We start from the raw sequence: 112,560 nt of genomic DNA, 5'->3' as shown, positions 1-112,560 counted from the left end.
ATTACTGGTATCAGTAAGATCGCCGTAATGCAAAATCAAATCTGGATGATTGACATGCGGGTCCTGGTAAAGATGATCAATTCTTTCAGTGTTAAAAGAAGAGGCACGGCGCTTAATACCATGAACAATGTAGCCTTTTTCTAATAGGAATTCAGCTAAATAAGATCCATCTTGCCCAGTAATGCCGGTGATCAGGGCGACTTTTTGTTTGCTCATATATTTAACTTTTTAATTTCTAAACTAACTTCTACCGTAGGTATCTTCAAAACGGACAATGTCATCCTCGCCCAAGTAACTACCGGACTGCACCTCAATAATCTCTAGCGGGGTATTGCCAGGGTTTGCCAAACGATGAGTTTGCCCCTGGGGGATATAAGTACTTTGATTTTCAGACAACATGATCACTTGATCGCCATTAGTAATTTCTGCGGTGCCCTTCACCACAACCCAATGCTCTGCGCGATGATGATGCATTTGTAGTGAGAGGCTAGCTCCAGGCTTTACTTGGATACGTTTTACTTTAAAGCGCTCACCCTCATCTACGCTGTCATACCAACCCCAAGGTCTTGCCACCTTGCGATGGAGATTCTTTTCTTCGCGCTTTTGAGATTCGAGCTGATTGACGATGTGTTTAACGTCTTGACTGTTTTTTCTGTCAGCAACCAAGACTGCATCAGCTGTTTCAACAATGATGAGATTGTCTACCCCTACTGCACTTACCAACCTGCTACTCGAATGAATTAGTGAGTTTCTAGAATTACTTGCTATAGCGTCACCACTGGTGACATTGCCATTTTCATCTTGCTTGCCCACTTGCCACACGGCATCCCAAGCACCTAGATCATTCCAACCTGCATTGAGCTCCACCATCTTCACATTGAACTTGTTTGACTCGGGGCACTTTTCAATGACTGCGTAGTCAATGGATTCACTAGGAATAGTTTGGAAGATTTCTTTATCGGGTCGGATAAATTCAGTCTCTCCAGCTTCATCTGAACTTCTAGCAACCCAAGCAGTTTCTGTGGCGCCAAAGATATCCGGACGAAACTCTTTTAAAGCAGATAGCCAGGTACTCGCTCGCATGACAAACATGCCGCTATTCCACAGATAGCTTCCATCCGCTAAATACGCTTGAGCTGTTTGAACATCTGGCTTTTCTACAAAGCGCTCTACAGCGTATTCACCAATGCTACCTTGTTTCGTATTGCGCATGATATAGCCATAACCTGTTTCTGGTGCTATTGGCGTAATACCTAAGATGGCAATGGTTTTTTTACTGTCATCGGCATTCACAACGGCAACGCAATCTTGCAACGCCTTTATAAAAGCCGCTTGATTTTGAATGGTTTGATCAGCCGGAGTAATCACCAAAATAGGATCAATCTCACCAGCATCTTTCGCCTGAAACGCCGCCAAAGTTAAAGCAGGTGCCGTATTGCGCCCCACCGGCTCTAACAACAAAATCGCATGAATGTCTTTTAACTCTCGCAATTGGTCTAGCGCCAAAAAGCGATGTTCTTCATTGGTCACGATCAGCGTGGAACCTAATTCAATAGCGGTTTCTTTGACTCCGCCCTGATGCTGTTCGCCAATGGCATTAATTCTTTGAATGGCCTGCTGAAACAAACTCTGCTTGGAGTCATCGCCTGAAAGCACTAAAAACTGCTTTGGGAAGCCTGAGCGAGATAAAGGCCAAAGACGCGTTCCAGAGCCGCCACACAGAATGACAGGAATAACCGAAATGGTGGATCTGGTGCTGGTCATGTTGAGGCGGATAAAACCTTTATGTTTTTCTATGATTTTTATAAGTATGTGGCGATTTTAAAGGTTTTATCTACTCACTTTGGCTTTATTGGGCTTTACACAGATTTCAAGAATTTATTAGAATTAAACTAGGAGGGTGATGGCTATCAATCACCCCTTGTAACCCAGCATGGATATCAAAGTGTTCATATGGATGCTGGATCTATAACTAAAACTATTGGAGTCAACATGTCAGCTGGGAACACCCCAAAAATCAATGTTCGCAACTCTGTGATCGAGTGCGCCCAATCCCTGAAAAAGGAAAATGCAGGCAAGTATCACAACTACGGCATTAAAGACTGTATTGCCTCTATTGCCGCTACCAAGCAAAAATAATTACAAAGTATTGTTTTTAAAGGATTAATTTGGTCTGTTGGGGTAGCGTTTACCAGTCAAATTACTGTAAACCGCCCCAGCCAAGACCAATAGCATCGAATCCACCATGACCGGGAAAAATGCGTAGCGGTAATGCATGACATGCCCCAACACCACGATCATGGCCACTGCTGCTGCCGGTGGATGGAGGCAGCGCAATATAAACATTCCCAAAATAGATAGACTGGCAGCCAAAGGCATAGCCAAGAGGGGCTCATTCACCAGATGAATGATGGAGATTCCAACCAAAGCAGACAATGTATTGCCCGCAATAACTGCCCAAGGCTGAGCCATTGGGCTCTGTGGCAGCGCAAAAACGAGAAGTGCACTCGCCCCAAGGGAGGCCATGAGCCATTCATCGAGACCACCAAGCTCACCAAGGTACTTAGCGATAGTGAGTACTAACATCAGACCAATAAGAGCCCCAAAAACAGAGCGAATTCGTTCCACCCAAGCAACATGAGGCTGATCCCCACCCAAATAAAAGGAGTAACGCTTAAGTAGATTTTTGTATTTGTGTCTCATGCTTTTCTTTTGCTATAGCTGACCGATCATAATCCCGCATGCAGTTGAAGTAATCCATGTATCCAACAAAAAAGCTGCCGAAGCAGCTTTTTTAGTTAATACAGAAGCAAATGTAGCATTAAGCCTTTTTAGCGTAAGCAGAGCACCAGCCTTTGCCAGCAACTTGCTTGCCAGCAAACAGTGAGCAACCGCCAGCAGCCGCGCCAACTTTACCTTGGAACAAAGCACAGTTATCGCACTCTTGACCAGCAGCATACTTAGCGTACTTTGCTTTATCTACTTTAGAAGCGTCAGCCTTGTAACCCAAAGCAGCAGCTTGTGGATCAGTTTCAGCAACCATTGCTTGAGCTTGAGAATTGCTGTTCAAAGCCAAGGTGCAAGCACCAGCAGCGGACAAAATCATAAATTGGCGACGGGTAGTTTTCATATTGACTCCAGAGGTTTTAATGAAACGAAATTTGCATTCAAATTGAATCTAGGAGGATCATAGATCAGATGGAATTACTCAACTATAGGCGATATAAGTAATTGATTTATATGTGTTTTTTGTTGAGAATTGTTCTCAACCTCAAATTAACATGCAGGTCTAATGCCAACCCTTGAGATTCATGCAACTAATACGTTGCTTGATGAACACCCCTGAACCTGCTTCGGGATAGGCTTGCGCACACTCAATGACGTCTTGACGAAAAGTAGCCTTATTGTTTTTGGCGGGGTCATCATTAATGTCTGGGTATGTGGAGCACCCCAACATCGTAGAGACTAGCAAAACCCCGATGACTACTTTAGGTAAATTGTGACCAGATGAGTGGTTTGCCATCTTCTGCTTTATCTCTTCTCAAGCAAAGATAAAAACTCTCTACGCAAATTGGAGTCTTTTAAGAAAGCCCCACGCATGACACTGTTAACCATCTTCGAGTCACGATCTTTTACACCACGCCACTGCATACAGAAATGATCAGCATCCATCACGATAGCAACACCAATTGGCTTGATTTTCTTCTCCAGCATGTCGGCCAATTCCACCACTGCCTCTTCCTGAATCTGAGGTCTACACATCACCCACTCGGTAAGACGTGAGTATTTAGATAAACCAATCAAGGCAGACTCCTTGCTTGGTAATACGCCAATCCAAATACGGCCCATGATCGGGCATAGATGATGAGAACAAGCGCTACGAACCGTGATTGGTCCAATAATCATCAGCTCATTAAGGCGACTGACGTTAGGAAATTTTGTGAGAGTCGGCTGCTCAATATAGCGGCCATTGAATACTTCCTTCACAAACATTTTTGCAACTCGCTGACTAGTGCTCTTGGTGTTGTGATCACTCTCAGTATCAATCACCAAGCTCTCTAATACTGCCTGCATCTTTTCAGCGACTTCATCTACCAAGCCATCTAATTCACCAGGCTCGATAAATTTAGAGATATTGTCGTTCGCATGAAAGCGTGCTTTTTGAGCTTCGATACGACGACGAATCACTACTGACAACGGAGTGCCTGCATCACTCTTTTTGTCGGCAGCTTTCTTGACCTGCGCCTTTTTAACTGGCACTTGCTTTGCTGATGTCTTAGTTGAAACTTTTTTAGCGACCGTCTTGACTGTCTTTTTAGGTTCGGCCTTAGGGGGAGTTTTTTTAGTTGGCATAGAAGTTGGAATATTCCTGAGAAAAGATTGGGGTAACTTACTTTGCTTAATTGCTTCTGTGAATTAGCTGAATAAGTTGACTTAGTTGCTCTAATTAAATTTGAAAGAAAATGGCTACGACGCAGGCAATACCAGCCAGCCAAACCGTTGATCTGGCGGTAGGCCAATTCGCTACATAGCAAATGAGATAAGCAATTCTCGCCACTACAAAACCTAAGGCCAATAAATCTAACCTCCCTTGCGGTGCGTGAGAAATAGAGGCAATGATGACTGCGGCAAAAAATAAGGGGAGCGATTCAAAGAGGTTGGCTTGAGCGGCATTAGCACGTGCCCGAAAGCCAGTTTGCTTTGCTAGCCACTGACGAGGCGAGGCATTGTCATAACCCTCAAAACCCTTCTTGGCGATACCTGCTGCGACATAAGGCAACAAACCCATAAAGAGTACGCAAGCAAATGCAATGGTCATGATTGAGGCTCTTTCTGGGCAATGGCTTCTGCTTTTTGTTTTGCCTTTTTTGCACCGATGCGTGACTCCGTGCCATTGAGCAGATTTTTAATATTGCTACGATGGCGCCAGATCAACAAGAAGCAAACAACCAAGAGTGCAATGCCCATGGGCTGAAAGCCAAACAAGAAAACGAAATAGATTGGGCCGAATATCGCAGCAGCCAATGCAGCAAGCGAGGAATAACGCATGAACATCGCCACAATGATCCAGGTGCTTAAAGTTGCCAAACCAAGGATCCAATTAATACCAAACAAAATACCGCAAGCGGTAGCGACACCCTTGCCACCCTTAAAGCCATGAAAGACTGGGAACAGGTGCCCCAAGAACACTGCGAGCACCACTCCGCACAGCAACCAAGAATTGAGCGTCGAAGTTAATGATTCATCACCCAGCAGAACTCTAGCCAACATCACGGCAAAGTAACCCTTTAGAGCATCGCCGATCAATGTCAGAACAGCGGCCAGCTTATTACCCGTCCTGAGAACATTCGTAGCACCAGGATTACCTGAGCCATAAGAATAGGGGTCAGGCAAACGCATGCACTTACTCACCACTACCGCAAAGGAGATCGAGCCGATGAAATAGGCCAGCGGAATTAACAAAAGACTGAGGTTCGGGTTGAAATCCATAGCGCTATCTTAATCACTTATGTACTTTTGTATCGAGAGTTCGATCTTTGGTGGGCGGGATATTAGGAGCCACGCGGGTGGTGCTGTTGATGAATGGATTTAAGGCGCTCTCTAGCCACGTGGGTATAGATTTGCGTAGTAGAGATGTCAGCATGGCCCAAAAGCAGTTGCACTACCCTTAAATCCGCGCCATGATTGAGTAAATGGGTCGCAAAAGCATGGCGCAAGGTATGCGGAGACAAAGCCACAGGAATATTGGCAATCGTGGCATACCGCTTAATTAATGCCCAAAAGGCTTGGCGCGTTAAACCTGTTCCAGTATGTCGACCTACAAAGACAGCATCCGAGGTCTTACCCTCCAGCAAAGGCGTTCTGGCTTCAGCCAGATAACGACGCAACCACTGCCCTGCTTCTCCACCAAACGGCACCAGGCGCTCTTTACCGCCTTTACCGTTCACAATCCGAACCACACCCTCATTTAAACCCAATGCCACTGTCTTGAGAGAAACAATCTCTGAGACACGTAAGCCACTGGCATACATCAACTCCAACATCGTGCGATCACGCAATCCCAGCGGAGTATCAATATCAGGAGCATTGAGTAACGCAGTCACCTGATCTTCACTCAATGTCTTCGGAAAGCGTAGTGCCTGCTTGGCGGCGCGCAAGCCAATACAAGGATCACTCTTCACTAAATTAATACGAAGGGCGTGGCGATAAAAGCGCTTGAAGACAGTCAGACGTCGATTGGCTGTCGTAGCCTTATCAGCGCGACGATGCGCTATATAGGCCGTGAGATCTTTTTCTGTAACGCTGTAAAGATCAGCACCAGATTCTTGAAAGAGCCACTGGGCCAAGAGTAGCAAATCGCGGCGATAGGCGGACAAACTGTTTTGCGCCAACCCATCCTCAAGCCAACAAGCATCACAGAAGCGCTCAATGGCCTCTTGGCTTACCGATGGAATCGACGGCTTATGCAGCGGAGTTAGACTCTGATCAGTAGTCACAATAAGCCTAAATAATGTTTCAAATTACTTAGAATAAAACCCAACTTAATCATCCTGCCGCTTTAAGTCACGATAGAAATTTTCATGCGGGCCAAAAGTCAATAACTTAATACTTTCTTCATCCAAAATTCGATAAGCCAGCAGGCATTGTTGCTGTGAAAGTCGAAACTTGAAAACTCGTACACCCAATAGGTCTCCAACCTTAGCCTCTCCAATGGATGGATCTGAACCAATAGATTTGACCGCGTCATCCAACTCAGATTTTTGATGTGGGTGTAATTTTTTTATCGCTTTTACAAACGAGGCCGTCAGGAGTAAGCGCATCAACTAAATACATACTCGCCGATGATCGGCTCTTGATCCGCAATCAAAATCTCTCGAATCATAGAAAACGGTAAATCTGGATTTTCTTGAGCAACCCTACCAATCTGTGACCAGTATTCAATTTGCTTGGGCACCGAACGGTGCTCAATTTGCCCGTAAGCTTTAGCCTGCTCCACCAAATTTTCAGATAATTTAACGTTAATAGACATGCTTCTCTCCTTGAGATGAATCCATTATAGCTCCATAAGTTCCAAAAAGGAACCTTTTAATCCAAAAAGATTCGTAGCCGCTTAACGTACTCAACCACCCCCTTGGGTGAATGTTGGCCTAGTCAGCTAAATTCGCAACCAAATGACTAAGCTGAGCCTTCTCAACGCGAAGAAGCTTTGATAGATCAAAGCAACTAGAGGTATCGTACTGCTTCCAAAAGGCGCACTCCTCTTGCTCGCTTGCAAACTGAGGAATGGGCTTACAAGAATTTGCTTTAGATTTAGTCACGGAAGTTATTAAAGCCCAAAGGCGCTTCAGTGACTTCCTTCTTGAGCAAAGCCATGGTCTCTTGCAAGTCATCACGCTTGCCGCCCGTGACACGAACTGCATCACCCTGAATACTGGCCTGCACCTTGATCTTGCTATCTTTAATGATGCGCACTACTTTTTTGGACAGCTCAGAAGTGATGCCCTTCTGGATTTTCATAGTCTGTTTGCGCTTATCGCCGCCAATGGTCTCAGTTTTGTCATCTTTGAGATAACGCACATCCACATTGCGCTTAGCCATCTTGCTGATGAGCACATCCCGCACTTGACCCAATTTAAAGTCATCATCACCAAAGAGGATCAAAGTCTCATCCTTTTGCTCAACGCGACTATCGGAGCCCTTAAAGTCAAAGCGATTAGTGATTTCTTTATTGGACTGCTCGATCGCGTTTTTCAACTCAATCATGTCGGGTTCGCACACTACGTCAAATGATGGCATATCAACTCCTTAGTTAATCTTGAGTAATCTTGGATACTCTGTTCCGGCAAATCTATTGGGCTCTTGGACTTTCTCTCATTTTGGAACAGAAAGACCTCAGTAAATACGATTGCGAATAAGATTGTGGCATGAACTCCGCACAAAATGCGCCCAACTCGCCAAAATTGACGCCCAATATGGGCTTAAAGCATCGCAATACCTTTGGCTTTGAGGTCTGTGCGGAATTGGCCTATGAGATCACTGCCGCAGAACAAATTCCGGGGCTGATGCAGCAAATCGCAGAACAGAAATTACCTTGGCGAGTGCTTGGTGGTGGCAGTAATGTGATTTTGCCCAAGCTATTGCCTGGCGCAACCCTGCTCATGAATATCCCCGGGCAAGAGATCACCCAGTCTGACGAAAGCAATGCCTTGATTACGGTAGGCGCTGGAGTCAATTGGCATGAATTTGTTTCCTGGACCATAGAGCAGCAATTGCCAGGCCTTGAGAATCTCGCCCTCATACCTGGAACAGTTGGCGCAGCACCCATTCAAAATATTGGAGCCTATGGAGCGGAAGTTGCCGACTTTATTGACAGCATCGAAGCTTTCGATACCGTGACCCATGCCTTTGTCACACTCCCAAAAGAAGCCTGCCGATTTGCTTATCGCGACAGCTACTTCAAGCAAAATCCCCATCGATTTATCTTGACAAAGGTCGCCTTTAAAATCCCCAAAGCTTGGGAACCGCGACTTCAATATGCCGACATAGCCAAACAGTTTTCCGCTACAGATGCCAAGCCAACTGTGCAGCAAATTTTCACGGCGGTATGCAACATTCGTTCACAGAAATTGCCCGATCCTAAAGTCATTGGTAATGCTGGTAGTTTTTTCCAAAACCCCATTGTTCCTGATCAGCAATATGGAGATCTGCTAAAGCAATATCCCCAACTAGTGTCTTATCCAGACCAAGCGGGTATGCGTAAACTTGCCGCTGGTTGGCTCATTGATCAATGCGGCTTTAAAGGTCTACGGGCTGGGCCTGTCGGCGTTTACCAAAATCAAGCTTTGGTTCTAGTCAATCATGGTGATGGCACGGCTGAAGATATTCTTGGTTTAGCTAAATCTATTCAAGACAAAGTGCGTGAAGTCTATGGCGTTCAGCTTGAGATTGAGCCAAATATTTTTTAGTTAGCGTAAGTGCTTGTTATACGTAGCCTGCTGTCTCAGCCAAACGCTGGCCGCGCCCCCTCTATCAACCCCTAGCCACCGCTCTATGAGCACTGCCATTGCTGGCGTAATTTCTGATTCCCCATGAATTACGGCGATAAATTCAATCCGCGCAATGCCTAGTAAATCAGCTGCCTCTGCCGGATCAATGCCTAATGCTGGAAGAATGTCCTCTTTGATGACTAAACCGGGATGCGGTGGATTGTGCACGGATGGGGCTTGCTTGTATTGATTGAGCAATCAATCATAGTCACCTTCACCAACATTAAAGCAATCATGGTTATCAACATTTCTCTTATTTGTAATATTGCAAAATGCAATATAATTTCTCATGAGAGTTATTTCAAATCGCCGTCTCTTAGAGTTTTCAGCCAAGCATAAAGATTCACAAGAGCCACTCCAAGCATGGCGGAAATTGATGGAGTTTGGATTCTTTAAGAATTTTTCTGAAATGAAGCAAGTCTTTGCATCTGCAGACAAGGTTCGTGATTTATATGTTTTTAATATTTGCGGCAATAAATATCGCTTGGTTGCCTACTTACAGTTTGAGAGAAAGCTTTGTTACATCAAAGCCGTTTTAACTCATAAAGACTATGACGAAGATGGGTGGAAAAAATGAACTTAAATGATCTACAAAAAGCCTGGGAAGCGCTTTCTAAAACCGTTGACTTAAGCCCCATTCATTCTGAAAAACAATATCTGAAAATGGTTGAACTTGCGGATATGCTGAGTGATGTCATTGGATCCTCTAAGAAACATCCCCTTCTTGATTTGTTTGAACTCACAAGCGAGTTAATTCGAGCCTATGATCTGGAGCATTTTGATGTCCCAGACGCCAAACCCCAGGCACTTCTTTCATTTTTAATGGAACAAAACAATCTCAAGCAATCTGATTTACCTGAGGTAGGGAACCAAAGCGTTGTTTCGCAAATTCTTTCTGGTGCTCGGCAACTTAACGTGCGCCAAATTCACTCTTTAGCAAAACGTTTCAAGGTGCCAGCGGGAGCTTTCTTCGAGCGAGCTTATTAATCCACCCTTATCTTTGAAAACTCGACCTCTACCTGACCTTCTGCCAAGCGCACTTGGAATGCATCTTTAGTATTGAGCTCTTTGGGATTGCGTACTGCATGCATTGCTTGCTCGTCTTTACTTAAGATGACTGCGTAGCCACGCTCTAGCGTTCTTTGAGGATTGAGCATTTCTAGTTGAGATTGGTAATGGCCTTGGTTGCGCTTCCAGCCCTCTACTCGCACAGCCCACGCTTGGTTGAGTCGTTGTTGCCAACTGGCGATTTGTTCGCGCATGCGATCTGGGTTCGGCAAAGCATGGCCTAAGCGCAAAGCCAATTGATCCAAGGTTTGAGCTTCTCGCTCTACACGCTGGCTCACTCTTTGCAACAACGCTTGCATGATGGCATCAAGCTCTTGCAACATTTGATCGCGGCGTGGTGCCGCCAACTCTGCCGCGCCCGTCGGGGTCGGCGCTCGCAAGTCAGCAACAAAGTCAGCAATCGTGACATCGGTTTCATGACCAACACCACTGACAATTGGAATAGGTGATTGCGCAATCGCATACGCCAACTTCTCATCATTAAATGCCCAGAGGTCCTCAATACTGCCGCCACCCCTCACCATCAAAATGACATCAACCGCATTTTCTTGTTCAGCCGCTTTGAGTGCGGCAATAATCCCCGCGGGGGCATCTGGCCCCTGCACCAACGTTGGATAAATCACAATCGGAATATGTGGCGCTCTTCTAGCTAGGGTACTTAAGACATCTTTTAAAGCGGCCGCCTGTGGCGAAGTCACGATACCAATGGCTCTTGGATGACTTGGAATGGGGCGCTTGTTCTCAGCATCAAATAGACCCTCTTTGGCCAATTTAGCTTTCAGCTTGAGGAAGGCTTCATACAAACCGCCCATTCCAGCGCGACGCATGCTTTGCACTGTGAGTTGGATATCTCCACGCGGGACATAAAACCCCAGATTGGCAGCCACCTCCACTAAATCCCCAGACTGGGGCATAAAACCTACCTGCCCATTGCGACCTCGGAACATCACGCACCGAATCTGCCCCTCCTCGTCTTTGAGTGAAAAGTACCAGTGCCCACTGTCATATGCCTTGAAATTGGAAATCTCCCCGCTCACCCATACAGTATCGAAGCGCTCCTCCAAAGAGCTCGCAATGGCGCGGTTTAGATCGCCAACACTCAGAATTTCCCTTGATATTTCCGACATTTTTTCTCTTTTTCTACAGAACCATCAGGCTTGGAGGGCAATAAATATCCACAGAAGCCAATTTGCATTGGGGCTAAGTACTATAAGTAAGTAATTACTGACCCGAATCGTCTCATAAATCCAACAGATAATCTCTATCTTATTGATTTATATCATAAATTATTACGCCCAATTTTGAGTAAATTCCCCCAAAATAAGGCGCTCTCACGATCAATCAAGGACTTACAAGCCATTTCCTAGAAAGTTTTGCACAGAGTTATCCACAGGCTGACTTTCAGAAAACGGGTTTTTAATTCAGCTAAAGTACTGAGCTTATGTACTCAATCTTACTGTCTGCCGGCTGGCCTATCTGGCCACTCCTCATCATCTCCATTATTGGCCTAGCCATCATGCTCGAGCGAGCCTGGTATTTGCGCCAAATTCATATTTTTCCCAAAGACAGCCTGGAAACCGTCTTTGGGTTGGCAAACACCCTTGCCCAGCAAAAAAGCGTGACTGAAGCAGAAATCACGACTGTTAGCCAGCTTACTCCGGTAGGGTCGCTCTTTGCCTGCATCCTGCGCGAGAAGACCGCTGGCAGCTCTGCAGATGACGCCTTAGAAGAATTACAAGCTAGCGCGCAAGCTACTTGTTTAAAGCTTGATCGCTATCTTGGCGCATTGGCGACGATTGCTACTGTGGCACCCCTGCTTGGCCTCTTTGGCACTGTGGTGGGCATGATTGAGATCTTTGGCAGCCAAGGCGCCATTAGTGGTGGCGCCGGCAGCCCACAACAGCTAGCCCATGGCATTTCTGTAGCGCTCTACAACACCGCATTTGGATTACTGATTGCCATTCCAGCATTAGCTGCATGGCGTGGCTTACGTGCGATGGCTAATCAACGTCAACATGAGTGTGAAGAATTTACTCGTCAGCTGTTTAAGAAGTTGTACCCCAACTCCGCCACTTCAAAATGAGTTGGCTCAACAATGGTCTTGGCCGTCAGAATCATCAGAGTCGATTTTCGCTGGGCGTGAAATCCACTCCGGTAGAGCCGGAGATCAATCTCATTCCTTTTATTGATGTGCTCTTGGTAGTACTCATCTTCTTGATGATCTCCACTACCTTTACGCGCTATCAAGAACTAGCAATCACCCTTCCAACTGCCAATGGTGCAGCCAGCCAAACTGAAGTCAAGCAAATTCATATTGCGGTAAGTCGCGATGGACGCTTTGCAGTCAATGGGAAAGTCACTGACCGCAGTCAACTCAGCAATGCACTGAACCTGTTAAATCAGAACAGCGCGAATAAAGAGAACAACATTCAAGTCAATATCGATGCGGATGCGAGAGCACCCCATCAAGCAGTCATGAGCGCCCTAGAAGCTGCTCGCGATGCCAATCTATCCAATATTGTTTTCAGCAGTCAGACAAAGAAGTAAAAAGCATTTAAATTACTTTTAATGCCAGCTACTAAATCTACCACTCGCTTCAAGAAAGCGCCCAAGTTTTGGGAGAGACGTGGTCCTACCAGCCTACTGCTATGGCCGCTATCTTGGGCCTATGGCTTAGTTAATCGCATCCTTGATCTCATGAATGATCTCGGAATTAGCGGAAGAAAACCACAATCAGTTCCTGTGATTATTGTGGGCAATATCCGCGTAGGCGGCACAGGCAAAACACCCATTGTGATTGCTTTAGCTGAACGCTTATCTCGCATGGGATGGAAGCCTGCAATTATTAGCAGAGGTTATGGCGCAGGAACATTGAGCGCGCCCACTCCAGTGCAGAGTGATTCTGATCCTACGGTAGTGGGTGATGAACCAGTGCTCATTGCTAAACGTACGAAAAATCAATTTCCGATTTGGGTCTATCCAAAACGGGTTGAGAGTATTCGCGCGCTCCTCAAACAAGATCCTTCAATCAACGTCATCATCAGTGATGATGGTCTGCAGCATCGCAGCCTTGCTCGTTGGCCCGCGCGTGAAGGTGGGCGTGATATTGAATTCGTGGTGCGAGATGCTCGCGGTGAAGGCAACGGCTTCTTATTGCCAGCTGGCCCACTACGTGAGCCTGCGACACGCGAACGCGATGCAACTCTCATGACTGGGGTTGGCAGTTCAGCCAAGGCGGTAGATGAGTATTTCTTAGGAAGACGCGCATTTACCTTAGGCGCGCAATTAGGAATACCTTATCAACTCGTCAATCCTAGTAACACTCAGTCACTAGCTGCAATCGCTGACACCTACCTCCCCAACAAAATCACTGCCATTGCAGCGATTGGTAATCCTCAACGCTTTTTCGATGATTTGCTCAAACAAGGTATTGCCGCTAAATCGATTGGCTTACCCGATCACAGTACCTTCACTCCAGAGTTTTTCAACGCCATCAATTCGGAATGCATTCTGATTACGGAGAAGGATGCCGTAAAATGCTCCTCAACACAGGATGAGCGTATCTGGGTGGTACCAATGACTTTAGATCTACCGAATGCTTTAGCCGACTGGTTGCAATCGATTTTGCAAAGACCCGATCCCAATCAATACACCTTATAAACAATAAAGATTAGACATGGACAAGCGCTTACTCGATATTTTGGTTTGCCCTTTATGCAAAAGCACTTTGTATTTAGATAGCGAGAAACATGAGCTTATTTGCAAAGCGGATCGCTTAGCTTATCCAATCCGCAATGACATCCCGGTCATGTTGGTGGAAGAAGCACGCAGCTTGACCGCTGATGAATGTCAATAATTCATCTTCGTCCATGAGCCCCAAGCCCCCTGAATTTCTGGTAGTTATTCCAGCAAGACTGGGCTCCACGCGTTTGCCGCGCAAGCCGCTAGCCGATATTGGCGGCAAACCCATGGTGATCCGTGTTGCTGAACGTGCCCAGCAATCTTTAGCGCAAAGCGTTGTAGTCGCAACAGACTCTCCTGAAATACAAGCAGCCTGTGATGAGCACCGTATTGAGTGCCTGCTAACCAGCCCAGATCATCCAACAGGAACCGATCGCATTGCAGAAGTTGCACAATTGCTAAAGCTGCCAGCAAATACTCTGGTTGTGAATGTGCAGGGCGATGAGCCCCTCATTCCTCCAGAACTCATTAACCAGGTTGCCCAGTCTCTAGCTGATCACCCCGCTTGCGCCATCTCAACCGTAGCGGTACCTATTACGGATGAGGCTGAAATCACTAATCCCAATGTCGTTAAGGTGGTTCTCAACCGCTCTGGCGAGGCCCTGTACTTCTCCAGAGCGAGCATTCCGTTTGTGCGCGATCCAAGTACTGAGCAATCCGTGACGCATTTACGCCATTTAGGGATCTACGCCTATCGGGCTGACTTTTTGCAGGCGTACAGCCGGCTTGAGCCAGCTCCACCTGAGCAGGCAGAAGCGCTAGAGCAGCTTCGCGCCCTCTGGAATGGCTACCGCATTGCCGTGCATACCGCCACTGAAGCCCCGCCAGCTGGGGTGGATACGGCCGAAGACCTGGAGCGAGTCCGCCGCATCTTGGGCGCCTGACCCATAATCCAGCGCCTTAAGGGTTCTCGGGGATAATCCTAGGAATTGGTAACAAAGGAACCCGAAAAAATACGGGACAATGAAGGTCTTCTAAGGGGAAAACAATGCGGTTGATTCTGCTCGGTGCACCAGGTGCTGGCAAAGGAACTCAAGCTCAGTTCATTTGCGAAAAATTTGCAATTCCACAAATCTCAACAGGCGACATGTTGCGCGCTGCTGTAAAAGCGGGAACTGAACTCGGCATTGCCGCTAAAAAGATTATGGATGCAGGTGGCCTTGTATCTGATGACATCATCATCGGCTTGGTCAAAGATCGCCTCACTCAGCCTGATTGCAGCAAAGGCTATTTATTTGATGGCTTCCCAAGAACCATTCCTCAAGCACAAGCGATGAAAGATGCTGGCGTGCCAATCGATTACGTTCTCGAAATCGATGTGCCATTTGATGCCATCATTGATCGCATGAGCGGTCGTCGTGTACATCCGGCCTCAGGTCGCACCTATCATGTCACCTTCAACCCACCCAAAGTGGAAGGTAAAGATGATGTCACTGGTGAAGCTTTGATTCAGCGTGATGACGACAAAGAAGAAACGGTTCGCAAGCGTTTACAGGTATATAACGACCAGACACGTCCACTGGTTGAGTACTACTCGACTTGGGCTACGCAAAGCAGCCCTGCCGACAAGGTGAAGGCGCCAGCCTATCGCAAAGTCAGCGGTACGGGTAGCGTTGAAGATATCACTGCTTCAATCTTTGCAGAGCTTAAATAACTCCTACTATTACCATTTAAAAAAGGGGCTGCACTTGCAGCCCCTTTTTCTTTGTCAGGAAAGGGGTATTATTTAACTAGCGTACTTAGTGGTATAGTTTTTGATGACCAAAAAACGTGCCTTCAAGACAAAAAATTTTGCTAAGTGGATGAGAAAAACCGAGCTGAAAGATCAAGATCCACTCTTCGCAATTGCTGAGATGGAGGCCGGCCTCATTAATGCAGATCTTGGCGGAAACGTATTTAAGAAAAGAATTGCTTTACCGGGCATGAGCAAAAGAGCTGGCGCCAGAACATTGGTGGCGGGAAAGTTATCTAGAAAATGGTTTTTTCTGTTTGGTTTTGCAAAGAATGAAAAAGGCAATATTGACGATGATGAGTTGATTCATTTAAAGGCGCAGCAAGTAGGCTGCTATGCCTGACTGATCAAGATATCGAAGAAGTAATCCTGACCGGAGAGCTAACAAATAATGTTAAATAAAACAAAAAGTCGAATTATTGAAGAGATGACAGATACCGTGAGAGGTCTTCACAAAGCCGGTGTCATTACCAAGAAAAGCATGGAGGAGTTTGAGGCTTTAAGACATTTAGAGGTAAAACCGATGACTGCCAAGCGAATCAAGCAGCTACGAAGCAAAACCTACTTGAGTCAGGCTGTTTTCGCATTGGCCATGAACACCAGCCTATCGACCATTCAAAAATGGGAGGCTGGCGATAAAAAACCGAGCGGGACGTCTTTAAAACTTTTATCTTTAATTGAACGAAAAGGGTTGGAAGTTATTTTGTAAGGTTATGAAAAAACATAACCTTACCTAGAATTCCTAAACCTTTGGTAGCGGTTAAGCAAAAACCATTGCCAATGGATCTATTTCAACTCCTTGAGCGCACTCTCAAAGGATTCAATATCAGCGAAGCTTCGATAGACTGAAGCAAAGCGAATGTAGGCTACCTTATCTAAGCGCTTGAGCTCACGCATCACAAGCTCACCAACGCGTTCACTCGGGATTTCTTTCTCGCCTAAGCTGAGTAGCTTCTCTTCAATGCGGGCGATGGATTCATCAACAGAGTCAGAAGATACGGGGCGCTTGCGTAAGGCCAGCTTTACCGAGCTTACTAGCTTGTCATGACTGTATTCAACGCGGCTACCGTTCTTTTTAACAATCGCCGGTAGAACTAGTTCTACACGCTCGTAGGTCGTAAAGCGCTTGTCACATTTGGCGCAACGGCGGCGGCGGCGAATGGTATCGCCCTCGTCCGATACCCTGGTATCGAGTACCTGGGTATCGTCGTTATGGCAAAAGGGGCAGCGCAATGCAGCTCTTCTTTACGTTTAAGTTTCGTTAATTGCTTGCTTAGCCGTAGACCGGAAAACGCTTTGTCAACTCTGCAACTTGAGCGCGCACCTTAGCGATATTGTCAGCATCATTTGGATTGTCCAAAACATCCGCAATGAAATGACCGACTTGACGTGCTTCAGCTTCTTTAAAGCCACGCGTTGTCATCGCTGGTGAACCCAAACGAATACCGCTAGTCACCATTGGTTTTTCTGGATCATTTGGAATGCCATTTTTGTTGCAAGTAATGTGTGCTTCACCCAATACACGCTCAGCTTCTTTGCCAGTCATTTTCTTGGCGCGCAAGTCCACCAACATCACGTGAGAGTCTGTACCACCAGACACAATGCGCAGACCACGCTCAATCAATGTTTCAGCCAAGGCTTTTGCATTGGCAACTACTTGCTTTTGATAGTCCTTGAAGCTTGCTTCTTGCGCTTCTTTGAATGCCACGGCCTTAGCAGCGATCACATGCATCAAAGGACCTCCTTGCAAGCCTGGGAATACCGCAGAGTTAATGGCTTTCTCGTGCTCAGCCTTCATCAAGATGATGCCGCCACGTGGGCCGCGCAAACTCTTGTGGGTAGTAGAGGTAACAATGTCAGCATGTGGCACTGGGTTTGGATACACACCAGCGGCAACCAAGCCAGCATAGTGAGCCATATCCACCATGAAAATCGCGCCCACCTCTTTGGCTAATTTGCCGATGCGCTCGAAATCGATCTTTTTGGAATAAGCAGATGCGCCAGCAATGATCAATTTTGGTTTGTGCTCGCGAGCCAAACGCTCCATTTGCTCGTAGTCAATCTCTTCGTTCTTATCCAAGCCATAGGCGATTGGGTTAAACCACTTACCGCTCATGTTCAATGCCATACCGTGAGTCAAGTGACCACCTTCGGCCAAGCTCATACCCATAAAGGTATCGCCAGGCTTCAAGAAGGCCAAGAAAACTGCCTGGTTGGCGGACGCGCCGCAATGCGGTTGTACGTTTGCCGCTTCAGCACCAAAGAGGGCTTTTACACGGTCAATCGCCAATTGCTCAGCAACGTCCACAAATTCACAACCACCGTAATAACGCTTACCTGGATAGCCTTCAGCGTACTTATTGGTCAGCTGGGAGCCTTGGGCCGCCATGACAGCTGGAGAGGTGTAGTTCTCAGAAGCGATCAGCTCAATATGGTCCTCCTGACGCTGATTCTCATTCTGAATCGCTGCCCACAATTCTGGGTCGGTTTTGGCTAAGGTGTTTTGGCGGTCGAACATGGTGATAATCCTGATCAAGTTGTATTGCTGAGTGAATTAACTTAGTAAAATCAACCTACATCATACAAAATCCACCATGACACCTACACAAGACCTCTCATTCCTCTCTCTAGTCCTTAATGCCAGCCTATTAGTCCAGTTAGTAATGTTGTTATTACTGGGAATGTCTGTAGCTTCATGGACCATCATTTTTAAGAAAACCGCCATTCTGCGGGGGGTAAGACGCGATACCGAGCGTTTTGAGCGTGACTTTTGGTCTGGTGGAGACTTGGGGGTGCTGTTGGATGCCGCCCAACGCAATACCCGCAGCGATGCCGTTTTGGAGCATATCTTCGAAGCAGGCATGCAAGAGTTCATGAAAGTCCGTGAAATCGATGCCGCCCGCCGCGCCATGAAAGCCACCTACCAGCGGGAAATGGATGCCTTAGAGGCTAATCTCCCATTCTTGGCTTCAGTAGGCTCTGTATCCCCGTATATCGGCCTGTTTGGCACAGTATGGGGAATCATGCACTCCTTCCGCGGTCTGGCAAACGTACAGAACGCCACCTTATCTGCTGTAGCCCCTGGTATTGCCGAGGCCCTGATCGCCACCGCTATCGGCCTGTTTGCTGCGATCCCCGCAGTGGTGGCTTACAACCGCGCGGCCACCGATGTGGATCGCCTCTCTATTCGCTTTGAAACTTTTATTGAAGAGTTCACCAATATCTTGCAACGTCAAACTGCAGGCAAATAAGTATGGCTGGCTCACTCAGAAAATCCTCTAAGCGTCGGGCAATGGCCGACATCAATGTGGTGCCCTACATTGACGTGATGCTGGTATTGCTCGTCATCTTCATGGTGACTGCGCCAATGGTTAACCCTGGCGTCGTCAATTTGCCTACTGTCGGCGGCGCAAAAGTGCAATCTTTGCCACCCGTCTTTTTAACCATCGACGCCAATGAGAATGTCATTGTTCGCAAAGATGGTGATCCGGTTCAGACTTTGAATAAATTTGAACTTGGTGCCTTTGCTAGATCGCAAGCAGAAAAATCTGCTGAGCAACCCGTTGTGCTTGCCGCTGATAAATCCATCAAATATGAAGTAGTGATGGAGGTGATGTCAAAGCTCAAAGAAAACGGTGTGAAGCGTGTTGGCCTCGCAGTAAAGAGTCAGTAAGGCTCTTTGTCTTTCATACATGAATAGCGCGCACACTTTTCGCCCCAACTTCTCACGAGGTCGTCTAACTAAAAATGAAAGTACAAAACGTGCTTTTAGTTTTTCGCTTGCCGCGCATTTGGGTTTACTCGCTTTTCTGATGATTGGTATTAGCTGGAATAACTCCACGCCTTCCGGAGTAGAGGTTGAGCTGTGGGATGCTAGTCAGCAAGTCGAGGCGCCCGTTGAGCCAGAAGTCAAAACGGAAATGAAAGAAGAAGCGGCTGACATCGCCATCAAGAAAAAGAAGGTCGAAAAAGAGCCTCCTAAAAAAGAAGTGGTGAAAGAAATACCCAAGCCAGTTAAGCCAACTCCGCCCAAGGAGAAGGAAAAAGAGAAACCTAAAAAGACTGAGCCAGCTAAGAAGGTGGAGTCTCCTAAGGCAGCCACTCCTGCGGATACCAAAGCCAATGCCGCTGCTGAAAAAGTGCGTGCCGATCAATTGGCACGCTTACGCGCAGCCGCCGGTGCTGAAGGTGGTAGCGGTGGCACCAGTGGTAGTGGCGTTGGCGGTGGCGGCAATGCGCCCCCCGGTTGGACAGATAAAGTGGTGAAGAAAGTAAAACCACTCATTGTGTTTAACCCAGAGTCCATTAGCGGTAATCCTGCGGCAGTCGTTAAAGTCAATCTTGCGCCCGATGGGGCTATCTTGAGCACTGATCTAGTGAGCTCTAGCGGCAATACCGGCTGGGATCGCGCGGTATTACTCGCACTTACCCGGGCAGAGAGTCTGCCAAAAGACGACAATGGCAAAATTCCTCAAAGAGAAGTTAAGCTGACCTTTAAACCCAAGGACTAAAGCATGTTGCAAGTAGCTAAGAAATATATGTCGTTCGTTATAGCGGTATTGACAGTGATGCTGTCGATGACCGGTCTAAGCTCACCAGCACTGGCACAAATGAATATTGAAATCACTGGTGTCGGACAGTCGCTCTATCCCATCGCCGTGATGCGCTTTAAAGATGAAAACAAGCTACCGACCAGCGTTACTGAAATCATTCGTCAAGACTTAGCGCGCAGTGGTTACTTTAAAAATACTGAAAACGGTAATGCGAGCGAGAGTGACGAAGGCACACCAAACTATAAGTCTTGGGCTGCGCGTGGTGCAGATGCTTTAGTCGTTGGCTCAGTAGTACAAACTGGCGCATCGCAGTTTGAGATTCGTTACAAGTTATTTGATGTACGCAAGTCTCTGAGTTTAGGCGGCCTCAACCTCAACTCCAGCGCGGATAATTTGCGTGCTGTAGCCCACAAAATTGCTGATGACATTATTTATAAATTACTAGGTGAGCGCGGAATCTTCTCGACACGCCTTTCTTATGTCATTAAAGAAGGCAAGCGGTATCGCTTAGTCATCTCCGATGCGGATGGTCAAAACATCCGCAATGCCATGAACAGTGGTGAGCCAATCATCTCTCCATCATGGTCACCGGATGGCAAGAAAGTGGCTTACGTTTCGTTTGAAGACCGCAAGCCTGTCATCTATGTCCATGAGTTGGCCACTGGCCGTCGTATTTCCCTCTCAAATCAAAAGGGGAACAACAGCGCGCCTGCATGGTCACCGGATGGCAAGAAACTCGCGGTATCTCTTTCTAAAGACGGCAATACCCAGATCTACGGCATTAATGCTGACGGCACTGGCTTACACCGCCTGACCCGTGGTTACACCATCGATACCGAGCCGCAATATTCACCGGATGGTCGCTATATCTATTTCACGAGCGATCGTGGTGGCAATCCTCAGATCTATCGCATGAGTGCTGAAGGTGAGCAAGCTGAAGGCGCTAAACGCATTACCTATAAACAAGGTTTTGTGACATCCCCGCGCATCTCGCCAGATGGCAAGTACTTAGCCTATATCGCCAATATTGGTGGGGCATTCCGCCTGTATATCCTCAACCTGGCAACGGGTGACTCACAAGCACTCACCGACGGTACGAGTGATGAGTCCCCTTCCTTTGCCGCCAACGGCCGTTATGTTCTCTATTCCACGAAAGTGGGTGGCAAACGGGTCTTAGCGGCAGTCTCCGTAGATGGCAACTCCAAACAGGTATTAAGCATCCCAGGATCCGATGTTCGTCAGCCATCTTGGGGTCCATTTATGGACTAAGAAATCACCAAAACTGTCATTCAGTAAATTACTGACGGATTCCGGCTAAATAGCCAATATTGCGTTCTTAGAGGCATAATATTGGCTATTAGCTTATTTAGTTACTTCGTTTGTAGGAAAAAGGACAGATCATGAAGATTTCTATCGCACGCCGTGCCGCGACACTCACGCTCGTTGGTGTAACAGCATTATTTTTGGCAGCTTGCTCAAGCGTCAAACTAGATGATGTTGATGGCGCCAATGGTAGCAACGGTAACTATGGCTCACAGCCATGGAATGATCCAAGCAGCCCACTCTTCCAACGTAGCGTGTATTTTGATTTCAATGAATACACTGTTCAAACTAAATACCAAAAACAACTTTCTGCGCATGCCAGCTTTTTGAAAGCCAATCCAAAGCAAAAGATCATCATCCAAGGCAATACCGATGATCGTGGCACAGCTGAGTACAATTTGGCATTGGGTCAACGTCGTTCAGATGCAGTACGCAAATCGCTCAACTTAATGGGTGTTTCTGATGACCAAATGGAGGCGGTGAGTTTTGGTAAAGAGAAACCAAAAGCAGATGGTGATAACGAAGCCGCTTGGGCCGAGAATCGCCGTGCTGACATTGTTTACATCACGAACTAAGATTCATGCGTAAGCTCAATCACTCTTTTAAACAAACGCTCTTACGAGCGTTTTGTTTAAGTGCTGCCACTCTTTGTTTATCTAGCAATGCATGGGCACTCTTTGCCGATGATGATGCGCGTAAGGCCATTTTGGATTTACGTAAGTCGCTCGCCACTACTCAAATGGATTTACAAAACCAGATTGAGAAACTCAAGGCTGATAATGCAGAGTTACGTGGCAAGGTAGAAAGTCTGGAGAAGCAAGGCGAAGACATCAGCACTAGCCAAAAGACTTACTACCAAGATCTCGATACTCGCTTGGGTAATTTTGAGCCTCGCACTGCCACAGTTGAAGGCGTCAGTGGCACAGTACAGCCTGGCGAGAAAAAAGCGTATGACGACGCTTTAAAAGCGTTTCAGACGGGTAATCTGAAGAAGGCCGATGAAGGCTTCTCAGCTTTTGTTAATCGCTATCCCAAGAGCCCTTATGTACCGCTTGCGCTCTTTTGGAGCGGCAATAGTAAATACGCCAATAAAGATTACACCGGCGCTATCACTCAATTACAAAGCCTCATTAAGCGCTATCCAAATCATCCACGCATTCCGTCGGCCATGTTGACACTCGGTAATGCGCAATTGGAAAGCGGCAATAAAGCAGCGGCCAAGAAAACATTTGGCGAGATCATCAGCAAATATCCAGACACCGAGTCAGCAAAAGACGCACAGCAACTGATCGCTGCAACGAAGTAAGCCAATTAACAAAGAGACGTCTTCACCATGTCATCGTTGTCTGCCGCCTTTCAGAATATTGCTCCACGTAAACCCAATGCTCCTGCAGTCATTCTGTTTTCCGGTGGTTTAGATTCCAGCACGATCCTCGCCCTAGCGAAGGATTTAGGCTACGCTCCTTACGTCTTGTCAGTCGGCTATGGACAACGTCACTCCTCAGAGTTGGCGGCAGCCAAACATATTGCCAAGAAAATGGGCGTCGTTCGCCATGAGGTAGTGAACTTAGATCTCACGCGTTTTGGTGGCTCCGCCTTAACAGACTCCAGCATTGATGTACCTATTACTCCGGGCAAGGATCAAGAAATTCCCGTTACCTATGTACCTGCCCGTAATACCATCTTGCTTTCACTAGCATTAGGCTGGGCAGAGTCACTGGGTGGACTAGATATCTTTTACGGCGCCAATGCGGTGGATTACTCTGGCTATCCAGATTGCCGCCCAGAATACGTTGCCTCATTCGAGGCTATGGCCAACCTAGCCACCAAGGCTGGCGTAGAAGCTATCAATGATGAAAATCGCTTTCGGGTACACGCGCCCATCATCAGCATGAGTAAAGCGGAAATCATTCAACTTGGCACTACGCTAGGGGTAGATTATTCACAAACTGTTTCCTGCTACCAGGCTAATGATTTGGGTGAAGCCTGCGGTGAATGCGAGTCCTGTCGCCTAAGGCATGCAGGCTTTAAACAGGCCAATCTGAGCGATCCGACGCGCTATCAAACATCGTCTAATTAAAAATTACGCGCCCTGCTGAATCAAACTTTCAGCGGGAATTCCCAGCATGGTATGTAAATTCCAAATCATCTTTAATGTCAGCGGTCTTTTACGATTCAGTATTTCGTACACCCGATTTAATCCGCCAATCATAGGTTGAAGGTCTTTTGGCTTTAACCCAGCTTGCTCCACTCTAAATTTAATAGCCTCGATTGGATCAGGCAGGGAGATTAGGTAGTGCTTTGCTTCATAAACCTCCACCAGCATTAGAAGAACCTCGAATCTATCCGCCTTTTTGCTACCGGGAGCTGGCTCCTTGTCAATCAACTGAGAAATCTCTGCTAACGCAGATTTATATTCCGCATCATTTCGAATCGGTTTCAGTTCCTTCATATGACCTCCATCTCAATTGTCTTGGCATTAACCTTGTCATACTCTGCGTGAGTCCCAATGAACTTAATGTAGAGAGCACCAAAGCGATAGGCTATTGCAACAATTAAGCGATATTTATTTCCTTTGATATTAAAAACCACTCGGTTATTAGCAATGAAACTTGCATTTCTATACTGACTCTTAATATCTTGGGGTGATTGCCAATCAGCCTTCACTGCCTCGTCGTACCAAGATTTCAAGGGTTGCTCGGCCTCTTGATGTAACTTCCAAAATTGGGACTATTGGTAGTAAGGGCTTAAAACCTGCCAGACTATACGGTTTCCGCAGCAATCGCGACTCTTATAATTTGGATATGCCCAAAAAATCCGCAGTTAAAAAGATTCCGGTATACAAGCTAAACCAAGACTTCGATGGCGTCTTTGGTCTTGTGAAGTTGCAACCGATTGGTCTCACAAAAAATGGCAGAATTAGAGCTTATCTAATACCCTCAAGCACCTACGAGGCCTTAATTAAAGTTTCAACAATTAATCGTCAAACGGTAGATTTGCTTAACATCCGCGCTACATAACGCGCGATCAAATCAATCTCTAGATTGGCAGCATCGCCTTGTTTTAACTTCCCTAATGTGGTGTTCTCAAGCGTGTGGGGGATGATATTGATATCGACCAAGCAAGCATCTTGAGTATCTTGCGTTTGATTGACTGTCAGTGAAACACCATTCACGACAATTGATCCTTTGTAAGCTAAGAATGGCGCGAGTTCTTTGGGTGCCTCAATTTGTAGCAACCATGAACCATAAGCATCTTGAGCCACAGCCGCAAACTGCGTCACCTTACCTACCCCATCAACGTGCCCACTCACTAAGTGACCACCTAGACGATCATTCAGGCGTAGTGCCTTTTCTAGATTTACAGGACCCACTTTATCGAGGCCTACTGTCTTATTCAAAGACTCACGAGAAATGTCCAAGGCAAAGCTATTCTCAGTCAATTGGGTGGCAGTCATGCATGCACCTTGAATTGCAATGCTGTCGCCGAGAGCCACATCATCGAGATACCCTGCGGGCACTTCTATCAACAGATGCAAGCCATCGCCCTTTGCTTGAGCGCTTTTGATATTGCCAACGGCAGTGATGATTCCAGTAAACATAGTAGGATTTTAAGTTGTAATGCTTTTAATAAAAATTAAGCCTTCATGAGGCGCAAACGGATATCGGGGCCAAACATATCTTGATCAATCACTTGCCAATCTTGACGTTGATCCAATACCCCTAAAGGAGAAATGTTTGCCATGCCAATACCCTCACCCATAAAGAAAGGGGCGTAATAGAGTAGCAACTCATCAACACAATCTTCGCGAAGCAAAGAACCATTTAATTTAAACCCTGCTTCCACATGGATTTCATTCATATGACGCTCTTGTGCGAGATATTGGAATAGTTTTGGTAAATCCACTTTGCCGTGAGCATTGGCCATAGCAATCACCTCGACACCGAGAGCCTCAAAGGCTGCAGCTTTTTCTTTCGCGACTGGGGAATCGAGTGATGCGCAAACCAGAATGACTCTAGATTGATCAGCTTGATGAAGCACCTTGGCGTTTAGCGGTGTTTCCAATTTGGAATCCACAATCACTTTCCATGGCTGACGTTCTGTCTTTACTTCCCTCACATTGAGCGTTGGATCATCTTCTTTGACTGTCCCCACACCAGTCAAAATGGCGCAGGCTTGAGCGCGCCAGTGATGACCATCCGCTCTTGCAAGTGGCCCCGTAATCCACTGACTTTGGCCGTTAGGGAGTGCAGTCTTGCCATCTAAGCTAGTAGCGATCTTCATTCGCACCCAAGGCAAACCTCGCGTCATCCGAGAAATAAATCCCCGATTAAGCGCTTTAGCCTCGGCTTCCAATAAGCCACAGCGCACCTCTGTTCCGGCGGCCTTTAAACGCTCTAAGCCCTTACCACCCACCAAAGGGTTTGGGTCAGACATGGCAGCAATGACCATAGCCGGCTTGGCAGCAATCAAAGCATCAACACAGGGCGGGGTTCTGCCGGTATGGTTGCAAGGCTCTAAGGTGACATAGACCGTCGCTCCAGTGGGATCCAAGCCCTTTGCTCTCACATCAGCCAAGGCCTGCACTTCCGCATGAGGACCGCCCACTCTTTGGGTATAGCCTCGACCAATCACCTGCCCATCCTTGGCGATGACGCAACCCACCCGAGGATTGGGATTGGATAAATAGAGGGCTTTTTGAGCTTCGGCCAAGGCCTCACTCATCAATTGATGATCAACAGCGGTATACATGGGTCTATTAAAACCGATTAACGAGAAATATTATTTAAATGTGGCAAATATTCATGTATCAAAGCCTTAATGATTTTGGCCTGTAGAAAATCTTTTCCAGACTTATTAGGATCCCTTCCCGGTTGCTTAGATAATTCAAGCTTAATGCGGGCAAAGTCGGCAGGATGAATGGTGCGCATTAAGGCCATCTCTCCAGAGCTTGAAACAATCATCTGCTTAAAATATCGTGAAGAAATTAGCTTTTCTCCCATTGAAACCTGCATTGCCCACAGATCACCCTCATCCTCACTCATTCTGAGAGGGTGGGGATCTATTTCCAATGCTGGGCGACGAATAATATCGATCTCAAAGCCATCATTATTGCGTGCCGTATAAAGTCGATCCGATACAAGCTCAAAGCTTGAATCGACCTTGCGAATCAAACCCAATAAGGAATATCCTTCGCTTTTAATGGTGGAAAAAAATGCCAAACGCTTTCGCGTATCAAATAGAAGGTCTACATCTCGCGTCGCCATGGCTCCTTCAGAAACCCTAACACCCCCTGCAGCTTCATATGCATATATAGCGTGCGTCCCAACAACTAAAAAATGCTCAGCAACACCAGCCTTCTCCAGAACATTCAAAAGCTCCACCAATAAATTCGGCACTCGCCCAACACGTTGAGCTCGATTTAAGCGTTGCTGAAGTTTTAATTGTCCCTTAAGTCCACTTACTCGCGCTTCTAAGCTACGCTTACGAGCCATAAAATTATCGTAAATACTTTGGGTTTCCGGAGAAAATCGACCAATAGTTCTTTGTGCGCTTGAGGCGGATGTCCGAATGAGATACTTCACTCCTCGTAGCTCTCGCCAAATCATCGATCCTCGTACTTCAGCAGCACTTGCAACAGCCTCTCTTAGCGCTAAAAATACCGTCTCCGCATCGATATATTGACGACTCTGGCTCTCAGAAATTTTCAGAAAATATTCGGGTGAAGACATGTTCAATGTATTTATTAAAAGTATAATTTTACATTGAACATTCTTTAAAAACAATGTATTAGACTTGATGAAAATAGGGATTCTCCTATTTACAGACCTTAGTATCCCGCTGGGGATCACAAATACGCCAGCGGCCACCACTACCCAGAATCAGTTGGCGCTCAAGGCTGGAGTCTTGTTCATGACCCAGTATGAGGCGATTAGCCACAAAACCTCCCTGCCCAGTTTTAGCGGCGCCTGCCGCATTAAACAAAATCCCCCGCTTCGAGCTGTGGGGATCTATAAATTGCTTACCCCCACCCTTAAAGTAGATGGGTGCAATATCGCCCTGAGAAAACCAGTACCGCTCGACACAGGTTGCTGATGCCCGCTTGTCTGTACAGGCATTTTTCACCACCCACCCCTCATCCCACAAATTGCCAGTGATAGGGGCAATCTGAATCGGAATGCCAAGCGTTAAAGCTTGTCCTCGAGCAAATTGCGCATGGGTAATAAAGCGACGGGCAATAGTGTCGATTTCTCGAGTGGTCATGTGATGTTGGAGTGCTGGCATCGACATCACCGCCATGATGGCAACTAATAGCACTACAGCCATTAATTCGAGCAAACTGCCGCCGCGCTCATTTCCTAAACGCTTCACTTCTTTTTGATTCTGTTTTTCATTCATGCCATTCATTTAAATTCTTGGCGCCAATTTAAGCGGGTCACTTGTTTAGTTTTTTCATCCAATGAAACCAAGATTTCGATTGTGGGATTTTCTTTAGTAGAAATGAGCCAGAGATTTTTTCCGGCCGACTGAATATGACAAGCGATATTGATTGCGGCAATATTTTCTAAATGTTGCTCGCACTCTAAAAGCGCTTTTTCTGCAGCAATAAATTTCTTTCCAGAATCAGTAGCAGTATTCAGGGCAACTAGCTCAAGCGCAACAGAGCGCTCCAAAATATTGACCAAGGAGGCAAGTAGCATGAGTAGCGATAAGACCCAAGCAATAATCATCAGAAGTTTCTTGTAGAGAAGGTACGTTCAAATGCGCGTTGAATCCTTGCGCCATCAGTCATTTCTAACCTCACCCTGAATGTCTGCGCACCCTTAGCAGATAGGCCCGTGGCCTGGTAGCCAGCCTGTGTCGGCTCAATCGATAAATGGTCAATGCCATTCATTAAGGTGGTGTTTTGTATGCGACCTTGACGATCCAGTGATTGACAAATCAGCGAGCCACCATTGACTCGCATACCTTTCGGAATGCTTGCTTGTCGATCCACTATGAATCCATGCTGAGCCAAATGTTGCTTAGTGCGCTCTTTACTAATGACATTGCCAATGCAATCAAAATCTACTCCTTTAGAAACTTCATGTTTCACCATGATCGAATCTGAACCACGAAATCCCACGCTCTTCTGAATTTGTATAAAGCCATGTTTTGATTGTTGTGTTTTCTGAGTTGATGGATTTGGTGAATTCTGATATCCAGCCATTCGAATAGCTCGACCGATCAACTCCAAAGCACGATCCGCTTCAAGCGCGAGTGATTGGGTTTTCTCAAGTTCAATTTGTTTGGTAATAAGCTCTCCACTATTTTTTAATAATGGTCCTACCAAGATGAGGCACAGGGCGAATCCGACGAGACATTCCAATAGACTCATTCAGAACGCCCTCTTTTGGTAAACGCACTTTTGATGCTTCAGCTTGGGCGATTTCATGTTGATCCAACTCCTTTTGTATTTGCACGCGCTTTTCTCGTACCTGCCCCATGCCAAGCACTAATTTTTGATAGGTATTTCCTAGGCTGATCCAACTAGTCGCAACCAAGGTCATAGCCACAAGAACTTCCAACAAGACAAAACCCTTGCTTTGTCCAATGGATTGAGGGGGTTTAGCTGATCCAGGTGAAATGTTGGGCATTGGCTATTTTCCTAAGCCATATCTGGAAAAAATAGGCACTGGATGGGTGCCGATCGTCAGAAAAGCTGGATATTGGCCTCAGGGTAGAGGGCGGGACCCAAAAATGCCTCCTCAGCTTAAAATAGAGGGCTATGCAAAATACTCTCGCCTCCACCGAAGAAATCGTTGCCGACATGAAAGCCGGCAAGATGGTTATCTTGGTCGATGAAGAAGATCGTGAGAACGAAGGCGATTTAGTGCTCGCCGCCGACCATGTCACACCTGAAGCCGTGAATTTCATGGCCAAACATGGTCGTGGACTCATTTGTCTCACATTGACACGCGAACGTTGCCAACAAATCAACCTACCTTTGATGGTGCGCGATAACGGCACCTCGATGGGCACCAACTTCACCGTCTCCATTGAGGCGGCCACCGGCGTTACTACCGGAATCTCGGCAGCAGACCGCGCCCACACCATCAAAACTGCTGTTGCAGCCAATGCCAAACCGAATGACCTTGTTCAACCAGGCCATATCTTTCCATTGATGGCGCAGCCAGGTGGCGTATTAATTCGCTCTGGACATACAGAGGCAGGTTGTGATTTAGCAGCTATGGCAGGCTGCTCACCGACTGCCGTGATTTGCGAAATCATGAAAGACGATGGCAGCATGGCGCGTTTGCCAGATTTGCTAAAGTTTGCAAAAGAACATCAATTAAAAATTGGCAGTATTGCCGACCTCATTCAATATCGCAGTCAACATGAAAGCATTGTGGTGCGCGAAGGTGAGCGCGAGTTTGTGACGCCCTGGGGCAAGTTCCAGGGTATCGTGTATCGCGATACTCCAAGCTCATGCATTCACTTAGCGTTAGTTCATGGCAAGCCTTCAGAGAGCGCGGAAACCTTGGTACGCGTTCACGAACCCCTTACAGCGTTGGATTTCTTGGATGCTAATGTGAGTACCCATTCTTGGCCGCTTGCACAAGCACTCCAGAAACTGGCTGCATCACCTGCTGGCGTGGCTGTTTTACTCAATGCCTCTGGTATTGCAGCTCCAGGCGATGCGGATTGGTTGGCACAGTTTCATAAACTCAACGGCACCCAGCCTGAAAATACAGGGGCAGCGCCGGCGCGCAAAACCGATTTCCGCACCTACGGCATCGGGGCGCAAATCCTCAAAGATCTTGGTGTAGGGAAGATGCGTTTGCTGGCAAACCCGAGCCCAGTGCCAAGTCTTTCTGGATATAAGCTAGAAGTAACTGGCTACACCCCTTTTGAATCTAACCAATAAGCTATTCCGAAAGTATCATGAATACATCAAATAATGAATCTGCAGTAGGCGTGTTGGCCACTGATTTAAATGGTCAAGATCTACGAGTTGGTATCGTGCAAGCGCGCTTTAATGAAGAGCATTGCGTTGCACTGACGACTGCATGCATTGAAGAACTCATCAAGTTAGGCGTATCTCAATCTGATATCAAATTAGTGACCGTGCCTGGCGCATTAGAAATTCCATTCGCACTCCAAAAGCTTTCTGAGACTGGCGAATTTGATGGTTTAGTTGCTTTGGGCGCTGTGATCCGTGGCGAGACTTATCATTTTGAATTAGTCTCTAATGAATCCGCTGCTGGCATCACCCGCATTTCCATTGAGTCTGGTTTACCAATCGCCAATGGCGTACTCACTTGCGATACCGATGAGCAAGCCCAAGTGCGCGTTCAAGTGAAAGGCGCTGATTGCGCTAAAGCTGTTGTCGAAATGGCCAACTTGGCATTAGCCCTCACACCAGACATTGATTTTGAAATCAATCCTAGCGAAGAGTAATGATTGATATGACTAAGACACCCGCAACCTCACAAGCCCCTGTGGCAAGCGCGCCAAAGCGCTCACTGACGCCACGTCGTCGCGCTCGTGAATACGCCCTACAAGGCGTATATCAAAGCCTGGTGATGCGTCGTGCAGGCAGCCTACCAAATGCTGCAGCGATCGCTAAACAGCTAGCTGAAGATCCTGGCTTTCGTCGTTGCCAGCATGATTTATTTCAAGGCATTTTTGCCGGCGTACTAGAGCGTACCGATGAACTTGAGGGCATTATTACTCCTGCGCTTGATCGCCCTATTAATGAACTCTCTCCTGTAGAGCATGCCGCTTTATTAATCGGTGTTTATGAGTTGGCTGTCGACTTATCTGTTCCATACAAGGTAGCTATCAATGAGGCCGTAGAGCTTGCCAAAACCTTTGGCGGTACCGATGGTCATAAATATGTCAATGGCGTACTAGACCTCCTAGCTCAAAAGCTCAGAAGTACGGAGATTCAGGCGGGCTAAATCAAAATAACCCCCTCAGGCAGTTCACTAAACCCCTGTGCTCCATCAGAGTCCAGGGGTTTTTCATTACCGTCATCTGAGGGATAAAATGAATTCATCAAATACATTAAGCCATTAATCATCAATAGCTAGACCGATTTTGGAGACTTTGTCATGCAAAAAATAGATATTCGCACCTTACTCAAAGACCCAAGCTTATTTAAAGAAGATGCCTTCATTAACGGCGCCTGGGTCAAGTCTAGCAATACCTTTGCAGTGACTAATCCAGCTACGGGCGAACACATCGCTCAAGTAAGCAATCTTGAGCCAAAAGATGCAGAGTTAGCCATCGCAGCCGCAGAGAGCGCTTTCCAGAGCTGGAAAAGTAAAACTGCTAAAGAACGTGCCAGCGTCATGCGCAAATGGTTTGATCTCATTATTCAGAATACTCAAGATCTGGCGACCCTCATGACCTTAGAGCAAGGTAAGCCCTTGGTTGAGGCAACTGGTGAGGTAGCCTACGGCGCATCCTTTATTGAATGGTTTGCAGAAGAAGCAAAACGCGTGGCGGGCTCTATTCCAAGCACTACATGGAGTGATAAACGCCTGATCGTCATGAAGCAACCTATTGGTGTCTGCGTAGCGATTACTCCATGGAACTTTCCGATTGCGATGATTACTCGCAAGATTGCACCAGCCATGGCCGCAGGTTGCACTATCGTCATTAAGCCAGCCGAACTGACTCCACTATCCGCCTTGGCTCTCGCTGAGCTGGCACAGCGTGCAGGCGTTCCTGCGGGCGTCATCAACATTCTGACGGCAGATGCCGATCAATCCATTGCGATTGGCAAAACACTTTGCGCCTCACCTGTAGTTCGCCACCTATCATTTACTGGCTCTACAGAAGTGGGCCGCATTTTGATGGCGCAGTGCGCACCCACAGTGAAAAAATTAGCGCTTGAACTTGGTGGCCATGCGCCTTTCATTGTGTTTGAAGATGCGGATATCGATGCAGCCGTTTCTGGTGCAATGGCATCCAAATATCGTAACTCCGGTCAAACTTGCGTTTGCGCCAATCGCTTCTATGTACATAAGAATGTGCTCGATCAATTTGTCGAGAAGTTTGCTAAAGCCATTCAAGTCATTAAGCTGGGTAATGGCATGGAGGCCGGCGCTACCCAAGGCCCGCTGATTGAGAAAGCCGCACTAGAGAAGGTGGAGAAACATGTAGCTGATGCGCTGAGCAAAGGCGCGAAGCTAGTGAGCGGTGGTAAGCGCTCTTCACTAGGCGGCACTTTCTATGAGCCGACTATTTTGTCTAATGTCACTAATGACATGCTCATTACCTATGAAGAAACCTTTGGCCCAGTAGCCCCCATCATTGCGTTTGAAAGCGATGAGGAAGCTATCAGGCTGGCTAACAACAGCCAGTTTGGCCTAGCTTCTTACTTCTACAGCCGAGATATTGGCCGTATCTGGAAGGCGGCAGAGGCATTAGAGTACGGCATTGTGGGAGTGAACTCCGGGATCATCTCCAACGAAGTGGGTCCATTTGGAGGCATTAAACAATCTGGCCTAGGGCGAGAAGGTAGTGTCTACGGTATGGATGAATACCTCGAAATGAAGTACGTTTGCTTGGGCCTCTGAAATCATTCAGTCACAATAAAGCCGCAACCATGAAGTGACCCCCAGCGGCTTTATTGTTTATATTTTCTTATCTTCTTAAATTACTTCTTCTTGTAAACCAAATCCCAAACACCGTGACCAAGCTTGATGCCACGGTTCTCAAACTTGGTAATGGGTCGGTAAGCCGGCCTCTCCACATAGCCAGGATGCTTGGCGCAGAGCTGCTCCAAGGTAGGTCTGAATTCTTTTGAATCTTCGGACTTCGCCACATCTTCAGCCGAGAAAGTTTCTACCTGCACTTGCTCGGTAGAGGTGTTCATGAGGGTAGGCTCTGCATTTAAAACCAAGAGCATTTGTTCGGCATAGTTATGCCAATCCGTGGCTAAATGCAAATAGGCGCCAGGCTTTAAGCGTGAAACTAACAGCTTCACGAACTCCGACTGAATCAAGCGACGCTTATGATGACGTTTCTTATGCCAAGGATCGGCAAAATAAATATGGATGCCATCTAAAGAATTGGGAGCAATCATCTTCTCCAGTACCTCAACAGCATCATGACGAATCAAACGTAAATTAGTGAGCTGGTTTTCACCGATTAATTTGAGCAAAGCCCCAACACCAGGTGGATGAACTTCAATCGCCAGAAAATCATCCTCAGTACGCAAGGCGGCAATTTTGGCGGTCGTCTCACCCATGCCAAAACCAATCTCTAATATCTTGGGATGCGATGAACCGCCGAATGCCTGAGGAAGATCTAATACAAGCTCCTGAAAAGGCACCAAAAACTGAGGGCCTAAGTCATCAATAGCGCGCTGCTGACCAGCGGTTGTTCTGCCTGCCCGCAATACAAAAGAGCGAATACGATCTGTTCTAGGAAATGTCACTGTGCTAATACCTTTATTTAGAGAAAGGTGTATTCCACCCTGCTGAGCGATAGGCATAGACCACCTCACCCAGGACAATAGACAGAGATGTCATAAACGATACTAGGCCAAGGACAAATGTCCAGATAACATAGGTAGCCTGCAAGGAGCGTACAGCACCAGCTTGGAAGAAAAACAGCTCCAGAACTGTTAAAGAAATAAATACGCCACTTAAGACATCAAAGAAGATAGCGGCAGTACATAAACGACCACGAATTTTTGCTTCATTTGCTTCACGCATCATATGCATCAGGATCGCTTGATCAGTTACCACCCCCTCCTGAATCTTGTGCTGAATAGCGCGCATACGATCTACTGATCGAGCCAAGCGAGCAGAGATTGCATTAATTAAGGTGGCAACAGCAGTCAATAAAAAAACAGGGGCCAATGCCAGCTGAATATTATTAGTAATAGCGTCAATCGATGCATCCATATTTACTCCAATCTGCGTCTATTAATAATGAATGTTGGAATTAGTGAGACCAAGCAACCAGACCACTATAAGCGCTGACTAAGACAAGCAGTCCAAAGACAATGCGATACCAAGCGAATGGGATGAAATTATGTCCAGCGACATAATGAATCAACCAACGCACACAAACAAAAGCAGAGATAAAGGCGGCGATAAAGCCAACCACAATCGCCCATGCGAAATCGCCCGATAAGGAGACGGGATTTTTCCAAAGCTTGAGCAGTTCGTAAGCTGTAGCACCGCCAATCACAGGGATTGCCAAGAAGAAAGAAAACTCGGTAGCCACCGCTCGAGGCAAACCAAAGAGCATGCCGCCGATAATGGTTGCGCCCGAACGGGAGGTCCCCGGAATTAAGGCGGCGCATTGCGCCAAGCCAACCTTGAGGGCATCCATGGGCGTTAAATCATCTACCGACTGAATATGCATCTTAGCCGGGGAATGCATGAGTTTGGTCTGACGGCGCTCCGCCCAAAAAATCACCAACGCGCCCAAAATAAAAGCGCTTGCCACCGGAACCGGAGCAAACAATACCGCTTTAATATGCTTGCCAAATACAAATGCCAGGCCCATTGCCGGAATCGAAGCGATCAGCAGATTGAGGACAAAACGACGAGAAATAGCGCTACTTTTGATGGTTGAGGCGACCTTCCAGAGCTTTTCACGAAACTCCCAGCAAACGGCCAAGATTGCCCCAAACTGAATAATGACCTCAAAGGCCTTGCCTCGCTCATCATTGAAGTCGAGCAAGTCGCCAACCAAAATAAGGTGTCCCGTGCTGGAGATTGGCAAAAACTCAGTTAAGCCCTCCACCACTCCCAGTACTACTGCTTTAGCCAGCAAAATTAGATCCATAGGCGCAATTTTATAGATAGATGAGGGTTAGCCTAGGATTTGGCAAAATAAGGTGCAAATGAGACGCTCTATTGAAATAGGCCTTAAACTTCATGCACCTTGAAAAGTAACCGAATTAGATGACCCCAACACGCTTTCGCTTCTCTCAGCTAACCACCTTTGGTTTAATCCTGAGTCAGGCTCTCGGGCTCAGCGCGCTGCCTCTTGATGCATTTGCTCAAAACGCCAATGGCGCAAGGCCAGCCCTACCTACCCCAGTAAGCGCCCAGTCCTTGGTTGGGCTAGATATGCCCCCGCAAATGGTTACCCTGCCCAAGCAAGCTATTCCGACCAATGGGGCGCCATCTAATGTCAACGGCAATAGCGCAGCGAATACCGCTCAATCGACTGATTTAATTCGGCTTTACCAAGAAGCTGCATTTAGTGATCCGGTTTTAAATGCTGCTCGTTTTAACTATCAAGCCAGTAAAGAGCTGTACTGGCAAGGTTTGTCCCTGCTACTTCCACAAGCCAATGCCACCCCAGGCGGCACCCGCTACTACCAGCACGGTGTCGGGACTACCAATGTGGCCAGCAATGCAGGCAACTCCCGAGTCTTTGATCAGAAAAGTTATACCGTTACGCTGACTCAGCCCGTATTTAATATCGCAGCCCTTGAAGCATTTAATCAAGGTGACTTAAATACCAAAATTGCTGACATGCGTTTTTTCTTGGCACAACAAGATTTAATTCTGCGTGTTTCACAAGCCTACTTTGATGCTCTAACTAGTCAAGATAACGTTGAGTTATATCGCAATAAAAAAGGTTTAATCAAACAGCAGCTAGAGATTGCTCAAGCAAAATTTGATGCCGGCTTAGCCACAATTGTTGACGTTAATACTGCGCAAGCTGCCTTAGATTTAGCCAACTCTCAAGAGATTGCCGCCCAAGCCGACCTCATTGTGAAACGTGGCGTCTTAGAGCAATTAGTTGGACACCCTGTTGGACCTTTAAAGCCGCTTACTAAAGAAGCCAAAATCGATGGCGTCTTAAAAGACCCTCGCACCAAGAGTAAAGATAGCAATGGCATTCCGATTGCGGATAGCGTCAATCCACAGCTACCTAAAGGCCAAACCTTGGATGACTGGATTTTGCAAGCGGAGACTGCGAACTTCAACGTACTAGCAGGGCAGCTATCAGTCAACCTCGCGGAAAGTACTTATAGAGCTTCTCAGGCACTCAATTACCCTACTGTTAACTTAGTAGGAACGAGTGGCTTTAATACCTCAAACGGAACTCCAAATAGCTACACTCCCGCGCAAACCAATGTGTATAACAACACCATTGCCTTGCAGATAAATATCCCCTTAGTCTCGGGTGGCTTTAATAGTTCCGTAATTCGTCAAAATGCTGCTCTACTAGATGCTGCCAAAGCGAACTACGACAATGCTCGTCGTACTGCTGCCCAAAACACCCGTGCAGCATTTACCGGTTTCTATGGCGGTCTAGCGAGCGTCAAAGCGTATGAAGCGGCTGAGCGCTCCTCTACATCCGCACTGGAATCTAGCAAGCTCGGGTTCCAAGTGGGCACCTTAATCAATATCGATGTGTTGATTGCCTTAGATACAGTCATTACTACCCGCTCACAATTGCAACAAGCGCGTTACAACACCATCCTCAATGCCATTCGACTAAAAGCGCATGCAGCGTCTTTATCAGATGAAGATCTCATCTCCATCAACACCTTACTACGCTAAAACTGAATCCCTGCCAGGGATATAAAACGTTAAGAGAGTAATTTGAGAGAGGCATCGAGCACCTCTTGAACCGATGGTGGAGCATTAATATCTCCAACGTTAGCAATCTTGTCAGACCAATAGCCCTCGGTCTTCCAGCGTGGTGAGTCGCAATACATCTCTACAGTGGGTTTATTTAGCACCGCTGCTAAATGCGTCAAACCTGTATCAACCCCAACCGTTAAAGCTGCACCGGCAATGACCGAGAATGCTTCTTCAATAGAAAAGGCTGGCGGCACAATAGCATCAGGGATCTGAGAAGCAAGCAATTGACTAACCGATTTTTCAGCAGCATTTCCCCAAGGGAAAACCATTTGGTAACCACGAGCAGATAGATCTTTGCCAAGCGCTATCCAATGCTCATTAGACCAACGCTTTGCTTCACGCGCAGTTGAATGAAAGCACAATATATAAGGCGCTCGCAAACCCTGCACAGAGATTTTTGGAATACTTTGCACAAACGCTTCAGGATAAAACTTCGGCGCATCGGATCGATCTAGCAATGGCCAATCTAAAGCCGAGCACATGACCCAACGAGAACGATCCACCGCATGACACTGCATTGGCACCTGTACTGATTGGTTATAAAAAGATCTAGCAAGAGGCTCATAACCTGAGAACTCGGTGGCATTAGCAAGCCCAGCAATCACGGCATTTGAACTCTTTTTAGCTAAAGAACAAACCATCGCCGACTTCAATAAACCTTGAGTTTCGATCAAGACATCATAAGTTATTGCCTGAAGTTCTTTTCGGAAAGAAGAAAACTGTTTCCAGGTGGCAAGTGTTAGTAGATTTTTCTTCCAGCGACGCAAACCAAAAGGAATGATGCGATCAATCCCCCGAAATCCTTCCCGGGAGCGCAAAGGCTCCAATAGATGAACGTAAGCCTCTTCCACTACCCAATCAATTTGCGCCTCAGGTAGGCGCGCGCGCAAGTCCCAAACAATAGATAAGTTATGCAAGACATCCCCCAAGGAGGATAGCTTTACCAATAAGATCTTCGGGCTAGCAGAGGTAGAGGGATTAAATGAAGCATTGCTCATCTGGGCATTATCTTATCTTTTGAAGACCCGCCCCAAAACACTAGAACTTTGGGGCATCATCCCACAAGAGTCCTGCAGCATCTTTAGCATTCATATTCGGGGTGATACCTTCAGGCAAGGGCCATTTGATATCCACTGTTGGGTCATTCCAAGCCAGACAGGCCTCGCTTTGTGGATGATAGTAATCCGTTGTCTTATACAGAAACTCTGCAGTTTCTGATAAGACCAAAAAGCCATGCGCTAGCCCAGCGGGGATCCATAACTGTTTATGATTTTGAGCACTTAATTGCACGCCAGCCCACTTGCCATAGGTCGGCGAATCTTTGCGAATGTCCACAGCAACGTCAAATACGCTACCAGCCACTACTCGCACCAACTTACCCTGCGTTTGCTCTAACTGGTAATGCAAGCCACGCAAGGTCCATTGACGAGAAAATGAATGGTTATCTTGCACAAACTCAACATTTAAGCCGGTGGCAGCAGCAAAATCCTGCGCATTAAAAGATTCGGTAAACCAACCACGCTCATCACCAAAAACCTTTGGCTCAATGATCAGTACATCATGAATGGCCGTTGGGGTTACTTGAAGCTTAGAAGGTGAAGCTATACCCACACTCATCCAATCACCTTCTTATGAGATAAAGAAACAGGCTGAGCGGAGGTATTGAGCTCATTCAAAATCTTACTTAAATACTGACCATAGCTATTCTTACTCAATTGGGTAGCCACTTTTTGCACATCATCCGCGCTGATCCAGCCTTGTCGGTAGGCAATTTCTTCAGGGCATGCCACCATCAGGCCTTGGCGCTTTTGCAGCGTAGCGATAAAGCCTGCAGCATCTAACAATGAATCATGTGTGCCGGTATCGAGCCAAGCAAACCCACGCCCCATAATCTCAACACTGAGCTCATTCTTGTCGAGATACACGCGGTTGACATCGGTAATCTCTAGTTCGCCACGCGCGCTAGGCTTAATGGAAGAGGCAATATCACACACTTGATTGTCATAAAAGTAGAGGCCCGTGACCGCATAACTACTTCTCGGCTGCAGAGGCTTCTCTTCAATGGACAATGCTTTGTAGTCTTTATCAAACTCCACAACACCATAACGCTCTGGATCGTTGACGTGATAAGCAAAAACTGTCGCGCCACTACTACGCGCATTTGCGCTATCTAATTGATCTACTAATTCATGGCCATAGAAAATATTGTCGCCAAGCACTAAAGCACTCGGATTATTTCCAACGAAATTTTTTCCTAAAGTAAACGCTTGCGCCAAACCATCAGGGGATGGCTGCACGCAATACTCAATATTCAAACCCCATTGAGAACCATCGCCTAATAACTCTGCAAAACGTGGTGTGTCATGAGGTGTAGAAATTAACAAGATATCCCGGATGCCTGCAAGCATCAAGGTTGTCAAAGGGTAATACACCATCGGCTTGTCGTAGACGGGCATCAGCTGCTTAGAAACAGCCTGGGTCACTGGGTACAAACGAGTACCAGATCCACCAGCCAAAATAATACCTTTGCGATTCATCTGATTGACTGCCATAGGATGCTTTCTAGATAAGACCATCTTTAGCCAAATTGGAGACATACGCCTTTACAGACTCACTCCATGGCTGATTCAATTGTTGTAATTTTGACATATCGCCTCGACCCTCAAACACCTTACGAAGCTTATCTGTCGACATCCTCGAATTCATGGGCCTTGAAGCTGGCAAAGGATATTCAACTGCCAGTATGGGCTTGATGGCATCGGAAGTCACTTTTAGAGCAACTCCTGCATCGATAGCCGCCTGTGCAGCTAATCGAGCCAAACTATGCCACGTAGTTTCTCCAGCAGGCACTGCATGATAAATACCCGATGGAAATCGTCTAATGACTAATTGTTGATTGGTCGCCAAGTCCAAACTGACCTGAGCCAACCATTGCGCACTTGTTGGCACGCCATATTGATCGTTAATCACTTTAAGCTCTTCGCGCTCCTTTGCTAAACGCAAAATCGTACGAATGAAATTACCACCATCGCCATATACCCAGCTTGTTCTGAAAATGGCGTATTGACCACCAGCATCAATAGTGTTGGCGAATACCCTTGCAATGGCCTCTTCGCCAGCAGCTTTGCTTTTGCCATACACACCCAAAGGATTACGTAGATCGCCCTCTAGATAGAAGCCATACTTCTCGCCATCAAACACATAGTCTGTTGAGTAATGCAAAAAAGTAGCTCCATGCTCGGCGGCGTATTGCGCCATCAACTCTGGGGCCTTGGCATTCACAGCAAAGGCTAAATCGCTCTCAGTCTCCGCCTTATCTACAGCGGTATAGGCAGAAGCATTAATGATTAAATTCGGTGAAGATTGATTGAGCAATGCAATAACTGCATTCCCGTTGGTAAGATCGCAATCGCTGCGACCCACATAGCAAATAACTGGCTGAACGCCCAACCCAGAAATACGTTGACCCAATAAAACCTTGAACGCTTTGCCTAATTGACCATCTTTACCAAATACGAGGATATTCATTAGCGATGTGTATTTATTCACTGAGTACTTATGAGTACTGCTTGGATAACCAGTCGCGATAGGATCCGCTCACTACACCCTCAATCCACACCGGATTATCTAAATACCACTGCACCGTTTTACGAATACCCGTATCAAATTTTTCTGCAGGACGCCAGCCCAGTTCACGCTCCACTTTTCTTGCATCAATGGCATAGCGGCGATCATGTCCAGGGCGATCCTTAACAAAAGTGATTTGCTCCGTATAGGGCTTACCGTCAACCCGTGGCTTTAGCTCATCCAAAATACTACAAATAGTTTTAACTACGTCGATATTGGCCTTTTCATTCCAGCCACCAATGTTGTATGTCTCACCCAACTTACCCTTTGCCAACACTTCACGTATCGCTGAGCAATGATCACCAACGTAGAGCCAATCTCGAATCTGCTGGCCATCTCCGTAAATTGGCAGCAACTTACCATTGAGTGCATTGAGGATTACCAATGGGATCAGCTTCTCGGGAAAGTGATAAGGGCCGTAGTTATTTGAGCAATTGGTTGTAACTACCGGGAAACCATAGGTATGAAACCACGCACGCACTAAATGATCGGACGCAGCCTTAGAGGCTGAGTATGGGCTGTTAGGCTCATATGCATTGGTTTCGGTAAACGCAGGGTCAGTTGCGGACAATGATCCATAAACTTCATCCGTAGACACGTGGTGGAAGCGGAAGGCTTGTTTGGCCGCCTCATCTAAACCACTCCAATACTCACGCGCACACTCTAATAGATTAAAGGTGCCTACAATATTGGTAGCAACAAATTCAGCAGGGCCATGAATAGAGCGATCTACATGACTTTCTGCGGCAAAGTTCACGATCGCACGAGGTTGATACTCTTTTAATAAGCTAGCAACCAACTCTTTATCGCCGATGTCTCCGCGAACAAAGATATGGCGCGAATCTTCCTTAAGGGATGCTAAATTGGCCAGATTGCCAGCATAAGTTAGCTTATCGAGATTCACCACCCCTTCGGCATCTGGATTGGCAAGCCAATCTAAGGTGAAATTACTTCCAATAAATCCGGCGCCACCTGTTATTAAAATCATGATTAGCTATTATGTGTAATACGATGAGAATATGTATGAGATTTTCTTAAACCAAGGCAAAATGCCTAAATTCTTAGAATTCTTCCTTTTAATGCATTTTAACAAAACGTTAATATTTCCAAATCGTGAATCCCAATAAATACAGCCTGACATTTGCCTGCTACAACTCTGTGGAATACACAAAAATGTGTATCGACAGCATGACTAAGCATGGTACCCCATTAGACAGACTGGTAGTGGTTGATAACTTCTCAACCGACGGCACGCGCGACTATCTTGCAACACTACCCCTTGGTGGAAAGATATTTAATGCAAGTAACCTCGGTTGTGGCACCGCATGGAATCAGGGGGCGCTAGCGCTGCAGAGTGAATGGAGCATCATTATGAATAATGATGTCCTAGTGTCACCGTTATGGATTGAAAATCTCATTCACGCTGCTGAATCCAAAAACCTCAAAGTAATTAGCCCTGCATTAATTGAGGGTCCACTCGATTATGACTTTGATGCATTTAGCCTTAAAGCCACGGCAGAAATGAAAGATGAGCATCGTCTCGGAAGTAAACACGCTGTATGTTTAGCCATTCACAATTCTGTATGGATGGATGTCGGATATTTCCAGCCAACCCCAAAGCTTCTTGGCTATGAAGATACGCTATTTTTTAATGAGCTCAAAAAATCAAATATTCAAACCTCAATCACTGGTGCCTCATGGCTACATCACTTCGGCTCAGTTACCCAAACTGCCATGAAACAAGAAAGAGGGCTATCCGAGAAGGACGGCTTAGCTAACCGATATAACTACAAGCTACTGAATCAAAGTTGGGCTCAAAGAAAGCTAGCTAAGATCCAAGCTAAAAAACATCAACTCCAATCTAGTCGAGAGGAAGTCAAAAAACATGGGATGTCTGTGCATGGCTTAAGAAAGAATCATGCTTTTGAATGGATCTAGTTAGCCCTTCTCAAATAAGCCTATTAGATTCTTGGTATTGGCATTGAGAGAGAATTTCTCAGTCACCATTTTTTTTCCTACCCTTGCCATCTGCCTTGCAAGCACTGGATTGGATAACATCCAAATAATGGCATTAGCCCAATCCTCAACATTGCCAGCCTCTATCATGAGTCCAGTCTGTTGATGCAACATCGTCTCCGGAATCCCGCCCACCCTACTTGCGATAGTGGGCACCTCTAAATATTGCGCTTCAATTTGGAACATGCCCAAAGGCTCAACCAAAGAAGGCAAGACAGCCAGATCGCTCACCCTGAGAAGAGGTGCAATCTTTTTTAAAATTCCAGTCATGAGGACATTCTCACTAAGACCCAAGGTCATAATCTCAGCCTCCAGAAGCGGCTTGTCCTGCCCCTCCCCCGCAATCAAATATCGCACATTCGGAAAAACATCTTTAACGCGCACAAGGGCCTGCAAAATAGTGCTATGACCTTTTTCACCTCTAAGAATAGCTCCGTGCGATATCACTGGGCCAGGATGAAGCTTCAACCAATCTCGTACATGATCTGGCAATGAATCCAACTGACTATCCAGAGCCGAGAAATCAATTCCGGGATACAAGGTTCCAACTTGGTCTGGATGAATCCATTTATTTAACAATAACTTATCCCTCAAGTAATTGCTGGGCGTCAGGGTTTTTGAAAAAAGATGATTGTAGGCAAATGAAAGGGGGTACCCATGCTGAAAGGTTTTAACTCTCAACACTGTGGGTGCAGAAACTCCAAGGCAACGAGATAAATTGATTGCAATCGTAGAGATCAGGACATCTCGACTTCCATGGGATATGAATGCAATTGGACGAAATTGAAAAATTAACTTCAATACCCTTAAGATGCTAGGCAAGTGAAAAGCGTTTCTAAAATTAACTGCAATACAGTCAAGGCCGACTGACTTAGCCCTCAGCAATATTGCGCTATTAGGCTTGCACAGTAAAATTGTTTGATAGCCAACTCTATTCAAAGCCTGCATTTGCTGCAAAGCCTGCAACTCTTGTCCTCCAATATTGATGGATGACTCCGTAAAAAATACACAATTCATGCTGAAAGTAAATTAACCATGAGAGCGCACGCTATCCGCATCCGCTGAAGACCCCTCTTCAGCCAATAATTGCGCACACAAACAAGCTAAAAATACCGAGTGGAAGGATGCTGTAAATTTTAAAGAAAATATTTCAGTGCTTAGACCGCTGATAATTACGCAAAATAAATAAGCAAGTCCAAATGCACACAATCGAGGATTAACCCCTTTACGCCATTGCCGCACACATAGAATTACTGGAAGAAAAAAAAGTAATAGCATGGCTGCTAAACCAAAGATTCCATGTGCAACTGCATTGGTAGTTATCTCGCTATGAAATAAAGACCCCCTAGCTGGACTTGCTCGCGTGCTTTCAGAGGCAAATTCAAGCAACTCAGGATCATTGGCGTGCTCCTGAAAACCTCGCAAGCCCCAGCCACGTACTGGGCTCAATTTAAAATAATACAAACCCATACGGGCAAAAGAAATTCTCTCACCAATAGATGTTTCGGAATTCAGGTCGTTAAATTTATAAACTCTCAAGTCAACAACAGCATCATGAATCCTGTTCTGCACGGTTGAAGAAGATAAATAAATACCCGTAGCAATTACTGCAGAAATGGCAATAGCTGCCAGCGTTGATAAAAGCCTATTTTTTGGTCCGCGCGTATATAAGAGTAAAAACAAAATCAGCGGTATTGCCAACCACCCCGTTCTACTCTGGGTTCTGAAGGAAATATAAAAACCGATCATGCCACCCAATATCTTTAGCAAAAGCGTTTTCCAGTTGTCCCTTGCATACATATTAATACTGAAAAAACTTAGCACCCCGAGAGTAAGGGATAAGTAACCCAAGGTTAAAGGATCGACAAAAAATATAGCCAACCTGGGATGATCAAAAGGATTTTCATCACCATTGTATCCAGGTAAAAAAGTTGTGCTTAGCAATGTAAAAATTAATGAAACTGGAATCAAATATTGCCACTGATTCACCACCTTCAAATGATTCCGATAAACGATATAAAAAATTGGAATGGCTAATAAAAATCTGGAAAAACTATCGAAAGATGACCAATCCCACTCACCGCGCAACGCAGAACTCAACATTGCCGCCATCAAGGGAGACGCAAACATCAACATGATTAAAATAATCCAAGTGCTTTGCTTGCGATCCAAGAGCTTATCACTGCTATTCGTAAAAACAAGGGCAAACGCAAGTGCTGAACCAATAAACAAAATTGCACTTGTCCATCCCTTTACCGAGAACAGGCATAAAGGAAGAATACTAAGCATGATCAATAAAATATTGCCCAAGTACATATTTGATTTACTGCTCACCATGATGAACTCCTAATGTATTCATTGCATTTTTTGTGATTTTGATTGCATCTTCGTTACTACAATATGCAGGCAATGGAAAATAAATATCCTTATCAGGATAATGATTTTTGCTGCCCAATATGTGATCTAAATTCGGAATATTATTTTGCTTAGCTACTTCAACAATATTTTCAGTAAAGTAAATGCAAGGCTTACCAATACCGGCTGCCAACCATAATAAACCTCCTTCGGGGCCTATAAAAATATCACTTTTAAATATGCTAATTGCATCACTGAGCAAGCCCCTTGTCTTTCCGTGCTTAGAATTTTTTAGAGGGAGCAATCCAACCCATTCAACTTTTCCAAGGGTTTGTAGCTGAGAAATAAGATTATCAATATCTCTACCATAAGCACGCTTGTAAAGATCTCTGCTGATGGTTATTACGGGCCTAGAATTATGTGATGCCTCGACCATTGCTCTCTCTGGACCTAGAAAGAGCTGGTACTCGGTAATTGGGGCGCACCCAGCAATTCTCCTAATTTCTGCAGTAAAAGGCTCTTGGTAGCTCCACTTGTTTGGCTCCCAAATTACTACATCGAAGCACCAATTTAAGATTGGCTTAAGTATTCGGATGATTTTTAAGTGCCAGTAAAGACGGACTGTAAATCTAGAGTCATTTTTTAAAATTGGAACAAGCTGTGGCCAACGAGTAAAAAAAGTGACTTTAAATCCTTTGTCGTACAGCGAGGTTGCAGCGGCAGTACAGGCAATCGTATCCCCCACCCAACCAGTTGCAATAACTGCAGCTCTTTTGGATTTGAATGGGCGATTCATTAATTAGAAATAATATTGATGGGTTAATTTCCAGCAACGATAGACATTACCGCCATCCTCACCGCAATCCCAAAAGTCACTTGATTCAGAATGACTGACTGCGGGCCATCAGCCACTGCAGAATCAATCTCCACGCCACGATTCATGGGGCCTGGGTGCATCACGATGGCATCTGGCTTGGCCAAAGCCAAACGCGCCGGGGTAAGACCGTACTGCTTAAAGAAAGCATCGCCCTCAGGAACTTGACCGGCTTCCATACGCTCCTTCTGGATACGCAAGGTCATCACCACATCCACGCCCTTAAGACCCTCTTCCATACTGTGGAATACCTTTACTCCCAGCATATCCAAATCACTCGGTAAAAGACTCTCAGGGCCAATTGCACGAATATCCGTACAACCTAAAGTCCTCAAAGCGCAGATGTTTGATTTAGCAACACGACTATGAGCGATGTCGCCCACAATCGCCACCTTCAGACCACTGAAATCTTTCTTAAAATGGCGCATCGTGTACATATCCAACAAACCCTGCGTTGGATGTTGATGGCTGCCATCGCCTGCATTCACGACGTGTACATGCGCAGGCACATGTTGGGCGATCTCAATCGGAGCTCTAGAGACGCTATGACGCACGACAAAAATATCAGCCTGCATCGCCACTAAATTATCAATCGTATCTAATAGGCTTTCACCTTTAGCAGTAGATGAAGTAGAGATATCCAAATTAATCACATCTGCCGATAAGCGCTTAGCAGCAATTTCAAAAGTGGTGCGAGTACGCGTAGAGTTTTCAAAGAACAGATTAAAGACACTCTTACCACGTAGCAGCGGAACTTTTTTCACTTCTCTAGCGGGATCGGTAACACTGACAAATTGCTTTGCAGTATCCAAGATATGCAAAATCTGCTCTTTTGGTAAACCCTCTAAAGTCAGTAAGTGTGTCAGTTCACCGGCAGCATTAAATTGATTGACTGGAGTAATCACTGCGTTATTTTTGCTGCTCATTCTGCGCGCTCCTCTAATTGGAAGCTGAACTTGCCAGCATCATCTTTTTCTAAAACCAAAATTTGATTATCTGGAATGCTCACTTGCTCTCCAACAAAATCAGCTGTAATTGGTAACTCTCGATTTTCACGATCTGCCAAAACCATCAGTTCGACTTGCGCAGGTCGACCAAAATCAAACAATTCATTAAGCGCTGCTCGAACAGTACGGCCAGTCAGCAATACATCATCAATCAAAATAATCTTGGCGCCATTCACTTCAAAAGGAAGATGTGTGGGCATGGTGCTAGCAGTACGCAGAGCAGTCATTCCTTTCTCCGCATAATCATCTCGATGAAACGCAACATTGATTACGCCGTAGTTAGGCAAACCTAAATCAGCCGCTAAACGCTCCGCAATCCAAGCGCCGCCCATCGCTAGGCCCGCTAACTCAAAGGCCTCATTGGCATCTTTACGCTTTTTTAAAGCCCCAATTAATTTCAGATAGGACTGCTCTGCATTCATCTCAACTAATCCAATTCTTTTCAAGAAAATACTGCTCCAAAATCAAGGCCGCGGACTCGGCATCTAAATTGTCTCGCATGTCTGGGTCACCCTCTAAAACCGCAGAGGTATAGCGCTCATCCACCCACTCCACTGGCAAATGAAAGCGTCCATGCAACTGATTGCCAAAACGCCGTGCTTTAGCGCTCATCTCATGCTCAGTGCCATCGGGATGACACGGGAGCCCTACAACCAACTGATTAGGCTGCCACTCCTTCAGGAGGGCTTCAATCACCCTAAAGCGAACATCTTCAGATGGCTCCGCAATAATCTTCAAGGGCTGACCCGCTTTAGTGAGCGTATTGCCAACCGCAACTCCAATACGCTTCACACCATAATCAAAAGCCATCACCGTAAGGTTCGCAGTACCCGCCCCCGCCTTGGCGCCCTCAAGCATGCCCTGCCTCACCTGATAAATGAGAGGGATCAAACCCTAAATGACTCATCGTCCGCTCATAGCGTTCGCTAGAGGGTGTATTAAAGATAATCTCGACCATTTGTTCGCGGGAAAGCGGGACATTGATCCAGCCGTTTAAGGTGATTTCTTCCTCAAGCTGTCCAGCACTCCAACCCGCATAACCTAGCGTCATCAAGAATTTACTTGGACCAGTACCAGCGGCCACCGCTTCAAGCACATCCTTAGAGGTTGTCATGGTGAGGCCACCTGGAACCGCTAAAGAGGAGCTATAAGCCACCTCAGTCGTCGGCTCATGCAGGACAAATCCTCGCTCTATCTGAACTGGGCCACCAAAATACACGGGCTGACCCAATAAAGGGGCAATCTCCAGCTTAAGCTCGATCTTGTCAAACAGCGTCGCAAGGTCAACCTCAGTTGGCCGGTTCACCACCAAGCCCATGGCACCGCGCTCAGTATGCTCAAAGAGATAAATGACCGTACCAGCAAAATTGGCCTCCACCATCCCGGGCATGGCGATTAAGAATTGATTTGCGAGGTGATTGGCAGAAAAAGAAATGGAAGACTCTAGCGATGAGGCTGAATTCGAAGCCCGAGAGGCTTCTGCAGAGGCTTTCTTGGCCGTGGTCATATGAGGGATATTTTACAGAAAATCCCATGCAATCAAGCGCTTTTCCCGAATAAGCCATAAGATGATGGCTATGCAAAAAGCTCTCGTTTGGCTCCGTCGCGACCTGCGTCTCTATGACAACGCAGCACTTCACCACGCCCTTAGCAATAATGCTCAGGTCTGGATGACCTTCATCTTTGATACGGACATCCTTGAGCCACTCAAGATAGATGATCAGGCAAGCGGCGCCTTAACCCACGATCGACGTGTCGACTTCATTTGGCAGGGCTTGCGCCAGATAGGTGAGCAATTACGCAAACAGGGTGGCGGCTTAATCGTACAAGTGGGTAAACCAACCACATGCATTCCAAAGATTGCGCAAGCCTTGGGCGTAAATACCGTCTATACCAATCATGACTACGAGCCATCAGCAATAGCTCGCGATGCTACCGTAGGAAATGCCCTTGAAAAACTAGGGATTGGTTTTGAAACGTTTAAGGATCAGGTGATTTTTGAGAAGAAAGAAATTCTCACCAACTCGAACACGGTGTTTTCCATCTTCACGCCATACAAAAATAACTGGCTCAAAACCCTGCAAGAAAAAGATATCGCCACCTATGACTGCACTCCCAAAAAGGGGCAATTCGCAGCCATTCCTAAATCTTTAGAATCGCCCTTCCCATCCTTAGAGTCCATGGGCTTTAGCCCTACTGGTATTGAAACCTATCTACCCCCAGGATCTGATGGCGGACAAGATTTTCTAGAGGCCTTCTTGGGCCGAATTAATCAATACCAAATTGGCAGGGACTTCCCAGCAATTAAGGGTGTGAGCTATCTCTCCACTCACTTACGCTTTGGCATGCTCTCTATTCGCGGCTTGGTACGCGAGGCTCATCGTCGAATGTTAGCTGGCAGCATGGGCGCTACGATCTGGTTGAGTGAGTTGATCTGGCGAGATTTTTATTTCATGATTCTTGCAAACCATCCGAGATTGGCTGAAGGCGCTGCATTCAAACCTGACTACGACAATATCGAATGGGAAAGCGGCGCTCACGCCCAGAAACTATTTAAAGCTTGGTGTGACGGTAAGACTGGTTACCCCCTTGTTGATGCCGCCATGCATCAGCTCAATCAAAGTGGCTACATGCACAACCGTTTAAGGATGGTTGTAGCCAGCTTCTTAACAAAAGACTTAGGGATTGATTGGCGCTGGGGCGAAGCGTACTTTGCAAAACACTTAAATGACTTTGAGCTCTCATCGAATAATGGCGGCTGGCAATGGGCATCCTCCTCTGGTTGCGATGCACAGCCTTACTTCCGCATCTTCAATCCCATTACCCAATCGCAAAAGTTTGATCCTGAGGGCAAGTTCATTCGTCGTTATTTGCCACAGCTAGACAAGCTTTCCAAGAAATCCATTCATGCACCATGGGAAGCCGGACATATTGAATTAGAGGCTGCCGGTATCTTATTAGGACGAGACTACCCCTTGCCAGTCGTGAATCACGATGAAGCACGGAAGAAGACTTTAGTCCGCTATAGCGTCGTGAAGAAAATCAGCCCAGAAGCTCCCGGCGCATAAAGTATTTAGCATCATGGGTTTTCGGCTTTAAGATAGGGCATGAGCAAGATCTATGCCGTCGGTGATATTCAGGGGTGCGCGCCCTCATTAAAGAATCTCGTCAAAAAACTCCCCACTAAATCCAAGATGATTTTTTTGGGGGATCTTGTCAATCGCGGACCCGACTCCTTGGGCACCCTGCGTTATCTCAAGCAATTGCAAGAAGACCAACGTATTGAATGTATTTTGGGTAACCATGATTTGCACCTCCTTGCGATTGATGCGGGTCTCCGCAAAACCAAAGGCTTAGATACCGTTCAACCCATTCTAGATGCGCTCGATAGAGCTGATCTGATTGAATGGTTACGTCACAGACCAATGGCCCTGAGCAATGGCAAAGTCTTAACCGTTCATGCCGGCGTATTGCCTCAATGGGATCTGCAACAAACGATTGAATGCGCGCAAGAAGTAGAAAAAGCGCTTCGCAAAAAATCTTATAAAGATTTTTTAGCGAATATGTATGGCAATACTCCGAACAAATGGAGTAACTCCCTCAAAGGGTATGAACGCTTACGCGTCATTACCAATGCCTTAACCCGCATTCGGTTTTGCACTCCTGCCGGCACCATGGAGTTTGACAGCAAAGAAGGATTTGAAAATGGGCCCAAAGGCTACATCCCTTGGTTTAAAACCCCCAAAAGAAAAACTGAAGACACACTCATTTACTTTGGGCACTGGTCAACACTCGGACTACTTCGACACAAAAATGTGATTGGCCTAGATACCGGCTGTGTATGGGGCGGCAAGCTGACAGCCATGGAAATACCCGAATCTGGCAAAGCCAGCAAAGGGTTGGAAATTATTCAAGTGGATGGTTACGACCACCCACTCAGAATGTAAGCCTTGATTACTACTTTAGTAGCGACTACAGCTTCTTAAAGGAAGTACGCGCAGCAGCAATAATGTCATCCAATACAGCGTTGTCATGCGCAATAGAAGTAAATCCTGCCTCATACGCTGACGGCGCTAGATATACCCCTTGATCTAACATCAAGTGGAAAAATTTCTTAAACGCTTCAATATCGGTTTTAGTCACCGCCTCAAAAGAAGTTGGGACCTCATTGGCAAAGTAAAAGCCAAACATGCCGCCAACGCTATCCACAGCGAATGGCACACCCGCTTCGTCCGCAGCAAGCTTTAAGCCCGCCATGAGCTTTTCTGTTTGACCGGAAAGACACTCATAAAAGCCTTCTCTAGAAATAATTTCCAGGGTTTTTAAACCTGCTGCTACAGCCACAGGGTTGCCTGATAGGGTGCCTGCTTGATAGACATTACCTAGCGGGGCAAGCTTCGACATGATTTCTTTTTTGCCGCCAAAGGCAGCCATCGGCATGCCACCGCCCATGACTTTGCCAAGGCAGGTAAGGTCAGGAGTAATGCCTTGTAAAGATTGGGCACCGCCTAGAGCAACTCTAAAACCGGTCATGACTTCGTCATAAATTAAGACACTGCCATGCCCGCTAGTCAACTGACGGAGGGTTGTCAGAAATCCTGCTGACGGTTTAATGAAATTCATATTACCAGCAATTGGTTCAATGATGACTGCTGCAATTTGATCGCCCTGCTTCTGAAATACCTCCCTCAATGCTGCCACATCGTTATATGGCAACACGAGCGTATGTTTCACTAAATCCTGCGGTACACCACCGGATGATGGCGCATTCTGAGTTGAATCCGCAAAGGTCAACAGGCCTGAGCCTGCTTTAACCAGCAAGCTATCAGCATGACCGTGATAGCAACCTTCAAACTTAATAATAAGGTCGCGACCTGTATAACCACGTGCAAGACGCAGAGCGCTCATAGTGGCTTCAGTTCCGCTCGATACCATACGCACTTGCTCAATACTAGGAACCAACTGGCAAATTCGTTCTGCTAACTCAATTTCACCTTCGGTCGGAGCGCCGTAGCTAAAACTAGTTTCTGCGGCCTGCTTGACGGCCTCAACTACTTCTGGATTCGCATGGCCCGCAATCATGGGGCCCCAAGACATAATCAAATCAATATAGCGTGTACCTTCAGCATCCCAGAAATAAGGGCCTTTAGCTTTAGTAACAAAACGGGGTGTGCCACCCACCTGACGAAATGCGCGCACTGGAGAGTTCACGCCTCCAGGAATCGTTTTTTGCGCACGCTCAAATAAGATGTCGTTTTGTCCCAAGATGCTGCCCTGCTTTCGCTAAAATATTTTTAGTAATTAATTAATTTAGGGCGATTAGATCGCCATCATTTCAAAATCTTCCTTACGTGCACCGCACTCAGGACAAGTCCAATTCATAGGCACGTCTTTCCAAAGCGTTCCTGGTGCAATGCCTTCTTCTGGCAAGCCAGCTGCTTCGTCATACACCCAACCACAAATCAGACACATATAGGTTTTAAATTCCATCGCCGTCTTCCTTATCTATATTTTTTATTTTAAATCCGCTGCAGCATCGCGTTTTTGATGCATCTCAAACTTAAACAGTCTGCATTCTAGCGGGCCATTGAATAAAGGCGTACGCTTTGACTCTTTAATGCGTAACTGTCCTGGCAGAGCCATATCCGCCGTCAGTACAAAGACATTCCAGCCACCAAAAGCATCCTTCAAATGCTGACCAAATTGACGCAAGAATTCCACAAACTTGGGATCTTGCTCTTCTTGTGCCTGCAGTTTTTTCAAGGACTCACGACTAGAGCGTTTAGCGCTTTGGCGTCCCGTTTCCAGATTGTGTGCAAAACGGTCCTCTGGCTCATCCAATTCATGATCCGCATCGCGTCCAGAATCTCGCTCTTGCCCACGACCACCTTTGATCACCAAACGCTCGCCATAAGGCGGGTTCAATAACATGACGCCATCTTTAGCGTTTGTAGGGGGCTTGCTGGCCAAAGCGTCAATCTGTCGTGTCACTGGAAGGCCTGGCAATTGAGCACGCTGCCAATTACCCTTAAACATCGCCACCAGGCGTTCATTAATATCACCGCCACTTATGCCCAGGGATTCAGCATCCGGAAATTGCTTACGCTTTTCTAACATCTCCGCTTGCGCAGCTTCTTTTATAGCGACCCAACGTTTTTGCTCTGCAGCCTCGTTAAAAGGCTTGAGTCTTTGAAAACCAAAGCCATGAGCAGAAGTCACTAATGGACGATAGGCCAAGCGACTTGGTTTGACATCATCCCCATACATCCCCGCCCTAATGGCACCAGGCGGAATAGCCAAAGCCATTTGTGCAGCCTCAATCAAAAAGGTGCCACTACCGCACATCGGATCAAATAAGGTTTGAGCAGGTTTCCAGCCGGTAATCGACAAAATTCCAGCTGCGAGATTTTCTTTTAAAGGCGCATCACCTTTTTCATCACGCCAACCACGTTTAAATAAAGCCTCTCCAGAAGTATCTAAATAGATGGTAGCATGTGTTGCAGTCAGATGGGCTTGTACGCGCACATCCGGAAATGCAGTATCAATACTTGGACGATCACCAGTCACATCACGCAGGCGATCCACAATCGCATCCTTGATCTTTAGGGTTGCGAAATTCAAACTCTTGAGTGGGGAGCGATGCGCAGTCACATCTACTCGAAGGGTTTGCTTAGAAGAAAACCACTCCTCCCAAGCCAAGCCACTAGCCAGCTTATATAAATCTTCTTCCTGACGGTATGGCGATTCCGCCATCTGTAAAAGTACGCGACTTGCAATTCGTGAATGCAGGTTCAAGGCCATTGCAGCAGAAATTGGTGCTGCTAAGCCAACTCCACCAGTAGGACTGGTAGGCGTAGGATCAATTACCCAAGCACCCAAAGCTTTACAGTCAGGACGCTGCGCAATACTTGCTAGCTCTTGTGCAAGAGGCACTTCCAATCCACCTGGACAAACAACAAAAAATCTCATGAGGCTAACAATCTAAAAAGGGGAAATAAAAAATAGTAAGAAGAATTAAACAATTGGTCGAGGATCAGCGTTAAGGCTTAATGACTACTAAGGCTGTCACAACCAATAAAAGAATGACTGGTACTTCGTTAAACCAACGGAACCAAACTCCCGAACGGGTATTAACGCCATTGCGAAACTTCTTCAGCAAACTCCAGCATGCATGGTGATACCCAATGACAAGAATGACAAAGAACATCTTGGCATGCATCCACACCTCGCCAGCGCCAATCTTGAAATGCAACCAAAGGGTTAAACCCAACAAGACTGCCGGTATCGCCAAAATAGTCATAAAACGAAAGAGTCGGTCGGCCATCCCCAGAAGGCGCGCATATACCTCAGGATTTTTTTCATCTGCCAAGTTCACAAAAATACGAGGTAGATAAAACAGACCTGCGAACCAAGAAGCAATCAATACGATGTGCAGTGTCTTGGTCCATAAATATGCATTGCCCATAATAAATAGTTTCCGTTCTGTATTTTTTTATTGTTCTTTAATCAGGATTGATTAAGTACGAATCTCGCCATGACCCATGACGATATATTTCAGGGAGGTTAATCCATCCAGACCTACTGGACCGCGTGCATGCAATTTGTCGTTTGAGATGCCAATCTCCGCACCCAAGCCATACTCAAAACCATCTGCAAAGCGAGTGCTGGCATTAACCATCACGCTGGCACTATCAACTTCCCGCAAGAAGCGATTGGCTTGCGCTTGATTATTAGTAATGATGGCATCGGTATGTTTACTGCCGTATTGCTCAATATGATTCATTGCCTCATCGATATCGGCAACAGTCTTAATTGACAAAATTGGTGCCAAATATTCTGTTTGCCAATCCTCTTCAGTGGCATTGACTAAGTCTTTAAAGCCCGCTGCCTCAAGAGTGTTTCGGGTTTGGTCGTCAACACGCAACTCCACACCCTTATCTTGGTAGATCTTACAAAGCGCTGGTAAGACTTGAGGTGCAATGGTTTTGTTGACCAAGAGTGTCTCCATCGCATTGCAAGGCGCATAACGTTGCGTCTTGGCGTTATCACACACCTTAATCGCCATCTCGATATCCGCATCCGCATCAATATAGGTATGACAGATACCATCCAAGTGCTTAATCATCGGTACGCGGGCTTCTGCCATTAAGCGGGCAATCAAACTCTTGCCGCCACGAGGTACGATCACGTCGATATATTCAGTCATGGTGATCATTTCACCTACAGCACTCCTGTCGGTAGTAGTCACCACCTGGACAGCATCCATTGGTAGATTTGCGGCATCTAAACCCTCTTGAATCAACTGTGCCAGTAACGTGTTTGAATCAATCGCTTCTGAACCACCGCGTAGAATCACCGCATTACCTGACTTTAAGCAAAGTGCGGCTGCATCAATAGTGACATTAGGGCGAGACTCATAAATGATGCCAATTACGCCTAAAGGCACGCGCATCTGCCCCAATTCAATACCGGAGGCTTGCTTCTGTAATGGCGTGATCTTACCAATCGGATCCTCTAAAGAAACGATCTGCTCCAAACCCAAAGCCATAGACTCAATTGTTTTAGGCGTCATGGTGAGACGATCGATAAATGCAGCATCTTGGCCATTTGTTTTGGCGCGAGCGACATCCAGTTGATTCACCCTTTGAATCTCATCAGATTTTTGACGAACTAACTTTGCGATATGCAACAAGGCTTGATTTTTTTGATCGCTCGATGCACGCGCCATAGCGCGAGAAGCCTGACGCGCGCGTCGGCCAATGTCTTGCATCATTTGTTTAATGGAATCACTCATATTTCGCTATGTATTCAGTAATGATGTGTTGTCTCAATTTAACCTTCGGTCTAGATTGTCTCTAGCGCAATAAATTCCCTACCAAACGCAAACCATCCCAAGGATCGGCTGGCAATTCGGCCGCATGCAATCCCTTAGCTTGACGATCTAAACCAGCGGCAACCTGCATGGCTCGGCGCAATTTCAATGGTTGCACTCTTTTAAGGGCCATCGGATAAAGCCGTTCTTTATTTCCCCAAATCCGGTTGGCACGCATTAGATTCTGGACTGACTCGCCCGCATCACTTGCTGCCTTGAGCTTTGATAGTATCCGAAGCTCTTCAGTCACGCTCCATAGAATTAATACCAAGGGCTCGCCCTCGCCTTTGAGGCCATCCAACATGCGATTGAGGCGCGGCAGATCACCCGCCAGCATTGCCTCAGTCAATTCAAATACGTTGTAACGGGCCACCTTCAAAATCGCTGAGCGAATTTGCTCTTCCGTTAGCACGCCAGCAGGATGCAATAAGCCCAGCTTCTGAATTTCTTGATGAGCAGCAATGAGGTTGCCCTCTACCTGCTCCGCAATGAAAGCCAAGGCACGTTGACCCTCTGGGCCCGCCTCTACCTCTTGACCCTGCTTTTTCAATCGTCCTGCAATCCATTGTGGCAATTGGCCTCTATCTAAGGAATCCAATTGAATGGCCATGCCAGCTTCATCTAAAGCGCTAAACCAGGCAGAGGTCTTGGTCTTTCCGTCTAACTTGGGGAGAATGATGCAAAAAATTGTATCTGGACCCTCTGGTCCGGAACCTTGAGATTCGATCTGTGCAGAAAATTGCTTTAAGGCTTCTGCACCATCACGCCCAGGCTTACCTGTCGGGATGCGTAACTCAACCCAACGCTTGTCGCCAAATAAGGACATCGTCTGACCAGCACTCAATAAGGCGCTCCAATCAAATCCACGCTCTTGCAAGAGGACTTCGCGATCGGTGTACCCCATCTTTTTAGCAATCGCACGCAGCTGATCCATTGCCTCCATCATTAAGAGGGGCTCATCCCCACTAAAAATATAGAGGGGTTTGAATGAAGCCGCGGAGTTAAGCGACTTCAGATGAACTTGCAGTGCATCGCTCTTAACCATGCGAATGGGCCATCATTCTTTAGAAACTTTTTACCTGCGGCGCTATTGCAGAAGCGGCAACACGACGCAAAATCTGTACTGCTAGATCGCGACGCATGAGAGAAAGAAATTGCTGCATCTGAACATCGGTCGCCAAAACAGTGGAGACCGAGAAGTCCATATCTCGCGTCATATAAATTTCTGCTTCAGGAACAATGTCGGCACCACTAACGTCATATGCCCTAAATCCAACGCGGATATTGAGGCGGTAGGCGGAAACCTGACCATTTGAGCTGTATGCCAAGATCTCTCGGCCATTGATATCGCTAGTAATTTCCAGGATGAGGTCGGCATCTTTTGGATTAATTGCCAGCTTCGCATCTGTACCCGTCAAAATGGCTGTTTGCAGATCGGCGCGCAATGGCGGGGAAGGATTGCCAGTAATGGCAATTACCTTAAATGGCAAATCTACCATTCCCCTTAAACGATAGCCACAAGCAATCAGCCCGCTGACCGGAGCCAAAGCAAATAAACCCAACACAGCACGTCTAAGAGGATTCACGCTCATGTCTTTAGCTTCTTCAGTTAGGCAACGATATTAATTAAACGACCAGGCACCACGATGACCTTCTTTGGAGTGGCGCCATTCAAAGCTTTCACAGCAGGCTCACTTTGCAAAGCCAATGCTTCAATTTGTTCCTTAGTCGCATCCGCCGGCACACGAATATCGCCACGCAACTTGCCATTAATTTGCAGCGTGATGGTGAGCTCGGTCTGAACGAGCGCAGCCTCATCTACTACTGGCCAAGGTGCATCCAAAAGAGCTCCAAAAGATGTCTCGTAAGCAATTGCTTTCCAGAGGGCATGCGTTAAATGCGGTACCACTGGATACAGCACTCGAATGAGAATACTCAAGCACTCACGCAATACTGCGGGGCGCACTGCGGCCCCTGCATCCAATTTGATTGGCTCCAAAACATTAAGCATCTTCATCGCCGCGGATACAACGGTGTTGTACTGGCGACGTTGATAGTCAAAGTTAGCCTGTTTGAGGATGGAATACACCTCACGACGCAATTCTTTTTCGGCATCATTCAAATCACCGGGCAATGCTTCGCCAGCTGAACGAATCGCATCTGCCTGACTGCTTGAATACATCCAAACACGACGCAAGAAACGAGAGGCGCCATCTACGCCAGCTCCAGACCACTCGAGCTGCTGCTCTGGTGGTGCAGCGAACATCACGAACAGACGTGCGGTATCAGCACCGTACTGATCAATTAATGCCTGAGGATCAACGCCGTTGTTCTTGCTCTTGGACATTTTCTCCACGCCGCCAATAATGACGGGTGTACCACTGGCATCACCCTTCAACTTGGCCCCTTGTGGGCGACCCTTTTCATCTAGGTCTAACTCTACGTCTAGAGGATTTAACCAAGTCTTCTTGCCATTAGCCTCTTCGGAGTAATAGGTTTCGTTGAGTACCATGCCTTGGGTTAGCAAGTTTTGGAACGGCTCATCAAAGGTGATGAGATTGAGGTCGCGCATGACCTTGGTCCAAAAACGCGCATAGAGTAAATGCAAGATCGCATGCTCAATACCGCCAATGTACTGATCCATTGGCATCCAGTATTCATTACGCTCATCGACCATAGTCTTTGCATCTGGGCCGGTGTAGCGCATGAAATACCACGATGAATCCACGAAGGTATCCATCGTGTCTGTTTCGCGACGGGCGGGTTTTCCGCATTGAGGACATTTCACATTCAGGAAATCGGCGCGCTTGTTCAGTGGGTTACCACTGCCATCTGGTACGCAATCTTCTGGCAATACGACTGGCAAATCCGCTTCAGGCACAGGAACAGCGCCACAGCCTGGATTCTGCTCATCGCCACAATGAATAATCGGAATTGGCGTACCCCAGTAACGCTGACGAGAAATACCCCAGTCTCGCAAACGGTAAGTGGTTTTAATTTCACCAATGCCCATTTTTTCTAAATCGGCTGCAACTGCGTTTACCGCCTCTTCGTGGGACATGCCATCGTACTTGCCGCTATTGAGACAAACCACATCGTCTTTTTGCGCATACCAATCTTGCCAATGGCTTGTATTGAACATCTCAGAAGGCGCACGCAAAGCAATCACTTGCTTAATCGGTAAATCATATTTGAGGGCGAAAGCAAAATCGCGTTCGTCATGCGCAGGGACACCCATGACAGCACCATCGCCGTAAGACATCAATACATAGTTGCCCACCCAAACCGGTACGGGCTCATTGGTTAAAGGATGAGTCACATACAGGCCGGTGAACATACCTTCTTTTTCTTGAGTAGCTAGGTCGGCCTCAATCACACTGCCAGTTTTGCATTTTTCAATAAACGCAGCTAAAGCAGGATTGTGAACGGCAGCCTGAGTCGCCAAAGGATGTTCAGCCGCTACCGCGCAAAAGGTCACACCCATGATGGTGTCCGCGCGCGTTGTAAAGACATACAACTGACCATCTTGGATAAAGTTGCCATGCGCATCGGCGATGTCGTGTTTAAACGCAAAACGCACACCACGACTTTTACCAATCCAGTTTTGCTGCATGGTCTTGACACGCTCAGGCCAACCCAAGCCGTCTAAGCCTGAAAGTAATTGCTCAGCATATGCAGTGATGTTGAAGTAGTAACCAGGAATCTCCCGCTTTTCAACCAAAGCGCCTGAGCGCCAACCGCGCCCATCAATTACCTGCTCATTAGCCAAAACCGTTTGATCAATGGGATCCCAGTTCACCACTTGAGTCTTACGGTAGGCAATACCTTTTTCAAGCATCTTCAAAAAGAGCCATTGATTCCAACGATAGTAATCTGGACTACAAGTAGCTACTTCACGCGACCAATCAATTGCTAGACCCATCGCTGCCATTTGCTTTTTCATATAAGCAATGTTGTCGTAGGTCCATTGCGCTGGCGGCACTTTATTCTGAATCGCCGCATTTTCCGCAGGCATACCAAAGGCATCCCAGCCCATCGGCATCAACACGTTATATCCCTGCATACGCAACTGTCGCGCCATCACATCATTGATGGTGTAGTTACGAACATGCCCCATATGCAACTTACCAGATGGGTAAGGCAACATAGAACAAGCGTAGTACTTTGGCTTTGGTTTACCAGAAGCGTCTACGGCATTCTCGGTAACTTTATACACTTGCGCACTATCCCAATCAGCTCGCGCTGCCGACTCGATACTGCGGTGGTCGTAATCCTTACTCATTCAATACAACTCTTTTCTTCTATTTTTATTGACTAATTAATATTGGTTAACAGTGATCATCTTTGATGATTTACTTGCGAAGACCAAGTACATCTTGCATGTCATACAAACCAGTGGCCTGAGCTTGCAAGAAACGTGCGGCACGCAATGAACCTTGGGCATAGGACTGACGGCTAGAAGACTTATGGCTGATTTCAATGCGCTCACCATCACCAGCAAATAACACGGTGTGGTCACCTACGATATCGCCACCCCGAATAGTCGCAAAACCAATCGAGCCTTCTTTACGCTCACCGGTATGGCCTTCACGGGCATAGACAGCTACATCATCCAACTTCTCACCCAACGCATCGGCGATCACCTCTCCCATCTTCAAAGCGGTTCCAGAAGGAGCGTCTACCTTGTGACGATGATGAGCCTCAATAATCTCGATGTCGTAACCTTGGTTCAGCATTTTTGCTGCAATCTCCAGCAACTTGAAGGTCGCGTTGACGCCAACACTCATATTGGGGGCAAACACAATCGCCAAATTTGCTGAAGCTTTTTTAAGATTGTCGATTTGTTCAGCACTTAAACCCGTTGTGCCAATAATCATTTTGCTGCCAGTCTTTTGCGCTACCGCAAGATGCGCCATCGTGCCCTCTGGGCGAGTGAAGTCGATTAAAAATTCAGCCCCAGTCAAAGCCTTCGAAATATCAGATGTAATCGCTACGCCTGTTTTTTTACCCAAGAAAGCGCCGGCATCTTCACCCAACTGCGGGCAAGAGTCATGCTCTAGTGCGCCTACCAATTCAGCATCGGGACTATTTAAAACAGCCTCGATCAACATTTTTCCCATGCGGCCAGTAGCACCGGCAATTGCGATTTTCATCATTTATATCTTCGTTTCTTATTAAGGTTGCTGAAAGAGTTCACTCAGCATCAACACAAAAAATCTTTATTTAGCTTCACTAGCCTGCGGAGCATTCAGAGCGCCGGGGCCTAACTGCTGGAGGTCGGGCTGAGCTTCTGGCTGTTTCTTTGAAAAACTAAAAAAGTCCCAAAAAGAACTGCTGGTAGTAGCGGCAGGCACAACCGCACCAGCAGGCAAATTATCTGTTGGACTAGGAACCAGTAACTCAGGCTGCTGTAAAGGAGGTGTCACTGGAGGCTTGTTAGAACCAGTCATCACATCCCAGAATGATCTCTTGGTTTTTGCGTAGCCATCGATTTCAGCGACTAACTCGACTTCGGTTGGCAATGCATCACCCTGGAATTTAACCAACTTATCACCTTCAAAAAAGACCGTCACGCGACGGTCTTTGCCCATCACTTGACCGGCACGCTTGAATTCAAAAACGTAGTCCCAGCGATTGGCGTGGAAATAACTTGCAAGCAAAGGTGTGCCCAAAATTTGACGAACCTGCTCGCGACTCATCCCCACTTGCAACTTCGCGTATTGCTCACTAGAAATAAAGTTGCCCTGCACCACGTCTGGCACATAAGGACGAAATACTTTATTCATCCAGGCGCGCTGGGTTTCATCTACCGCACTAGTGCAAGCAGAAATAGCAAAAGAGCCCCCAATCACAGCGATCAGCAGCCCAAAACGAGCAAGGCTAAACACCCTAGAAATAGAGTTCAAAAGACGGGTAAAAAGTAGAGGGCAATTTTGCATGGCAGGCCGTATCATTAAGACATTGATTTTAGCTCCCAAACCCATGAATATGAACCAAAACCCGACTCCTGCAGATTTACGCGACATTGGCCTAAAAGCTACTGGTCCACGCATGAAAATCCTGGATTTTTTCCATCAAAACGGCGGCACGCATTTCAGTGCAGAAGACGTCTTTATGGCCCTAGCCAAAGATGACAAGGAAATTGGTTTGGCAACGGTATATCGGGTGCTCACCCAGTTTGAACAGGCAGGACTTCTACTGCGTAGCCACTTTGAGTCTAGCAAGGGGGATAGCAGAGCCATTTATGAGCTCAATGAAGGGCAACATCATGACCACTTGGTTTGCCTAGATTGCGGCCATGTAGAGGAGTTTGTGGATGAGGCAATCGAGAAAAGACAGCGCGATATTGCTAAAAACCTTGGTTTTAAGCTCCAGGAGCACTCTTTAGCGATGTATGGGCACTGCCAGAAGAAGAATTGCCGTAATAAGCCAAAGCTATAAATTTCTGCAAGATAAGAGCAAATAATGAAAAAAGACCTCAATTGAGGTCTTTTTTACATCATTAACAGAATTTTAACGGCTGTTAATGCATATTTCCGGAGAAATTCTTATTTCACAGCCATCAATGCTTCAGCGGCATTGAGCATCTGTACTGAATAACCCCACTCGTTGTCGTACCAAGCCAAGACTTTCACAAGCTTGCCATCGGCAGAAACGCGCGTTTGGGAGGCGTCATAAATACTAGGACGCGGGTCGTGATTGAAATCGATGGATACCAAAGGCAAGGTATTGAAGCCCAAAATGCCCTTCAACTCACCTTCGCTGGCTGTTTTGAGGATGGAATTGACTTCATCCACGCTCGTAGCGCGACTAGCGGCGAAAGTTAAATCCACTACAGAAACGTTGATCACAGGAACGCGCATCGCAAATCCATCAAAACGACCTGCTAAAGCTGGCAATACCAAACCAACTGCTTTTGCTGCACCTGTTTTGGTAGGAATCATGCTGGTCACTGCGGAACGGGCACGGCGCATATCCTTGTGATACACGTCAGTCAATACTTGGTCATTAGTAAATGCGTGAATCGTGGTCATCAAACCAGACTCAATGCCAATCTTCTCTAACAGTGGTTTCACCAATGGAGCCAAACAGTTGGTTGTGCAGCTCGCATTCGAAACAACGATATCGCTTGGCTTAAGTACCTGTTGGTTTACGCCGTAAACAATCGTGGCATCCACGTCTTTTTCACCAGGAGCAGAAATAAGCACCTTCTTCGCGCCTTGGGAGATGTGAACCATGGCCTTCTCTTTGGAAGTGAATTTGCCAGAACATTCCAAAACCAGATCCACACCCAACTCGCCCCATGGGGTTTCCAAAGGATTGCGTGTTGAGAACATTTTGATGCGATCGCCATTCACCACCATGCAATCGCCATCTACTGTTACTTCAGCAGGAAAACGGCCGTGCGCGGAATCATATTGCGTAAGGTGTGCATTGATATCGATATCGCCCATGGCATTAATCGCCACGATTTTGATATCCCGTCTTGGCTTGCCATTCACTTGATCTTCATACAAAGCACGCAAGACCATGCGACCAATACGACCATAACCATTAATTGCGACACGAATTGTCATTCCATTCCCCTTACTAATATTAAATTCTTAAACCAACGTTGTTGAGCTGAGCTTTATTTCTGTGCAATGCATTGCTTTACAGTTTTGGCAATCTGATCAACCGTTAAACCAAAGTACTCGTATAACTGCGGCGCAGGTGCTGACTCACCAAAGGTATCCACACCATGCACAGCTGCGCAACCGTACTTCCACCAGAAATCACTCACGCCTGCTTCAACAGCAATGCGCGGAATATTGGCCGGCAATACTTTTGCTTTGTAGGCAGCATCCTGTTGATCAAATACTGTTGTAGACGGCATCGACACTACGCGAATGCCAAGGCCTTCAGCTTCTAGACGATCCGCTGTTTGTAATGCCAAGGCAATTTCAGAACCAGTAGCAATGATCACTGCGTCAATCTTTGTTTTCTTTGGGTCACGTAGAACATAGCCACCGCGAGCGATATCTTTAATCTGCTGGCTATTACGTGAAACAAATGGGCAATTTTGACGACTGAAGATCAATGCGCTTGGACCGTTCTTACGCTCAACCGCAGCACCCCAAGCAACGGCGCTTTCAGTGGTATCGCATGGACGCCAAACCATTAGGTTCGGAATCAAACGCAAGCTAGCTACATGCTCAACTGATTGATGGGTTGGGCCGTCTTCACCCAAACCAATGGAGTCATGTGTAAAGACGAAAATGCTACGCAACTTCATCAATGCTGCCATACGCAAAGCATTGCGACTGTAGTCAGAGAAGGTGAGGAAAGTGCCGCCAAACGGAATGTATCCGCCATGTAAAGCGATACCGTTCATGATGGCGCTCATACCAAATTCACGAACACCGTAATTGATATGGTTACCCCATTGATCCGCGCGCACTGGTTTGCAGGTTGACCAATTTGTTAAATTAGAACCAGTTAAGTCAGCAGATCCACCCATGAACTCTGGCAACGCAGGAGCCAAAGCCTCGATAGCATTTTGACTTGCTTTGCGAGTAGCGATAGTTTCCGCTTTAGATTGACACGTCTTGAGATATGCATCAAGCGTAGATGAAAAATCTTTAGATAAATCACCTTGCATGCGACGCTGCAATTCAGAAGCTAACTCTGGATATTTATTTCTATACGCTTGGAATTCTTTATTCCACTCGTGCTCAGCAGCTTGTCCACGTTTCTTGAAGTCCCAAGCCTCATAAATATCATTCGGAATTTCAAACGGCGCATACGGCCAGTTCAATGCCACACGCGTTGCAGCAATTTCCGCAGCGCCCAAAGGAGAGCCATGCACCTTATCGCTACCAGCCATATTGGGTGAGCCTTGACCAATAGCAGTCTTACAGCAAATCAAGGTTGGTTTGTCACTCTTCTTCCCTTTCGCAATCGCCTCGGAGACCGCTTCAGCACTATGACCATCCACATCGCGAATCACATTCCAACCATAAGCTTCGAAACGCTTTGGCGTGTCCTCGTTAAACCAAGAAACGACTTTGCCATCAATGGAGATACCGTTGTCATCCCACAGCGCAATCAACTTATTGAGTTTGAGTGTGCCCGCTAATGAACAGACCTCATGACTAATGCCTTCCATCAAACAACCGTCACCTAGAAATACGTAGGTGTAGTGATCAACAATATTGTGACCAGGGCGATTGAATTCTTCAGCCAATAATTTTTCCGCAAGCGCCATACCGACTGCATTAGAAATGCCCTGACCCAGCGGTCCAGTAGTCGTTTCTACGCCAGGTGTAATTCCATACTCAGGATGTCCCGGTGTTTTGCTATGCAGTTGACGGAAATTTTTCAACTCACCAATTGGTAAGTCGTAACCAGTCAGATGCAACAAGGAATACAACAGCATCGAGCCATGACCATTTGATAAAACAAAGCGATCTCGATTCATCCAATGCGGATCCGTCGGGTTGTGCTGTAAATGATCGTTCCATAGACCGACTGCGATATCGGCCATACCCATCGGCATTCCAGGATGACCTGAATTGGCTTGTTGAACTGCATCCATGGATAAAGCGCGAATGGCATTGGCCATACGAATTTGAAGGTTTGACATCGTAAATTTGGTCTCGAGGAAAATAAATTAGCTATATTTCAGTAATGCCTCAATTTTATCTTCCCGGCCCATGGGAAACCCAAAAGCCAGCCACCCTCACTTCCGAGCTTGCACATCATTTGCGCGTTCGACGGATTCAGGTCGGCGAATTCTTCCCCATCTTTGACGGTGAGGGCCATGTAGCCAAGGCAAAACTGCTATCTCTGAGCAATAAAACTGGGGAGGCCGAGTTAAGCGATGTTCGCCAAGATACCCACCGTGAGAGCCCTTACGCCATCACTCTGGCCCAAGGGCTTGCTGGAGGCGATAAGATGGACTGGATCGTTGAAAAGGGCATTGAAACGGGGGCTCAAGTGATTGTGCCGCTTCAGTGCGAACGTTCCGTGATTAAATTAACCCGCTCAAGCGATGCTGAACGCGCCCAAAAACGGGTATTGCATTGGCAAGGCATTGTTCAGGCAGCCTGCGAGCAATGCGACCGGACTGTCTTTGCTACGGTTGAGCCAATACAAGTTTTTCAAAGTTATCTACAAAAGCCTCAAAAAGCTAAACTTAAGCTACTTTTAAGCCCAGATACCGACAAAAGTCTGTATTCAGTACTGATTGAAGAAACGCCGCAAGACGTGATTCTGATGATTGGGCCGGAAGGTGGCCACTCGCCAGAGGAGGAGGCATTGGCAGCGGCTGCAGGTTATCAAATCGTTTCTTTGGGCGACCGCATATTACGGACTGAGACTGCTGGGGTAGTTGCCATCACTGCCGTACATAGTGTTTGGGACCCAGAAATGCAAAAGCGCCTCAAATAGAGGCGCTTTTCAGAGTGCTGAATGCTTTTAAGCGAATGAGTAGAACACGCGATAAGGTGTACGACGCTCAGACCAAAAGTCCACCGCATCACGGAATACATCCAAGAGCGTTTCACGGGCTTCCTTGTCAAACTTCTGGGTACAAGGCAAACCTTCGAGCACCACAACGAAACCAGGCTGTGGACCTGACTTATCTACTGTGGTGGTTAAAGCATCTAGCAATGGGTCAAAATTCTTGGCCTGCTGCTTAGTAAATGAGTAAGCAATCGCAATCGCCTCTAAAACCTCACCCTTAGTCATGGCATTAGCGCAATTAGCGTAAATGAAATGTTGGCCGAGCTCAGTAGCAGCTTCCTGTAGATCCGGAGTACGGAAAGCACGAATAGATTGCACAATATTAGGGCGCACACTGCGCAACATTGCCGGCGGTCCGGCATCGCGAACTGCCAAAGCGGCACGCCAAGAAGCTGTCACTTTTTTCCCCGAAACTTGATTTGCTGCATAGGTTTGTAAACGAGATAAGCCACCCTCAGCGTAGATGTTGGCCGCAGAGGACTCAGTTTCAAGTCGATCATTGCTATCCCAACTTTCAGCCCGACTGTGTTCGTCAAAGCCTACTGTGGTGCCGTTTTCAGAGCGATTATTCATGATGGGTGCTAGGTTACCCTTAACACGCCATCAAATCAAGCCCAATTACAGTGTATTTTATATAAACCATTGATTTATATAATAATTATTTATGTTAGTTACTGCTAACTAACATAAATAAAGCCAGTTGCTTAGGTATTAAGCAACCCCTCTCGCATTGCTTGCTGCCTCAACTACAGCCAAAGTAGTGACATTCACGATACGACGCACTGTTGCTGCTGGTGTCAGGATATGGATTGGTTTGGCCACACCTAAAAGCAGCGGTCCAATTGCAATTCCATTGCCTGCGGCAGTCTTCAGTAAGTTGTAAGAAATGTTCGCCGCATCAATATTTGGCAATACGAGCAAGTTCGCGTCACCCTTCAATGGGGATGAAGTTACAGCGCCAGCGCGAATGGTTTCATCCAAAGCGCTATCGCCGTGCATCTCTCCGTCAATCTCCAGACTTGGATCCGCTTTTTGAATCAAAGCGAGAACTTCGCGCATCTTCACTGCAGATGGCGCGCTGCTTGAGCCAAAGTTAGAGTGGGATAGCAGGGCGACTTTAGGGGCTATGCCCAATTTACGCATCTCGCTAGCAGCCATGAGTGTCAGTTCAGCCAACTGCTCAGCGCTTGGGTCAATATTAATGTGGGTATCTACCAAGAACACTTGGCGTCCCGGCAAAATCAAACCGGACATCGCGCCATAGACATTAGCACCAGGCTCACGACCAACCACCTCATCGACATATTTCAAATGGGTGGACAAGTTGCCAATGGTTCCACAAATCATGCCGTCAGCCATGCCTTTGCTGATCATCAGAGAACCAATCAAGCTATGGCGTCGACGCGTTTCTAGCTTGGCATATGACTCGGAAACGCCCTTACGCTCAGTCAAACCTAGATAGGTTTGCCAGAAATCACGGTAGCGCGAATCATTCTCTGGATTGACGATTTCAAAATCATCGCCAGATTTCATGCGCAATCCAAATTTCTCAATGCGATGCTCAATCACTGCTGGACGACCAATCAAAATTGGAGTCGCAAGATGCTCATCGATGATGATTTGCACAGCACGCAATACGCGCTCATCTTCACCTTCAGCAAACACGATGCGTTTTTGATTTACAGGCACACGCTTAGCAATACTAAACAATGGCTTCATCAAAGTACCAGAGTGATACACAAATTGTTGCAACTGATTGCGATACGCATCAAAGTCTTTAATCGGACGCTGCGCTACGCCATCATCCATCGCCGCTTTTGCAACCGCGGGAGCGATGACTGTAATCAAGCGTGGGTCAAATGGTTTTGGAATTAAATATTCCGGGCCAAACGAAAGGTTCTCAATACCGTAAACAGAAGTCACTACCTCGCTCTGCTCAGCTTGCGCCAACTCGGCTACAGCCTTGACCGCTGCCACTTCCATACCGCGAGTAATCGTTGTAGCGCCAACGTCTAAAGCACCACGGAAAATGAATGGGAAGCACAAAACGTTATTGACTTGGTTTGGATAGTCGGTACGCCCAGTAGCCATCACCGCATCGGGACGAACTTCCTTCACTTCCTCAGGAAGAATCTCTGGAGTTGGGTTCGCTAAGGCATATACCAATGGCTTAGGTGCCATCTTCTTCACCATGTCTTGCTTGAGTACGCCACCAGCGGACAGACCCAAGAAAATATCCGCGCCTTCAATCGCTTGATCCAATGTGCGCAATTCTGTCTCTTGGCAGAATGGCTCTTTCTCAGGATCCATTAATTCTTTACGGCCCTTATAAGCAACACCCGCTAAATCGGTTACCCAAATATTTTTACGCTGAATACCGAGGTCAACCAATAAATCTAGACAAGCCAAAGCAGCTGCGCCAGCGCCAGATGTCACCAACTTCACATCGCCAACATTTTTTCCAACGACTTTTAAGCCATTCAAGATTGCCGCTGCAACCACGATTGCCGTTCCATGTTGATCATCATGGAAGACTGGAATCTTCATGCGCGCTTGCAACTTGCGCTCAACCACGAAACAATCCGGCGCTTTAATATCTTCAAGATTGATACCACCAAAAGTGGGCTCAAGCGCTGCGATGATTTCTACTAATTTGTCAGGATCGTTCTCATTGACTTCGATATCGAATACATCAATGCCAGCAAACTTCTTAAATAGAACCGCCTTACCTTCCATCACTGGCTTACTGGCCAATGGCCCAATATTTCCTAAGCCTAGTACCGCGGTACCGTTAGTAATCACACCGACTAAATTGCCGCGCGCTGTGTAGCGGAAGGCATTGGCAGGATCTTTTGCAATCTCTTCACACGCCGCGGCAACGCCTGGGGTGTAAGCCAAAGCGAGGTCTCGCTGATTGGTTAACTGCTTTGTTGGGGCAATTTCGATTTTTCCCGGAACAGGAAACTCGTGATAGTGGAGAGCTGCTGCTCTTAAATCCGCTATTTGTTGTTCTTTGCTGCTATTGCTTGGTTTACTCATCAGTTCACTCATCAATAAGACGTATTCAAGTCTCCAATTCTATTCCTCTCGGATGAAAGACTCCCAAGAGCCATAAAATGGGGCATGCAATCTCAATCCACCCAACTTGGCGAATTCGATCTGATTCAGCGTTTCTTTAAAACGCAATCGGAAGCCATGCTCGCCAATGGCGCTGGATCAATAGAGCTTGGCATTGGTGATGATTGCGCCTTATTGAGTCTCAAACCAGATGAAGAACTGGCGATTACTACCGATATGCTGGTTGAAGGCAGGCACTTTTTTGCAGGCGCCAACCCTCAATGGCTCGGATGGAAAGCCTTAGCAGTAAACCTCTCAGACCTAGCAGCCATGGGGGCTCAGCCCCTAGGCTTCACACTGGCACTTGCCTTACCAAGTTCTGATTCAGTCTGGCTAGAAGCCTTTAGCAAGGGGCTATTTGCAATTGCCAATCAATTCTCCTGCCCGCTGATTGGCGGCGACACTACCGCAGGCCCACTCAATATTTGCATCACCGCTTTTGGAGCCATTCCAAAAGGGAAATCCATTCGAAGATCAGGGGCATTAGCTGGTGACGATATTTGGGTTTCTGGAGAAGTGGGTGACGCGCGACTTACTCTTGCTGCACTGCGTCATGAAATCACATTGGCTGACGGTGATCTTGAGCGCATTCAATCTCGCATGCACCAACCAAGCCCTAGAGTTGAGCTTGGATTAGCCTTACGAGAAATCGCGCACTCCGCTTTAGACATCTCTGACGGTTTATTGGGGGACTTACGACATATCTTGAAGCAATCCAATAAGGATGCGGAAATCCTTTTGGACCACATTCCTAAATCAGCTACCCTACTTAAACAATCCATCGCCATTCAAAATCAATTTGCTGCATGCGGTGGAGATGATTACGAGCTCTGCTTCACCGCCGCCGCCAATCAACGGGCTGCGATTGAGGCGATCGGCGCAAACTTGAAGCTTCCATTGACACGAATTGGCAGCATCATGCCAATGAAACACGGCGCTCCTAAAATTAGTCTCATTAGCGCAGACGGCATGAAACTAAGCTCACCAGAAGCGCAAACCCTCCTTCAATCATTCGATCACTTTGCATGAACCAGCCATCAGATAAACCTAGCGCAGTGCACCCAACATACAAGTGGGTATTTGGTTCTGCAAGCCGTGCCCTCGCCTTTGGATTGGGTAGTGGGTTAGCGCCGATTGCACCCGGCACAGCAGGAACGCTGTGGGCGTGGGCCGCTTTTCTACTGGGTCAACTGTTTTTAAGCGCCTCAGAATTTCTTTGGTTGATTTGCGGCGGGATCCTATTGGGTTGCTGGATATGTGGACAGGTCAGCGAAGAATTGGGGAAAAAAGATTTTGGCGGAATTGTGTGGGACGAGATCGTCGCTTTCTGGCTCGTCCTAGTGCTCATCATGCCAACTTCGATCTGGATGCAATTTCTGGCATTCGCCCTCTTTCGTTTTTTTGATGCTGTTAAGCCAGGTCCAATTGGCATGATTGACGCGCATTTCAAAAAAATGGAAGGTAGCAATGACGCCACCCCTTCAAGTACTGGTCAAATTTTATGGCGAGGCTTTGGCATCATTGCCGATGATATTGCTGCTGCAATTTTCACCTTGCTTACTATCGCACTAGTACAAATAGGAATCCAATATTTCTCATGAAAAATAATATTGATCCACAGCATGAGGTGGCGAGAGCCATAGCCCATGTCTTACTCGGCAGAGCTTGGAAAATTGCACTGGCTGAATCTTGTACTGGGGGCTTGGTATGCGCCACCCTAACGGATCTCGCAGGCTCAAGCGAATGGTTTGAACGAGGCTTTATCACTTATAGCAATCAAGCCAAAATCGAGTGCCTAGATGTACCAGCAGAAACGATCCAATCATTTGGAGCGGTTAGTGAAGAAGTAGCTAGAGCCATGGCAGAAGGAGCAGCAAGCAAAGCTAAGGCAGACGCCGCAATCTCCATTACTGGCATCGCTGGCCCAAGCGGTGGCTCAGTAGAGAAACCTGTGGGCACCGTTTGTTTTGGGTGGGCACTCAAAGGACATGAGCAAAATAATGTCACTGAAATCATCACTGCGACCAAACATTTTGATGGCGATCGCCAAACAGTACGAGAACAAGCGCGCGATTACGCGCTCTCTAAATTTTTAGAATTACTGAAACCTAAAAACGCTTAGTGATTGAAGCTTGGTTGTTAGCGCGAGCTCAGCCAGCCCTTGTGACGGAAGTACCATAAAGGGATCATCGCTGAAATCACCATCGAAATAATCGCAACTGGATAGCCCCAAGCTTCTTCTAGCTCTGGCATGTAACGGAAGTTCATGCCCCAAACACTTGCTAGCAAGGTTGGCGGCATCAATGCAACGGATACCACCGAGAAGATCTTGATGATCTTACTTTGGTTCAAATTAATAAAACCAACTGTCGCATCCATCAAGAAGTTAATCTTGTCGAATAAGAAGGCAGTATGGTTTTCTAATGAATCAATATCGCGCAAAATCTGACGCGCTTCTTCTTGTTGCTCATCAGATAGTAATTTGCTACGCATTAAGAAAGATAATGCACGCCGGGTATCCATCACATTACGACGAATACGACCATTAGTATCTTCTTCTTTCGCAATCGTTTCGAGAACTTCTTCGGCGTCATTGTCAGTAATGTCATCTTGAAGAACGCGCTTACCGGCTTGCTCAAGATTTTCATAAACCTCTTCCAAGGCATCGGCAGAATATTCTGCATCCGTGGAGTACAAATCGAGCAGCACATCTTTCGCATTGCTCACAGACCCAGGGCGTAAGCGCGCGCGTAAGCGAACCAAACGGAATACTGGCAAATCTTCATCATGAATAGAGAACAAGACCTGCTTGGTCATGACAAAAGCGACTCGTACGTTACGAGAAGTCTCTTCTTCGTCCAAGAGAAAATCAGTGCGAATGTGGAGATGGCCGTCATCCGCCTCGAAATAGCGAGCAGAAGCCTCTAAATCGCCTAAATCATCTAATTCTGGGAGAAGTACGCCAAAAGCCTCTTTAATCCACAGGAGCTCTTCCTCCTCTGGGTCAACAACGTCGATCCAGATAGGATTTGAGTATTGCAACAATTCATTGCGATCTTCGACTTGCTCTTGAGAGAGGCGGCCATTTTGCAGGACGAACAAGTTGATCATGGTGAACTCCTAAGGAATGTGCGCTAGTTTATCCTATAGAACATGACAGTTTCACTAAAACAAGCCTAAATCGAATGAACTCCAGCTCAAATACCTTTACCCAGCAACTCCAATCCGCATGGGCTTCCCAAGGCAGCATGCTGTGTGTGGGCTTTGATCCAGACCCAAAACGCCTACCCCTATCACTACAAGGGAAACCAGAGGGCATTTTTGAATTCTGTCGTGAAATTGCCGATGCGACTGCGGATGTGGTCTGCTCCTTTAAGCCTCAGTTCGCTTATTTCGCATCCCAAAGAGCTGAGTCCCAGCTAGAAAAGCTCGTGACCTACCTCAAGGATCGATACCCCCATATTCCAGTTATCTTGGACTCCAAGCGCGGAGATATTGGCAGCACCGCTGACCACTATGCCCTAGAGGCCTTTGAGCGCTATGGAGCCGATGCCGTTACCGTCAATCCCTATATGGGCTTTGACACCATCGAGCCCTATCTCAAGCATGCTGGCAAAGGCGTGATCGTGCTGTGCCGCACCTCTAACCCTGGAGGTTCAGACCTACAGTTCCTGAACGTTTCTCCAAATGGCGAACCCCTCTACTTGCATATCGCCAAGCTGGCTGCGGAAAAATGGAATCGCTCGGGGCAAATTAGCTTGGTCGTTGGCGCCACCTTCCCCGAAGAAATTGCCAAAGTACGTGAGATCGTTGGCGATATGCCCTTATTAATTCCGGGAATTGGGGCTCAAGGCGGCGATATTGATGCAACTGTGAAAGCTGGCAGCATTCCGAACAAACCAGGCACTGGGATGATGATTAACTCTTCTAGAGCCATCTTGTACGCCAGCTCAGGCAATGATTTTGCTGAAGCTGCCAGAGCGGTTGCGATTGCCACAAGAGATGCTTTGCGCACTGCGGCCAGTAAATAACGATTGCTTTAAGCAAGCGCCTTATCGGGTCTTGGCTTTTGGAGCGGGCGCCAAAGCTACCCGATCCATGTTTTCTAGAATGAAGTCCTGACGGGTCGGGAAATGAATATTGGCCCGGCGGCAATATTGCACCTTGTCGAAACATTTTGGAGCCGGCAAAGCCGAAGCTAAGACTGCTGCTTGCTCACGACTGAGCAATGCTGGGCTCACACCAAAATAATGTTGAGAGGCCGCGCCAATACCAAAAATGCCTTCACCCCACTCTACTGAATTGAGATAGATCTCATAAAGACGCTGTTTAGAAAGCATGGTCTCCAACAAACCGGTAATCAGCAGCTCTTGCGCTTTGCGTAAGTAATTTTGCTCAGACGACAGGAATAGATTTTTTGCTAACTGTTGGGTAATGGTTGATCCGCCACGCAAAGCAGTTTTGGACTTACCTCGTCCCTGTTGATTGAGTTGCGCATTTTTAGCCCAAGCCTTTTGCATATCTTCAACACGCACACCCATGTGTTGAAAAAAGATATCGTCCTCACTCACCAAGACGGCTCGCTTGAGATTCGATGAAATCTTGTCATAAGGCACCCAAGAAGACTGAATCGGGCACGACCATTGAAGACCACAAAGCCGCCAACGCTCCGCCCTCTGAAAAGCAGTGCTATCTGGATTAATCACTGCCCACAATCCAATCTGAATCACAAAGTAAATTTGCATAGCGACAAAGCCGCCAAGAACACACTTTAAGAAATATCGAAGCCAGCGCATCGATTACTCAGTCAGAAATGATTAAGCGCGTAACTCAGCCAAGACGGCACGAGGATCAATTGCTTTACTCAAGTCAGCGCCACGCCAGATTAAGAAGGCATCAGCAGCTTGCTCAACCAACATGCCCAAGCCATCGCTTACGCGCGCGCCTCTATGTAGGGCTTGCTGCATAAAGGCAGTCAATTTTCCATAAACCATATCGTAGGCAAACGATTGCGGAACAAAAATATGGCTTGCAGCGATGTCGCTAATCGGTGACTCGTCTGAGAGACCGGCGGCAGTAGCATTGATCACCAGATCAAAAGATGTCGTTTTGCTCGAGTCTTCCAACTCACTCAAAGTGACTGATTGCAAAGAAACATGGTGTGTGCTAGCCATTGAATGAAACAGGGCAACTAATTCATCGGCTTTAGCGGCAGAGCGATTGGCGATAGTGATTGCTTGAGGTGCCTGCTCTAGTAATGGGCCTAGCACCCCACGAGAAGCACCGCCAGCACCAAGGAGCAAAATACGCGACCCTTGAATTTGAATGCCTTGGGCCAATACATCTCGCACGAGTCCAGCACCATCGGTATTGTCACCAAAGATTTTTCCGTTTTGAATGCGCAAGGTATTTACCGCTCCTGCTAATTGCGCACGCGGCGTTAGTTCATCAGCAAACGCCTGGGCATCCAATTTAAATGGGATGGTGACATTCATCCCTTTACCGCCAGCTGCGAAAAATTCTTTAGCGACTTTCTCAAATTCACCGAGCTCGGGCTGCAAACGCCCATAGTGAATGGCCTGATCAGACTGCTCGGCAAATCGTTGATGAATCGCAGGCGATTTGCTATGGCCGATTGGATTTCCAGCAACAGCATAGACATCCAACCCTGGAAACTGGGCTGGATCAGTATGCAAGTCGGCAGTGTTTACATGATTCATATTCATGACAGGATAAGCGAAATTCTGAAACCCATTTCTAAATCATTAATGGCGTAGCTCTAGGCGGTCAGACCCATCTCGCGCGAACTCAAAGGTAGAAATCCAATCCAAGATATCAATCTGATTGCGCATTTCCATAGGGAATGGACCAAAAGGCGCAGAGGCTCGCACAATTGCTAAAGCCTGTCGGTCTAACTCAGGGTTTCCTGAACTTCGCCCAATACTCAAGCCGTCCTTACCTTGCGCATTGTTGGCAATGCGTCCTTGCGCATCCACACTCACCACAATCACCAAGCTGCCATACAAAGGTCGGCCATTAGCACGTGGAAAGAAAGCGCTACCGTAGGCCTCTATTTTCTGACGCATAGCGTCATAGTACTGGGCAAATACAACCGCTTTTGTACTGGCACCAGTTAACACCTTGCGACGTGGCTCACGACCATTGGCTTGTAAACGCTTTGCCAGTTCGGCCTCTAGGGAATTCAATTGTTGCGCAAGTTTCTTTTCATCTCCGCTCTTGCGACCACCCGATTGCCCCTGCTGCGCATCCAACTTTGCCAACATTTGCTTTTGCTGCTTTTCCAAAATCTCTAAACGCGCCTCCGCACCAAGTCTTGCTCGATGTACGGCTGTAGCATCTTGGTTGGAGGTATTGCCCCCTCCATGAAGATCTGCCTGAGCCAATTGATTCGCCTGCTTCGGAGCCACTTGATTACTGGCATTTACTAGCACCACGCTTAATGGCGTATTCAGGCGACGATTTTGAACTTCACTCATCCCCCAGCGGAAAGACAGAAAGATCAAGTGAAGCAATAGAGACACGCACAGTGCAAAGCGAAATGGGTAGCGTCGCCAAGCGCCCTGCATATATTCCAGAGACTGCGTGAGCTTAGGTGGGAGTTGCATTACTCTCAAGAACCTCAGGAGACTCAATCTGAAGAACGCGCACCCCAGCCGTTAATTGCAGAAGATCCACATCGGAAATCATGACTTCCGCACGAGTCATACGTGGATGGGTAGCAAGTTCAGGAACTGGCAAATGCAAAGGTATTGGCTCAACACGCGACATCCCTTCTTTGAGGTGTCTTACAAAAACTGATTTTGAATCACCATCCTGCACGATCCAACGTAAACACCAATATTTTTCGAGTCGATCTTGATATTCGCCATAGGCTTGATAGCAAGACTCAAAATCAGCGGCAATACCCATTAAGGTCGCATCCCGTGGTGGAAACGGTGCAACCATTTTGGCGGTAATACCGTGTTTCGCCAAAGCAAGGAGCTGCCATTGATTCACCAAGTCAGAGTAACGACGCAGTGGCGATGTGCACCACGCGTAGTAATCCAAACCTAAACCTTCGTGAGGACCTGGAGTGGTTTGCATACGAGTACGCAAAGGACCCCAACCCTTTTGAGTGCGAAAGAGCCCAGGTAAACCATGATCAGCTAGTAAGCGTCCCGAAGCGCTATTGCAATAAATCATCCACTCAGCAACGATCGTATCCAAGATCGATCCTCGCTGACGTGGCGTGATATCGACTCTCTGCACCCCTTCATGCTCTTTAATCTGAAAATGAAAATCTCTCGCCAAAGCATTCGAATCCAGCACGCCTAATTGCTCGGCGCGCAAACCATTCGCCACGCGCTGCTCTTGGCGCCCCGCATGCAATAGCTTGGCGGCAGACCACAAGACATTCAGTTCCTGACGATATGGAAAGTCTGAACCCTCATCCATCAAACTGGCTTCAGTCACTTGATGCTCTAGGTTCTCAAGGCGAAGATTGGAGGCCATTGGCACCATTTCCGCGCGCAACTGAAGAGATTCTTTATCAACAACGCCCTGCGCATCAATATCTACATAAATAGATAAAGCAGGTCGAGGGGCGCCCTCATCCAGAGAGAACTGTGCAATCACCGCATCGGGCAACATCGTAATCTTATCGCCTGGAAAATAGACTGTAGACATGCGGGTACGCGCGATGCGATCCAAGACATCATCTTTTGCAATCGCTAGACCAGGGGCGGCAATATGAATGCCAATCCGATACCCACCTTCTGATAAGGCTGTCACCGACAACGCATCATCGATTTCAGTGGTGCCGGAATCATCAATCGAAAACGCAGCAACATCCGCAAGAGGCAAATCAGAAATGGCCGCTTCTAAGGCTGCCTGATCAACTACTGCAGACGCATCATGAGCAGAGCCGCCTGGGAAATGCGCCTTTAAGAACATTCCTTGGTGATATTGCAAGGGCGAATCAATCGCGCCACAGCGAATCATGAGTTGCGCGGGCGATTCGCCAGACTCTGTGCAGGCGGAGATTAATGCTTTATATGCAGAAGTATTTTTATCCGGCGAGAAGAGTAGCTGGTTGGCTTGTGACTTTAGCGCCTCAGGAAACACTCCAGACACCAACTCTTGTTGCCAAGCTGCTTGTTGCTCTAATTCTTTTTGCTTGCGTTCGAGCGCAGCTAGACCCGCTTGCAACTGCTCCAACGGCGCACGTTGAAAACGTCCTCGCCCCTTGCGACGAAAGAAGACCGGCGCGCCTTGTAAAGCAATCGCCAAGCCAGTCTGTTGAGGCACCGTGGCTTGAGCGCCAAAGTATTCCTGCGCCACATCTACTAAGCCAAACTCTTCCTCCGGGGCGCAGTCCCACAGAAACTGCAAATCAATTTCCTTAGAAAGAAGATTGGCCTCATCCATGAGCGCCTGAGGCTCTGGCTTTTCAAAACGCAACCAGACTTCTTTTGCTTTGAGTTTGATCTTCTTACCAGAGAGACTTGTCGCCTGCCAGGACTCAGCATCTCCAGACCCGGAGGCGGACTGGACCGTGGCAACCTTGATGTCACCACCTTCTTCATATAAAAGATGCATGCTTAGAGAGAAATTCCGCCACTGGCCTCAAGCGCAACACCGTTCACATAACTCGCTTCATCGCTTGCTAGAAATAAATAGACATTCGCCATCTCTTCGGGTGTACCCAAGCGACCAAGCCAACTACGCTTTTCAATATCTTGCAAAATATTTTCAGGCATCGCCTTCACCATCTCGGTAGCGATAAATCCTGGGCAGACAGCATTTACACGAATACCTTTGGCGCCCAATTCACGCGCCCAGGTTTTAGTAAATCCGATCACTCCAAACTTAGTTGCCGAGTAATTGGTTTGACCAAAGTTTCCGTAGATTCCAACGACGCTAGACGCGTTAACTACCGCGCCTTTACCAGCCTCCAACATATGTGGAACGACTAGCTGCGTACAGTTGAAAACACCCTTGAGATTGACGTCAATGACAGTATCAAATTGTGCCTCCGTCATTTTGACCAAGCGTGCGTCTTGAGTGATGCCAGCGTTGTTAATCAAAATATCGATGCGTCCATGGCGTTGCATGACTTGATCGACTGTTGCCTGAATACTGGCACGATCAGTCACATTCATCACATAGGCTTCGGCACCAGGAATCTGCTCACAGGCCGCTTTCAGGGCTTCTGGGCTGATATCCGCAATCATCACCTTGGCGCCCTCTTGGGCAAATCGCTTTGCAGTAGCAAACCCAATTCCTTTTGCGGCACCGGTAATGATGGCTACTTTATCTTTTAATCTCATGCGAGTTACTCAGCTTTCTCTTTAATTGCAGCCAATATCTTTTGATGTACTCCACCGAAACCACCATTGCTCATGACCAAAATATGATCGCCAGGCTGCGCCTCTTTAGTAACCGCAGCTACCAATGCCGCCAAGTCATCATAGGCTGTGGCGCGATTCTTTTCTTGAGTATTCAGTGGTGATAGGACCTCATTCAAGTCCCAACCCAAAGATTCTTTACCGGTACTGGCTCCGTAGGCGAAGACTTTGTCAGCAGCCTCCAAACTAGCCGGAAGTTGCGCTTTCATCACACCAAGTTTCATCGTATTTGACCGAGGCTCAAGTACTGCCAAGATACGTGACTGACCAACACGGCGACGTAAACCATCGACAGTAGTCGTGATCGCTGTTGGATGATGCGCAAAATCATCGTAAACAGTAATGTCATTTGCCACACCAATCATCTCAAGGCGACGTTTTACATTTTTAAATGCAGCCAAAGCACGCGCTGCATCTGCCGGAGAAATGCCGATGTGATTGGCGGAAGCGATTGCAGCTAATGCGTTCAATTGATTATGTCGACCCATCACGCCAGAGTCTGGAGCCCACTGAACAGTGGCTACTTCCTTGCCGTTCTGCAAAACGATAAAGCCATCGCCCGCTTGTGAAATCAAAGACCATGCATTTTGTTTGTCTTGGCCAAACTTTTCTACGGGCGCCCAAGCACCTCGCGCAATCACTCTCTCCAAGGCAGGCTCTTCACCGTTCACCACTATCAAACCGCCACTAGGAACGGTACGAACGAGATGATGGAACTGCGTTTCAATTGCCACAAGATCGGCAAAAATATCCGCATGATCAAACTCAAGGTTATTTAATAAAGCGGTACGCGGGCGGTAGTGAACAAACTTACTGCGCTTATCGAAAAATGCAGTGTCGTATTCATCGGCCTCAATAACGAAATACTGACTATCTCCCAAGCGTGCCGAGACCGTGAAATTCAGCGGTACCCCGCCAATTAAATAGCCTGGCTTGTAATTGTTAAATTCCAGAATCCAGGCCAGCATTGCTGAAGTCGTCGTTTTGCCGTGAGTTCCAGCAACCGCCAAAACATGTCTACCAAACAATACTTGCTCACCCAACCATTGAGGCCCAGAGGTGTAAGGCAAACCTTGATTGAGGATGGCCTCCATCAAAGGATTGCCACGGGAGACGACGTTGCCAACTACAAATAAATCAGGCATCGTCTCAAACTGTAATAATTGATCGGGCGAGAATCCTTCAATGAGCTCTATGCCCTGCGCCTCGAGCTGCGTGCTCATTGGTGGATACACGTTGGCGTCACAGCCAGTAACGCGATGTCCAGCCTGCCGAGCGATTGCGGCAATGCCCCCCATGAAAGTACCGCAAATGCCCAAGATATGAATATGCATTGGCGAATTTTAGCTAAGGAGTTGTAGTGAATCGAAGACAGTGGATTTATATAGCCGGAATTAGCCTAGTGGCACTCTTATTAGGAGTTCTCACTTCCCAATGGATTTATAAAACAGGTTTGGCCAGCGAGCCTGCGATCAAGGCTTTTTTTGCCAATTCCTGGAAAACGCCTGACGGAAAATCCGTAGATACGGAGAATTGGCGTGGAAAAGTGCTCGTTGTGAACTTTTGGGCCTCCTGGTGCCCGCCTTGTGTAGAAGAAATGCCTACTTTGGATAAGTTACAGCAAGAATTTTCTTCGAAAAATGTCTTATTTGTCGGTATCGGTATCGATTCACCCTCTAATATTCGTGAATTTCTTCAAAAAACCCCTGTTTCGTACCCGATTGTCATTGGTGGCCTGGAGGGAAGCAATTTATCCAAACAAATGGGCAACACTCAAGGCGCGCTTCCATACACCATTATTATTAATGCAGGTGGCAAGGCTATCAGCAGTAAATTAGGAAAGATAAGCGAAGAAGAGCTCAGAAGCGCTATTAAATCTGCTTTATAAAGATAGTTAACGCCTCAAGCAAGAGGTTCGAATGATAGGAAACGAGGGATTTATGTACTCATTTTTAATTATCTTCGCTTAATTTCCTCAAAATTAGGGAAATTAATGACTCTTTTTGGGGCTTTCTCAAAAATTCTGGGGGTATACTTCCCTTGTGCTTGGTGAAGAATTACTTTCATGAAGTAAGCAGTTTTAGAGAAAAGCTTTACAAACCTAATTAAACCTAACTGCCTCTAAAAATATCGATCTATGTCGAAAAATACTTCAATTCTTGTCATTCAGGGTCCAAACCTCAATCTTCTAGGAACTCGTGAACCAGAGGTTTACGGCAAAACTACCCTGGAAGACATTCATACAAAGCTTGGCGCAATCGCCAAATCCCAGTCTATTGATCTTTCTACCTTTCAAAGCAATCATGAAGGTGAATTAATTGATCGCATTCAGAAGGCCAAACAAGATGGCGTCGATTTCATCATCATCAACCCAGGCGCTTTTACACATACTAGTGTTGCCCTGCGCGATGCCTTAGCTGGCGTTGCTATTCCGTTTACTGAAGTCCATTTGTCCAATATTCATCAGCGCGAAGAATTCCGTAAGCACTCTTATTTGTCAGATATCGCTACAGGCGTGATCTGTGGATTGGGTGCAATTGGGTATGAATTAGCGCTACAAGCAGCCATTGCCCGTTTACACAAATAAAGATTAACCAAGAATTACTCGAAAGGAAGCCTTTCCATGGATTTGAGAAAACTAAAAACCTTAATTGACCTCGTTTCTGAATCAGGCATCTCTGAATTAGAAGTGAATGAAGGCGAAGATCGCGTACGTATTGTTAATGCTGGCTCACCCGCTCAAGCCGGGCAAGTGGTTTACGCTGCTCCAGCACCTGCAATTCAAGCGGCAGCCCCTGCGGCGACAGTTGCAACTGCAGCCACACCGGTTGCCGAAGAAGCTCCTACTGAAACAGGTTTTGTATCTCGCTCACCAATGGTGGGGACCTTCTATCGCGCACCAAACCCAGAATCTCCAAACTTTGTAAATATTGGCGACACTGTCAAAGTGGGTCAAACCCTCTGCATCATTGAGGCAATGAAGCTCCTCAATGAAATTGAATCTGAAAAAGATGGTGTGATTAAGCAAATTCTCTGTGAGAACGGTCAAGGTGTTGAATTCGACCAGCCACTATTCATCATTGCTTAATCGATCTTCACTCGATTTATTCCAATCCACCGTTACTTAACTCAGAGCCGACATGTTCGATAAGATTCTGATTGCCAATCGCGGAGAGATCGCTCTCCGTATCCAACGCGCGTGCCGCGAGTTGGGAATTAAAACTGTTGTGGTGTACTCCACAGCAGACAAAGAAGCTAAATATGTGAAGCTGGCAGACGAGGCTGTTTGCATTGGGCCTGCGCCTTCACCATTAAGCTATCTCAATATGCCTGCGATTATTTCCGCGGCGGAAGTCACAGATGCCGAGGCGATTCATCCGGGTTACGGCTTCCTCTCTGAAAATGCCGACTTTGCAGAGCGCGTTGAGAAATCCGGCTTTGCCTTTATTGGACCTACAGCAGCATCCATTCGACTCATGGGTGACAAAGTTTCCGCCAAACGCGCCATGATTAAAGCTGGTGTTCCTTGTGTTCCGGGATCTGAGGGGGCCTTACCGGACAATCCAAAAGAAATTATTGCCACGGCAAAACGCGTTGGCTACCCAGTGATCATCAAAGCCGCTGGCGGCGGTGGTGGTCGCGGAATGCGGGTTGTTCATACAGAAGCTGCATTGCTCAATGCCGTAAACATGACTAAAGAAGAAGCTGGTCGTGCGTTCGGCAATCCTGAAGTCTATATGGAGAAGTTTCTAGAGAAACCTCGCCATGTGGAAATTCAGATTCTGGCTGATACCCATGGCAATGCCATTTGGTTGGGTGAGCGCGATTGCTCTATGCAACGTCGCCATCAAAAAGTGATTGAGGAAGCACCTGCTCCAGGCATCGATCGCCGTTTAATCGCCAAAATTGGTGAGCGCTGCGCAGAGGCATGCAGAAAAATTGGTTATCGCGGTGCAGGAACCTTTGAGTTCCTCTATGAAGATGGCGAATTCTTCTTTATCGAGATGAATACCCGTGTTCAAGTTGAGCACCCCGTCACCGAAATGATTACAGGCGTCGATATTGTTCAAGAGCAAATTCGCATCGCTGCTGGACTCAAATTAAGCTATCGCCAAAAAGATATCGTCTTCCGTGGCCATGCTATTGAGTGCCGCCTCAATGCGGAAGATCCATTTAAGTTCACACCAAGTCCAGGCCGCATTGGTTCTTTCCATATGCCTGGAGGCCCTGGAATTCGCGTTGATTCCCATGCCTATAGCGGCTATATGGTTCCATCGAACTACGATTCAATGATTGGCAAGCTGATTTCCTATGGCAATACTCGTGAACAAGCGATTCGCCGTATGCAAATCGCTCTCTCTGAGATGGTGATTGATGGCATCACTACGAATGTTCCTTTGCATCGTGAACTCATGCTCGACCCGAACTTCATCGAAGGCGGAACGAGCATTCACTACCTTGAACATCGTCTTGAAGAGCAAGCCGCTAGTCGCGGCAAGCCTTAAATCTAAGATTCATACTGATGCGGAAGATGCATGTCTTATCGTGAGCTAGTTTTCACAGTTCCAGCAGAGATTGCTGAGCCTTTAGGTGATGCTTTGCTGGAAGTGGGTGCACTTTCCGTAACGGTAGAGGATGATGCCGCCGGTGGATATGATGAAAATCCACTCTACGGTGAACCAGGACTTTCACCAGAAGTGCAAGCTTGGGATCGTTCTGCGGTTACAGCGCTATTTAATCCAGAGATTGACGACTCTGCTGCCGAAAACTTCATCCCTGAACTCCTCGCTGCTCTCCATGAAGCAGGATTTAAGCTTCCAGCGCCTCAAGAAAAGATTATTGAAGAACAAGATTGGGTGCGCTTAACGCAAAGTCAGTTCGCGCCGATTCAGATTGGAGAGCGCATTTGGGTGGTGCCATCTTGGCATGAATCACCAACAGATCCCAATGCCATTTGCTTGGCAGTCGATCCTGGATTGGCTTTTGGTACTGGCAGCCACCCAACCACGCATCTTTGCTTACTTTGGCTTGAACAAAATACGCAATTACAGAATCAAAGCCTGCTCGATTACGGCTGCGGCTCCGGAATTTTGGCTATTGCGGCAGCGAAATTGGGTTGCAATCCAGTGGTTGGAACCGACATCGACCCACAAGCGATGGTTGCGGCCCGCAGCAATGCTGAAATTAATAACACCGTGATTCGCTTTGTGCTTCCAAATGAGAACGCGCCAGAACTTGCAGCAGAAACTAAATACGACATCGTGATGGCTAATATTTTGGCCAACCCACTACAAGTTCTAGCCCCCGCCCTGGTTAACAAGATGCGTCCGGGTGGAAAAATTGTTTTATCTGGCGTTCTTGCACGTCAAGCTGATGAGGTCATTGCGACATACAGTCAATGGCTCACACTTTCTGTTTGGAAAGAGAGTGAAGGATGGGTCTGCCTACATGGGACTCTCACTGGCAACAGCAATAAAGCGCCAATGAGCGCAGCAAATACAGACTCACCTGACTTGGCTCAAAAAAAAAGTCTTAAATTCATTCTTTTAAGCGCTTTTATCTTGCTGCTGATCATCGTGGGCGAGCATCTTTCCAGAAATTCTTTATTGCCCGCACTTGCTACTCGCGTTGACGGAGACTCTCATCCTATTGCAGTAAGCGCTTTTTCCGCTTTACAGACAGTAGATGAAAAATTATGTCGTGCACTAGGATGCGTGAATCGCTCTGTAAGCGATTTTTCCGCTTGGAAAATAACTTCGGTCACTCTATCGCCTGAAAACGCGCGAGAGGGCCTCAAAAACGCTTCAAATCAATCCACACTACAAGTTGAAATACAAAATCGTCTTGCGATACCCGTTTTACTTCCAAATTTAGAAATTTCTCTCACTGATGCTGAAGAATCCGAAATCAAAACGATTCAATTCACGCCGCAAGAATGGCTTCCACAATCTTGGCAAGACTCGCACCCAGAATTTCTGCGTCAAGGGGCGCCTTCTGGTGAGATTTACCGCTTAGAACTTCCGCTTACCCTCCCGCAAAATGCTGCAGGCTACCGTGTCAGAGTTTTTTATCCTTAAATAGACTCCGAACCCTACTTAGAATCCCGCTTTAATTCATTTTTAAAAGAAAGTAATCATTTATGGCCAGCCTTATCTGCGGATCGATCGCTTACGACACGATCATGAACTTTGAAGGCAAATTTGCCGACCAGATTCTGCCAGAGCAAATTCATATTCTGAATGTTGCCTTCTTGGTTCCGACAATGCGCCGTGAATTTGGTGGTTGCGCAGGCAATATTGCCTACAACTTGAACCTACTTGGTGGCGACCCTATCATCATGGCAACTGTTGGTGGCGATGCCGCCCCGTATTTTGATCGCCTCAAGCAACTTCAAATCGATGCGACTCATATTCGCCAGATTGAACAAGCATTTACCGCTCAAGCCATGATCACCACCGATCAAGCCAACAATCAAATTACCGCCTTTCATCCCGGCGCAATGGGCGAATCTCATCTCAATCAAGTTGCTGCAGTAGTTGCAGAGCGTAGCCAAAACTCAAAGGGCGCCGCAAAATTTGGAATTGTTGCTCCAGACGGGCGTCAAGGTATGTGGGAACACTGCCATCAATTGGCTGAAGCAGGAATTCCATTTGTATTTGATCCAGGCCAAGGTTTGCCGATGTTTAACGGCCCTGAACTCTTAGAGCTAGTCGATATTGCAAGCTACCTGGCGGTAAACGACTATGAAGGGGAAATGCTTTCCCAAAGAACTGGCCTTAGCCTTGCAAAAGTTGCTGAAAGAGTAAAAGCTTTGATCGTCACCAAGGGGGCAGAAGGTGCGGACATTTACTTTGAAGGCAAATGCATTGCGATTCCACCAGTTCCAGCAGCAAAAGTAGTGGATCCAACAGGTTGCGGAGATGCTTTCCGTGGTGGACTGCTATTTGGACTGGAGAATGGCATGGACTGGGAAACCACTGGTCGACTAGCTAGCTTGATGGGTTCGATCAAAATCACACATCAAGGACCACAAAATCACCAAATGAGCAAAGATGAGATTGCCGCTCAATTTAAATCCGCCTTCGGATTTGCCCTCTAAAAACACGGCATTGCATTTCCGGTAATAAAAAAGGGATCTCGTGAGAGATCCCTTTGAACTTCACCCACCTAAAAGCCGAAGCTTATGGGCGTGTGCCAGTTGGGAAGGGCCAAGCAGCAGCTGGATTCAACGTTGTTGAAGCGGCAGCTTTTTTAGCCACGGACTTTTTTACAGCTTTGCCCGCTTTCTTCGCAGCAGGCTTACTTACTTTTTTTTTGCAACTTTACGAGCTACTTTTTTAGCAGCAGGCTTCTTAGCAGCAGCTTTTTTAGCTACTTTCTTAGCAGCAGGCTTCTTAGCAGCAGCTTTTTTAGCTACTTTCTTAGCAGCAGGCTTCTTAGCAGCAGCTTTTTTAGCTACTTTTTTAGCAGCAGGCTTCTTAGCAGCAGCTTTTTTAGCTACTTTTTTAGCAGCAGGCTTCTTAGCAACAGCTTTTTTAGCTACTTTTTTAGCAGCAGGCTTCTTAGCAGCTACTTTCTTAGCAGCAGGTTTCTTTGCAGCAACTTTTTTCTTGGCGATTGCCATAGTAATGCTCCTTCACGTGAGGATTAATACAAACTACCGATTAAGAAGACCCGACCATTCATTTCCGCCTGGTTTTGCAACCGATTGGATAAGACGAGCGAGCCATTCATCGGCGCGCGGCTTGATGCTAAGTGCTGCACGCTAATGAATCCTGGAAAAAAAGCCGTTGCCCCAAAGGACAACGGCTTCTTAAATTTGCTGGAAAAAACAGAGAGAATAGCCCAGACACCCTTGGACAAGGGTTTTCGGATTTGAGTCTGGTTTTGCTGACTTTTAAAACTGTCCAACCGTCTAATCTCCTATTTAGCCGGCTATGCGCTGTTTACCTAAACACTATTCCCAACTTAGCGCACCACCGGTTTGATACTCAATAACGCGTGTCTCAAAAAAGTTTCTCTCTTTTTTCAGATCAATCATTTCTGACATCCATGGGAATGGATTCTCTTCATTTGGGAACATCGCGTCAAGTCCTATTTGCAAACATCTACGATTACAGATGTATCTTAGGTAACCTTTGAACATCGGCGCGTTCAATCCGAGCACTCCACGAGGCATCGTATCTTCCGCATAACGGTACTCTAATTCAACCGCTTTTTCGAAGATCGCTTTAATCTCATCTTTGAACGCGGAAGTCCATAACTGCGGGTTCTCCAGCTTGATTTGATTAATTAAATCGATGCCAAAATTGCAGTGCATAGACTCATCGCGAAGGATGTATTGATACTGCTCAGCAGCACCCGTCATTTTGTTTTGACGACCCATTGCAAGTATTTGCGTAAAACCAACATAAAAGAACAAACCTTCCATCACACAAGCGAAAACAATGAGTGAACGCAGCAATGTTTGGTCAGTTTCTAATGTCCCGGTTTTGAAATTGGGGTTAGTTAGCACATCAATATAAGGAATAAGGAACTCATCTTTAGCGCGAATCGAGTCAATCTCGTGATACGCATTGAAGATTTCGCTCTGATCTAAACCCAAGGATTCCACAATATATTGATAGGCGTGAGTATGAATCGCCTCCTCAAACGCTTGGCGCAATAGGTATTGACGGCATTCTGGCGCAGTAATGTGGCGATAAGTACCCAAAACAATGTTGTTTGCCGCTAAAGAATCGGCTGTTGTGAAAAAGCCGAGATTGCGCTTAATGATGCGACGCTCATCTTCAGTTAAGCCATTGGGATCCTTCCAAAGCGCGATATCGCGATTCATATTGATCTCTTGTGGCATCCAATGGTTTGCACAACCAGCCAAATATTTCTCCCAAGCCCACTTATATTTAAATGGAACCAACTGATTCACGTCAGTCTTCGCATTAATGACGCGTTTATCAGCAGCATTGACGCGCAAAGCTGCGCCGCCCGCGAATGAAGCAGCTTGCACAGGTGCAGGCGCAACATCTTGAGGCGCTGCAATAGCAACTTGATCTGGCTGCTGCGCGCGCTGTGGCTCAACTACTGCTGGTTGCGGTGCAAGACCAGCTTTTGCTAGCGCGGGAGCAACTTCCTCTTCCCAATTCAACATAACTCTCTCCTAATTTTCACTATTCTCAATCAGCAAGCAAATGGCTTACTGACATGCTTCACATTCTTCAAAGCCAGCATCACCTGGGCGCATTGTGCAAACCGGACCGTCAGCTTCTTGTGCAGCTGCGGCATCAGTGCCATTCAAACCACCGCCACTAGATACCGCGTTTAACTGACCGCTGGCAACCGTTGATTTCTCAACGTGCGTTGCTGCCATCGTACGGAGGTAGTAGGTTGTCTTCAAACCGCGCAACCATGCCAACTTATAAGTATCATCCAATTTCTTGCCAGATGCGCCACCCATGTAAATATTGAGTGACTGCGCTTGGTCAATCCACTTCTGACGACGTGAAGCAGCCTCAACCAACCAGCTTGGCTCCACTTCAAATGCAGTCGCGTACAAATCACGCAAATCTTGTGGAACGCGATCAATCTTGGACAAAGTACCGTCAAAGTACTTTAGGTCGGCAATCATGACCTCATCCCACAGGCCGCGATCTTTCAAATCACGCACCAAGTACTCGTTTACCACTGTGAATTCACCTGACAGGTTGGATTTCACGAACAAGTTCTGGAATGTAGGCTCGATACAAGCTGACACGCCAATGATATTGGAGATTGTCGCTGTCGGTGCAATCGCCACACAATTGGAGTTACGCATACCGTATTGCTTGATACGTGCACGCAAACCATCCCAATTCATGGTGGAAGAGCTATCTACCTCAAGATAACCGCCACGCTCAGCTGCCAACATCGCTACTGAATCTTGCGGCAGAATACCGCGATCCCACAATGAACCTTTGTATGTGCTGTACACGCCACGCTCTTCAGCGAGCTCATTAGAGGCTTGGTATGCGTAGTAACACACTGCTTCCATTGAAGTGTCCGCAAACTTCACTGCCTCATCGCTAGCGTAAGGAATACGTTGCATATGCAAGCAATCCTGGAAGCCCATGATGCCCATACCGACCGGACGGTGCTTTAAATTGGAATTACGCGCTTTAGCAACAGCGTAGTAATTGATATCAATTACGTTATCCAGCATGCGCATTGCAGTACGAATTGTTCTTTGGAGCTTCTCGTGATCCAAAATCATCTTGCCAGATGCATCCGTAGTCATGTGCGCAGTTAAGTTCACAGAACCTAAGTTACATACAGCGATTTCGCTCTCGTTTGTATTGAGGGTAATCTCAGTACACAAGTTAGAAGAGTGAACCACACCGATATGCTGTTGTGGGCTACGAATATTGCAAGGATCTTTAAATGTGATCCATGGATGACCAGTTTCAAACAACATACCCAACATCTTGCGCCACAATTGTTGCGCAGGAATACGGCGGAATGGTTTCAATTCACCAGCATCTGCTTTTTTCTCATAGGTAACATATGCCTCTTCAAAAGCCTTGCCGTATTTGTCATGCAAATCAGGCGTGTTTGAAGGTGAGAACAATGTCCAATCGCCACCTTCCATCACGCGCTTCATGAACAAGTCAGGAATCCAATTGGAGGTATTCATGTCATGCGTACGACGACGGTCATCACCAGTGTTCTTACGCAACTCCAAGAACTCCTCAATATCCAAGTGCCATGTCTCTAAGTAGGCACAAACCGCACCCTTACGCTTACCACCTTGGTTCACTGCAACGGCTGTGTCATTTACCACCTTGAGGAATGGCACAACACCTTGTGATTTACCGTTAGTGCCTTTGATATGACTTCCCAGAGCACGAACGTTAGTCCAGTCATTACCCAAACCGCCAGCAAACTTAGATAAGAGTGCATTCTCTTTCAACGCTTCGTAGATGCCATCAAGATCATCATCCACTGTAGTCAGGTAGCAGCTAGACAACTGTGGGCGTGTTGTTGCAGAGTTAAATAACGTTGGCGTGCTGGACATGAAATCAAATGTAGACAGGATTTCATAGAACTCGATTGCACGACGCTCGCGATCCAACTCATTCAAGGACAAGCCCATCGCAACGCGCATGAAGAAAGCCTGTGGCATTTCAATGCGACGATCTTCAATATGCAAGAAGTAGCGGTCATACAAAGTTTGCAAACCAAGGTAGTTGAACTGCAAGTCACGGCTAGCGTTCAATGCCGCAGCCAAACGCGGGAGATCAAACTCACGCATACGTGGATCTAACAACTCAGCAGAAATACCTTCGTTAATGTACTTAGCGAAATACGTGCTGTACTCAGCTTGCATATCGCCTTGCAATACTTCGCGACCTAAAATTTCTTTGCGGATCACGTGCATCAAGATGCGCGCAGTTACCTGGCTATATGCAGGATCTTTTTCAATCAATGTGCGTGATGCCAAAATTGCTGAGTCATACACTTGAGCCATTGGCACGCCATCGTACAAATTCTTGATAGTTTCAGTGATGATTGGGCTTGCATCAATATGGGTTCCCAAACCTTCACAAGCAGCCTCGATGATGGTGCGCAACGCAGCCATATCCAACCGCTTCTCTACACCGTTGTCGGTTACCTTGAGACCTGATTCGCCGGCTTGAGTCGCCGCTTGAGTTTCTTGTGCAATACCCTGCTGTGTAGCACGCTCTTGATTACGCTTTTCACGATAAAGAACATAAGCACGAGCAACGTTATGCTCGCCACTGCGCATCAAAGCCAACTCGACCTGATCTTGAATATCTTCAATGTGGAAAGTTCCACCATTTGGACGGCTACGCAACAATGCGCGAACCACTGAATGCGTCAATTGCTCAACTTGTTCACGTACACGAGCAGAAGCAGCGCCTTGACCGCCATTAACCGCCAAAAATGCCTTGGTTACAGCAATCGCGATTTTGGATGGCTCAAATGCAACTACCGAACCATTGCGGCGAATAATTTTGTAATCAGACAATTGGGTCGCCTGACTGCCGCCAACTCCACCAGCAACAAAGCCGGCTGAAGGTGCTTGATTCATGGATTCTGAGGGATTCATTCCCGGATTATTTGTGCCGGCAGTCTGTCCTGCTGTCTGTGGGTTGGCATATGTCATATTTTTCCTGCTTATATATAGTTATTTGGACAAAAAAACGTTAAAAAACAATGGGGTATTGCTGTATTCAAACACTACATCTAGTGTCTCGAAGTGCATTTGGTACTAAGTATAGGGAAATATTCGGAAATTAGTAAGTCATTTCTGATGAATATTTATAAGTATTTTTCCTAGGTTTTCCAACAATTTAGGAATCATTTTGGTGCGTATTTTTCAGCCCTTTTTAGCTAAAGGGCAAGAAAGTAAGCGTATGCTCACATACTAATTATCAACCCTAGCGTGAATGCAATCCGAAGGGTAATTTATCGACAGAAATGTCGGCTTTGGCCTGAAATTTTTCCCAATCAAACTGAATGCCAGGGTCAGTCTTTCTTCCTGGGGCGATATCACTGTGCCCTGCAAAATGCAGATTTGGATAGATAGCCTGAAGTTCGCTGGTTAGCTTGGCAAGCGCTTGATATTGAATATCTTCGAAGGGATGGTCAGAATCTCCCTCCAACTCCACTCCAATTGAAAAGTCATTGCACTTCTCGCGCCCGAAAAAAGAGGACAGACCAGCATGCCAGGCCTTATTTTGAGTGGAAACAAACTGAAACACCTCACCCTGCCTAGAGATTAAAAAATGACTAGACACCTTTTGCTCTGCGATTTCTTGGAAATAGGGATGCAACGATGAATCAAGCTTGTTTTGAAAAAAATCCACAATAAACCCAGTGCAATTACGATCCACAAAGCCGCCTGGTGGCAAGCTAATGTGATGAATCACTAGTAAATCAGGATCTACACCCTGGGGTCGAGAGTCTTGATTTGGTGAAAGTCTCCAAGCAGCAGACCCCAACCAACCTGTCGCATCTAAAGATTGCAAATGGGCTTGCGAACAATAAAAGCACTTCTCTCTCGCAATCGCATCTGACTTGGGCAGATGAACGGAGCAATATTGACATTGCACCATTACTTCTGGGTCGGGGATCTTGGCCTGCTTAGCGCTTGCCTTGTTAGCCTGCTCGCTATCAAACTGAACCTGCTTTTTCCCTTTCAGCCAAAGGTAAAAAATGGCAGCAAGGCTAAATAGAAAAAGCCACTTGATCAAAGCATCACGCTCTTTGAAGGATGACTTCTAAAACAAAACGGCTGCCAACATAGGCTAGCAACAAGGCGGTATAGGCGCTCAGGACCCAGCGAACCGCAACGCGCCCCCGCAGACCAACACGCCAACGAGCAATCAACAGGCCGGAAAATAAAACCCATGAGATCAAGGCAAAAATAGTTTTGTGGTCAAAGACCAAGGGCTTGCCAAATAGCGTTTGCGAAAATAACAAACCCGAAAACACCGTCAAACTGAGCAGTGCCACGCCAACATAGAGCAAATTAAATAAAAGACTTTCCATTGTCATTAAAGGAGGTAGGCCCTCGAGACAGCGAGCTACTCGCCCGTTTGGAATCACCGCAAGCTGGCGATGTAAAGCGCGATCTTGCACGCTCATCAACATGGCATGTAAAGCCGCAAGACTTAATAAACCAACTGAAATGGTGGCCACAATAAAGTGCCCTTTGAACCAAGGATCGGATACCGCCTTTGGAGAAATTACAGTGCCAGTAAAGATCGCGGGCAATACTGAGCAGATCAGGGCAAAACATAAGACGAGCCAGCGCAAGCTAGAAATAGGCAGAAACCAAGCCTGAAACCAATAAAAAGCGAGTCCAACCCAGGCAATTAAGGAAAGATCTTGGGCAAAGCCGAATACAAACCCTTGAGGCGTAAAGACCGAGTCATGCAACTGAATCCCATGAACCACCAAAATAAATAAAATCGCAATCTGGATCACGCCAGCAAAAGCGGTAGACTCCATCTTTTTCTCTGTTCTTGAACCCAAAAAGAGCAAAAGAAGCAAATAAAGTGCTGATGGCAGCCATGCGGAACTTGAGTAACCTAAAATATCCATCTGGAAAGTCTAATCGATAAATGCTAGAGAATCTCACCGACCGCCTATCTCGTGTTGTTAAAACAATGCGGGGGCAAGCTCGCCTCACCGAAAGCAATACCGCGGAAATGCTCCGCGAGATCCGGCTCGCCTTACTAGAGGCCGACGTAGCGCTGCCGGTGGTGAAGTCACTACTCGAACAAATTAAGTTTAAAGCCCTTGGCGAAGAAGTGGTTGGCAGTTTAAGTCCCGGCCAGGCCTTGGTAGGCGTTGTGCAGCGTGAACTCGCCCAAGTCATGCGTGGCGATACAACGCAAAGTGGGGAGCTCAACTTAGCCACCCAACCACCAGCAGTGATTTTGATGGCAGGCCTACAAGGTGCCGGTAAAACCACCTCGGTTGGTAAGCTCACCAAATTTCTTCAGGAAAAGAAGAAAAAGAAAGTGCTGACAGTTTCTTGCGACGTCTACCGCCCTGCCGCGATTGAGCAGCTAGAAACCGTCACCAAACAAGTTGGCGCTGAATTCTTCCCCAGCAATATCAACCAAAAGCCAAGCGAGATCGCTGCATCCGCATTAGATTGGGCTCGTCGCCACTACTTTGATGTCTTGCTAGTAGATACAGCAGGTCGCTTAGGTATCGATGAAGCATTGATGCAAGAAATTAAGACTTTGCATGCCAATCTCAATCCGATTGAGACCCTATTCGTAGTGGATGCCATGCTGGGTCAAGATGCTGTGAATACAGCCAAAGCATTCCATGAAGCACTCCCATTAACAGGCGTCATTCTCACCAAATTGGATGGCGACTCACGCGGTGGTGCCGCCCTCTCCGTTCGTCAAGTTACTGGAGTGCCACTCAAATTTATCGGCGTGGCCGAAAAAATGGATGGCCTTGAAGCATTCGATGCGGATCGCATGGCCAATCGTATTTTGGGTATGGGCGATATCCTGGCACTGGTTGAGCAAGCCCAACAGAACGTTGATGTAGCCAAAGCAGAAAAATTAGCAAGCAAGATTTCGAAGGGTGGGTTTGATCTAGGTGACTTCAGAGATCAACTCGCACAGATGCAACAGATGGGTGGCATGGCTAGTTTGATGGATAAATTGCCCAGCCATATGGCGCAGGCAGCCTCCAAAACAAACTTAAGTGCAGCCGACAAACAAACGCGACGCATGCGCGGCATTATTGATAGCATGACGCCAAAAGAACGCGCCAAACCGGAGTTACTCAAAGCGACTCGGAAGCGTCGTATTGCAGCGGGTGCCGGTGTTGAGGTTCAAGAAGTCAATCGCCTACTGGCGCAGTTTGAACAAATGCAAACGATGATGAAGCAATTCAAAGGCGGAAAGATGGCGCGCACCATGGCCTCAATGGCCGCAAAAGGAGCCGCCAAAGGACTTGGCGGACTCTTTAAAAAATAATAGTGAGCGGTAACGCAGCTTAAGAAACGAATTTCTTAGCTGCTTCGACCGCAGCAATCACTTTCGCTTTAATTTCTGACAGCGGAATGTTTTCAGATTCAACATCAGTGCGGCCTTTGAATTCCACTTGAGAATCCGCCAAACCGCGATCGCCAATGACCACTCGGAATGGCACGCCAATCAATTCCCAGTCAGCAAACATCGCCCCAGGTCTTTCACCGCGATCATCCAACACCACATCAATACCAGCAGCGATGAGGTCATCATGCAATTGATCAGCGGCAACTTTTACCGCTTCGGATTTGTCGTAACCCATCGGGCAAATGACCACCTCAAATGGCGCCATTGAAATAGGCCAAATAATGCCGCGCTCATCATGACCCTGCTCAATCGCAGCGCCCAGTAGGCGTGTAACACCAATGCCGTAACAACCCATCACCATAGGCTGCGCCTTACCCTGCTGATCAAGATAAGTGCAACCCATTGCTTCAGAATACCTTGTACCCAATTGGAATACGTGACCCACTTCAATGCCACGGCAAATATCTACAACACCTTTGCCATCGGGAGAGGCATCACCAACAACGGCATTACGCAAATCCATCACCAAAGGCTCAGGCAAATCACGGCCCCAGTTGACGCCAATGAAATGATGACCAGCTTCATTAGCACCACACACAAAGTCAGACATATTCGCCACGGTACGATCAGCAACTACAGTCACATCGGCACTAACACCAACAGGACCTAAGTAGCCCGCAGGGGCATTACATGCTTGCTTAATCTCAGCCTCACTTGCAAAGCGTGATTCCGCCATACCAGGAATCTTGCTCGCTTTGATTTCATTCAACTCATGATCGCCACGTACTAAGACCATAAATAATTTTGCTGGACCCTCTTCTTGATCTGCCGCAAACAATAAAGACTTCACTGTTTGCTCAAGCGGTAGATTTAAGAACTTCGCCACATCAGCACAATTTGTCTTGTCGGGGGTTGGGGTTTTAGTGATTACCTGAGTAGCAGCTGCACGTGCCGCGATTAAAGAGAGTGACTCGGCAGCCTCAAGATTAGCCGCGTAATCTGAAGTGGGGCAATACACAATCGCATCTTCGCCGGTATCCGCAATCACATGAAACTCTTGACTACCCGATCCACCAATCGCACCGTTATCAGCTGTTACTGCGCGGAACTTTAAGCCCATACGCTTAAAGATACGAGTGTAGGCATCAAACATCGTTTGATAAGACTTCTTCAGACCTTCAGTATCTCGATCAAATGAGTACGCATCCTTCATGCTGAATTCACGGCCGCGCATAATTCCAAAACGTGGACGACGCTCATCGCGGAACTTTGTTTGGATCTGATAAAAATTGACTGGGAGCTGTTTGTAGCTCTTGATTTCATTTCTTGCTAAATCCGTGACCACCTCTTCCGAAGTTGGCTGAATCAAAAAGTCACGATCATGTCGGTCTTTGATACGAAGCAACTCTGGCCCCATCTTTTCCCAGCGACCAGTCTCTTGCCATAATTCCGCAGGCTGAATCATTGGCATGAGCAACTCAATCGCGCCAGCACGATTCATCTCTTCGCGAATAATGTTTTCCACCTTACGGATTGACTTTAAACCCAGGGGCAAATAGTTATAAACGCCCGCACTGAGTTTGCGAATTAAACCGGCGCGCACCATGAGCTTGTGCGAAACCACCTCAGCGTCAGAGGGGGCTTCTTTTAGCGTGGCGAGAAATGACTGTGAGGCTTTCATGTATGGATATAATCAAATCATTGATTTTAAAGGATTTGAGGCACGATCATGCTTGACCGTGAAGGGTATCGACCCAATGTCGGCATAGTCCTCCTCAATAGCCGCAACGAGGTTTTCTGGGGAAAACGCGTTGGGCAGCATTCGTGGCAGTTCCCGCAGGGCGGGATTCAGCATGGTGAAAGCCCTGAGCAGGCCATGTACCGCGAATTGCATGAGGAAGTAGGCTTGCTGCCAGAACATGTCCAAATTATTGGACGGACTAGGGATTGGCTTCGCTACGACGTCCCTGAGGAGTTCCTGCGCCGCCAACACGCAACCAGAACCAACCGCGCCAGCTATCGCGGCCAAAAACAAATTTGGTTTTTACTGCGCTTAGTGGGCTTGGATAGTGATATTCACCTGCGAGCCTCAGAACACCCTGAATTTGATGCATGGCGCTGGGTTCCATTCTGGATTCAGCTCGATTCAGTGATTGATTTCAAGCGCGAGGTCTATCAATTGGCGCTTTCCGAGTTGGCGCGCTACCTTTCTCGCGGCCTGCGCATGCAACAGCTTGCCTGGGGCTCCCCCTTAGACCTCTTCCAATCCCTCTACGCAGGTGAAGAAGATCCCGCTAAAGATGTAAAACCCAACGAAAAGCCCCAATGAAAACCTCCCTACGCCACCTTCAATTTTGCTCAATCAGCTTAGCCTTGAGCATGGGTCTACTTGGTTGCGCAGGAGATCCACTGGAAAGCGGCGTTGATCCATTTGCGCCAATGGTGTTTAAAGAGGGGGCTACTGCAATGCCTTTAAATCCCCCCAATCAATCCACCATCCAGCCCTTCTACGTCTCTTCACAGACAATCTTTAAGTTTGCGGTGGACACCGACTCCATTTTGATCGGTAATGATGGCATCACTAGATATACCGTCATTCTGACCAGCCCCAATGGAAATACCCAAACGCAATACGAAGGCATTCGCTGCGACTCCTTCCAGTGGCGCCTGTATGGCACATTTGAAAATGGTGCATGGAAAGAAAATCCACTCTCTACTTGGCGAGCTATTCAGGATCACACGCCAAATCGTTATCAAGCGGCATTAGCGCAAGGCGCGCTCTGCAATTTCAATACCCAAGAGAAAAATCTCAAAACGGTTATTCAATCTCTTAACCCTAATGCATTTACAGGCGGCACGAAGCCCACCAACTCATTCGGGGTAATGAACTAAATTTTGTATTAAGGGAAGGAGGCGCGTCTGTAGGAGTTAAGACGCGGCTAAAAAGGTACCGATTTTCTCGCCATTCATTAAGCGAGTGAGTACATTAGGCTCACGGCCAGAAGCAATGATGGTTGAGGCACCAGTTTGAGCGGCAACCTTTGCCGCCAAAACTTTAGTCAACATGCCACCCTTGCTAAGTTCGCTCGCAGCACCTCCGGCCATTTTTTCGAGGGCAAGATCTCCTGCAATGGCATCGCTCAATAAAGTTGCTGTGGCATCTTGACGTGGATCGGCAGTGAACAATCCCCCTTGGTCAGTCAGAATCACTAACAAATCAGCATGAATTAAATTGGTTACTAAAGCGGCCAAGCTATCGTTATCGCCGAACTTGATTTCATCAGTAACAACAGTGTCATTTTCATTAATGATGGGAACTACACCAAGCTTTAACAAAGTATCTAAGGTAGCCTTCGCATTCGCATTACGCTCTGGATGCGCTAAGTCAGCATTCGTTAAGAGAATCTGAGCACTACGAAGATTGAAGCGCGCAAAGCAACTCTCATACACCTGCACTAAGCCCATTTGACCAACAGCAGCAGCCGCTTGCAGCTGATGAATTTCTTGCGGACGCTTAGCCCAACCTAAACGTTGCATACCCTCCGCAATCGCACCAGAGCTCACCATCAATACTTGGTGGCCAGCACCCAATAAGGCTGCCATCTGTTCAGCCCACATTGCGATCGCAGCATGATCCAAGCCTTCGCCATTATTAGTGACGAGACTAGAGCCCACTTTCACAACAATTCGTTTAGCTTTTTGCGCAGTCATATCAGTTGAGCATATCAAATGAAATTAATCTGGTGTTTTGTCTTCTGACTGAGTCTGATAACGCGGATCAGCAGCACGCTCATCAGCATCATCGCGATCTTTACGAGCAGAGTCCAAATAATCTTGCAACGAGTAACAAAGCTTATCGCAACCCATCCCAGTTAAAGCGGAGATCTCAAATACGGGACCCTTCCACTTAAACTTTTTAATAAAGTCCGCAACTACTTTTTTGCGATCTTCCTCGGGAATCATATCGACCTTGTTGAGCACCAACCAGCGAGGCTTTTCAACCAGCGCTTCATCGTACTTGCGCAATTCATTCACAATCGCATTTGCGTCGGCTACGGGATCGACATTCTCATCAAATGGAGCAATATCAACCAAATGTAGCAACACGCCAGTGCGCTGCAAATGTCTTAAGAAGCGATGGCCTAAGCCGGCACCTTCCGCAGCACCTTCAATCAAACCGGGAATATCCGCAATCACAAAGCTACGCTCGCTACCAACGCGCACCACGCCTAAATTTGGATGCAAAGTTGTAAAAGGATAATCCGCAATTTTTGGACGAGCGTTGGAGACGGCGGTAATCAATGTGGATTTACCGGCATTTGGCATGCCCAATAAACCAACGTCTGCCAATACCTTAAGCTCTAACTTTAATTTACGACGCTCGCCTGGTTTGCCATTGGTCTTCTGACGAGGAGCGCGATTCGTACTGCTCTTAAAGTGGATATTTCCCCAGCCACCAACCCCGCCCTGCGCCAAACAAAGACGCTCGCCATGGGTAGTTAAATCAGCGATCGGTTCACCAGTTTCATAGTCAGAAATAATCGTTCCAACCGGCATACGCAATTCAATATCATCGCCCGCGCGGCCATAGCAATCTGCACCACGACCTGGCTCACCATTTTTAGCAGTGTGCGTTTTCGCATAACGGTAATCAATCAGCGTATTGATGTTGCGATCCGCGGTAGCCCAAACGCTGCCGCCTTTACCGCCATCGCCACCATCGGGGCCGCCAAATTCAATAAACTTTTCGCGGCGCATGGAGGCACTCCCGGCGCCACCTTGGCCAGCTATGACTTCAATACGAGCTTCGTCTATAAATTTCATGAATAAAAAAGGCCTCGCTACTGCGAGGCCTGTTCCTAAGAGTTAAATTCGGAATAAATCTGAATCAAACGTGTCTCAGTCAGGCGTCTTATGAACGCGGGAGAACTGAAACCTGGGCCTTCTTCAAAGCACCCTTAACGCCAAATTCCACTTGTCCGTCAATTAAAGCGAACAAAGTGTGATCTTTACCAATACCAACGTTTGCACCCGGATGAACTCGTGTACCGCGTTGACGAATGATGATGCTGCCAGCATTAATATGCTCGCCGCCAAATACCTTAACGCCTAAGCGTTTCGATTCTGAGTCGCGGCCATTTCGTGTCGAGCCGCCGCCTTTTTTCTGTGCCATATCTTTCTCCTGCTATTTAGCCGTTAGCCTAAATTAGGCTTTAATCGTGTTAATCAGAATTTCTGTGTAATTCTGACGATGGCCTTGGTGCTTTTGATAATGCTTGCGACGGCGCATCTTAAAGATTGTCACTTTATCGTGACGTCCCTGGGAGACGACAGTGGCCATCACAGCTGCACCATTAACCAATGGATCACCCAATTTGAGTGAAGCGCCTTCGCCTACGGCGAGGACTTGGTCAAGAGTGATTTCGCTGCCGATTTCCGCTGGTATCTGTTCTATTTTCAATTTTTCGCCTGCAGCAACTTTATACTGTTTGCCACCGGTTTTTATGACCGCGTACATGGTTTGAAACCTCAATTAATATCTACATTTAAGCTAATCCACCCTGGATGAGCTAAGCCTATTATTATATCTTGCATGACGAGCACTGTCAAAACCAATGAATTAAGCCAAATTTTGGCACCAATCTCCTTAGATTTCAAGGCCTTAGATGAGGTTATTCGTCTACGCCTAGCCTCAAAAGTCGCCTTAATTGACCAAATCTCCACCTACATCATTCAGGCAGGCGGAAAACGGATTAGACCAGCCCTCCTGCTTCTCATCAGCAAAGCCCTGGCCAATGGCAAAGAAACGCCTCACGCCCTAGAACTAGCAGCGGTAGTGGAGTTTATCCACACTGCCACCCTACTTCATGACGATGTGGTGGATGAATCTACCCTGCGCAGGGGTCGAGAAACGGCCAATGCCGCCTTTGGGAATGCAGCAAGCGTTTTAGTGGGCGATTTTCTGTATTCCAGAGCCTTTCAAATGATGGTGGGCCCAAATGACCTGCGCGTCATGGAAATTCTCTCCGATGCAACCAATACGATTGCCGAGGGCGAAGTTTTACAGCTCTTGAATATGAATGACCCAGAAGTTGACGAAGAAAGCTATTTGCAGGTCATTCGCTACAAAACAGCCAAATTATTCGAAGCCTCAACAGAACTTGGCGCCATCCTGGCAAAAACGAATACTGAGCAGCAAAAACAGGCTGCGGCTTTTGGTCGTCATATCGGAACCGCCTTCCAACTCATGGATGACCTATTGGATTACACCGCTGACGCAGCGCAAATGGGAAAAAATGCCGGCGATGATTTGCGAGAAGGCAAGCCCACGCTTCCACTGATTTATCTTTTGGAAAATGGCAACACCGAAGAGCGCCTCTTGGTTCGCGCGGCTATTGAACAAAATCAAGACTTGCCAGATGACGTGTTCGCGCAAATTCTGAGCGCGGTACAAAATTCAGGCGCCCTTGAATACACTCAAGCTGCCGCAAAGAAAGAGGTGGATCTTGCGCTGGAGTGCATCAAAGACTTTCCCACCAATGAAGCCACAACAGCACTACATGCTTTGTGCAAATACTCCTTAGCTCGTCAAACTTAAGCACCTACGCTTTTCATTCTGAGGTCACGCGCCGTAATGCGCGCCTTCTCAGCCTCATCTCGTAAGCGAGCAATCTCTTGATCCGAGAGCTTCTCTAGATTCGAATAATCCAACTTCCAAGCGGGATCATCCGACCAAACCAAGGGTGACTGCACAGTTGTTCGAGGAGCAGGAGCACTCTCTAATACACGCAAAGCAAGCTCAAAATTCATATCTTGTGACTCACGATGATTCGGCATGGCCGCCGCATTCCCAAGAGGAAAATCGCTAAATAAAAACCGTGGCACACCGCAGTACTCGACAATATCTTTCGCAGCACCCATGACCACCGTTGGAATGCCAGCGCTCTCTAAATATCGAGCCAACAAACTTTGGCTTTGATGGCAAATCGGGCAGTTCGGAATTAATACGGCAGCATCCACCCCATCTGCACGCATGTTTTCCAAAATAATCGGGGCATCTATTTCAAGAGTATGTCGCTGACTGCGATTCGTTGGCAATCCATAGAAGTGTTTTGATAATGTCTGAATGCGCCCAAGCCCAACAGCGCGTTTAGCTGCGTCCAATGGAAACCAACAATTCATATCCTCCATATTCGCATTGCGTCGATCAATACCAACATGCGCGATGCGCAAATCCGCATCCTCGCTAACAGGCTTGCTATAGGGCTCATAAAATTTCGCGCTAGCGTTATAGGGCGCTCCAGGTCCCTGTAGCCCTTTGCTGGAATCAAATGGTACAGCCGTCGTCACCAGACCCAAAATGGATTGATTGAGTGGCTTCTTTAGGGGTACAAAAGGGACATCAATATAGTGAGCCCATACATAGGGCGTGTCATATCCTAAGCCCAAATAGTAATGACGTGTCCGTTCGATGTAACGAATAGGTTGATCCAACTCTGGTGCAAACAGCAATTCAGCGCTCTTATTAGTCATCAATGCATCCCTGTAAGATATTGCTTATTAAATATTAACTATCAGGAGAATTCATTATGGCTCAATGGCTCAGATTTCAACATCAAGGCAAAACGGGATTTGGACAGGTGCACGGGGAGCAAATTACCATTTACTCTGGCGACCTTTTCAACAATCCCCAGCCTACCGGAGAATCGCTAAAACTTACCGATGTAACCATTGACACTCCATGCACGCCATCAAAGATGGTGGCGATGGTGGATAACTTTCACGCACTTGTTACTAAACTAGAGCATTCAGTGCCGGCAGAACCCTTGTATTTCCTTAAAGGAAATAATTCATTTCTGGCCGCAAATCAAACCATCCGGACACCAAAGTCTTATTCTGGAAAAGTAGTTTACGAAGGTGAGCTTGGTATTGTGATTGGCAAAGCCTGTCATGAGGCAAGTGAAACGGAAGCAGCGCAAGCGATTTTTGGCTATACCTGCATCAACGATGTAACGGCGATTGAAATCCTCAATCGTGACCCAGGCTACGCTCAGTGGACTCGTTCTAAGAGCTTTAATACCTTCGGCGTTTTTGGCCCCTATATTGCCACCGATGTTGACCCAAGCAAGCTCACCGTTAAAACTATTTTGAATGAGCAAGAACGTCAGAGCTACCCTATTGCTGACATGATTTTTCCGCCAGCAAAATTGGTGAGCCTGATTTCTCAAGATGTTCCACTACAAGCGGGCGACATTATTGCCTGCGGAACATCAGTTGGCGTTGGCTCTATGAAACCAGGCAGCAATGTCAGCGTCATTATTGATGGCGTTGGTCGTTTAGACAATCGCTTCGAATAAAGATCGCAAGCTTAAAAATAAAAACCCTCGCCATGATTAGTGGTGAGGGTTTTTTATTGCTGACGTTTCTAAAAAGAAATACTCAACTACTTTTTTCTTTTAGTAACCTGAAACTGATGGCAATGCCAAACTGCCTTTAGAGGCCTGAACATTCTCATCAAGATACTTCGTCAACGCAAAAACCGTGTTCAAGCAGGGTGTTGGAGTCTGAGTAATCTTGCCAAGCTCAATAACCGAACCAAGCAAGGCATCAATTTCTAAACTGCGACCAGCTTCTAGGTCTTGCAGCATAGAAGTTTTGTGTTTCCCAACCTTCTCGGCACCAGCAATGCGACGCTCAATATCCACACGGAAAGTGACGCCCAACTTCTCGGCAATCGTTTGAGCTTCAGCCATCATGTTACGAGCCAACTCTTTCGTCAAAGGATGTTGGCAAATACCTTCTAAGGTTCCATGAGTCAATGAGCTGATTGGATTGAAGGTCATGTTGCCCCACAACTTCAACCAAATTTCAGAACGAATATCTTCCAGGATCGGAGATTTGAAACCAGCAGCACCCATCATTTCAGACATTTTCTGAATGCGCTCGGTCACTTTGCCATCCAACTCACCTAAAGGAAAGCGATTGCCTTCAACGTGACGGATGACACCCGGTGCTTGAGTAAAGGTGGCGGGATACACCACGCAACCAATAATATTATTTGGATTAATTGCTTTCTTAGCAACGCCGCCAGCATCCACAGTTTCCACCGAGTGATCTTGGTAATCACCGCCCAGCTTTTGGAAATACCACCATGGAATTCCGTTCTGCATTGGGATCAAAATAGTCTCAGGACCCATGATTGCTGCAAGGTCGTCAATGATAGGTTCAACCTGATGCGCCTTGACAGCCAAAATCACGACATCGGGCGTTTCTGCATCGGTAATTTTTTCTACCGCCTTCACCTGAGCCACCAGGGGCTCGGGCTGGTCATCCATAATTAGCGCAAGACCACGCTCTTTGATTGCCGCTAGAGTAGCGCCACGAGCAACAACCGTTACCTCATTGCCCGCTCGAGCCAACATGACAGCAAGGTAACCGCCAATAGCGCCCCCTCCACCGATCACACAGATTTTCATAAAAACTCCATAAAGATAAAAAATTTTGAATTAGTGTCATATTAGAGGAGAATATTTTGCGGTGCAACAAAATATTTATGCCTATTTTTTGGGCATATTTAAGATTGTCTCAGCCCTTAAATGGCGCTTAATTTAGCTCTGGGGACTAAGCCACCTAAGAGCATGCCAATGACACTAGCCAAAAGCCCGGCTAATTGAGGGGGAAGAATCGCATTTGGAGCAAGGGTTTCGCAACTGATCCAGACAGTGAGCCCCCCAACAACAGCCAATAAGCCGCCTAAGGAGTTCGCTTTCGACCAATACACACCAAAGGCAAGTGGCACGAAAGCTGCAACCAATGTCACTTTATAGGCGTTCTCCACCATCTTAAAAATAGATAAATGGGAATTCACCGCAAAAAAAGTAACGACCACTGCAAAACATAGGACGGTAATACGCATTACCTTCAACAAATCTCGATCAGATAAATGCTTAAAAAATCCTCTGACGATATTTTCGGCAAACGTGACCGATGGGGCCAGCAAAGTCGCACTGGCACAACTCTTAATCGCCGACAGAAGCGCCCCAAAAAACATCACCTGCGCAATCAATGGTGCGTGATTCAAAATCAACTTTGGCAAAATCATCTGGGGGTCTGTATTTAAGTACTGCTGCACCAAATCAGGACTGATGATGGTGGCTGAATACGCTAGATACAAGGGAACAAAAGCAAAAATGAAATACAAAACACCGCCCAACAGAGCCGCTTGGACGGCAATATTGACGTTCTTTGAGGAGGTGATACGCTGAAAGACATCCTGCTGCGGAATAGAGCCCAGCATCATGGTGCATAAAGCAGCGACAAATCCCAAGATGGATGCCAGGTTCATATCGGGCCAGAAATTAGAAAATTGGCCTGCGGCAGCGGCATGTTCAAGTACTACGCCAATGCCACCTGTTTGAACAGTCATTTCACCACCGATATAGAGCATCCCGACTACGATGATGATCATTTGAATGAAATCGGTAATGGCTACTGACCACATGCCCCCAAACAAGGTGTAGATCAACACACTACCCGCGCCAATCAACATGCCGCCAGTCTGAGAAATACTGCCCTCGGAAACGACATTGAAAACCAATCCTAAGGCTTTAATTTGTGCAGCAACCCAGCCTAGATAAGAAACCACAATACAGAGGGTCACCAAAACTTCAACTGTTCGCCCATACTTCTCCCTAAAGAAATCACCAATAGTGAGCATGCGCCGGTTGTAGAGATGTCGAGCAAAAAAGAGGCCCACCAATATCAGACACATCGAAGAGCCAAAGGGGTCTGAAACAATGCCGCCCAAACCCTCTTTTAAAAAAGTAGCTGGTATACCTAGGACAGTTTCAGAGCCAAACCAAGTGGCAAAGACGGTGGCAGTCACAATCGGCAAAGGGAGGCTATGGCCAGCGGCGGCAAAGTCTGCGGTATTTTTAACGCGTAGCGCAGCCCAAAGGCCGATGCCCACAGACACTACCCAATAGATGATGACAAACCAAATCAACATCGCCCAATTTCTCCTTCAGGAATTTGCACAAATTATATGGCCTTGTCACTTATGACATTCATGAAATAAGGCTTAAATTTGGGCACGCTCGTCTGACATAATTCATGGGTGAATTCCCCAACAGAGAACCCAATTGCTGATCTGGCTTATCAAAAAGCCATTTTGAGTTCTGTCTCGCGCACTTTTGCCCTCACCATCCCCCTATTACCACCGGCAATTGAGAAGGTGGTTGGCAATACTTATCTACTTTGCCGCATTGTCGACACCATTGAGGATGCAAGTGAATTAACGGCCACAGAGAAACAGGGTCTATCTAAACTCTTTTTAGAGACGGTTCTTGGAATCATTCCTGCTAGCGCTTTTGTCACCCCCTGTCTAGAGGCCTTAAAAGCTTATTCAAATCAGGATGAACTAGATTTAATTGCCCATACCCCAACCGTTCTAAGAATACTCCACACTTTTTCAGATAGAGATCAAGTCGCAATTAGCCGCTGCGTCTCCATCATGTCAGAGGGGATGTCTTATTTTCACAATAGACAAACTCAAGAGGGTCTAAAAGATTTACCTGAATTTGAACACTACTGCTATGTAGTAGCGGGAGTGGTTGGAGAACTTCTTACCACTATTTTTAGCAACTACTCACCGGAGTTTGCCAAACGCATTCAGGGCCATGAAAAACTGGCAGTGGCTTTTGGTCAAGCGCTGCAGATGACTAATATTCTCAAGGACTCGCCAGAGGATCGCGCACGCGGAGTGTCGTGGAAACCAATGCATCTTTCACAAACAGCGCTTCTCAAGATTGCCCATGAAAAGCTTCAAGACTCTCTCGCCTATATTCTGCTGATTCCCAAGGGTGAAAGTGGCATGAGGCGCTTTTGCTTCTTAGCATTTGGTCTAGCTGTAATGACTCTAGAGAAGATTGCTAGTAAAACAGAATTTAGCGACAAGGCGGAGGTAAAGCTGTCTCGCAAAACGGTAGGGTGCTTCTATAGCTTCACCAAGCTAGCAGCAGGCAGTGATGCCACGATGAGATTGTTTCTATATATCGCCTCTGGACGCTTGAGACGTATTACAGCAGGCCGCCATTAAAAATGAGCTAAAGAGCACCCTCGTGCTTTAAGAGCCAAATTTTGATTTGACGATGAAGCCCTGGCGTGTCTTCCTTCATAAATCCACCTATTCCTTGCGCAGAAACTACCCGGTGACAAGGTGTAATGAGGGGATAAGGATTGGCGCCGCAAGCGGTTCCAACAGCACGCGGACCGCTCTTAATTTCTTTGGCAATCTCCCCGTAAGTCTTTGTACTGCCAATCTCAATATTTTGGGCGGCATTCCAGACTTTTTGCTGGTGCACAGTGCCGGCCGGCTTAAGTGGCAAATCAAAACTAGCTGAAGGATTTTTGAAATATTGAGCACATTGCTTTGAAAAAGCTTTAGCCAACTGATTTGCTGGGGCAATCAGAGCGGTGGTGGGCGGCAAGTAATCAATTTTTGAAATCATCAAGCTGTCATCTACCAGCTCAGTTTGTACTCCCAGACACCCAAAAGGCGCTGCAATGACGCAATACTCGGCGGAATGGATGACTAAGCTGGATCGAGAAGAGGGCATGCGGAAGATTCTGACATACATTACGGAAATTATTCGGGGACAATTCCAACAAAGCTATAGCGAGAGAAATGCCACTTTGCTATATTGGTTCTTCTTTATTCTTTGCAGGCGCCCCTAATGGACACTTTTTTTGATGATTGGCCTTTTATTGGCCAAGTCGCTCTAGTCCTATTTTTACTCGCACTCTCCGGCTTTTTTTCCATGGCCGAAACCAGCATGCTTTCCTCAAATCGTCATCGCCTTCGCGCAATGGCAAATGGAGGCAATGCTGGAGCTGCGCTTGCCGAAAGATTATTAAAGCGGATTGACTCGCTTCTCTCTGTATTACTCATCTCCAACAACCTCATCAATACCATCCTACCAATTTTGGTAACCGGTATTGCGCTGCATATTTTTGGCGATAGTGGACTAGTACTGTCGATTGCCACTCTGGTTGTAGCCTTACTCATCATCATCTTTAGCGAGATTACGCCAAAGGTGATTGGCGCAGCATTTCCCGAGAAAATCGCCAGCAATGTCGGCTGGGTCATTCTGCCGCTTACTTACTTTCTGAAGCCCTTACTGTGGTTCATCAATAATCTGGTTTCGGGTTTGATGAAAATTTCTGGACTACAGGCATCCAATGAAAATCGCGTGATGAGTAAAGAGGAGTTGCGCAGCCTCGTACTTGAATCCAATCGTTTTGTATCTGCGCACCATCGCAATATATTGCTGAACTTGTTCAACTTGGAAAATATTCTGGTTGAGGATGTGATGACACCTCGCGCAAAGATTGAGATTTTAGATCTTTCAAGACCTATCGATGAAGTCGTGCAACAACTAGAAACTTGTTATCACAATAAACTACCGGTATGTGATGGCGATTCAGAGCGCATCGTTGGAATCCTCTCGGTAAAAAAGGCGCTCTCCTTGTTGGGAAGCTCAGAACTGCACCATGAGGACTTTAGGGTTTTACTCAATGAGCCTTACTTCATTCCAAGCGGTACACCCGTACTACAGCAGATGCAGTTTTTCCAGGACAATCAGCAACGCCTTAGCCTCGTCGTGAATGAGTATGGGGAAGTTCTTGGCCTAGTGACATTTGAGGATATTGTTGAAGAGCTGATTGGGGAGTTCACCACCTCCTTTTCAAATCTCTCCAACAATCCGCGCTGGCTTACTGATGGTACCTATCTTGCAAGCGGTAGCGCATCGCTACGCGATTTAAATCGCCTCCTGAATCTCGACCTACCTCTGGATGGCCCCCGTACTTTAAACGGTCTGATCTTGGAGAAATTAGAGGCTATCCCTGATCATGATGTCAGCATCCGGATAGCAGACGTTGTAATGGAGATTGTGCAGTTCGACGAACACGGGGTTAAAACTGTGAAGCTATATAGACCCCTCAATCAGCCCAAGCAAGATTGAGCGAAGCACTTCATGATTCTCACATTATTCGTACCTGGCATGGAATCACAGTTGATGCATTAAATTCCCGGGCAACGGACATTCACATTGAGGCTCGCACTCAAGAAACGATGGTGCGCGTCCGTATAGATGGACAACTCAGACTACAAAATCAATACCCTATTGATTTGCATGAGCGCCTCATTACCCGCATCAAAATTTTGGCCCGCTTGGATATCGCAGAGAAGCGATTGCCCCAAGATGGTCGACTTGCTATCGGGCATGATTTCAGCAAGCCTAATATTGATTGCCGAGTTTCTATTCTGCCAACACTGCACGGTGAAAAAGCAGTGGTACGGATTCTCCCAAGTCAGCTAAATGAACTCGCCTTAGAGAGCATTGGCTTGCTACCAGAGCAGCTAGCCATATTTAAGCATGCCATTCAACAAACTAATGGACTAATTCTGGTAACGGGTCCAACGGGTAGCGGGAAGACCCGTACTCTGTACAGCTGCCTCAGCGCACTCAATCAAGTCCAACGCAATCTCTGCTCTGTGGAAGATCCAATTGAAATTCGTCTTCCTGGCGTGAATCAAGTGGCTTATCACCCAAAAGCGGGATTAGATTTTCCAACGATCATTCGCGCCCTATTAAGGCAGGATCCTGATGTCATCATGATTGGGGAAATTCGAGATGCGGCCAGTGCTCAACTTGCTATTCAGGCGGCGCAAACAGGGCATCTTGTATTAAGTACTCTACACACCCGTAATGCACTCGGGTCTCTTAATCGTCTTAAAAGCTTGGGCATTGACCAAGAGGCCATTGAATCTTGCCTACGTTGCGTGAGCTCTCAACGCTTGGTGCGCAGAAAATGTCAACATTGCACTACAAAGAGCTCTCCAAAAGATTGCTCATACTGCAAGGGGTCTGGTTATTTTGGGCGCATCGGAGTTCATGAAGTATTGGGACCTCAACAACTCTCACTTTCCACCCCCTATATGGATTTACATTCTGCAGGAATGCAGTGGGTCAACGCGGGACTCATTAATCTCAAAGCTCTTGAAGCTGAGGTTAGCGCTTGGCACTAAATCTCACTGTATTGACAAAACATCTCAGCAAGCCAGAACAACTCGTTTTCGCCCAACAGTTGCTGGCCCTACTTCACGCAGGTTTACCCCTTCTCAACGCGATTGAACTCCTCATTCAATCTTCGCCAAAATCATGGCAAGGTTGGCTGGGAAATCTTCGCGATCTATTGCGAAAAGGAAATAGTTTTTCATTCTGCCTACTCGCACAAGACGGGAGATTTGCAGCGGAGTTTTATAACCTGATTCGCGTAGGCGAAAGATCGGGAGACATCACCATTGCGCTGCGTACCATTTCCCAACAACTAGAAGCGCAAATTGAATTGCGTAGAAAAGTACAGCAATCCCTCACCTACCCCATCATCACGCTTGCCACATCATTCCTATTGGTCGCAGTCATGCTGGTATGGGTTGTCCCCGTCTTTAAAGATGTGTTTGGGCATTTTCAGGCGGAACTTCCCGCGCCCACGCGCATATTAATTCAGTGTTCCGACTTCATCCAGGATTACTGCATTGAAGCGAGTACGCTCATTTTCACAGGAGTCACGTGCTTCGTCTATGTATGGCTTAAATCCACTTCACTGCAAAGACGTTGCGATAGCATCAGCTTACGAATCCCTTTCTTTGGCAATTTATTTCGGCTAGCAACCCTGTCATGCTGGTGCCGCACCTTAGGCCATTTACTCGAAGCTGGATTGACACTACCCGACGCTCTTCGTGTCACCGCGCAATCCTCCAATCACTGGGTCAGCCATGACTTCAGCGCTGAACTATTTAAAGAACTCACGCGAGGCTGGCCCCTGGGAGATGCACTCAAAAGGGCTGATCGACATGCGCCCCTCATGGATATAGAGACCAGATTGCTATTACATATTGGCGCTGAAAGTGGATCCCTGCCGGAGATGCTCAATAAACGTGCTACAGCGCTGGGAGCGCAACTCAGTGGGCGCTTAAATTCACTCAGCCAAAGCTTGGAGCCTGCGCTAATCCTGATGGTTGGTGCCATCATTGGCAGCTTGGTGATAATCCTATATCTACCCATTTTTAATTTAGGGCAAATCGTCTAATGGATGTCGCAACACTCAGTGGGCTTGTCAAAACTCTTTTCATATTGGCCCTGCTATATCTGGCCTATATTGATTGGCGCAGCTTTCGTTTGCCCAACGCCATTACCCTGCCTCTAATCATCCTGGGTCTTGGACTTAACCTCACTTCAAACCTTCGATTTACCGACCCCCCATCCGCACTGATTGGAGCCTGTCTTGGGTATGGAGTAATTTGGGCGCTCAACGCTCTCTATTACCTCCTCAAGCATCGCAATGGCATTGGCATGGGAGATGCAAAACTACTGAGCGCATTAGGGGCATGGCTAGGATGGGCCACCCTCCCAAGCATTTTGCTGCTTGCATCAACCCTAGGGATTCTTGGGGGGCTTCTTTGGCTTAAATGGAGTCGTCACAAACTGCACCAGGCCTTCCCATTTGGCCCCTTTCTTGTCATTGCTGGCATCATTGAACTGTTATGGCCTCAAATCATTCCAACCCTCCTGATACACAGCTAGACATCAATGCCTTAAAAGGGGATATTCCTTTGGTTGGACTCACCGGAGGCATTGGCTCTGGCAAAACAGCGGTCAGCGACCTGCTAGGTCAACTCGGGGCAGGAATTATTGATACCGATCTGATTGCCCACCAAATTACCGCTCCCGGCGGATCGGCCATCCCCCTCATTAGCGAGAGGTTTGGGTCGGAATATCTTGATAGCCACGGCGCCTTGGATCGCCCAAAAATGCGTACTTTAGTGTTTGGAAACGCTCAAGCTAGACAGACTCTAGAACAAATTACCCACCCCCTCATCAAGCAGGAGACCGCTAAACAGGCTTTTACACTGGCAAAATCTGGAGCTCCCTACCTTGTATTTGTGGTGCCCCTACTAGTTGAATCGAGAACGTGGGTAGATTTACTGGACTTTGTTGTGGTGGTTGATTGCCCAGAAGAAACACAAATCGAGCGTGTGATGCACCGCAATAATATGGCTCGCTCAGATGTCGAAAATATCCTCAAGGCCCAGGCAAGCAGAAAAGAGCGACTTGATAATGCCAATGCGGTCATTCAAAATCAGGGAAGCCTGGAGGAGCTTAGACGGGAAGTCCAAGATCTTCATGAAAAATTACTTAAAATTAAGATTAGTTCGCCAGGTTCGTCATAGAATATAGGCTTGTGATCGTCTACGAATACCCTTTCAATGAATTAGTCCGAAGCATGCTTCGGCTAGAGTATTTGTTCGCCCGATTCAATCACTTTGTGAGATCGGATGATCCCGAACTTCACCACAATGCGATTGCCATGTTGTTTGATTTGGGCGATATCGGCTCCCGAGGCGATATCAAATCTTTATTGCTCAAAGAATTTGAACGTCAGAAATACGCACTCAATGGCTTGAAGTCTTCTCAAAAAGTGGATCAAGAAGCGCTCTCACAAACACTCTCTGAAATCGACAGGGCTGCACTCAACATTAATCAGTCAATGGGAAAGCCTAATGCGGCAATTACCGAGAGTGAGTGGCTCAATGCCATTCGAACGCGACTTAATATTCCTGGTGGAACTAGTCCAATTGATTTGCCAAGTTATCACGCTTGGAAAAATAGCCCTTCCGCTCAACGCAGAGAACTCTTAGAAAATTACATCGCCCCACTTTTGCCGTGGCATGAGGCCTGTCAGATATTTTTACGCTTACTTCGCCAATCCGGTGAAGCTAAAGATGTTGTGGCTCATCAAGGATCATTTCAACAAGCACCTTCTGGTAAGGTGTATCAGTTAATGCGCATTGCCGTGGAAGATGATTCCCTCTTCTCTGAGATCAGCGCTAATAAATATCTTCTATCTATTCGTTTTCTTAAAAGCGATCGAGATAAAAAACCACAAATCGTCAATGAGGATGTGCCTTTTAGGCTCACCCTTTGCCAGCTCTAAGCCAAGAGCAATCTTAACTTTTCTAACATTGGCCAGGCTGCTGGCAATAAA

The 112,560-nt window shown here is 46.9% G+C and carries 127 protein-coding genes and 3 pseudogenes (2 of these 130 only partly in view); 53 read left to right on the top strand and 77 right to left on the bottom strand.

Annotated features, from left to right (window positions below):
* A protein-coding gene (gene gmd, locus FD960_RS01580; RefSeq protein ID WP_215299407.1) for a GDP-mannose 4,6-dehydratase crosses the window boundary here: on the bottom strand, positions 1–216 show its 5' portion. Its footprint begins 912 nt before the window's first position; the window shows 216 of its 1,128 coding nt (coding positions 1–216); it begins with the start codon at positions 214–216; the stop codon falls past the left edge of the window.
* A gap of 24 nt (positions 217–240) precedes the next feature.
* Positions 241–1,764 carry a mannose-1-phosphate guanylyltransferase/mannose-6-phosphate isomerase gene (locus FD960_RS01575; RefSeq protein ID WP_215299406.1) on the bottom strand — a complete coding sequence of 508 codons (1,524 nt, stop codon included), beginning with the start codon at positions 1,762–1,764 and terminating at the stop codon, positions 241–243.
* A gap of 228 nt (positions 1,765–1,992) precedes the next feature.
* Here FD960_RS01575 and FD960_RS01570 point away from each other — a divergent pair, with 228 nt between their 5' ends.
* Positions 1,993–2,139 carry a hypothetical protein gene (locus FD960_RS01570; RefSeq protein ID WP_215299405.1) on the top strand — a complete coding sequence of 49 codons (147 nt, stop codon included), beginning with the start codon at positions 1,993–1,995 and terminating at the stop codon, positions 2,137–2,139.
* Positions 2,140–2,163: 24 nt separating this feature from the next.
* On the opposite strand, the gene FD960_RS01565 is transcribed toward FD960_RS01570, so the two are convergent.
* From FD960_RS01565 to FD960_RS01515, 11 genes are all read right to left on the bottom strand, one after another.
* Positions 2,164–2,703 carry an HPP family protein gene (locus FD960_RS01565; protein WP_215299404.1) on the bottom strand — a complete coding sequence of 180 codons (540 nt, stop codon included), beginning with the start codon at positions 2,701–2,703 and terminating at the stop codon, positions 2,164–2,166.
* A 118-nt stretch (positions 2,704–2,821) separates the two neighbouring features.
* The gene (locus FD960_RS01560) at positions 2,822–3,130 is read right to left on the bottom strand and encodes a high-potential iron-sulfur protein (protein ID WP_215299403.1); all 309 of its coding nucleotides are present in this window, start codon (positions 3,128–3,130) and stop codon (positions 2,822–2,824) included.
* Positions 3,131–3,289: 159 nt separating this feature from the next.
* Positions 3,290–3,523, bottom strand: a complete 234-nt coding sequence (locus FD960_RS01555; RefSeq protein ID WP_215299402.1) for a hypothetical protein — start codon at positions 3,521–3,523, stop codon at positions 3,290–3,292.
* A gap of 8 nt (positions 3,524–3,531) precedes the next feature.
* Positions 3,532–4,353: a GTP cyclohydrolase I gene (gene folE, locus FD960_RS01550; RefSeq protein WP_215299401.1), complete on the bottom strand. Its 822-nt coding sequence runs from the start codon at positions 4,351–4,353 to the stop codon at positions 3,532–3,534.
* Positions 4,354–4,447: 94 nt separating this feature from the next.
* Positions 4,448–4,819 (bottom strand): MAPEG family protein, encoded by a 372-nt coding sequence (locus FD960_RS01545; RefSeq protein WP_215299400.1) that lies wholly within the window; start codon positions 4,817–4,819, stop codon positions 4,448–4,450.
* Positions 4,816–5,490: a glycerol-3-phosphate 1-O-acyltransferase PlsY gene (gene plsY, locus FD960_RS01540; protein WP_215299399.1), complete on the bottom strand. Its 675-nt coding sequence runs from the start codon at positions 5,488–5,490 to the stop codon at positions 4,816–4,818. The genes FD960_RS01545 and plsY overlap by 4 nt, the downstream gene beginning before the upstream one ends.
* A 62-nt stretch (positions 5,491–5,552) precedes the next feature.
* Positions 5,553–6,497 (bottom strand): site-specific tyrosine recombinase XerD, encoded by a 945-nt coding sequence (gene xerD / locus FD960_RS01535; protein ID WP_371817436.1) that lies wholly within the window; start codon positions 6,495–6,497, stop codon positions 5,553–5,555.
* A gap of 45 nt (positions 6,498–6,542) precedes the next feature.
* On the bottom strand, positions 6,543–6,821 hold the full coding sequence (locus FD960_RS01530; RefSeq protein WP_215299398.1) for a type II toxin-antitoxin system RelE/ParE family toxin: 279 nt from the start codon (positions 6,819–6,821) through the stop codon (positions 6,543–6,545).
* On the bottom strand, positions 6,821–7,030 hold the full coding sequence (locus tag FD960_RS01525) for a ParD-like family protein (RefSeq protein ID WP_215299397.1): 210 nt from the start codon (positions 7,028–7,030) through the stop codon (positions 6,821–6,823). The genes FD960_RS01530 and FD960_RS01525 overlap by 1 nt, the downstream gene beginning before the upstream one ends.
* Before the next feature lie 118 nt (positions 7,031–7,148).
* Positions 7,149–7,319, bottom strand: a complete 171-nt coding sequence (locus FD960_RS01520; protein ID WP_215299396.1) for a CopG family antitoxin — start codon at positions 7,317–7,319, stop codon at positions 7,149–7,151.
* Positions 7,312–7,797 (bottom strand): YajQ family cyclic di-GMP-binding protein, encoded by a 486-nt coding sequence (locus tag FD960_RS01515; RefSeq protein WP_062307848.1) that lies wholly within the window; start codon positions 7,795–7,797, stop codon positions 7,312–7,314. The genes FD960_RS01520 and FD960_RS01515 overlap by 8 nt, the downstream gene beginning before the upstream one ends.
* Positions 7,798–7,925: 128 nt before the next feature.
* Between FD960_RS01515 and murB the strand changes: the two genes are divergently transcribed.
* Positions 7,926–8,966: a UDP-N-acetylmuramate dehydrogenase gene (gene murB, locus FD960_RS01510; protein WP_215299395.1), complete on the top strand. Its 1,041-nt coding sequence runs from the start codon at positions 7,926–7,928 to the stop codon at positions 8,964–8,966.
* On the opposite strand, the gene FD960_RS01505 is transcribed toward murB, so the two are convergent.
* A complete protein-coding gene (locus FD960_RS01505; RefSeq protein WP_215299394.1) occupies positions 8,967–9,215 on the bottom strand; it encodes a HigA family addiction module antitoxin in 249 nt (82 codons plus the stop codon). It lies immediately after the preceding gene.
* Between the two features lie 121 nt (positions 9,216–9,336).
* Here FD960_RS01505 and FD960_RS01500 point away from each other — a divergent pair, with 121 nt between their 5' ends.
* Together FD960_RS01500 and FD960_RS01495 are read left to right on the top strand one after the other, a co-directional pair.
* Complete coding sequence (locus tag FD960_RS01500) at positions 9,337–9,624, top strand: type II toxin-antitoxin system HigB family toxin (protein ID WP_215299393.1); 288 nt, start codon at positions 9,337–9,339, stop codon at positions 9,622–9,624.
* Positions 9,612–10,034 carry a type II toxin-antitoxin system HigA family antitoxin gene (locus tag FD960_RS01495; RefSeq protein WP_215299392.1) on the top strand — a complete coding sequence of 141 codons (423 nt, stop codon included), beginning with the start codon at positions 9,612–9,614 and terminating at the stop codon, positions 10,032–10,034. The genes FD960_RS01500 and FD960_RS01495 overlap by 13 nt, the downstream gene beginning before the upstream one ends.
* Here FD960_RS01495 and xseA read toward each other — a convergent pair.
* Positions 10,031–11,242, bottom strand: coding sequence for an exodeoxyribonuclease VII large subunit (gene xseA / locus FD960_RS01490; protein WP_215299391.1), 1,212 nt, complete (start codon positions 11,240–11,242; stop codon positions 10,031–10,033). The two genes, FD960_RS01495 and xseA, sit on opposite strands and share 4 nt — an antisense overlap.
* Before the next feature lie 314 nt (positions 11,243–11,556).
* Between xseA and FD960_RS01485 the strand changes: the two genes are divergently transcribed.
* The 8 genes from FD960_RS01485 to FD960_RS01450 all read left to right on the top strand — a co-directional run bounded on the left by FD960_RS01485 (position 11,557) and on the right by FD960_RS01450 (position 16,297).
* Entirely contained in the window at positions 11,557–12,198 is a 642-nt protein-coding gene (locus FD960_RS01485; protein ID WP_215299390.1) for a MotA/TolQ/ExbB proton channel family protein, read from the top strand.
* Positions 12,195–12,662 (top strand): biopolymer transporter ExbD, encoded by a 468-nt coding sequence (locus tag FD960_RS01480; protein ID WP_215299389.1) that lies wholly within the window; start codon positions 12,195–12,197, stop codon positions 12,660–12,662. The genes FD960_RS01485 and FD960_RS01480 overlap by 4 nt, the downstream gene beginning before the upstream one ends.
* Before the next feature lie 21 nt (positions 12,663–12,683).
* Positions 12,684–13,775, top strand: a complete 1,092-nt coding sequence (gene lpxK / locus FD960_RS01475; RefSeq protein WP_215299388.1) for a tetraacyldisaccharide 4'-kinase — start codon at positions 12,684–12,686, stop codon at positions 13,773–13,775.
* A 16-nt stretch (positions 13,776–13,791) separates the two neighbouring features.
* Entirely contained in the window at positions 13,792–13,971 is a 180-nt protein-coding gene (locus FD960_RS01470; protein ID WP_215299387.1) for a Trm112 family protein, read from the top strand.
* 13 nt (positions 13,972–13,984) lie between these two features.
* The gene (gene kdsB / locus FD960_RS01465) at positions 13,985–14,740 is read left to right on the top strand and encodes a 3-deoxy-manno-octulosonate cytidylyltransferase (RefSeq protein WP_215299386.1); all 756 of its coding nucleotides are present in this window, start codon (positions 13,985–13,987) and stop codon (positions 14,738–14,740) included.
* A 104-nt stretch (positions 14,741–14,844) separates the two neighbouring features.
* Positions 14,845–15,510 (top strand): adenylate kinase, encoded by a 666-nt coding sequence (gene adk, locus FD960_RS01460; protein ID WP_215299385.1) that lies wholly within the window; start codon positions 14,845–14,847, stop codon positions 15,508–15,510.
* 103 nt (positions 15,511–15,613) lie between these two features.
* The gene (locus tag FD960_RS01455; protein ID WP_215299384.1) at positions 15,614–15,931 is read left to right on the top strand and encodes a type II toxin-antitoxin system RelE/ParE family toxin; all 318 of its coding nucleotides are present in this window, start codon (positions 15,614–15,616) and stop codon (positions 15,929–15,931) included.
* 48 nt (positions 15,932–15,979) lie between these two features.
* Positions 15,980–16,297 carry a DNA-binding transcriptional regulator gene (locus FD960_RS01450; protein ID WP_215299383.1) on the top strand — a complete coding sequence of 106 codons (318 nt, stop codon included), beginning with the start codon at positions 15,980–15,982 and terminating at the stop codon, positions 16,295–16,297.
* 77 nt (positions 16,298–16,374) lie between these two features.
* On the opposite strand, the gene nrdR is transcribed toward FD960_RS01450, so the two are convergent.
* Together nrdR and glyA are read right to left on the bottom strand one after the other, a co-directional pair.
* The gene (gene nrdR, locus FD960_RS01445) at positions 16,375–16,821 is read right to left on the bottom strand and encodes a transcriptional regulator NrdR (RefSeq protein ID WP_015420459.1); all 447 of its coding nucleotides are present in this window, start codon (positions 16,819–16,821) and stop codon (positions 16,375–16,377) included.
* A 40-nt stretch (positions 16,822–16,861) separates the two neighbouring features.
* Positions 16,862–18,106, bottom strand: coding sequence for a serine hydroxymethyltransferase (glyA, locus tag FD960_RS01440; RefSeq protein ID WP_215299382.1), 1,245 nt, complete (start codon positions 18,104–18,106; stop codon positions 16,862–16,864).
* 76 nt (positions 18,107–18,182) lie between these two features.
* On the opposite strand from glyA, the gene tolQ reads away from it, so the two are divergent.
* From tolQ to queC, 7 genes are all read left to right on the top strand, one after another.
* Positions 18,183–18,839: a protein TolQ gene (gene tolQ, locus FD960_RS01435; protein WP_215299381.1), complete on the top strand. Its 657-nt coding sequence runs from the start codon at positions 18,183–18,185 to the stop codon at positions 18,837–18,839.
* Positions 18,840–18,841: 2 nt separating this feature from the next.
* Positions 18,842–19,261 carry an ExbD/TolR family protein gene (locus FD960_RS01430; protein ID WP_015420456.1) on the top strand — a complete coding sequence of 140 codons (420 nt, stop codon included), beginning with the start codon at positions 18,842–18,844 and terminating at the stop codon, positions 19,259–19,261.
* A 19-nt stretch (positions 19,262–19,280) separates the two neighbouring features.
* Complete coding sequence (tolA, locus tag FD960_RS01425; protein ID WP_215299380.1) at positions 19,281–20,099, top strand: cell envelope integrity protein TolA; 819 nt, start codon at positions 19,281–19,283, stop codon at positions 20,097–20,099.
* Positions 20,100–20,126: 27 nt separating this feature from the next.
* Entirely contained in the window at positions 20,127–21,410 is a 1,284-nt protein-coding gene (gene tolB, locus FD960_RS01420; RefSeq protein WP_215300535.1) for a Tol-Pal system beta propeller repeat protein TolB, read from the top strand.
* Positions 21,411–21,541: 131 nt separating this feature from the next.
* The gene (gene pal, locus FD960_RS01415; protein ID WP_215299379.1) at positions 21,542–22,039 is read left to right on the top strand and encodes a peptidoglycan-associated lipoprotein Pal; all 498 of its coding nucleotides are present in this window, start codon (positions 21,542–21,544) and stop codon (positions 22,037–22,039) included.
* Positions 22,040–22,044: 5 nt separating this feature from the next.
* Entirely contained in the window at positions 22,045–22,770 is a 726-nt protein-coding gene (gene ybgF / locus FD960_RS01410) for a tol-pal system protein YbgF (RefSeq protein WP_215299378.1), read from the top strand.
* Positions 22,771–22,797: 27 nt separating this feature from the next.
* Positions 22,798–23,544 (top strand): 7-cyano-7-deazaguanine synthase QueC, encoded by a 747-nt coding sequence (gene queC / locus FD960_RS01405; RefSeq protein ID WP_215299377.1) that lies wholly within the window; start codon positions 22,798–22,800, stop codon positions 23,542–23,544.
* Between the two features lie 3 nt (positions 23,545–23,547).
* Here queC and FD960_RS01400 read toward each other — a convergent pair whose 3' ends face one another.
* Positions 23,548–23,916, bottom strand: coding sequence for a type II toxin-antitoxin system HigA family antitoxin (locus FD960_RS01400; RefSeq protein ID WP_215299376.1), 369 nt, complete (start codon positions 23,914–23,916; stop codon positions 23,548–23,550).
* Positions 23,913–24,155: a type II toxin-antitoxin system HigB family toxin gene (locus tag FD960_RS01395; protein ID WP_215299375.1), complete on the bottom strand. Its 243-nt coding sequence runs from the start codon at positions 24,153–24,155 to the stop codon at positions 23,913–23,915. Before FD960_RS01395 ends, FD960_RS01400 begins: the two co-directional genes overlap by 4 nt.
* Positions 24,156–24,268: 113 nt before the next feature.
* On the opposite strand from FD960_RS01395, the gene FD960_RS01390 reads away from it, so the two are divergent.
* A complete protein-coding gene (locus FD960_RS01390; RefSeq protein ID WP_215299374.1) occupies positions 24,269–24,484 on the top strand; it encodes a hypothetical protein in 216 nt (71 codons plus the stop codon).
* Here the strand turns inward: FD960_RS01390 and FD960_RS01385 are convergent.
* The 7 genes from FD960_RS01385 to FD960_RS01355 form a co-directional block, all read right to left on the bottom strand.
* Positions 24,448–25,065 carry a riboflavin synthase gene (locus tag FD960_RS01385; RefSeq protein WP_215299373.1) on the bottom strand — a complete coding sequence of 206 codons (618 nt, stop codon included), beginning with the start codon at positions 25,063–25,065 and terminating at the stop codon, positions 24,448–24,450. The genes FD960_RS01390 and FD960_RS01385 overlap by 37 nt on opposite strands.
* Before the next feature lie 35 nt (positions 25,066–25,100).
* Positions 25,101–26,216 carry a bifunctional diaminohydroxyphosphoribosylaminopyrimidine deaminase/5-amino-6-(5-phosphoribosylamino)uracil reductase RibD gene (gene ribD, locus FD960_RS01380; protein WP_215299372.1) on the bottom strand — a complete coding sequence of 372 codons (1,116 nt, stop codon included), beginning with the start codon at positions 26,214–26,216 and terminating at the stop codon, positions 25,101–25,103.
* Positions 26,217–26,233: 17 nt separating this feature from the next.
* Positions 26,234–27,196 (bottom strand): GSU2403 family nucleotidyltransferase fold protein, encoded by a 963-nt coding sequence (locus FD960_RS01375; protein ID WP_215299371.1) that lies wholly within the window; start codon positions 27,194–27,196, stop codon positions 26,234–26,236.
* Positions 27,197–27,281: 85 nt separating this feature from the next.
* Positions 27,282–27,872 (bottom strand): GspH/FimT family pseudopilin, encoded by a 591-nt coding sequence (locus FD960_RS01370; RefSeq protein WP_251369812.1) that lies wholly within the window; start codon positions 27,870–27,872, stop codon positions 27,282–27,284.
* The gene (locus FD960_RS01365; RefSeq protein ID WP_215299370.1) at positions 27,869–28,195 is read right to left on the bottom strand and encodes a hypothetical protein; all 327 of its coding nucleotides are present in this window, start codon (positions 28,193–28,195) and stop codon (positions 27,869–27,871) included. The genes FD960_RS01370 and FD960_RS01365 overlap by 4 nt, the downstream gene beginning before the upstream one ends.
* Positions 28,195–28,842 (bottom strand): hypothetical protein, encoded by a 648-nt coding sequence (locus tag FD960_RS01360; RefSeq protein WP_215299369.1) that lies wholly within the window; start codon positions 28,840–28,842, stop codon positions 28,195–28,197. Before FD960_RS01360 ends, FD960_RS01365 begins: the two co-directional genes overlap by 1 nt.
* Entirely contained in the window at positions 28,772–29,101 is a 330-nt protein-coding gene (locus tag FD960_RS01355) for a prepilin-type N-terminal cleavage/methylation domain-containing protein (protein WP_215299368.1), read from the bottom strand. The genes FD960_RS01360 and FD960_RS01355 overlap by 71 nt, the downstream gene beginning before the upstream one ends.
* 131 nt (positions 29,102–29,232) lie before the next feature.
* Here FD960_RS01355 and ribBA point away from each other — a divergent pair, with 131 nt between their 5' ends.
* The 4 genes from ribBA (at position 29,233) to FD960_RS01335 (ending at position 33,034) form a co-directional block, all read left to right on the top strand.
* The gene (gene ribBA / locus FD960_RS01350) at positions 29,233–30,372 is read left to right on the top strand and encodes a bifunctional 3,4-dihydroxy-2-butanone-4-phosphate synthase/GTP cyclohydrolase II (RefSeq protein ID WP_215299367.1); all 1,140 of its coding nucleotides are present in this window, start codon (positions 29,233–29,235) and stop codon (positions 30,370–30,372) included.
* A gap of 17 nt (positions 30,373–30,389) precedes the next feature.
* Entirely contained in the window at positions 30,390–30,905 is a 516-nt protein-coding gene (ribH, locus tag FD960_RS01345; RefSeq protein ID WP_215299366.1) for a 6,7-dimethyl-8-ribityllumazine synthase, read from the top strand.
* An 8-nt stretch (positions 30,906–30,913) separates the two neighbouring features.
* The gene (gene nusB, locus FD960_RS01340) at positions 30,914–31,408 is read left to right on the top strand and encodes a transcription antitermination factor NusB (RefSeq protein ID WP_215299365.1); all 495 of its coding nucleotides are present in this window, start codon (positions 30,914–30,916) and stop codon (positions 31,406–31,408) included.
* Positions 31,409–31,561: 153 nt separating this feature from the next.
* Positions 31,562–33,034: an NAD-dependent succinate-semialdehyde dehydrogenase gene (locus tag FD960_RS01335; protein WP_215299364.1), complete on the top strand. Its 1,473-nt coding sequence runs from the start codon at positions 31,562–31,564 to the stop codon at positions 33,032–33,034.
* Between the two features lie 80 nt (positions 33,035–33,114).
* Here FD960_RS01335 and trmB read toward each other — a convergent pair whose 3' ends face one another.
* Genes trmB through FD960_RS01320 form a run of 3 tightly spaced genes read right to left on the bottom strand, consistent with a single transcriptional unit; the run spans position 33,115 to position 35,261 of the window.
* Positions 33,115–33,897, bottom strand: coding sequence for a tRNA (guanosine(46)-N7)-methyltransferase TrmB (gene trmB / locus FD960_RS01330; RefSeq protein ID WP_251369811.1), 783 nt, complete (start codon positions 33,895–33,897; stop codon positions 33,115–33,117).
* Positions 33,898–33,910: 13 nt separating this feature from the next.
* Positions 33,911–34,369: a DUF2721 domain-containing protein gene (locus tag FD960_RS01325; RefSeq protein WP_215299362.1), complete on the bottom strand. Its 459-nt coding sequence runs from the start codon at positions 34,367–34,369 to the stop codon at positions 33,911–33,913.
* A 40-nt stretch (positions 34,370–34,409) separates the two neighbouring features.
* On the bottom strand, positions 34,410–35,261 hold the full coding sequence (locus tag FD960_RS01320) for an undecaprenyl-diphosphate phosphatase (protein ID WP_215299361.1): 852 nt from the start codon (positions 35,259–35,261) through the stop codon (positions 34,410–34,412).
* A gap of 119 nt (positions 35,262–35,380) precedes the next feature.
* Here FD960_RS01320 and FD960_RS01315 point away from each other — a divergent pair, with 119 nt between their 5' ends.
* Complete coding sequence (locus tag FD960_RS01315; protein ID WP_215299360.1) at positions 35,381–36,997, top strand: TolC family protein; 1,617 nt, start codon at positions 35,381–35,383, stop codon at positions 36,995–36,997.
* A 29-nt stretch (positions 36,998–37,026) separates the two neighbouring features.
* On the opposite strand, the gene waaC is transcribed toward FD960_RS01315, so the two are convergent.
* Genes waaC through rfbB form a run of 5 tightly spaced genes read right to left on the bottom strand, consistent with a single transcriptional unit; the run spans position 37,027 to position 41,696 of the window.
* A complete protein-coding gene (waaC, locus tag FD960_RS01310) occupies positions 37,027–38,079 on the bottom strand; it encodes a lipopolysaccharide heptosyltransferase I (protein WP_215299359.1) in 1,053 nt (350 codons plus the stop codon).
* Positions 38,080–38,119: 40 nt separating this feature from the next.
* Positions 38,120–38,698 carry a dTDP-4-dehydrorhamnose 3,5-epimerase gene (rfbC, locus tag FD960_RS01305; RefSeq protein ID WP_215299358.1) on the bottom strand — a complete coding sequence of 193 codons (579 nt, stop codon included), beginning with the start codon at positions 38,696–38,698 and terminating at the stop codon, positions 38,120–38,122.
* The gene (gene rfbA / locus FD960_RS01300) at positions 38,695–39,618 is read right to left on the bottom strand and encodes a glucose-1-phosphate thymidylyltransferase RfbA (protein ID WP_215300531.1); all 924 of its coding nucleotides are present in this window, start codon (positions 39,616–39,618) and stop codon (positions 38,695–38,697) included. Before rfbA ends, rfbC begins: the two co-directional genes overlap by 4 nt.
* A gap of 25 nt (positions 39,619–39,643) precedes the next feature.
* The gene (gene rfbD / locus FD960_RS01295) at positions 39,644–40,609 is read right to left on the bottom strand and encodes a dTDP-4-dehydrorhamnose reductase (protein ID WP_215299357.1); all 966 of its coding nucleotides are present in this window, start codon (positions 40,607–40,609) and stop codon (positions 39,644–39,646) included.
* 28 nt (positions 40,610–40,637) lie between these two features.
* A complete protein-coding gene (rfbB, locus tag FD960_RS01290) occupies positions 40,638–41,696 on the bottom strand; it encodes a dTDP-glucose 4,6-dehydratase (RefSeq protein ID WP_215299356.1) in 1,059 nt (352 codons plus the stop codon).
* Positions 41,697–41,821: 125 nt separating this feature from the next.
* On the opposite strand from rfbB, the gene FD960_RS01285 reads away from it, so the two are divergent.
* A complete protein-coding gene (locus FD960_RS01285) occupies positions 41,822–42,646 on the top strand; it encodes a glycosyltransferase family 2 protein (RefSeq protein WP_215299355.1) in 825 nt (274 codons plus the stop codon).
* Here the strand turns inward: FD960_RS01285 and FD960_RS01280 are convergent, their stop codons facing one another.
* The 7 genes from FD960_RS01280 to FD960_RS01250 all read right to left on the bottom strand — a co-directional run bounded on the left by FD960_RS01280 (position 42,647) and on the right by FD960_RS01250 (position 48,350).
* Positions 42,647–43,303, bottom strand: a complete 657-nt coding sequence (locus FD960_RS01280; RefSeq protein WP_215299354.1) for a glycosyltransferase family 4 protein — start codon at positions 43,301–43,303, stop codon at positions 42,647–42,649.
* A gap of 450 nt (positions 43,304–43,753) precedes the next feature.
* Entirely contained in the window at positions 43,754–45,061 is a 1,308-nt protein-coding gene (locus FD960_RS01275; RefSeq protein ID WP_215299353.1) for an O-antigen ligase, read from the bottom strand.
* Positions 45,048–45,875, bottom strand: a complete 828-nt coding sequence (locus FD960_RS01270; protein WP_215299352.1) for a hypothetical protein — start codon at positions 45,873–45,875, stop codon at positions 45,048–45,050. Before FD960_RS01270 ends, FD960_RS01275 begins: the two co-directional genes overlap by 14 nt.
* A 23-nt stretch (positions 45,876–45,898) precedes the next feature.
* Positions 45,899–46,879 carry an aspartate carbamoyltransferase catalytic subunit gene (locus tag FD960_RS01265; RefSeq protein WP_215299351.1) on the bottom strand — a complete coding sequence of 327 codons (981 nt, stop codon included), beginning with the start codon at positions 46,877–46,879 and terminating at the stop codon, positions 45,899–45,901.
* Positions 46,876–47,382: a bifunctional pyr operon transcriptional regulator/uracil phosphoribosyltransferase PyrR gene (gene pyrR / locus FD960_RS01260; protein WP_215300529.1), complete on the bottom strand. Its 507-nt coding sequence runs from the start codon at positions 47,380–47,382 to the stop codon at positions 46,876–46,878. Before pyrR ends, FD960_RS01265 begins: the two co-directional genes overlap by 4 nt.
* Position 47,383: 1 nt before the next feature.
* On the bottom strand, positions 47,384–47,818 hold the full coding sequence (gene ruvX / locus FD960_RS01255; RefSeq protein ID WP_215299350.1) for a Holliday junction resolvase RuvX: 435 nt from the start codon (positions 47,816–47,818) through the stop codon (positions 47,384–47,386).
* Positions 47,811–48,350, bottom strand: a complete 540-nt coding sequence (locus FD960_RS01250; RefSeq protein WP_251369863.1) for a YqgE/AlgH family protein — start codon at positions 48,348–48,350, stop codon at positions 47,811–47,813. Before FD960_RS01250 ends, ruvX begins: the two co-directional genes overlap by 8 nt.
* A 187-nt stretch (positions 48,351–48,537) precedes the next feature.
* Between FD960_RS01250 and FD960_RS01245 the strand changes: the two genes are divergently transcribed.
* Both FD960_RS01245 and FD960_RS01240 read left to right on the top strand, forming a co-directional pair.
* Positions 48,538–50,028, top strand: a complete 1,491-nt coding sequence (locus FD960_RS01245; RefSeq protein WP_215299348.1) for a deoxyribodipyrimidine photo-lyase — start codon at positions 48,538–48,540, stop codon at positions 50,026–50,028.
* A gap of 39 nt (positions 50,029–50,067) precedes the next feature.
* The gene (locus FD960_RS01240; RefSeq protein ID WP_215299347.1) at positions 50,068–50,907 is read left to right on the top strand and encodes a symmetrical bis(5'-nucleosyl)-tetraphosphatase; all 840 of its coding nucleotides are present in this window, start codon (positions 50,068–50,070) and stop codon (positions 50,905–50,907) included.
* Positions 50,908–50,932: 25 nt separating this feature from the next.
* Here FD960_RS01240 and hemL read toward each other — a convergent pair whose 3' ends face one another.
* The 10 genes from hemL to FD960_RS01190 form a co-directional block, all read right to left on the bottom strand.
* A complete protein-coding gene (gene hemL, locus FD960_RS01235; protein ID WP_215299346.1) occupies positions 50,933–52,225 on the bottom strand; it encodes a glutamate-1-semialdehyde 2,1-aminomutase in 1,293 nt (430 codons plus the stop codon).
* A 54-nt stretch (positions 52,226–52,279) separates the two neighbouring features.
* Positions 52,280–52,450 (bottom strand): rubredoxin, encoded by a 171-nt coding sequence (locus FD960_RS01230; protein WP_011902084.1) that lies wholly within the window; start codon positions 52,448–52,450, stop codon positions 52,280–52,282.
* Positions 52,451–52,474: 24 nt separating this feature from the next.
* A complete protein-coding gene (locus FD960_RS01225; protein ID WP_215299345.1) occupies positions 52,475–53,929 on the bottom strand; it encodes a class I SAM-dependent RNA methyltransferase in 1,455 nt (484 codons plus the stop codon).
* A 70-nt stretch (positions 53,930–53,999) separates the two neighbouring features.
* Positions 54,000–54,425 carry a CopD family protein gene (locus FD960_RS01220; protein WP_215299344.1) on the bottom strand — a complete coding sequence of 142 codons (426 nt, stop codon included), beginning with the start codon at positions 54,423–54,425 and terminating at the stop codon, positions 54,000–54,002.
* A 51-nt stretch (positions 54,426–54,476) separates the two neighbouring features.
* On the bottom strand, positions 54,477–55,754 hold the full coding sequence (locus FD960_RS01215) for a glutamate-5-semialdehyde dehydrogenase (RefSeq protein ID WP_215299343.1): 1,278 nt from the start codon (positions 55,752–55,754) through the stop codon (positions 54,477–54,479).
* Positions 55,755–55,815: 61 nt separating this feature from the next.
* Positions 55,816–56,877: a DNA polymerase III subunit delta gene (holA, locus tag FD960_RS01210; RefSeq protein WP_215299342.1), complete on the bottom strand. Its 1,062-nt coding sequence runs from the start codon at positions 56,875–56,877 to the stop codon at positions 55,816–55,818.
* 19 nt (positions 56,878–56,896) lie between these two features.
* Complete coding sequence (gene lptE / locus FD960_RS01205) at positions 56,897–57,424, bottom strand: LPS assembly lipoprotein LptE (protein ID WP_215299341.1); 528 nt, start codon at positions 57,422–57,424, stop codon at positions 56,897–56,899.
* Between the two features lie 17 nt (positions 57,425–57,441).
* Positions 57,442–60,114: a leucine--tRNA ligase gene (gene leuS / locus FD960_RS01200; RefSeq protein ID WP_215299340.1), complete on the bottom strand. Its 2,673-nt coding sequence runs from the start codon at positions 60,112–60,114 to the stop codon at positions 57,442–57,444.
* Between the two features lie 70 nt (positions 60,115–60,184).
* Entirely contained in the window at positions 60,185–60,985 is an 801-nt protein-coding gene (gene dapB, locus FD960_RS01195) for a 4-hydroxy-tetrahydrodipicolinate reductase (RefSeq protein ID WP_215300527.1), read from the bottom strand.
* Positions 60,986–61,051: 66 nt separating this feature from the next.
* The gene (locus FD960_RS01190; RefSeq protein WP_215299339.1) at positions 61,052–61,771 is read right to left on the bottom strand and encodes an outer membrane protein assembly factor BamE; all 720 of its coding nucleotides are present in this window, start codon (positions 61,769–61,771) and stop codon (positions 61,052–61,054) included.
* A 43-nt stretch (positions 61,772–61,814) separates the two neighbouring features.
* Between FD960_RS01190 and fur the strand changes: the two genes are divergently transcribed.
* Entirely contained in the window at positions 61,815–62,273 is a 459-nt protein-coding gene (gene fur, locus FD960_RS01185) for a ferric iron uptake transcriptional regulator (RefSeq protein WP_215300525.1), read from the top strand.
* A gap of 107 nt (positions 62,274–62,380) precedes the next feature.
* On the opposite strand, the gene gap is transcribed toward fur, so the two are convergent.
* Positions 62,381–63,409 carry a type I glyceraldehyde-3-phosphate dehydrogenase gene (gene gap, locus FD960_RS01180; RefSeq protein ID WP_215299338.1) on the bottom strand — a complete coding sequence of 343 codons (1,029 nt, stop codon included), beginning with the start codon at positions 63,407–63,409 and terminating at the stop codon, positions 62,381–62,383.
* Positions 63,410–63,462: 53 nt separating this feature from the next.
* Positions 63,463–65,457, bottom strand: a complete 1,995-nt coding sequence (gene tkt, locus FD960_RS01175) for a transketolase (RefSeq protein ID WP_251369809.1) — start codon at positions 65,455–65,457, stop codon at positions 63,463–63,465.
* A 44-nt stretch (positions 65,458–65,501) separates the two neighbouring features.
* Between tkt and FD960_RS01170 the strand changes: the two genes are divergently transcribed.
* Positions 65,502–66,263 (top strand): 16S rRNA (uracil(1498)-N(3))-methyltransferase, encoded by a 762-nt coding sequence (locus FD960_RS01170; RefSeq protein ID WP_215299337.1) that lies wholly within the window; start codon positions 65,502–65,504, stop codon positions 66,261–66,263.
* A gap of 27 nt (positions 66,264–66,290) precedes the next feature.
* On the opposite strand, the gene FD960_RS01165 is transcribed toward FD960_RS01170, so the two are convergent.
* Both FD960_RS01165 and FD960_RS01160 read right to left on the bottom strand, forming a co-directional pair.
* Positions 66,291–66,911: a barstar family protein gene (locus tag FD960_RS01165; protein ID WP_215299336.1), complete on the bottom strand. Its 621-nt coding sequence runs from the start codon at positions 66,909–66,911 to the stop codon at positions 66,291–66,293.
* Positions 66,912–67,049: 138 nt separating this feature from the next.
* The gene (locus FD960_RS01160; protein WP_251369808.1) at positions 67,050–69,377 is read right to left on the bottom strand and encodes an NADP-dependent malic enzyme; all 2,328 of its coding nucleotides are present in this window, start codon (positions 69,375–69,377) and stop codon (positions 67,050–67,052) included.
* An 84-nt stretch (positions 69,378–69,461) separates the two neighbouring features.
* Between FD960_RS01160 and thiL the strand changes: the two genes are divergently transcribed.
* Genes thiL through FD960_RS01145 form a run of 3 tightly spaced genes read left to right on the top strand, consistent with a single transcriptional unit; the run spans position 69,462 to position 71,577 of the window.
* Complete coding sequence (gene thiL / locus FD960_RS01155; RefSeq protein ID WP_215299334.1) at positions 69,462–70,484, top strand: thiamine-phosphate kinase; 1,023 nt, start codon at positions 69,462–69,464, stop codon at positions 70,482–70,484.
* Complete coding sequence (locus FD960_RS01150) at positions 70,481–71,056, top strand: phosphatidylglycerophosphatase A (RefSeq protein WP_215299333.1); 576 nt, start codon at positions 70,481–70,483, stop codon at positions 71,054–71,056. Before thiL ends, FD960_RS01150 begins: the two co-directional genes overlap by 4 nt.
* Complete coding sequence (locus FD960_RS01145) at positions 71,053–71,577, top strand: CinA family protein (RefSeq protein ID WP_215299332.1); 525 nt, start codon at positions 71,053–71,055, stop codon at positions 71,575–71,577. The genes FD960_RS01150 and FD960_RS01145 overlap by 4 nt, the downstream gene beginning before the upstream one ends.
* Positions 71,578–71,594: 17 nt before the next feature.
* Here FD960_RS01145 and corA read toward each other — a convergent pair whose 3' ends face one another.
* On the bottom strand, positions 71,595–72,566 hold the full coding sequence (gene corA / locus FD960_RS01140) for a magnesium/cobalt transporter CorA (RefSeq protein WP_215299331.1): 972 nt from the start codon (positions 72,564–72,566) through the stop codon (positions 71,595–71,597).
* Between the two features lie 74 nt (positions 72,567–72,640).
* On the opposite strand from corA, the gene pyrF reads away from it, so the two are divergent.
* Positions 72,641–73,486, top strand: coding sequence for an orotidine-5'-phosphate decarboxylase (gene pyrF / locus FD960_RS01135; RefSeq protein ID WP_215299330.1), 846 nt, complete (start codon positions 72,641–72,643; stop codon positions 73,484–73,486).
* Between the two features lie 21 nt (positions 73,487–73,507).
* Here the strand turns inward: pyrF and mtgA are convergent, their stop codons facing one another.
* Genes mtgA through mpl form a run of 6 tightly spaced genes read right to left on the bottom strand, consistent with a single transcriptional unit; the run spans position 73,508 to position 80,196 of the window.
* The gene (gene mtgA / locus FD960_RS01130; protein WP_215299329.1) at positions 73,508–74,251 is read right to left on the bottom strand and encodes a monofunctional biosynthetic peptidoglycan transglycosylase; all 744 of its coding nucleotides are present in this window, start codon (positions 74,249–74,251) and stop codon (positions 73,508–73,510) included.
* A 21-nt stretch (positions 74,252–74,272) separates the two neighbouring features.
* Positions 74,273–75,175, bottom strand: coding sequence for a shikimate dehydrogenase (gene aroE / locus FD960_RS01125; RefSeq protein ID WP_215300523.1), 903 nt, complete (start codon positions 75,173–75,175; stop codon positions 74,273–74,275).
* A gap of 45 nt (positions 75,176–75,220) precedes the next feature.
* Positions 75,221–76,081 (bottom strand): energy transducer TonB, encoded by an 861-nt coding sequence (locus FD960_RS01120; RefSeq protein ID WP_215299328.1) that lies wholly within the window; start codon positions 76,079–76,081, stop codon positions 75,221–75,223.
* Positions 76,065–78,053: a ribonuclease catalytic domain-containing protein gene (locus FD960_RS01115; RefSeq protein WP_215299327.1), complete on the bottom strand. Its 1,989-nt coding sequence runs from the start codon at positions 78,051–78,053 to the stop codon at positions 76,065–76,067. Before FD960_RS01115 ends, FD960_RS01120 begins: the two co-directional genes overlap by 17 nt.
* Before the next feature lie 2 nt (positions 78,054–78,055).
* Positions 78,056–78,784, bottom strand: a complete 729-nt coding sequence (fabG, locus tag FD960_RS01110; protein WP_215299326.1) for a 3-oxoacyl-ACP reductase FabG — start codon at positions 78,782–78,784, stop codon at positions 78,056–78,058.
* A 5-nt stretch (positions 78,785–78,789) separates the two neighbouring features.
* Entirely contained in the window at positions 78,790–80,196 is a 1,407-nt protein-coding gene (gene mpl / locus FD960_RS01105) for a UDP-N-acetylmuramate:L-alanyl-gamma-D-glutamyl-meso-diaminopimelate ligase (RefSeq protein WP_215299325.1), read from the bottom strand.
* A 26-nt stretch (positions 80,197–80,222) separates the two neighbouring features.
* On the opposite strand from mpl, the gene FD960_RS01100 reads away from it, so the two are divergent.
* The 7 genes and pseudogenes from FD960_RS01100 to FD960_RS01075 all read left to right on the top strand — a co-directional run bounded on the left by FD960_RS01100 (position 80,223) and on the right by FD960_RS01075 (position 85,961).
* Positions 80,223–80,750: a TlpA disulfide reductase family protein gene (locus FD960_RS01100; RefSeq protein ID WP_215299324.1), complete on the top strand. Its 528-nt coding sequence runs from the start codon at positions 80,223–80,225 to the stop codon at positions 80,748–80,750.
* A gap of 249 nt (positions 80,751–80,999) precedes the next feature.
* A complete protein-coding gene (gene aroQ, locus FD960_RS01095) occupies positions 81,000–81,449 on the top strand; it encodes a type II 3-dehydroquinate dehydratase (protein ID WP_215299323.1) in 450 nt (149 codons plus the stop codon).
* Positions 81,450–81,485: 36 nt separating this feature from the next.
* The gene (gene accB / locus FD960_RS01090) at positions 81,486–81,950 is read left to right on the top strand and encodes an acetyl-CoA carboxylase biotin carboxyl carrier protein (RefSeq protein ID WP_215299322.1); all 465 of its coding nucleotides are present in this window, start codon (positions 81,486–81,488) and stop codon (positions 81,948–81,950) included.
* 52 nt (positions 81,951–82,002) lie between these two features.
* A complete protein-coding gene (accC, locus tag FD960_RS01085; protein ID WP_062308011.1) occupies positions 82,003–83,367 on the top strand; it encodes an acetyl-CoA carboxylase biotin carboxylase subunit in 1,365 nt (454 codons plus the stop codon).
* Between the two features lie 30 nt (positions 83,368–83,397).
* A pseudogene (gene prmA / locus FD960_RS10460) lies at positions 83,398–84,318 on the top strand (50S ribosomal protein L11 methyltransferase); the annotation flags it as partial.
* A 27-nt stretch (positions 84,319–84,345) separates the two neighbouring features.
* Entirely contained in the window at positions 84,346–84,939 is a 594-nt protein-coding gene (locus tag FD960_RS10455; RefSeq protein ID WP_251369862.1) for a DUF3426 domain-containing protein, read from the top strand.
* A 62-nt stretch (positions 84,940–85,001) separates the two neighbouring features.
* Entirely contained in the window at positions 85,002–85,961 is a 960-nt protein-coding gene (locus FD960_RS01075) for a carbohydrate kinase family protein (protein WP_215299320.1), read from the top strand.
* An 82-nt stretch (positions 85,962–86,043) separates the two neighbouring features.
* On the opposite strand, the pseudogene FD960_RS01070 reads toward FD960_RS01075, so the two are convergent.
* The 5 genes and pseudogenes from FD960_RS01070 to FD960_RS01050 all read right to left on the bottom strand — a co-directional run bounded on the left by FD960_RS01070 (position 86,044) and on the right by FD960_RS01050 (position 92,965).
* A pseudogene (locus FD960_RS01070) lies at positions 86,044–86,486 on the bottom strand (histone).
* A gap of 333 nt (positions 86,487–86,819) precedes the next feature.
* A complete protein-coding gene (locus tag FD960_RS01065; RefSeq protein WP_215299319.1) occupies positions 86,820–88,010 on the bottom strand; it encodes a ribonucleotide-diphosphate reductase subunit beta in 1,191 nt (396 codons plus the stop codon).
* A gap of 45 nt (positions 88,011–88,055) precedes the next feature.
* Complete coding sequence (locus FD960_RS01060) at positions 88,056–90,965, bottom strand: ribonucleoside-diphosphate reductase subunit alpha (protein ID WP_371817447.1); 2,910 nt, start codon at positions 90,963–90,965, stop codon at positions 88,056–88,058.
* A gap of 331 nt (positions 90,966–91,296) precedes the next feature.
* A complete protein-coding gene (gene ampD / locus FD960_RS01055) occupies positions 91,297–92,112 on the bottom strand; it encodes a 1,6-anhydro-N-acetylmuramyl-L-alanine amidase AmpD (RefSeq protein WP_256441752.1) in 816 nt (271 codons plus the stop codon).
* A gap of 4 nt (positions 92,113–92,116) precedes the next feature.
* The gene (locus FD960_RS01050; RefSeq protein ID WP_215299317.1) at positions 92,117–92,965 is read right to left on the bottom strand and encodes an inner membrane protein YpjD; all 849 of its coding nucleotides are present in this window, start codon (positions 92,963–92,965) and stop codon (positions 92,117–92,119) included.
* Between the two features lie 20 nt (positions 92,966–92,985).
* On the opposite strand from FD960_RS01050, the gene ffh reads away from it, so the two are divergent.
* The gene (gene ffh, locus FD960_RS01045) at positions 92,986–94,368 is read left to right on the top strand and encodes a signal recognition particle protein (protein ID WP_215299316.1); all 1,383 of its coding nucleotides are present in this window, start codon (positions 92,986–92,988) and stop codon (positions 94,366–94,368) included.
* A gap of 19 nt (positions 94,369–94,387) precedes the next feature.
* Here ffh and FD960_RS01040 read toward each other — a convergent pair whose 3' ends face one another.
* Positions 94,388–96,130: a proline--tRNA ligase gene (locus FD960_RS01040; protein ID WP_215299315.1), complete on the bottom strand. Its 1,743-nt coding sequence runs from the start codon at positions 96,128–96,130 to the stop codon at positions 94,388–94,390.
* Between the two features lie 48 nt (positions 96,131–96,178).
* On the opposite strand from FD960_RS01040, the gene FD960_RS01035 reads away from it, so the two are divergent.
* Together FD960_RS01035 and FD960_RS01030 are read left to right on the top strand one after the other, a co-directional pair.
* Positions 96,179–96,778 (top strand): RNA pyrophosphohydrolase, encoded by a 600-nt coding sequence (locus FD960_RS01035; protein WP_215299314.1) that lies wholly within the window; start codon positions 96,179–96,181, stop codon positions 96,776–96,778.
* Entirely contained in the window at positions 96,775–97,341 is a 567-nt protein-coding gene (locus FD960_RS01030; protein WP_215299313.1) for a CNP1-like family protein, read from the top strand. Before FD960_RS01035 ends, FD960_RS01030 begins: the two co-directional genes overlap by 4 nt.
* 42 nt (positions 97,342–97,383) lie before the next feature.
* Here FD960_RS01030 and proB read toward each other — a convergent pair.
* The 4 genes and pseudogenes from proB to rplU all read right to left on the bottom strand — a co-directional run.
* Positions 97,384–98,160: pseudogene (gene proB / locus FD960_RS01025) on the bottom strand (glutamate 5-kinase); the annotation flags it as partial.
* Positions 98,161–98,184: 24 nt separating this feature from the next.
* Positions 98,185–99,273: an Obg family GTPase CgtA gene (obgE, locus tag FD960_RS01020; protein WP_215299311.1), complete on the bottom strand. Its 1,089-nt coding sequence runs from the start codon at positions 99,271–99,273 to the stop codon at positions 98,185–98,187.
* Positions 99,274–99,361: 88 nt separating this feature from the next.
* The gene (gene rpmA / locus FD960_RS01015; RefSeq protein WP_011902041.1) at positions 99,362–99,622 is read right to left on the bottom strand and encodes a 50S ribosomal protein L27; all 261 of its coding nucleotides are present in this window, start codon (positions 99,620–99,622) and stop codon (positions 99,362–99,364) included.
* Between the two features lie 33 nt (positions 99,623–99,655).
* Positions 99,656–99,967, bottom strand: a complete 312-nt coding sequence (rplU, locus tag FD960_RS01010; protein WP_041484800.1) for a 50S ribosomal protein L21 — start codon at positions 99,965–99,967, stop codon at positions 99,656–99,658.
* Between the two features lie 75 nt (positions 99,968–100,042).
* Between rplU and FD960_RS01005 the strand changes: the two genes are divergently transcribed.
* Positions 100,043–101,047, top strand: a complete 1,005-nt coding sequence (locus FD960_RS01005) for a polyprenyl synthetase family protein (RefSeq protein ID WP_215299310.1) — start codon at positions 100,043–100,045, stop codon at positions 101,045–101,047.
* On the opposite strand, the gene FD960_RS01000 is transcribed toward FD960_RS01005, so the two are convergent.
* The gene (locus FD960_RS01000; RefSeq protein ID WP_215299309.1) at positions 101,044–101,982 is read right to left on the bottom strand and encodes a glycine/sarcosine/betaine reductase selenoprotein B family protein; all 939 of its coding nucleotides are present in this window, start codon (positions 101,980–101,982) and stop codon (positions 101,044–101,046) included. The two genes, FD960_RS01005 and FD960_RS01000, sit on opposite strands and share 4 nt — an antisense overlap.
* A gap of 56 nt (positions 101,983–102,038) precedes the next feature.
* Here FD960_RS01000 and FD960_RS00995 point away from each other — a divergent pair, with 56 nt between their 5' ends.
* Entirely contained in the window at positions 102,039–102,806 is a 768-nt protein-coding gene (locus FD960_RS00995) for a fumarylacetoacetate hydrolase family protein (protein ID WP_215299308.1), read from the top strand.
* Between the two features lie 99 nt (positions 102,807–102,905).
* Here FD960_RS00995 and FD960_RS00990 read toward each other — a convergent pair whose 3' ends face one another.
* Together FD960_RS00990 and FD960_RS00985 are read right to left on the bottom strand one after the other, a co-directional pair.
* Positions 102,906–103,925 carry a 2-dehydropantoate 2-reductase gene (locus FD960_RS00990; protein ID WP_215299307.1) on the bottom strand — a complete coding sequence of 340 codons (1,020 nt, stop codon included), beginning with the start codon at positions 103,923–103,925 and terminating at the stop codon, positions 102,906–102,908.
* 116 nt (positions 103,926–104,041) lie between these two features.
* Complete coding sequence (locus FD960_RS00985) at positions 104,042–105,457, bottom strand: sodium:solute symporter family protein (RefSeq protein WP_215299306.1); 1,416 nt, start codon at positions 105,455–105,457, stop codon at positions 104,042–104,044.
* Positions 105,458–105,565: 108 nt separating this feature from the next.
* On the opposite strand from FD960_RS00985, the gene FD960_RS00980 reads away from it, so the two are divergent.
* Positions 105,566–106,546: a squalene/phytoene synthase family protein gene (locus FD960_RS00980; RefSeq protein WP_215299305.1), complete on the top strand. Its 981-nt coding sequence runs from the start codon at positions 105,566–105,568 to the stop codon at positions 106,544–106,546.
* A 7-nt stretch (positions 106,547–106,553) separates the two neighbouring features.
* On the opposite strand, the gene FD960_RS00975 is transcribed toward FD960_RS00980, so the two are convergent.
* Entirely contained in the window at positions 106,554–107,066 is a 513-nt protein-coding gene (locus FD960_RS00975) for a methylated-DNA--[protein]-cysteine S-methyltransferase (protein ID WP_215299304.1), read from the bottom strand.
* Positions 107,067–107,183: 117 nt separating this feature from the next.
* Between FD960_RS00975 and FD960_RS00970 the strand changes: the two genes are divergently transcribed.
* The 6 genes from FD960_RS00970 to zapD are packed head-to-tail and all read left to right on the top strand — an operon-like array spanning position 107,184 to position 112,509.
* A complete protein-coding gene (locus FD960_RS00970; RefSeq protein WP_215299303.1) occupies positions 107,184–108,473 on the top strand; it encodes an HlyC/CorC family transporter in 1,290 nt (429 codons plus the stop codon).
* Positions 108,470–109,540, top strand: coding sequence for a GspE/PulE family protein (locus FD960_RS00965; RefSeq protein ID WP_215299302.1), 1,071 nt, complete (start codon positions 108,470–108,472; stop codon positions 109,538–109,540). The genes FD960_RS00970 and FD960_RS00965 overlap by 4 nt, the downstream gene beginning before the upstream one ends.
* On the top strand, positions 109,531–110,604 hold the full coding sequence (locus FD960_RS00960) for a type II secretion system F family protein (RefSeq protein WP_251369806.1): 1,074 nt from the start codon (positions 109,531–109,533) through the stop codon (positions 110,602–110,604). Before FD960_RS00965 ends, FD960_RS00960 begins: the two co-directional genes overlap by 10 nt.
* A complete protein-coding gene (locus FD960_RS00955) occupies positions 110,604–111,098 on the top strand; it encodes an A24 family peptidase (protein ID WP_215299301.1) in 495 nt (164 codons plus the stop codon). The genes FD960_RS00960 and FD960_RS00955 overlap by 1 nt, the downstream gene beginning before the upstream one ends.
* Positions 111,059–111,745: a dephospho-CoA kinase gene (gene coaE / locus FD960_RS00950; protein WP_371817435.1), complete on the top strand. Its 687-nt coding sequence runs from the start codon at positions 111,059–111,061 to the stop codon at positions 111,743–111,745. The genes FD960_RS00955 and coaE overlap by 40 nt, the downstream gene beginning before the upstream one ends.
* 11 nt (positions 111,746–111,756) lie before the next feature.
* The gene (gene zapD / locus FD960_RS00945) at positions 111,757–112,509 is read left to right on the top strand and encodes a cell division protein ZapD (RefSeq protein WP_215299300.1); all 753 of its coding nucleotides are present in this window, start codon (positions 111,757–111,759) and stop codon (positions 112,507–112,509) included.
* Here the strand turns inward: zapD and FD960_RS00940 are convergent.
* Positions 112,506–112,560 carry the 3' end of an NUDIX domain-containing protein gene (locus FD960_RS00940; RefSeq protein WP_215299299.1) on the bottom strand. The gene runs 362 nt beyond the window's last position, so only the last 55 of its 417 coding nucleotides appear in the window; the start codon falls outside the window, past its right edge — the gene reads right to left on this strand; the stop codon is at positions 112,506–112,508. The genes zapD and FD960_RS00940 overlap by 4 nt on opposite strands.

The sequence above is a fragment of the Polynucleobacter sp. AP-Nino-20-G2 genome, from assembly GCF_018688235.1.
Classification (GTDB): domain Bacteria; phylum Pseudomonadota; class Gammaproteobacteria; order Burkholderiales; family Burkholderiaceae; genus Polynucleobacter.
This window is presented reverse-complemented; position numbering and strand designations above follow the sequence as displayed.

Bases quoted from the DNA above. Each gene is read 5' to 3' on its own strand.
- FD960_RS01575 (WP_215299406.1), bottom strand. From the start codon at position 1,764: ATGACCAGCACCAGATCCACCATTTCGGTTATTCCTGTCATTCTGTGT.
- FD960_RS01570 (WP_215299405.1), top strand. From the start codon at position 1,993: ATGTCAGCTGGGAACACCCCAAAAATCAATGTTCGCAACTCTGTGATC.
- FD960_RS01565 (WP_215299404.1), bottom strand. From the start codon at position 2,703: ATGAGACACAAATACAAAAATCTACTTAAGCGTTACTCCTTTTATTTG.
- FD960_RS01560 (WP_215299403.1), bottom strand. From the start codon at position 3,130: ATGAAAACTACCCGTCGCCAATTTATGATTTTGTCCGCTGCTGGTGCT.
- FD960_RS01555 (WP_215299402.1), bottom strand. From the start codon at position 3,523: ATGGCAAACCACTCATCTGGTCACAATTTACCTAAAGTAGTCATCGGG.
- folE (WP_215299401.1), bottom strand. From the start codon at position 4,353: ATGCCAACTAAAAAAACTCCCCCTAAGGCCGAACCTAAAAAGACAGTC.
- FD960_RS01545 (WP_215299400.1), bottom strand. From the start codon at position 4,819: ATGACCATTGCATTTGCTTGCGTACTCTTTATGGGTTTGTTGCCTTAT.
- plsY (WP_215299399.1), bottom strand. From the start codon at position 5,490: ATGGATTTCAACCCGAACCTCAGTCTTTTGTTAATTCCGCTGGCCTAT.
- FD960_RS01530 (WP_215299398.1), bottom strand. From the start codon at position 6,821: ATGCGCTTACTCCTGACGGCCTCGTTTGTAAAAGCGATAAAAAAATTA.
- FD960_RS01525 (WP_215299397.1), bottom strand. From the start codon at position 7,030: ATGTCTATTAACGTTAAATTATCTGAAAATTTGGTGGAGCAGGCTAAA.
- FD960_RS01515 (WP_062307848.1), bottom strand. From the start codon at position 7,797: ATGCCATCATTTGACGTAGTGTGCGAACCCGACATGATTGAGTTGAAA.
- murB (WP_215299395.1), top strand. From the start codon at position 7,926: ATGAACTCCGCACAAAATGCGCCCAACTCGCCAAAATTGACGCCCAAT.
- FD960_RS01500 (WP_215299393.1), top strand. From the start codon at position 9,337: ATGAGAGTTATTTCAAATCGCCGTCTCTTAGAGTTTTCAGCCAAGCAT.
- xseA (WP_215299391.1), bottom strand. From the start codon at position 11,242: ATGTCGGAAATATCAAGGGAAATTCTGAGTGTTGGCGATCTAAACCGC.
- FD960_RS01485 (WP_215299390.1), top strand. From the start codon at position 11,557: ATGTACTCAATCTTACTGTCTGCCGGCTGGCCTATCTGGCCACTCCTC.
- FD960_RS01480 (WP_215299389.1), top strand. From the start codon at position 12,195: ATGAGTTGGCTCAACAATGGTCTTGGCCGTCAGAATCATCAGAGTCGA.
- lpxK (WP_215299388.1), top strand. From the start codon at position 12,684: ATGCCAGCTACTAAATCTACCACTCGCTTCAAGAAAGCGCCCAAGTTT.
- FD960_RS01470 (WP_215299387.1), top strand. From the start codon at position 13,792: ATGGACAAGCGCTTACTCGATATTTTGGTTTGCCCTTTATGCAAAAGC.
- kdsB (WP_215299386.1), top strand. From the start codon at position 13,985: ATGAGCCCCAAGCCCCCTGAATTTCTGGTAGTTATTCCAGCAAGACTG.
- adk (WP_215299385.1), top strand. From the start codon at position 14,845: ATGCGGTTGATTCTGCTCGGTGCACCAGGTGCTGGCAAAGGAACTCAA.
- FD960_RS01455 (WP_215299384.1), top strand. From the start codon at position 15,614: ATGACCAAAAAACGTGCCTTCAAGACAAAAAATTTTGCTAAGTGGATG.
- FD960_RS01450 (WP_215299383.1), top strand. From the start codon at position 15,980: ATGTTAAATAAAACAAAAAGTCGAATTATTGAAGAGATGACAGATACC.
- glyA (WP_215299382.1), bottom strand. From the start codon at position 18,106: ATGTTCGACCGCCAAAACACCTTAGCCAAAACCGACCCAGAATTGTGG.
- tolQ (WP_215299381.1), top strand. From the start codon at position 18,183: ATGACACCTACACAAGACCTCTCATTCCTCTCTCTAGTCCTTAATGCC.
- FD960_RS01430 (WP_015420456.1), top strand. From the start codon at position 18,842: ATGGCTGGCTCACTCAGAAAATCCTCTAAGCGTCGGGCAATGGCCGAC.
- tolA (WP_215299380.1), top strand. From the start codon at position 19,281: ATGAATAGCGCGCACACTTTTCGCCCCAACTTCTCACGAGGTCGTCTA.
- tolB (WP_215300535.1), top strand. From the start codon at position 20,127: ATGTCGTTCGTTATAGCGGTATTGACAGTGATGCTGTCGATGACCGGT.
- pal (WP_215299379.1), top strand. From the start codon at position 21,542: ATGAAGATTTCTATCGCACGCCGTGCCGCGACACTCACGCTCGTTGGT.
- ybgF (WP_215299378.1), top strand. From the start codon at position 22,045: ATGCGTAAGCTCAATCACTCTTTTAAACAAACGCTCTTACGAGCGTTT.
- queC (WP_215299377.1), top strand. From the start codon at position 22,798: ATGTCATCGTTGTCTGCCGCCTTTCAGAATATTGCTCCACGTAAACCC.
- FD960_RS01400 (WP_215299376.1), bottom strand. From the start codon at position 23,916: ATGAAGGAACTGAAACCGATTCGAAATGATGCGGAATATAAATCTGCG.
- FD960_RS01390 (WP_215299374.1), top strand. From the start codon at position 24,269: ATGCCCAAAAAATCCGCAGTTAAAAAGATTCCGGTATACAAGCTAAAC.
- FD960_RS01385 (WP_215299373.1), bottom strand. From the start codon at position 25,065: ATGTTTACTGGAATCATCACTGCCGTTGGCAATATCAAAAGCGCTCAA.
- ribD (WP_215299372.1), bottom strand. From the start codon at position 26,216: ATGTATACCGCTGTTGATCATCAATTGATGAGTGAGGCCTTGGCCGAA.
- FD960_RS01375 (WP_215299371.1), bottom strand. From the start codon at position 27,196: ATGTCTTCACCCGAATATTTTCTGAAAATTTCTGAGAGCCAGAGTCGT.
- FD960_RS01370 (WP_251369812.1), bottom strand. From the start codon at position 27,872: ATGAATGGCATGAATGAAAAACAGAATCAAAAAGAAGTGAAGCGTTTA.
- FD960_RS01365 (WP_215299370.1), bottom strand. From the start codon at position 28,195: ATGATTATTGCTTGGGTCTTATCGCTACTCATGCTACTTGCCTCCTTG.
- FD960_RS01360 (WP_215299369.1), bottom strand. From the start codon at position 28,842: ATGAGTCTATTGGAATGTCTCGTCGGATTCGCCCTGTGCCTCATCTTG.
- FD960_RS01355 (WP_215299368.1), bottom strand. From the start codon at position 29,101: ATGCCCAACATTTCACCTGGATCAGCTAAACCCCCTCAATCCATTGGA.
- ribBA (WP_215299367.1), top strand. From the start codon at position 29,233: ATGCAAAATACTCTCGCCTCCACCGAAGAAATCGTTGCCGACATGAAA.
- ribH (WP_215299366.1), top strand. From the start codon at position 30,390: ATGAATACATCAAATAATGAATCTGCAGTAGGCGTGTTGGCCACTGAT.
- nusB (WP_215299365.1), top strand. From the start codon at position 30,914: ATGACTAAGACACCCGCAACCTCACAAGCCCCTGTGGCAAGCGCGCCA.
- FD960_RS01335 (WP_215299364.1), top strand. From the start codon at position 31,562: ATGCAAAAAATAGATATTCGCACCTTACTCAAAGACCCAAGCTTATTT.
- FD960_RS01325 (WP_215299362.1), bottom strand. From the start codon at position 34,369: ATGGATGCATCGATTGACGCTATTACTAATAATATTCAGCTGGCATTG.
- FD960_RS01320 (WP_215299361.1), bottom strand. From the start codon at position 35,261: ATGGATCTAATTTTGCTGGCTAAAGCAGTAGTACTGGGAGTGGTGGAG.
- FD960_RS01315 (WP_215299360.1), top strand. From the start codon at position 35,381: ATGACCCCAACACGCTTTCGCTTCTCTCAGCTAACCACCTTTGGTTTA.
- waaC (WP_215299359.1), bottom strand. From the start codon at position 38,079: ATGAGCAATGCTTCATTTAATCCCTCTACCTCTGCTAGCCCGAAGATC.
- rfbC (WP_215299358.1), bottom strand. From the start codon at position 38,698: ATGAGTGTGGGTATAGCTTCACCTTCTAAGCTTCAAGTAACCCCAACG.
- rfbA (WP_215300531.1), bottom strand. From the start codon at position 39,618: ATGAATCGCAAAGGTATTATTTTGGCTGGTGGATCTGGTACTCGTTTG.
- rfbD (WP_215299357.1), bottom strand. From the start codon at position 40,609: ATGAATATCCTCGTATTTGGTAAAGATGGTCAATTAGGCAAAGCGTTC.
- rfbB (WP_215299356.1), bottom strand. From the start codon at position 41,696: ATGATTTTAATAACAGGTGGCGCCGGATTTATTGGAAGTAATTTCACC.
- FD960_RS01275 (WP_215299353.1), bottom strand. From the start codon at position 45,061: ATGGTGAGCAGTAAATCAAATATGTACTTGGGCAATATTTTATTGATC.
- FD960_RS01270 (WP_215299352.1), bottom strand. From the start codon at position 45,875: ATGAATCGCCCATTCAAATCCAAAAGAGCTGCAGTTATTGCAACTGGT.
- FD960_RS01265 (WP_215299351.1), bottom strand. From the start codon at position 46,879: ATGAGCAGCAAAAATAACGCAGTGATTACTCCAGTCAATCAATTTAAT.
- pyrR (WP_215300529.1), bottom strand. From the start codon at position 47,382: ATGAATGCAGAGCAGTCCTATCTGAAATTAATTGGGGCTTTAAAAAAG.
- ruvX (WP_215299350.1), bottom strand. From the start codon at position 47,818: ATGCTTGAGGGCGCCAAGGCGGGGGCGGGTACTGCGAACCTTACGGTG.
- FD960_RS01250 (WP_251369863.1), bottom strand. From the start codon at position 48,350: ATGCCCGGGATGGTGGAGGCCAATTTTGCTGGTACGGTCATTTATCTC.
- FD960_RS01245 (WP_215299348.1), top strand. From the start codon at position 48,538: ATGCAAAAAGCTCTCGTTTGGCTCCGTCGCGACCTGCGTCTCTATGAC.
- FD960_RS01240 (WP_215299347.1), top strand. From the start codon at position 50,068: ATGAGCAAGATCTATGCCGTCGGTGATATTCAGGGGTGCGCGCCCTCA.
- FD960_RS01230 (WP_011902084.1), bottom strand. From the start codon at position 52,450: ATGGAATTTAAAACCTATATGTGTCTGATTTGTGGTTGGGTGTATGAC.
- FD960_RS01225 (WP_215299345.1), bottom strand. From the start codon at position 53,929: ATGAGATTTTTTGTTGTTTGTCCAGGTGGATTGGAAGTGCCTCTTGCA.
- FD960_RS01220 (WP_215299344.1), bottom strand. From the start codon at position 54,425: ATGGGCAATGCATATTTATGGACCAAGACACTGCACATCGTATTGATT.
- FD960_RS01215 (WP_215299343.1), bottom strand. From the start codon at position 55,754: ATGAGTGATTCCATTAAACAAATGATGCAAGACATTGGCCGACGCGCG.
- holA (WP_215299342.1), bottom strand. From the start codon at position 56,877: ATGGTTAAGAGCGATGCACTGCAAGTTCATCTGAAGTCGCTTAACTCC.
- lptE (WP_215299341.1), bottom strand. From the start codon at position 57,424: ATGAGCGTGAATCCTCTTAGACGTGCTGTGTTGGGTTTATTTGCTTTG.
- leuS (WP_215299340.1), bottom strand. From the start codon at position 60,114: ATGAGTAAGGATTACGACCACCGCAGTATCGAGTCGGCAGCGCGAGCT.
- dapB (WP_215300527.1), bottom strand. From the start codon at position 60,985: ATGAAAATCGCAATTGCCGGTGCTACTGGCCGCATGGGAAAAATGTTG.
- FD960_RS01190 (WP_215299339.1), bottom strand. From the start codon at position 61,771: ATGCAAAATTGCCCTCTACTTTTTACCCGTCTTTTGAACTCTATTTCT.
- fur (WP_215300525.1), top strand. From the start codon at position 61,815: ATGAATATGAACCAAAACCCGACTCCTGCAGATTTACGCGACATTGGC.
- gap (WP_215299338.1), bottom strand. From the start codon at position 63,409: ATGACAATTCGTGTCGCAATTAATGGTTATGGTCGTATTGGTCGCATG.
- tkt (WP_251369809.1), bottom strand. From the start codon at position 65,457: ATGTCAAACCTTCAAATTCGTATGGCCAATGCCATTCGCGCTTTATCC.
- FD960_RS01170 (WP_215299337.1), top strand. From the start codon at position 65,502: ATGCCTCAATTTTATCTTCCCGGCCCATGGGAAACCCAAAAGCCAGCC.
- FD960_RS01165 (WP_215299336.1), bottom strand. From the start codon at position 66,911: ATGAATAATCGCTCTGAAAACGGCACCACAGTAGGCTTTGACGAACAC.
- FD960_RS01160 (WP_251369808.1), bottom strand. From the start codon at position 69,377: ATGAGTAAACCAAGCAATAGCAGCAAAGAACAACAAATAGCGGATTTA.
- thiL (WP_215299334.1), top strand. From the start codon at position 69,462: ATGCAATCTCAATCCACCCAACTTGGCGAATTCGATCTGATTCAGCGT.
- FD960_RS01150 (WP_215299333.1), top strand. From the start codon at position 70,481: ATGAACCAGCCATCAGATAAACCTAGCGCAGTGCACCCAACATACAAG.
- FD960_RS01145 (WP_215299332.1), top strand. From the start codon at position 71,053: ATGAAAAATAATATTGATCCACAGCATGAGGTGGCGAGAGCCATAGCC.
- corA (WP_215299331.1), bottom strand. From the start codon at position 72,566: ATGATCAACTTGTTCGTCCTGCAAAATGGCCGCCTCTCTCAAGAGCAA.
- pyrF (WP_215299330.1), top strand. From the start codon at position 72,641: ATGAACTCCAGCTCAAATACCTTTACCCAGCAACTCCAATCCGCATGG.
- mtgA (WP_215299329.1), bottom strand. From the start codon at position 74,251: ATGCGCTGGCTTCGATATTTCTTAAAGTGTGTTCTTGGCGGCTTTGTC.
- aroE (WP_215300523.1), bottom strand. From the start codon at position 75,175: ATGAATCATGTAAACACTGCCGACTTGCATACTGATCCAGCCCAGTTT.
- FD960_RS01120 (WP_215299328.1), bottom strand. From the start codon at position 76,081: ATGCAACTCCCACCTAAGCTCACGCAGTCTCTGGAATATATGCAGGGC.
- FD960_RS01115 (WP_215299327.1), bottom strand. From the start codon at position 78,053: ATGCATCTTTTATATGAAGAAGGTGGTGACATCAAGGTTGCCACGGTC.
- fabG (WP_215299326.1), bottom strand. From the start codon at position 78,784: ATGAGATTAAAAGATAAAGTAGCCATCATTACCGGTGCCGCAAAAGGA.
- mpl (WP_215299325.1), bottom strand. From the start codon at position 80,196: ATGCATATTCATATCTTGGGCATTTGCGGTACTTTCATGGGGGGCATT.
- aroQ (WP_215299323.1), top strand. From the start codon at position 81,000: ATGTCGAAAAATACTTCAATTCTTGTCATTCAGGGTCCAAACCTCAAT.
- accB (WP_215299322.1), top strand. From the start codon at position 81,486: ATGGATTTGAGAAAACTAAAAACCTTAATTGACCTCGTTTCTGAATCA.
- accC (WP_062308011.1), top strand. From the start codon at position 82,003: ATGTTCGATAAGATTCTGATTGCCAATCGCGGAGAGATCGCTCTCCGT.
- FD960_RS10455 (WP_251369862.1), top strand. From the start codon at position 84,346: ATGAGCGCAGCAAATACAGACTCACCTGACTTGGCTCAAAAAAAAAGT.
- FD960_RS01075 (WP_215299320.1), top strand. From the start codon at position 85,002: ATGGCCAGCCTTATCTGCGGATCGATCGCTTACGACACGATCATGAAC.
- FD960_RS01065 (WP_215299319.1), bottom strand. From the start codon at position 88,010: ATGTTGAATTGGGAAGAGGAAGTTGCTCCCGCGCTAGCAAAAGCTGGT.
- FD960_RS01060 (WP_371817447.1), bottom strand. From the start codon at position 90,965: ATGAATCCCTCAGAATCCATGAATCAAGCACCTTCAGCCGGCTTTGTT.
- FD960_RS01050 (WP_215299317.1), bottom strand. From the start codon at position 92,965: ATGGATATTTTAGGTTACTCAAGTTCCGCATGGCTGCCATCAGCACTT.
- ffh (WP_215299316.1), top strand. From the start codon at position 92,986: ATGCTAGAGAATCTCACCGACCGCCTATCTCGTGTTGTTAAAACAATG.
- FD960_RS01040 (WP_215299315.1), bottom strand. From the start codon at position 96,130: ATGAAAGCCTCACAGTCATTTCTCGCCACGCTAAAAGAAGCCCCCTCT.
- FD960_RS01035 (WP_215299314.1), top strand. From the start codon at position 96,179: ATGCTTGACCGTGAAGGGTATCGACCCAATGTCGGCATAGTCCTCCTC.
- FD960_RS01030 (WP_215299313.1), top strand. From the start codon at position 96,775: ATGAAAACCTCCCTACGCCACCTTCAATTTTGCTCAATCAGCTTAGCC.
- obgE (WP_215299311.1), bottom strand. From the start codon at position 99,273: ATGAAATTTATAGACGAAGCTCGTATTGAAGTCATAGCTGGCCAAGGT.
- rpmA (WP_011902041.1), bottom strand. From the start codon at position 99,622: ATGGCACAGAAAAAAGGCGGCGGCTCGACACGAAATGGCCGCGACTCA.
- rplU (WP_041484800.1), bottom strand. From the start codon at position 99,967: ATGTACGCGGTCATAAAAACCGGTGGCAAACAGTATAAAGTTGCTGCA.
- FD960_RS01005 (WP_215299310.1), top strand. From the start codon at position 100,043: ATGACGAGCACTGTCAAAACCAATGAATTAAGCCAAATTTTGGCACCA.
- FD960_RS01000 (WP_215299309.1), bottom strand. From the start codon at position 101,982: ATGACTAATAAGAGCGCTGAATTGCTGTTTGCACCAGAGTTGGATCAA.
- FD960_RS00995 (WP_215299308.1), top strand. From the start codon at position 102,039: ATGGCTCAATGGCTCAGATTTCAACATCAAGGCAAAACGGGATTTGGA.
- FD960_RS00990 (WP_215299307.1), bottom strand. From the start codon at position 103,925: ATGAAAATCTGTGTGATCGGTGGAGGGGGCGCTATTGGCGGTTACCTT.
- FD960_RS00985 (WP_215299306.1), bottom strand. From the start codon at position 105,457: ATGTTGATTTGGTTTGTCATCATCTATTGGGTAGTGTCTGTGGGCATC.
- FD960_RS00975 (WP_215299304.1), bottom strand. From the start codon at position 107,066: ATGCCCTCTTCTCGATCCAGCTTAGTCATCCATTCCGCCGAGTATTGC.
- FD960_RS00970 (WP_215299303.1), top strand. From the start codon at position 107,184: ATGGACACTTTTTTTGATGATTGGCCTTTTATTGGCCAAGTCGCTCTA.
- FD960_RS00955 (WP_215299301.1), top strand. From the start codon at position 110,604: ATGGATGTCGCAACACTCAGTGGGCTTGTCAAAACTCTTTTCATATTG.
- coaE (WP_371817435.1), top strand. From the start codon at position 111,059: ATGGCCTCAAATCATTCCAACCCTCCTGATACACAGCTAGACATCAAT.